The sequence below is a fragment of the Pseudomonas sp. AC016 genome, assembly GCF_979253365.1.
Genome location: NZ_CEEDCC010000001.1, coordinates 5,215,298 through 5,330,640, shown reverse-complemented (window position 1 = coordinate 5,330,640; position 115,343 = coordinate 5,215,298). Strand labels below are relative to the sequence as shown.

Annotated in this window: 85 protein-coding genes and 3 pseudogenes (1 of these 88 cut by a window edge); 37 read left to right on the top strand and 51 right to left on the bottom strand. The window is 59.9% G+C overall.

Features of this window, described 5'->3' with window-relative positions; all coding sequences use genetic code 11:
* The 6 genes from puuE to AC0IXS_RS23960 form a co-directional block, all read left to right on the top strand.
* Positions 1 to 597 carry the 3' portion of an allantoinase PuuE gene (gene puuE, locus AC0IXS_RS23985; protein WP_471825874.1) on the top strand. It extends 333 nt beyond the left edge of the window, so only the last 597 of its 930 coding nucleotides appear in the window; its start codon lies off the left edge, out of view; the stop codon is at positions 595 to 597.
* Positions 594 to 1,133: a 2-oxo-4-hydroxy-4-carboxy-5-ureidoimidazoline decarboxylase gene (gene uraD / locus AC0IXS_RS23980; protein WP_057410858.1), complete on the top strand. Its 540-nt coding sequence runs from the start codon at positions 594 to 596 to the stop codon at positions 1,131 to 1,133. The genes puuE and uraD overlap by 4 nt, the downstream gene beginning before the upstream one ends.
* A 16-nt stretch (positions 1,134 to 1,149) precedes the next feature.
* Positions 1,150 to 2,145, top strand: a complete 996-nt coding sequence (gene alc, locus AC0IXS_RS23975; RefSeq protein ID WP_471825872.1) for an allantoicase — start codon at positions 1,150 to 1,152, stop codon at positions 2,143 to 2,145.
* A 369-nt stretch (positions 2,146 to 2,514) separates the two neighbouring features.
* A complete protein-coding gene (locus tag AC0IXS_RS23970; protein WP_057410857.1) occupies positions 2,515 to 3,039 on the top strand; it encodes an ureidoglycolate lyase in 525 nt (174 codons plus the stop codon).
* 28 nt (positions 3,040 to 3,067) lie between these two features.
* Entirely contained in the window at positions 3,068 to 4,351 is a 1,284-nt protein-coding gene (locus tag AC0IXS_RS23965) for a urate hydroxylase PuuD (protein ID WP_471825870.1), read from the top strand.
* 378 nt (positions 4,352 to 4,729) lie between these two features.
* A complete protein-coding gene (locus AC0IXS_RS23960) occupies positions 4,730 to 5,515 on the top strand; it encodes an outer membrane protein OmpK (protein ID WP_004888121.1) in 786 nt (261 codons plus the stop codon).
* 279 nt (positions 5,516 to 5,794) lie between these two features.
* Here AC0IXS_RS23960 and AC0IXS_RS23955 read toward each other — a convergent pair whose 3' ends face one another.
* Positions 5,795 to 6,703 carry a DUF808 domain-containing protein gene (locus tag AC0IXS_RS23955; protein WP_004886651.1) on the bottom strand — a complete coding sequence of 303 codons (909 nt, stop codon included), beginning with the start codon at positions 6,701 to 6,703 and terminating at the stop codon, positions 5,795 to 5,797.
* Positions 6,704 to 6,900: 197 nt separating this feature from the next.
* On the opposite strand from AC0IXS_RS23955, the gene AC0IXS_RS23950 reads away from it, so the two are divergent.
* Positions 6,901 to 8,190: a hypothetical protein gene (locus AC0IXS_RS23950; protein ID WP_057410209.1), complete on the top strand. Its 1,290-nt coding sequence runs from the start codon at positions 6,901 to 6,903 to the stop codon at positions 8,188 to 8,190.
* On the top strand, positions 8,191 to 8,841 hold the full coding sequence (locus tag AC0IXS_RS23945; protein WP_025994294.1) for a LysE family translocator: 651 nt from the start codon (positions 8,191 to 8,193) through the stop codon (positions 8,839 to 8,841).
* Here the strand turns inward: AC0IXS_RS23945 and AC0IXS_RS23940 are convergent.
* Both AC0IXS_RS23940 and AC0IXS_RS23935 read right to left on the bottom strand, forming a co-directional pair.
* On the bottom strand, positions 8,779 to 9,594 hold the full coding sequence (locus AC0IXS_RS23940) for an AraC family transcriptional regulator (RefSeq protein ID WP_043304790.1): 816 nt from the start codon (positions 9,592 to 9,594) through the stop codon (positions 8,779 to 8,781). The two genes, AC0IXS_RS23945 and AC0IXS_RS23940, sit on opposite strands and share 63 nt — an antisense overlap.
* Before the next feature lie 99 nt (positions 9,595 to 9,693).
* Positions 9,694 to 10,200, bottom strand: a complete 507-nt coding sequence (locus AC0IXS_RS23935) for an Lrp/AsnC family transcriptional regulator (protein WP_025994293.1) — start codon at positions 10,198 to 10,200, stop codon at positions 9,694 to 9,696.
* Positions 10,201 to 10,371: 171 nt separating this feature from the next.
* Here AC0IXS_RS23935 and AC0IXS_RS23930 point away from each other — a divergent pair, with 171 nt between their 5' ends.
* Positions 10,372 to 11,388 (top strand): 1-aminocyclopropane-1-carboxylate deaminase, encoded by a 1,017-nt coding sequence (locus AC0IXS_RS23930; RefSeq protein WP_004886659.1) that lies wholly within the window; start codon positions 10,372 to 10,374, stop codon positions 11,386 to 11,388.
* Between the two features lie 240 nt (positions 11,389 to 11,628).
* Positions 11,629 to 13,803, top strand: coding sequence for an ATP-binding protein (locus tag AC0IXS_RS23925; RefSeq protein WP_191955023.1), 2,175 nt, complete (start codon positions 11,629 to 11,631; stop codon positions 13,801 to 13,803).
* 12 nt (positions 13,804 to 13,815) lie between these two features.
* Here AC0IXS_RS23925 and AC0IXS_RS23920 read toward each other — a convergent pair whose 3' ends face one another.
* A complete protein-coding gene (locus tag AC0IXS_RS23920) occupies positions 13,816 to 14,670 on the bottom strand; it encodes a LysR family transcriptional regulator (protein WP_057410207.1) in 855 nt (284 codons plus the stop codon).
* A 74-nt stretch (positions 14,671 to 14,744) separates the two neighbouring features.
* Here AC0IXS_RS23920 and AC0IXS_RS23915 point away from each other — a divergent pair, with 74 nt between their 5' ends.
* Complete coding sequence (locus AC0IXS_RS23915; protein ID WP_191955022.1) at positions 14,745 to 15,686, top strand: DMT family transporter; 942 nt, start codon at positions 14,745 to 14,747, stop codon at positions 15,684 to 15,686.
* A 141-nt stretch (positions 15,687 to 15,827) separates the two neighbouring features.
* Here AC0IXS_RS23915 and AC0IXS_RS23910 read toward each other — a convergent pair whose 3' ends face one another.
* The 3 genes and pseudogenes from AC0IXS_RS23910 to AC0IXS_RS23900 all read right to left on the bottom strand — a co-directional run.
* On the bottom strand, positions 15,828 to 16,775 hold the full coding sequence (locus tag AC0IXS_RS23910; protein ID WP_057409210.1) for an IS110 family transposase: 948 nt from the start codon (positions 16,773 to 16,775) through the stop codon (positions 15,828 to 15,830).
* 385 nt (positions 16,776 to 17,160) lie between these two features.
* The gene (locus tag AC0IXS_RS23905; protein WP_407072012.1) at positions 17,161 to 17,865 is read right to left on the bottom strand and encodes a methyl-accepting chemotaxis protein; all 705 of its coding nucleotides are present in this window, start codon (positions 17,863 to 17,865) and stop codon (positions 17,161 to 17,163) included.
* A 42-nt stretch (positions 17,866 to 17,907) separates the two neighbouring features.
* Positions 17,908 to 19,089, bottom strand: a pseudogene (locus AC0IXS_RS23900) (methyl-accepting chemotaxis protein); the annotation flags it as partial.
* A 308-nt stretch (positions 19,090 to 19,397) separates the two neighbouring features.
* Here AC0IXS_RS23900 and AC0IXS_RS23895 point away from each other — a divergent pair.
* On the top strand, positions 19,398 to 21,938 hold the full coding sequence (locus AC0IXS_RS23895; protein WP_471825864.1) for a PAS domain-containing protein: 2,541 nt from the start codon (positions 19,398 to 19,400) through the stop codon (positions 21,936 to 21,938).
* A gap of 152 nt (positions 21,939 to 22,090) precedes the next feature.
* Entirely contained in the window at positions 22,091 to 22,717 is a 627-nt protein-coding gene (locus AC0IXS_RS23890; RefSeq protein WP_025994286.1) for a glutathione S-transferase family protein, read from the top strand.
* A gap of 52 nt (positions 22,718 to 22,769) precedes the next feature.
* Here the strand turns inward: AC0IXS_RS23890 and tspO are convergent, their stop codons facing one another.
* From tspO to urtA, 8 genes are all read right to left on the bottom strand, one after another.
* Positions 22,770 to 23,210, bottom strand: a complete 441-nt coding sequence (gene tspO / locus AC0IXS_RS23885) for a tryptophan-rich sensory protein TspO (protein ID WP_057410202.1) — start codon at positions 23,208 to 23,210, stop codon at positions 22,770 to 22,772.
* Between the two features lie 369 nt (positions 23,211 to 23,579).
* Entirely contained in the window at positions 23,580 to 23,927 is a 348-nt protein-coding gene (locus AC0IXS_RS23880; protein ID WP_025993168.1) for an FmdB family zinc ribbon protein, read from the bottom strand.
* Between the two features lie 79 nt (positions 23,928 to 24,006).
* Complete coding sequence (gene fmdA, locus AC0IXS_RS23875; protein ID WP_029244027.1) at positions 24,007 to 25,236, bottom strand: formamidase; 1,230 nt, start codon at positions 25,234 to 25,236, stop codon at positions 24,007 to 24,009.
* Positions 25,237 to 25,317: 81 nt separating this feature from the next.
* Positions 25,318 to 26,007 (bottom strand): urea ABC transporter ATP-binding subunit UrtE, encoded by a 690-nt coding sequence (gene urtE, locus AC0IXS_RS23870; protein ID WP_043304776.1) that lies wholly within the window; start codon positions 26,005 to 26,007, stop codon positions 25,318 to 25,320.
* Positions 26,008 to 26,017: 10 nt separating this feature from the next.
* Complete coding sequence (gene urtD, locus AC0IXS_RS23865) at positions 26,018 to 26,779, bottom strand: urea ABC transporter ATP-binding protein UrtD (protein WP_043304774.1); 762 nt, start codon at positions 26,777 to 26,779, stop codon at positions 26,018 to 26,020.
* Complete coding sequence (gene urtC / locus AC0IXS_RS23860; protein ID WP_025993172.1) at positions 26,776 to 27,939, bottom strand: urea ABC transporter permease subunit UrtC; 1,164 nt, start codon at positions 27,937 to 27,939, stop codon at positions 26,776 to 26,778. The genes urtD and urtC overlap by 4 nt, the downstream gene beginning before the upstream one ends.
* A gap of 10 nt (positions 27,940 to 27,949) precedes the next feature.
* Positions 27,950 to 28,867, bottom strand: coding sequence for an urea ABC transporter permease subunit UrtB (urtB, locus tag AC0IXS_RS23855; RefSeq protein WP_004886699.1), 918 nt, complete (start codon positions 28,865 to 28,867; stop codon positions 27,950 to 27,952).
* Between the two features lie 98 nt (positions 28,868 to 28,965).
* A complete protein-coding gene (gene urtA / locus AC0IXS_RS23850; RefSeq protein ID WP_029244024.1) occupies positions 28,966 to 30,210 on the bottom strand; it encodes an urea ABC transporter substrate-binding protein in 1,245 nt (414 codons plus the stop codon).
* Between the two features lie 373 nt (positions 30,211 to 30,583).
* Here urtA and AC0IXS_RS23845 point away from each other — a divergent pair, with 373 nt between their 5' ends.
* The 3 genes from AC0IXS_RS23845 to AC0IXS_RS23835 all read left to right on the top strand — a co-directional run bounded on the left by AC0IXS_RS23845 (position 30,584) and on the right by AC0IXS_RS23835 (position 35,034).
* Entirely contained in the window at positions 30,584 to 33,985 is a 3,402-nt protein-coding gene (locus AC0IXS_RS23845) for an ATP-binding protein (RefSeq protein ID WP_471825860.1), read from the top strand.
* Positions 33,960 to 34,631 carry a response regulator gene (locus tag AC0IXS_RS23840; protein ID WP_099228257.1) on the top strand — a complete coding sequence of 224 codons (672 nt, stop codon included), beginning with the start codon at positions 33,960 to 33,962 and terminating at the stop codon, positions 34,629 to 34,631. Before AC0IXS_RS23845 ends, AC0IXS_RS23840 begins: the two co-directional genes overlap by 26 nt.
* A 163-nt stretch (positions 34,632 to 34,794) precedes the next feature.
* On the top strand, positions 34,795 to 35,034 hold the full coding sequence (locus AC0IXS_RS23835; RefSeq protein ID WP_025993374.1) for a hypothetical protein: 240 nt from the start codon (positions 34,795 to 34,797) through the stop codon (positions 35,032 to 35,034).
* Positions 35,035 to 35,249: 215 nt separating this feature from the next.
* Here the strand turns inward: AC0IXS_RS23835 and AC0IXS_RS23830 are convergent, their stop codons facing one another.
* The gene (locus AC0IXS_RS23830; protein WP_471825857.1) at positions 35,250 to 36,245 is read right to left on the bottom strand and encodes a hypothetical protein; all 996 of its coding nucleotides are present in this window, start codon (positions 36,243 to 36,245) and stop codon (positions 35,250 to 35,252) included.
* Between the two features lie 203 nt (positions 36,246 to 36,448).
* Positions 36,449 to 36,892, bottom strand: coding sequence for a GNAT family N-acetyltransferase (locus AC0IXS_RS23825; protein WP_191955007.1), 444 nt, complete (start codon positions 36,890 to 36,892; stop codon positions 36,449 to 36,451).
* Positions 36,893 to 36,980: 88 nt separating this feature from the next.
* Between AC0IXS_RS23825 and AC0IXS_RS23820 the strand changes: the two genes are divergently transcribed.
* Both AC0IXS_RS23820 and AC0IXS_RS23815 read left to right on the top strand, forming a co-directional pair.
* Complete coding sequence (locus AC0IXS_RS23820; RefSeq protein WP_471825855.1) at positions 36,981 to 37,418, top strand: DUF3592 domain-containing protein; 438 nt, start codon at positions 36,981 to 36,983, stop codon at positions 37,416 to 37,418.
* Between the two features lie 168 nt (positions 37,419 to 37,586).
* Positions 37,587 to 37,883, top strand: coding sequence for a DUF3144 domain-containing protein (locus AC0IXS_RS23815; RefSeq protein WP_004886719.1), 297 nt, complete (start codon positions 37,587 to 37,589; stop codon positions 37,881 to 37,883).
* 48 nt (positions 37,884 to 37,931) lie between these two features.
* Here AC0IXS_RS23815 and AC0IXS_RS23810 read toward each other — a convergent pair whose 3' ends face one another.
* Positions 37,932 to 38,411 carry a DUF6882 domain-containing protein gene (locus tag AC0IXS_RS23810; RefSeq protein WP_122689479.1) on the bottom strand — a complete coding sequence of 160 codons (480 nt, stop codon included), beginning with the start codon at positions 38,409 to 38,411 and terminating at the stop codon, positions 37,932 to 37,934.
* A 224-nt stretch (positions 38,412 to 38,635) separates the two neighbouring features.
* On the opposite strand from AC0IXS_RS23810, the gene AC0IXS_RS23805 reads away from it, so the two are divergent.
* A complete protein-coding gene (locus AC0IXS_RS23805; protein WP_471825853.1) occupies positions 38,636 to 39,577 on the top strand; it encodes an alpha/beta fold hydrolase in 942 nt (313 codons plus the stop codon).
* Positions 39,578 to 39,616: 39 nt separating this feature from the next.
* On the opposite strand, the gene AC0IXS_RS23800 is transcribed toward AC0IXS_RS23805, so the two are convergent.
* Entirely contained in the window at positions 39,617 to 40,822 is a 1,206-nt protein-coding gene (locus tag AC0IXS_RS23800; RefSeq protein WP_449117351.1) for an MFS transporter, read from the bottom strand.
* A gap of 109 nt (positions 40,823 to 40,931) precedes the next feature.
* Here AC0IXS_RS23800 and AC0IXS_RS23795 point away from each other — a divergent pair, with 109 nt between their 5' ends.
* From AC0IXS_RS23795 to AC0IXS_RS23780, 4 genes are all read left to right on the top strand, one after another.
* Positions 40,932 to 41,558, top strand: a complete 627-nt coding sequence (locus tag AC0IXS_RS23795) for a TetR/AcrR family transcriptional regulator (RefSeq protein WP_122667510.1) — start codon at positions 40,932 to 40,934, stop codon at positions 41,556 to 41,558.
* Positions 41,559 to 41,633: 75 nt separating this feature from the next.
* The gene (locus AC0IXS_RS23790) at positions 41,634 to 41,942 is read left to right on the top strand and encodes a hypothetical protein (protein ID WP_241151738.1); all 309 of its coding nucleotides are present in this window, start codon (positions 41,634 to 41,636) and stop codon (positions 41,940 to 41,942) included.
* A 152-nt stretch (positions 41,943 to 42,094) separates the two neighbouring features.
* Entirely contained in the window at positions 42,095 to 42,292 is a 198-nt protein-coding gene (locus AC0IXS_RS23785; RefSeq protein ID WP_122667511.1) for a hypothetical protein, read from the top strand.
* 130 nt (positions 42,293 to 42,422) lie between these two features.
* Positions 42,423 to 42,800 carry a hypothetical protein gene (locus tag AC0IXS_RS23780; protein WP_137202496.1) on the top strand — a complete coding sequence of 126 codons (378 nt, stop codon included), beginning with the start codon at positions 42,423 to 42,425 and terminating at the stop codon, positions 42,798 to 42,800.
* Here the strand turns inward: AC0IXS_RS23780 and AC0IXS_RS23775 are convergent.
* Positions 42,779 to 43,402, bottom strand: coding sequence for a nucleotidyltransferase family protein (locus AC0IXS_RS23775; RefSeq protein WP_241088837.1), 624 nt, complete (start codon positions 43,400 to 43,402; stop codon positions 42,779 to 42,781). The genes AC0IXS_RS23780 and AC0IXS_RS23775 overlap by 22 nt on opposite strands.
* A gap of 310 nt (positions 43,403 to 43,712) precedes the next feature.
* The gene (locus AC0IXS_RS23770) at positions 43,713 to 45,332 is read right to left on the bottom strand and encodes a methyl-accepting chemotaxis protein (protein WP_471826288.1); all 1,620 of its coding nucleotides are present in this window, start codon (positions 45,330 to 45,332) and stop codon (positions 43,713 to 43,715) included.
* Between the two features lie 279 nt (positions 45,333 to 45,611).
* On the opposite strand from AC0IXS_RS23770, the gene AC0IXS_RS23765 reads away from it, so the two are divergent.
* Entirely contained in the window at positions 45,612 to 46,985 is a 1,374-nt protein-coding gene (locus tag AC0IXS_RS23765; RefSeq protein ID WP_137202451.1) for a protein kinase domain-containing protein, read from the top strand.
* Between the two features lie 14 nt (positions 46,986 to 46,999).
* Here AC0IXS_RS23765 and AC0IXS_RS23760 read toward each other — a convergent pair whose 3' ends face one another.
* The 5 genes from AC0IXS_RS23760 to AC0IXS_RS23740 all read right to left on the bottom strand — a co-directional run bounded on the left by AC0IXS_RS23760 (position 47,000) and on the right by AC0IXS_RS23740 (position 54,836).
* Positions 47,000 to 48,256: a multidrug effflux MFS transporter gene (locus AC0IXS_RS23760; protein ID WP_471825849.1), complete on the bottom strand. Its 1,257-nt coding sequence runs from the start codon at positions 48,254 to 48,256 to the stop codon at positions 47,000 to 47,002.
* A 393-nt stretch (positions 48,257 to 48,649) separates the two neighbouring features.
* Positions 48,650 to 49,930, bottom strand: coding sequence for a beta-ketoacyl-ACP synthase II (gene fabF / locus AC0IXS_RS23755; RefSeq protein WP_471825847.1), 1,281 nt, complete (start codon positions 49,928 to 49,930; stop codon positions 48,650 to 48,652).
* 2 nt (positions 49,931 to 49,932) lie between these two features.
* Entirely contained in the window at positions 49,933 to 53,043 is a 3,111-nt protein-coding gene (locus AC0IXS_RS23750) for an efflux RND transporter permease subunit (RefSeq protein WP_471825846.1), read from the bottom strand.
* Positions 53,040 to 54,146 carry an efflux RND transporter periplasmic adaptor subunit gene (locus AC0IXS_RS23745; protein WP_057410766.1) on the bottom strand — a complete coding sequence of 369 codons (1,107 nt, stop codon included), beginning with the start codon at positions 54,144 to 54,146 and terminating at the stop codon, positions 53,040 to 53,042. The genes AC0IXS_RS23750 and AC0IXS_RS23745 overlap by 4 nt, the downstream gene beginning before the upstream one ends.
* 75 nt (positions 54,147 to 54,221) lie before the next feature.
* Entirely contained in the window at positions 54,222 to 54,836 is a 615-nt protein-coding gene (locus AC0IXS_RS23740) for a TetR/AcrR family transcriptional regulator (protein WP_471825844.1), read from the bottom strand.
* A gap of 87 nt (positions 54,837 to 54,923) precedes the next feature.
* Here AC0IXS_RS23740 and AC0IXS_RS23735 point away from each other — a divergent pair, with 87 nt between their 5' ends.
* The 4 genes and pseudogenes from AC0IXS_RS23735 to AC0IXS_RS23720 all read left to right on the top strand — a co-directional run bounded on the left by AC0IXS_RS23735 (position 54,924) and on the right by AC0IXS_RS23720 (position 59,372).
* The gene (locus tag AC0IXS_RS23735) at positions 54,924 to 56,381 is read left to right on the top strand and encodes an efflux transporter outer membrane subunit (RefSeq protein WP_122667517.1); all 1,458 of its coding nucleotides are present in this window, start codon (positions 54,924 to 54,926) and stop codon (positions 56,379 to 56,381) included.
* A 149-nt stretch (positions 56,382 to 56,530) separates the two neighbouring features.
* Entirely contained in the window at positions 56,531 to 57,274 is a 744-nt protein-coding gene (locus AC0IXS_RS23730) for a substrate-binding periplasmic protein (RefSeq protein ID WP_122846982.1), read from the top strand.
* Positions 57,275 to 57,732: 458 nt separating this feature from the next.
* Positions 57,733 to 58,665: an NAD(P)-dependent alcohol dehydrogenase gene (locus AC0IXS_RS23725; protein ID WP_471825842.1), complete on the top strand. Its 933-nt coding sequence runs from the start codon at positions 57,733 to 57,735 to the stop codon at positions 58,663 to 58,665.
* A 2-nt stretch (positions 58,666 to 58,667) separates the two neighbouring features.
* A pseudogene (locus AC0IXS_RS23720) lies at positions 58,668 to 59,372 on the top strand (helix-turn-helix transcriptional regulator).
* Positions 59,373 to 59,389: 17 nt separating this feature from the next.
* Here AC0IXS_RS23720 and gcvA read toward each other — a convergent pair.
* Positions 59,390 to 60,265, bottom strand: a complete 876-nt coding sequence (gene gcvA, locus AC0IXS_RS23715; protein ID WP_241151740.1) for a transcriptional regulator GcvA — start codon at positions 60,263 to 60,265, stop codon at positions 59,390 to 59,392.
* Between the two features lie 147 nt (positions 60,266 to 60,412).
* On the opposite strand from gcvA, the gene AC0IXS_RS23710 reads away from it, so the two are divergent.
* Positions 60,413 to 61,255, top strand: a complete 843-nt coding sequence (locus tag AC0IXS_RS23710; protein WP_057410736.1) for an EamA family transporter — start codon at positions 60,413 to 60,415, stop codon at positions 61,253 to 61,255.
* Here the strand turns inward: AC0IXS_RS23710 and AC0IXS_RS23705 are convergent.
* The 9 genes and pseudogenes from AC0IXS_RS23705 to AC0IXS_RS23665 all read right to left on the bottom strand — a co-directional run bounded on the left by AC0IXS_RS23705 (position 61,252) and on the right by AC0IXS_RS23665 (position 71,290).
* Positions 61,252 to 61,947, bottom strand: coding sequence for a tRNA (adenine(22)-N(1))-methyltransferase (locus tag AC0IXS_RS23705; protein WP_057410737.1), 696 nt, complete (start codon positions 61,945 to 61,947; stop codon positions 61,252 to 61,254). The two genes, AC0IXS_RS23710 and AC0IXS_RS23705, sit on opposite strands and share 4 nt — an antisense overlap.
* Positions 61,948 to 62,149: 202 nt before the next feature.
* Positions 62,150 to 63,055 (bottom strand): NADP-dependent oxidoreductase, encoded by a 906-nt coding sequence (locus AC0IXS_RS23700; RefSeq protein WP_471825840.1) that lies wholly within the window; start codon positions 63,053 to 63,055, stop codon positions 62,150 to 62,152.
* A gap of 81 nt (positions 63,056 to 63,136) precedes the next feature.
* Positions 63,137 to 63,505 (bottom strand): antibiotic biosynthesis monooxygenase family protein, encoded by a 369-nt coding sequence (locus tag AC0IXS_RS23695; RefSeq protein ID WP_025996751.1) that lies wholly within the window; start codon positions 63,503 to 63,505, stop codon positions 63,137 to 63,139.
* Positions 63,506 to 63,742: 237 nt separating this feature from the next.
* Positions 63,743 to 64,984: pseudogene (locus tag AC0IXS_RS23690) on the bottom strand (OprD family porin).
* Between the two features lie 150 nt (positions 64,985 to 65,134).
* Positions 65,135 to 66,871, bottom strand: coding sequence for an ATP-binding protein (locus tag AC0IXS_RS23685; RefSeq protein WP_122667526.1), 1,737 nt, complete (start codon positions 66,869 to 66,871; stop codon positions 65,135 to 65,137).
* Complete coding sequence (locus AC0IXS_RS23680) at positions 66,868 to 68,469, bottom strand: 5-oxoprolinase subunit B/C family protein (protein WP_137202441.1); 1,602 nt, start codon at positions 68,467 to 68,469, stop codon at positions 66,868 to 66,870. The genes AC0IXS_RS23685 and AC0IXS_RS23680 overlap by 4 nt, the downstream gene beginning before the upstream one ends.
* 9 nt (positions 68,470 to 68,478) lie before the next feature.
* Positions 68,479 to 69,273: a putative hydro-lyase gene (locus tag AC0IXS_RS23675; protein WP_471825839.1), complete on the bottom strand. Its 795-nt coding sequence runs from the start codon at positions 69,271 to 69,273 to the stop codon at positions 68,479 to 68,481.
* Positions 69,270 to 70,040, bottom strand: coding sequence for a LamB/YcsF family protein (locus tag AC0IXS_RS23670; RefSeq protein WP_122415141.1), 771 nt, complete (start codon positions 70,038 to 70,040; stop codon positions 69,270 to 69,272). The genes AC0IXS_RS23675 and AC0IXS_RS23670 overlap by 4 nt, the downstream gene beginning before the upstream one ends.
* Positions 70,041 to 70,057: 17 nt before the next feature.
* Positions 70,058 to 71,290, bottom strand: a complete 1,233-nt coding sequence (locus tag AC0IXS_RS23665; RefSeq protein ID WP_004882852.1) for an NRAMP family divalent metal transporter — start codon at positions 71,288 to 71,290, stop codon at positions 70,058 to 70,060.
* Between the two features lie 254 nt (positions 71,291 to 71,544).
* Between AC0IXS_RS23665 and AC0IXS_RS23660 the strand changes: the two genes are divergently transcribed.
* Both AC0IXS_RS23660 and chrA read left to right on the top strand, forming a co-directional pair.
* A complete protein-coding gene (locus AC0IXS_RS23660; RefSeq protein WP_074454585.1) occupies positions 71,545 to 72,213 on the top strand; it encodes a GntR family transcriptional regulator in 669 nt (222 codons plus the stop codon).
* Between the two features lie 46 nt (positions 72,214 to 72,259).
* Entirely contained in the window at positions 72,260 to 73,618 is a 1,359-nt protein-coding gene (gene chrA, locus AC0IXS_RS23655; protein WP_122667527.1) for a chromate efflux transporter, read from the top strand.
* On the opposite strand, the gene AC0IXS_RS23650 is transcribed toward chrA, so the two are convergent.
* Positions 73,615 to 74,190, bottom strand: a complete 576-nt coding sequence (locus AC0IXS_RS23650) for a TetR/AcrR family transcriptional regulator (protein WP_122689463.1) — start codon at positions 74,188 to 74,190, stop codon at positions 73,615 to 73,617. The genes chrA and AC0IXS_RS23650 overlap by 4 nt on opposite strands.
* Before the next feature lie 192 nt (positions 74,191 to 74,382).
* On the opposite strand from AC0IXS_RS23650, the gene AC0IXS_RS23645 reads away from it, so the two are divergent.
* Positions 74,383 to 75,039: a glutathione S-transferase gene (locus AC0IXS_RS23645; protein WP_471826286.1), complete on the top strand. Its 657-nt coding sequence runs from the start codon at positions 74,383 to 74,385 to the stop codon at positions 75,037 to 75,039.
* A 389-nt stretch (positions 75,040 to 75,428) separates the two neighbouring features.
* Here AC0IXS_RS23645 and AC0IXS_RS23640 read toward each other — a convergent pair whose 3' ends face one another.
* Positions 75,429 to 75,914, bottom strand: coding sequence for a hypothetical protein (locus tag AC0IXS_RS23640; RefSeq protein WP_122689462.1), 486 nt, complete (start codon positions 75,912 to 75,914; stop codon positions 75,429 to 75,431).
* Positions 75,915 to 76,217: 303 nt separating this feature from the next.
* Between AC0IXS_RS23640 and AC0IXS_RS23635 the strand changes: the two genes are divergently transcribed.
* Positions 76,218 to 76,640, top strand: coding sequence for a hypothetical protein (locus tag AC0IXS_RS23635; protein WP_122667529.1), 423 nt, complete (start codon positions 76,218 to 76,220; stop codon positions 76,638 to 76,640).
* 537 nt (positions 76,641 to 77,177) lie between these two features.
* Here AC0IXS_RS23635 and AC0IXS_RS23630 read toward each other — a convergent pair.
* The 5 genes from AC0IXS_RS23630 to AC0IXS_RS23610 form a co-directional block, all read right to left on the bottom strand.
* On the bottom strand, positions 77,178 to 77,540 hold the full coding sequence (locus AC0IXS_RS23630) for a hypothetical protein (RefSeq protein ID WP_122667530.1): 363 nt from the start codon (positions 77,538 to 77,540) through the stop codon (positions 77,178 to 77,180).
* 42 nt (positions 77,541 to 77,582) lie between these two features.
* Positions 77,583 to 78,800: a DUF1444 family protein gene (locus tag AC0IXS_RS23625; RefSeq protein WP_122667531.1), complete on the bottom strand. Its 1,218-nt coding sequence runs from the start codon at positions 78,798 to 78,800 to the stop codon at positions 77,583 to 77,585.
* Positions 78,801 to 79,351: 551 nt separating this feature from the next.
* Complete coding sequence (locus AC0IXS_RS23620) at positions 79,352 to 80,386, bottom strand: alpha/beta hydrolase (protein WP_471825836.1); 1,035 nt, start codon at positions 80,384 to 80,386, stop codon at positions 79,352 to 79,354.
* Between the two features lie 205 nt (positions 80,387 to 80,591).
* Positions 80,592 to 80,975 (bottom strand): nuclear transport factor 2 family protein, encoded by a 384-nt coding sequence (locus AC0IXS_RS23615; protein ID WP_025996762.1) that lies wholly within the window; start codon positions 80,973 to 80,975, stop codon positions 80,592 to 80,594.
* 144 nt (positions 80,976 to 81,119) lie between these two features.
* On the bottom strand, positions 81,120 to 82,223 hold the full coding sequence (locus tag AC0IXS_RS23610) for an alkene reductase (RefSeq protein ID WP_471825833.1): 1,104 nt from the start codon (positions 82,221 to 82,223) through the stop codon (positions 81,120 to 81,122).
* Positions 82,224 to 82,325: 102 nt separating this feature from the next.
* Here AC0IXS_RS23610 and AC0IXS_RS23605 point away from each other — a divergent pair, with 102 nt between their 5' ends.
* Positions 82,326 to 83,297, top strand: a complete 972-nt coding sequence (locus AC0IXS_RS23605) for a LysR family transcriptional regulator (protein WP_471825831.1) — start codon at positions 82,326 to 82,328, stop codon at positions 83,295 to 83,297.
* Positions 83,298 to 83,621: 324 nt separating this feature from the next.
* Here the strand turns inward: AC0IXS_RS23605 and AC0IXS_RS23600 are convergent, their stop codons facing one another.
* Together AC0IXS_RS23600 and AC0IXS_RS23595 are read right to left on the bottom strand one after the other, a co-directional pair.
* The gene (locus AC0IXS_RS23600; protein WP_057410752.1) at positions 83,622 to 84,185 is read right to left on the bottom strand and encodes a TetR/AcrR family transcriptional regulator; all 564 of its coding nucleotides are present in this window, start codon (positions 84,183 to 84,185) and stop codon (positions 83,622 to 83,624) included.
* A gap of 250 nt (positions 84,186 to 84,435) precedes the next feature.
* Positions 84,436 to 85,137, bottom strand: a complete 702-nt coding sequence (locus tag AC0IXS_RS23595; protein ID WP_122689455.1) for a glutathione S-transferase family protein — start codon at positions 85,135 to 85,137, stop codon at positions 84,436 to 84,438.
* Positions 85,138 to 85,359: 222 nt separating this feature from the next.
* Between AC0IXS_RS23595 and AC0IXS_RS23590 the strand changes: the two genes are divergently transcribed.
* Together AC0IXS_RS23590 and AC0IXS_RS23585 are read left to right on the top strand one after the other, a co-directional pair.
* Positions 85,360 to 85,782: a DUF7832 domain-containing protein gene (locus AC0IXS_RS23590; protein ID WP_057410754.1), complete on the top strand. Its 423-nt coding sequence runs from the start codon at positions 85,360 to 85,362 to the stop codon at positions 85,780 to 85,782.
* Between the two features lie 420 nt (positions 85,783 to 86,202).
* Complete coding sequence (locus AC0IXS_RS23585; RefSeq protein WP_471825828.1) at positions 86,203 to 89,202, top strand: type III effector HrpK domain-containing protein; 3,000 nt, start codon at positions 86,203 to 86,205, stop codon at positions 89,200 to 89,202.
* Positions 89,203 to 89,269: 67 nt separating this feature from the next.
* Here the strand turns inward: AC0IXS_RS23585 and AC0IXS_RS23580 are convergent, their stop codons facing one another.
* Positions 89,270 to 90,241, bottom strand: a complete 972-nt coding sequence (locus AC0IXS_RS23580; RefSeq protein ID WP_414628202.1) for an alpha/beta hydrolase — start codon at positions 90,239 to 90,241, stop codon at positions 89,270 to 89,272.
* Between the two features lie 216 nt (positions 90,242 to 90,457).
* On the opposite strand from AC0IXS_RS23580, the gene AC0IXS_RS23575 reads away from it, so the two are divergent.
* Complete coding sequence (locus tag AC0IXS_RS23575; RefSeq protein ID WP_449117369.1) at positions 90,458 to 91,000, top strand: GNAT family N-acetyltransferase; 543 nt, start codon at positions 90,458 to 90,460, stop codon at positions 90,998 to 91,000.
* Between the two features lie 143 nt (positions 91,001 to 91,143).
* Here the strand turns inward: AC0IXS_RS23575 and AC0IXS_RS23570 are convergent, their stop codons facing one another.
* Genes AC0IXS_RS23570 through AC0IXS_RS23550 form a run of 5 tightly spaced genes read right to left on the bottom strand, consistent with a single transcriptional unit; the run spans position 91,144 to position 115,281 of the window.
* Positions 91,144 to 92,013, bottom strand: a complete 870-nt coding sequence (locus AC0IXS_RS23570) for a TauD/TfdA dioxygenase family protein (protein WP_191957633.1) — start codon at positions 92,011 to 92,013, stop codon at positions 91,144 to 91,146.
* A 55-nt stretch (positions 92,014 to 92,068) separates the two neighbouring features.
* Positions 92,069 to 92,257, bottom strand: coding sequence for an MbtH family protein (locus AC0IXS_RS23565; protein ID WP_122422465.1), 189 nt, complete (start codon positions 92,255 to 92,257; stop codon positions 92,069 to 92,071).
* Positions 92,244 to 101,462, bottom strand: a complete 9,219-nt coding sequence (locus AC0IXS_RS23560; RefSeq protein WP_471825825.1) for an amino acid adenylation domain-containing protein — start codon at positions 101,460 to 101,462, stop codon at positions 92,244 to 92,246. Before AC0IXS_RS23560 ends, AC0IXS_RS23565 begins: the two co-directional genes overlap by 14 nt.
* Entirely contained in the window at positions 101,462 to 105,574 is a 4,113-nt protein-coding gene (locus AC0IXS_RS23555; RefSeq protein ID WP_471825823.1) for a non-ribosomal peptide synthetase, read from the bottom strand. Before AC0IXS_RS23555 ends, AC0IXS_RS23560 begins: the two co-directional genes overlap by 1 nt.
* A complete protein-coding gene (locus tag AC0IXS_RS23550; protein ID WP_471825821.1) occupies positions 105,571 to 115,281 on the bottom strand; it encodes a non-ribosomal peptide synthetase in 9,711 nt (3,236 codons plus the stop codon). The genes AC0IXS_RS23555 and AC0IXS_RS23550 overlap by 4 nt, the downstream gene beginning before the upstream one ends.
* Positions 115,282 to 115,343 lie beyond the last annotated feature (62 nt).

Genomic DNA, 115,343 nt, shown 5'->3' with positions numbered 1-115,343 from the left:
GTGATCCGCGCCATGGTCGCCGATGGCCACGAGATCTGCAGCCACGGCTATCGCTGGATCGATTACCAGAACATGGACGAGGCCCAGGAGCGCGAACACATGCGCCAGGCGATCCGTATCCTCACCGAACTCAGCGGCGAACGTCCGCTGGGCTGGTACACCGGGCGCACCGGCCCGAACACCCGGCGGCTGGTGATGGAGGAAGGTGGCTTTCTCTACGACTGCGACACCTACGACGACGATCTGCCGTACTGGGAACCGAACAACCCGACCGGCAAGCCGCATCTGGTGATTCCTTACACGCTGGACACCAACGACATGCGCTTCACGCAGGTGCAGGGTTTCAACAACGGTGAACAGTTCTTCCAGTACCTCAAGGATGCGTTCGACGTGCTGTATGCCGAAGGTGAAGAGGCACCGAAAATGCTCTCCATCGGTCTGCACTGCCGCCTGATCGGCCGCCCTGCCCGCCTTGCCGCACTCAAACGGTTCATCGAATACGTCAAAGGCCATGAGCAGGTGTGGTTCACGCGCCGCGTCGACATCGCCCGTCACTGGCACGCCGAGCATCCGTTCACGGCCGCGGCGACGCAATGACCGACTTTTCAGGTTTTGCCCCGTCGACAATGAGCCGCGACGCGTTCATCGCCGCCTTCGGCGATATTTACGAACATTCCCCCTGGGTCGCGCAGCAGGCTTACGACCAAGGGACGCTGGCGGCGCTGGATCAGATTGAAAGCCTGCATGCGCGCATGAGCGATATCCTGCTTGGCGCCACGCAGACGCAACAACTGGCACTGATCAACGCCCACCCGGACCTGGCGGGCAAGGCCGCCGTTCAGGGCGAATTGACCGAGGCCAGCAGCAATGAACAGGCAGGCGCAGGCATCCACCTCTGCACGCCGGAAGAGTTTCAGCGCTTCACCGAGTTGAATGAGGCTTACAAGGCCCGCTTCGGCTTTCCGTTCATCATGGCGGTCAAGGGCAGCGACAGGCACAAGATACTGACGGCGTTCGAACAACGTCTCCACCACTCGCCGGAGACCGAGTTCGCTTGCGCCCTGGCCGAGATCAATAAAATCGCACTGTTCCGTTTGCAGGCGCTTCAGGCGCCGCGCTCATCCAACGTTTAGAAGGCAGACAAGAAGCATGAAAGTTTACGCCGCACCGTTCGAGAAGTTCGTGAACCTGGCTGACGCGCGTCTGGGCACGAAGGTTCTGTCCGTGACCGACGACTGGTTCGCCGATGCCAACCGCCTGTTCCAGCCGACGCCTGCGGTCTGGAAGGAAGGCGTGTTCGACGACAACGGCAAGTGGATGGACGGCTGGGAATCGCGCCGCAAACGCTTTGAAGGTTACGACAGCGCGGTCATTCGCCTGGGCGTGGCGGGCACCATAAAGGGCGTGGACATCGACACCTCGTTCTTCACCGGCAACTTCCCGCCGTCCGCCTCGCTGGAAGCCTGCTTTCTGGCTTCGGGTGAGCCCGACGAAAACACCGCATGGACCGAAGTGTTGCCGTCGGTCGAGCTGAAAGGCAACAGCCACCACTACCACGAAATCAACCACGACCAACCTTTCAGCCACTTGCGCTTCAACATCTACCCGGACGGCGGCGTGGCACGCCTGCGCGTGCATGGCGTGCCGCATCGCGACTGGACCACAGTCGGTGACGGCGAGCAGATCGATCTGGTGGCAGCGCTCAATGGCGGTCGTTCGATTGCCTGCTCGGACGAGCACTACGGCAGCATGAGCAACATTCTCAATCCGGGCCGTGGCGTGAACATGGGTGACGGCTGGGAAACCGCCCGCCGCCGCACGCCGGGCAATGACTGGGTGATCGTCGCGCTGGGGCATCCGGGCGAAGTCGAGAAAGTCATCGTCGACACCCTGCACTTCAAAGGCAACTACCCGGACAGCTGCTCGATCCAGGGTGCGTTCGTGAAGGGCGGCACCGACAGCCAGATCGAAACCCAGAGTCTGTTCTGGCGCGAACTGCTGCCCAGCCAGAAACTGACCATGCACGCCGAGCACGAATTTGCCGAGCAGGTCAAAGCCATCGGACCGATCACCCACATCCGCCTGAACGTGTTCCCGGATGGCGGCGTCAGCCGGTTGCGTTTGCTGGGCAAAGTGTCGCGGTAAGCTTCAGCGTTGAGAGAGTGCCCGATTGAATGCATACCTTGTGGGAGGCCCCACTACGTCTTCGACGTAGCGCTGTCGCGCATCAAACACGGACCGTAGGAGCGCGCTTGGTCTGGGCGGCAATCCGACGATAGGTTCTTACAGACAGAAAATCAGTGGCTGACAAGACGCAATCGCGGGCAAGCGCGCTCCTACAAAAAAATCGCGTTTCTTCAGCAAGTTACAGGTAGTTTGATAAGAGGCGGCTGCAGCAAGACGTGTGCACCTGGCGTGTGCATTCAGGCGGTGACGCTCTGCGTCACATTATGAAGCGGTGTTATCACGCAGAGCGTGGGAACGGATCATCACATTGAGAACAGAAGAACCCGCATGCGCAAACTGATAATCGAGCCGTTGACCAAGGAAGCCTTCGCGCCGTTCGGTGACGTGATCGAAACCGATGGCAGCGATCACTTCATGATCAACAACGGTTCGACCATGCGCTTTCATCGTCTGGCGGAGGTTGAGACCGCGCAGCCGGACGACAAGGCGATCATCAGCATCTTCCGCGCCGAGGCGCTGCCGATGCCGTTGACCATCACCATGCTGGAGCGTCATCCGCAGGGCAGTCAGGCGTTCATACCGCTGCTCGGCAACCCGTTTCTGATCGTGGTCGCGCCACTTGGCGATGCACCTGATTCAGAGCTGACCCGTGCCTTCGTCTCCAACGGCAGGCAGGGTATCAATTACCATCGCGGCGTCTGGCACCATCCGGTGCTGACGATCGAAAAGCGGGATGATTTCCTGGTGGTTGATCGCAGTGGAACCGGCAATAACTGCGATGAGCATTACTTTGCAGAGCACCAGTTGCTGGTGCTCGATCCCGACTCCCAGGAAGGGCCTGAGCACCCGTGAAGTGGTGACAGGTATTTAGGTAAGCACCGTGGCTGCACATTTGATGGAATGGCTGAATCTGGGCATACGCTGGATTCACATGATTGTGGGCGTTGCCTGGATTGGCGCATCGTTCTACTTCGTCTGGCTGGAAAACAACCTCAACCGCAAGAACCCGCGTGGCGGGCTTTCGGGTGATCTGTGGGCCATCCATGGGGGTGGCATCTATCACCTGGAAAAGTACAAGCTCGCCCCGCCGACCATGCCGGAGAACCTGCACTGGTTCAAATGGGAAGCCTATTCGACCTGGCTGTCGGGCGTAGCTCTTTTGTGCGTGGTGTTTTACGCCAATCCGACGTTGTACCTGCTGGCACCGGGCAGCAGCCTGTCGGGCGCGGAAGGCGTGCACATCGGGCTGGGTTCGTTGTTCGTCGGCTGGTTCATCTACAGTTTTCTGTGCGACTCGGCACTGGGCAAGCGCCCTGCCCTGCTGGGCCTGATTCTGTTCATTCTGCTGGTCGCGGCAGCCTACGGGTTCAGCAAGGTGTTCAGCGGCCGCGGCGCGTACCTGCATGTCGGAGCGATCATGGGCACCATCATGGTCGGCAACGTGTTCAGCATCATCATGCCGGCGCAACGTGCGCTGGTCGCCGCCATCGCCGAAAACCGCACGCCGGACCCGAGCCTGCCGGCCAAAGGGCTGCTGCGTTCACGGCACAACAACTACTTCACCCTGCCCGTGCTGTTCATCATGATCAGCAACCACTTTCCGAGCACTTACGGCAGTGAATACAACTGGCTGATTCTGGCGGGCATCGCCCTGCTGGCGGTGCTGGTACGCCATTATTTCAATACCCGCCATGACAGCCATCGCTTCGCCTGGACACTGCCGGTGGCCGCGCTGGGCATGCTTTGCCTGGCGTACGTCACCGGCCCCGCGCAACCGCCGCAGGCGACGAAGATTGTCTACCAACCGTTGCCCGGAACGGCCGTGGGTGGGCATCGCGCCGATGAGAAGCCGCCTGAACCGGTCGCAGCACCCGCCCAGCCGGAACCAGCCAAGGTTGCGGGTGCAGGTTTCAGTCAGGTCCACGACGTGATCCGGCAACGCTGCACTGTCTGCCACTCGGCCAGCCCCACCAGCCAGTTGTTCAGCGTCGCACCTGCCGGGGTGATGTTCGATACGCCGCAGCAGATTCAGCAGCAGGCGCAACGAATCAAGGCCCAGGCCGTCAGCTCACCGATCATGCCGCTGGGCAACATCACGCAGATGACCCAACAGGAGCGCGACCTGGTCGGCGCCTGGATCGATCAGGGTGCGAAGCTGGATTGATTCACTCGGGCGGCCCTCTGCGCGACGGCCGCCCCGTTTTCGCTCCAGCCGCCCTGCGCTGGAGCACTTGAGCGGGATGGCGCGAGCCAGTATCCTCCGCCGCCGCTGCAAAACAGGCCGATAACGGCCTGCTTTATCCAATTCGATGCACATCCCTGCCAGCAGGCTGTGCATTCCAGCGTCTGGCATTCCAGAAAACAACCAAAACCGACGTCAAAGTGGCGGTTTTCGTATTACGTCGGCTTTTTTTCGGCGATTGGCGCAGCTCTTGCTAACTAGTGGAAGTTGACCAAACAGACAAATTATTACACCCCCGGACAAGGTGCCACTCAGAGCGCCGGTCTGCTCGATCATGATCTTACTCAAGGGATACACCGAATGAACCGCACACTTTCCAGCGTGTTACTGGCCAGCAGTCTGCTGGCCGCTGCACCCGCCATGGCCGGGGATATCTTCCAGTGGCAGAGCAACAGCCTGACCTATCTGAATGGACGGGACTTTACCGTCAACCCGGAGATACAACAGACCTTCACCTTTGAACATGCGGACAGCTGGAAATACGGCGACAACTTTCTATTCGTCGACAAGATCTTCTACAACGGCAAGAAAGATGCGAACGCGGGCGATAACACCTACTACGGCGAAATCTCACCGCGCCTGTCGATGGGCAAGATCTTCGGACAGAAGTTCGAGTTCGGACCTATCACCGATGTGCTGCTGGCCGCCACTTATGAATTTGGCGAAGGCGATAACGAGTCCTACCTGATCGGTCCTGCGTTCGACCTGAAGATCCCGGGCTTCGATTACTTCCAGCTCAACTTCTACCAGCGCCACACCGAAGGCAATCGTCCGGGCGATGGCGTATGGCAGATCACGCCGGTGTGGTCGTACACCATTCCAGTGGGCAAATCGGATGTGTTGATCGACGGCTTCATGGACTGGGTGGTCGATAACGACGAGACGTCGCGCGGCACTTACCACTCCAACCTGCACTTCAACCCACAGATCAAATACGACCTGGGCAAGGCACTCAACTACCCGGAGCGGCAGTTGTACGTCGGTATCGAGTATGACTACTGGACCAACAAATACGGCATCAAGGACACCGGCTCGTTCGACACCGACCAGAACACCGCGAGCCTGCTGGTGAAAGTGTTCTTCTGATAACCCGCCGGGACGCGGCGCGTCCGCTTTTGAATGTGGCTTCGATGCGTGGTCAAGCCCGAGCGTTATCCACGTCATGCGCTCGGCTTACTGAATCCCCAGTCTGTGCCATTTGTGACGCGGAGCGTCACGGGAGGCATGCCCACGCGGAGCGATGGGCACGATCAGTGTCGAGACGGACTTGTGTATAACGATGAGCGCGGAGCATGGGAACGATCAATACAAGTCCGCCTACACTGATCATGCCCACGCTCTGCGTGGGCATGGGATTGATCAGTGCTACGCCCGCGCAGCCTTCCACGCCTTGCCCGCGAACGTGACGATCACTACCAGTACAGCACCGGCAATGATGCCTGCAACGGCGTCGATCAGCGTTGGAATGATCACTGACAATCCACCCACCGCACCCGCGGCGCTTGCCGTCACGCCTTCCACCCAGTGGTGGGCGAATGGCAGGCCGTGGACCAGGATCCCGCCGCCGACCATGAACATGGCCGCCGTGCCGAGGATCGACAGCAGTTTCATCAACACCGGTGCCAGCCACAGCAGGCCAGCGCCGAGTTTCTGTGCGAACGAACTGGCGCTCTTCTTCAGATACAGACCCAGGTCATCCAGCTTCACGATGCCGGCCACCAGACCGTAGACGCCGACGGTGATCAGCACCGCCACGATAACCAGCACGCCGACCTGATCCATGAACGGCCGCGCCGCCACCACACCCAGTGCCAGCACGATGATTTCCGCCGAAAGGATGAAGTCAGTACGAATCGCGCCTTTGATCCGCTCTTTCTCGAACGCCACCATGTCCACCGACGCATCGGTCGTGGCCTGTTTGCGCTGTTCGTGTTCGTCGGCGCCCTCCTTGTGCAGCCATTTGTGCGCGATTTTCTCAAAGCCTTCGAAGCACAGAAACGCACCGCCGATCATCAACAGCGGCAGGATCGCCCAAGGGGCGAAGGCGCTGATCAGTAGCGCAGCAGGCACCAGAATCGCCTTGTTGAGCAATGAACCCTTGGCAACCGCCCAGACCACCGGCAATTCGCGGTCGGCCGACACGCCAGTCACCTGTTGCGCATTGAGCGCCAGATCATCACCCAGCACACCTGCGGTTTTTTTGGTAGCCAGCGCCACGTCATCCAGCAGGGTGGCAATATCGTCAAGCAGGGTAAGCAAGCTTCCAGCAGCCAAAATCAAAGTCCTTGAGCAAATAGAAAAACAAAACGGCGCGTATTGAATCACAGGCTACAGTCAGTCACATCACTCTGACTCGCAGCGTGCGGGAACGTTTGGTCGCGTGCCCTCAAGTCTGGTGCCTTACAGCAATTATTTCCAATACCCCGCCATGTCCCGACTGTTCTGATTGCCGTTCTTGACAGGGAGCGATCATGAACAGCATTTTCTGGCCCAAACGACAACAACACATCATCCGGGCCGTTCGGCTCGAGAAGCCTGAAAACTTTTCCCCCACGCTGACCAGCGCATTGAGCCAACTGGTGCGGCAGGCCAACCTGATTCGCGAACTGGAGCGCGCAGGCGAGAAGGATTCGATGCTGGTGCAGACTATTCTGGTGACGATTGCCAACCATCTGGCGACGGCGTCAGGGCAACTGGCAGACGAAGCGTCCCGTGAAGCGATGGGCCTGATCGCCGAGGGCTTGATGGGCTCGGTCTGGATAAAGGACACCGGAGCCCAACTGGCAGGGCTCGATGAGCAGGAACTGGTGAGCTACGTCGGCCCTTTGTCGACCTGGTTGGGAAAATCCCGGGAGACCGGTTTTTCGGCGTTCTTCGGTACGCCAAACCTGAGGCTTCAGGCGGTCTCGAACATCGTCGATCATTACCTCGACAGCAGCGTCGCAAGGCTTTCCCGGCAGCTCGGCGCCGAGCTCCAACAGCTACCTGCCTGCTCGTACAAAATCATCGATCTGATTGCCATCGGCGGCGAGGCCGACACGTTCCCCAAACATTTCGCCTATTTCATGCCCGAAGATCAGGGCATCAAATACTCGCCCGTCAAACGAACCGTTGTCTTCGCCAACACCTACCTGAGTCTCTACCAGCAGATTTCGCTGGAGCAAAAAGTCATCTTTGGCTGGACCGATGATGACCTCCCTGCAGCTCAGGACATCGAGCGCTACATGATGAGCTGGTTCCGGGGCCACGATCTGGGGCATTCCATCGTCTTGCCCTCCACCGATTACCGTCGCCTGAGTCGTCATGATCGCTGGGGCTCGATGGTCGCTCAGGAGGCAGTGGCTGACGTGTTCGGTTTCCTGCTCGCCCTCACGCCCGATGTCGCCGACTGTCTTGAACTGGAATCTGACAGAATGGTGCGGTTCTATGTTCTGGAGCTGTTCCGCTACCTGCGGCGCGGCCCGGAACAGTTTCCAGATGCAGGCGCCGCGTACGCGCAGCTGAAAATGCTTGAAGACGCAGGCGTGCTGTCGGTGATTGCGCCAGGCAGGATCCACATTGATTGCGCAGCCTTTCCGGCCGCCATGATGCGCATCGCCAAAACGTTGCTTGATGCGGTCATGTCCGACAATCTGGAAACCTTCGAGCGTTTCCTGCGAACCTATGGTGTGCATCACGCCAGAAACACAGATGTGTTGTTCGGACTGTCGCTGAGCGAAACATCCCTTTTTTATGAACAGTCCCTGCTGGAGAGCAAGTAAGTGGAGTTTTACAACGGTTTTTTACTGAGTCTGTCGCTGTGCCTGGAGATCGGCCTGGCCAACATGGCCATGATCACCCTGTCGATGCAGCGCGGCTTCAGACAAGGTGTGTGGCTCGGTTTCGGGACCTGCATCGGCGACATGGTCTATGCGATTCTTGCCTTGGCAGGCATGGCGGTGTTGCTGCAGTACGAGGCAGTGCGCTGGGCACTGTGGCTGGGCGGTTCGGCGGTACTGGCCTACCTGTGCTTCAAGATGGTCGCCAGCGCCATACGGGTGAAGGCCGGCGTCAGTGGTTCGCAAACGCAGTGGGGTCGCACCAACTTCGCGCTGTTCTCCAAGGGAATCGTGCTGGCCATGTCGTCACCCAGCGCAATCCTGTGGTTCGCCGCAGTCGGTGGCGCGATCATCGCCAAACAGGGCGTCGACATGAACAGTTCGATCCTCTTCCTCTCGGGCTTTTTCAGCGCCGGGGTCTTCTGGACGCTGGTGCTGTGCGGCCTGGCCTACCACGGCGGGCAACTGCTGGGCGAGAAGATGCTGAGATGGACCTACATCGCATCGGCGCTGATCTTCGCCTATTTCACGTTATACGTTGTGGTTTCCGGCTACATGGAGTTTGTCAGCCCGCAGCCCGTCTTTGAGCATTGAGGCGTAGCGCATCGGTGAAATGCCCATCACCTTGCGAAACGAATTGCACATGTGGCCCTGGTCGTAGAAGTACAACTCGGTTGCGACCCGGGCCGCTGCATCGCCCCGACGCAGCCGTTTGCGCACTTCGATCAGTCTGAGCTGTTTCAGGAACTGCATCGGCGCCAGGGACCTGGTCATCTTGAAGCTGCGCACCAGGTGGAACTTCGAGATGCCCGCCATGGCACTGATGTCCTGCAGATCAATGTCTTCGTACAGGTTGTCCTGCATGTATTCCACGACCCTGGCGGCCATATCGGGCTCCACGATCACCGGGGCCTCGCCGCGAAACCTGGAAAGCTCGGCCAGCAATTCGTAGGGCGCTTCTTCGCGCCGCGAAGGATCATTGGCTGCGTGCAGCGTGACAATGGCCTTGAACAGGGCATCGTCCTTCAGCGCGCCTTCATCGAACAGTGGCCCCTGCACCTCGCCGAACACCGACGCGACGTGTCCCGCGTCGAGATGGACGCTGATGAAGCGTGCGCCTGTCGAGTCGAACAGGGAAGACTGGACCGTCATGGGGTTGTAGAGCGTGACCTGCCCCGGCTGCACGTCCTGTGATCGACCGTCATACCAGATCCGTTCGCTGCCCGAGAGGTTGGCGCTGATCACATATTCTTCATGGGTGTGGCGAGGAAACTCGGCGTCGTGGGCCGACACCAGCGAGCATTCTGCAAAGGGTTGTTTCGATAAGGCTTCGATGATCGGCGTCATGTTTTCATTCCTTGAACGGCACGCGATGTCCAGTCCCTGCGCAAGTGGGCGAGATTATCAGCGCCCCCCTGAACAGGCAATGCGTGCCATGCCCGGGCCTCAGAGTGGAATGTGGGTCGTCGACAATACCTGACGCAATCCCATGAACGAACGGATCTGCCGCACGCCCGGCAAATACAGCAACTGCTCGGCATGCAGGCGGTTGAAGCTCTGGCTGTCCCTGGTGCGCAGCAGCATGAAGTAGTCGAACTCGCCGGTGACGACGTGAAATTCCATGCACCCGGACACCTTCTGCGCCGCCGCTTCGAACTGCGCAAACGAGTCCGGCGTCGAGCGATCCAGCACCACGCCGATCAGCACCACCATCCCTGCATCCAGCACCTCACCGTTCAGCAGCGCCACCACACCTTTGATAACACCACTTTCCTTGAGCCGCTCCACGCGCCGCAGACAAGCCGGCGGGCTGAGCCTGACCTTTTCCGCCAGCGCCACGTTGGAGATGGAGGCATCGACCTGCAGGGTCTTGAGAATGGTGCGGTCAATCCGGTCCAGCGGCGGCGTCTTCTCTGGCGTGAGCGTTTTGCCGGTTTCATTTATTGCTTTCATGTGTCTTTCCACGAAATAAATAAAAGTTTTGCTAGGCCGACACTAACGCTAATTCGGTGATTGAACAATTCTTTGCAACCACGATTATCCAGCTATTTCCTATGATAGGACCTGTTTCAGGCACAGCGTTTACCCCTCATGCCTGGCCTCACCTCTCAACGGAGACTCGATATGAACCTGAGCAAGTTCAAGCGCTACCCTCTGACATTCGGCCCCTCGCCCATCACACCACTCAAACGCCTGAGCGAACACCTGGGTGGCAAGGTCGAGCTGTATGCCAAGCGAGAGGACTGCAACAGCGGGCTGGCGTTTGGCGGTAACAAGACGCGCAAGCTGGAATATCTGGTGCCTGAAGCCATCGAGGGCGGCTACGACACGCTGGTGTCGATTGGCGGCATCCAGTCCAACCAGACCCGTCAGGTCGCGGCCGTGGCAGCGCATCTGGGCATGAAGTGCGTACTGGTTCAGGAAAACTGGGTCAATTATTCCGATGCGCTGTACGACCGGGTCGGCAACATCGAGATGTCCCGCATCATGGGCGCCGATGTACGTCTGGATTCGGCAGGTTTCGACATCGGTATCCGCCCAAGCTGGGAAAAGGCCATGGCCGATGTGGTCGAGAGCGGCGGCAAGCCCTTCCCGATTCCGGCGGGCTGCTCGGAGCACCCATTCGGCGGCCTGGGGTTCGTACGCTTTGCCGATGAAGTGCGTCAGCAGGAAGAAGAACTGGGCTTCAAGTTCGACTACATCGTGGTCTGCTCGGTGACTGGCAGCACCCACGCGGGCATGCTGGTGGGCTTTGCCGCCGACGGACGCTCGCAGCGGGTCATCGGTATCGACGCCTCGGCCAAGCCGGACAAGACCCGTGAACAGGTGCTGCGCATCGCCCAGAACACCGCGAAACTGGTCGAGCTGGGCCGTGAGATCACTGCCGACGACGTCGTGCTCGACACCCGGTACGCTTACCCCGAATACGGCCTGCCCAACGACGGCACGCTCGAAGCCATCCGCCTGTGCGCGCGCCTTGAAGGCGTGCTGACCGACCCGGTCTATGAAGGCAAATCCATGCACGGCATGATCGACATGGTCCGCAATGGCGAATTCCCCGAAGGCTCGAAGGTCCTTTACGCCCACTTGGGCGGCGTCCCGGCGCTGAACGCCTACAGCTTTCTGTTCAAGGATGGTTGAAGACCGCCTGCGAGCGTTTGTGACGCTATCGAAAGCCCGCGAATATCGCGGGTTTTTCATTCGATACACTCATATGGAAGTGTCCAGGGCTGAATACACCTGTTCTTTGCTTACAGTAACTATCAGTTCCGACCCGATCCGCAACATCGACCGCTAAAATTCAACTAACCAGTGAACGCTCGGCGCACTTGTACGCTCTAACCGCGCAAGCTCAGCCTATTTACCAGAGCGTCAAGGTCGATGGATAACCTCAACTCACCCCAGTCAAACAACGCTGAAGCACTGTGCTTTCCCGAAAAGGGCGCAGAGATCGGTGCGCTTCTGCAAACGGCGGTGATGAATCAGTCGCCTCTGGGGCATCCCTCGCAATGGTCCGACTGCCTCAAGAATCTGATCGCCACCGCCCTGCCGGTGCACGCACAGATCGTGGTGTTCTGGGGGCCGCAGTTCATCGCGCTGTACAACGACGCGTATGCGCCAAGCATTGGCGATAAACACCCCGGCGCGCTGGGCCGTCCTGCCATCGAGAACTGGGGCGAGCTCTGGGATGACCTTGAACCGCTGCTGCAGGGTGTTCGTGACACGGGAAAAACATTCTCGGCCAAGGACCGTCCGTTCTATATAAAGCGCTTCGGTGCCGGAGAAACCGTTTACTTCAATGTGTCCTACTCTGCGGTTCGCGAGGCTGACGGTTCGATTGGTGGCGTGCTGTGCATCGTTACGGAAACCACCGAGCGCGTGCAATTCGAACGGCGTCAGGCGTTCCTGATCGAGCTGGGCCGAACATTGCCCTCCACCTCCGATCCCTGCGCCATCGAGCGCCATGTGCTGAACCGCCTCAGGGGTGAACTGGCGGTTCAGCACATCGCACTTATCGGGATTGACGACGACGGCTCTCACCTGAAGACACTGCCGGCGGACCCGAATGATTCATCGTCCGAGATCCGGCACCTGCCCGAATGGACGGACAGCATGTCAGCGGACCTGCGCGCCGACCGCGCCGTGCTGCATGAAATCGCAGCCAGCCCGATCATTCCTGCCAATACGAGGATGGCGCGCTACACCGTCAGCGAACCGCCTTGCACGATCTACGTGCCAGTGGTGCTGCACGGAAAACTCGGGGCGGTGCTGACCATCCAGCCGTCGATCACGAGTACCTTCGGCGATCACGAACGGGATCTTGCCCAGGAAGCCGCGAAGCAAGCCTGGCTGTGGATCAATCAGGCGCGCGCCGAACGCACACTGCGTGACCTGAACGAAAGCCTGGAACAGCGCGTCGTGACCATGCTCGCCCAGCGCGAGAAAGCCCTCGCCCAATTGCATGAGTCTCGCAAGATGGAGATGGTCGGTCAGCTCAGTGGCGGGGTTGCGCACGACTTCAACAATTTGCTGACACCGATCATGGCGTCGCTGGAACTGGTTCGCCGCCGGGTGGAAGACCCACGCTCCACGAAGCTGCTCGACAGCGCCATGCTGGCGGCCGACCGCGCCCGCACGCTGGTCGGCAGGCTGCTGACGTTTGCGCGGCGCCAGACGCTCGTGCCGGAGGCGATCAGGCTTGAATGCCTGGTCGCAGAACTGAAAGACCTGATCGAGCGCTCGCTGGGGCCGATGATCGTCGTCGAAGTCAATATTCCCGATAGTCTGCCGGCAGTGTTTGTGGACCCGCACCAATTGGAACTGGCGATCCTCAACCTGACGGTCAACGCGCGTGACGCACTGGAAGAAGGTGGCCGGGTGAAGATCAGCGCGCGGGCCGATTCGCTGAAAACCAGGACCGGCAATCATGTGCGGCTGACTGTCAGCGACAACGGCTGCGGCATGAGCGAAGACACCCTCAAGCATTGCGTGGAGCCTTTCTATTCCACCAAGGGCGTGGGCAAAGGCACCGGGTTGGGCCTGTCGATGGTCCAGGGGCTGGCATTGCAATCGGGCGGCGAGTTCGACATTCGCTCCAAACCCGGTCAGGGCACCGAAGTGACGCTCTGGCTCCCAGTGGCCAGCAGTCCGGTCATGCAGGCAGAATCCAGGGCGCTGGAGGCTCCGCTGCTCAAGGGTTCCGTCCATGTGCTGCTGGTCGATGACGAAGACCTGGTCAGGGACAGCACCGCGCACCTTTTGCAGGATCTGGGTTATCAGGTTACCGAAGCACCCTCCGCCGCAGTGGCGCTGGACCTGTTTGACGCAGGCCTGAGGCCCGATGTGCTGGTCACCGATTACGTCATGGCCGACATCACCGGCGTTCAACTGGCGCGGCAGATACGCCAGCGCATCAATGACCTGCCGATTCTCATCATCACCGGCTACACCAACGCCAAACCTGTGCCGACGGATGATTTCGAGATTCTGGCCAAGCCCTTCCGCCGTCAGGACATTGCTTCGCGTCTGGCGAATCTTGTCCAGGGCAGTGCTTGAGAGCATGCCTCGCTAAAGCCGGAAAGACTGACGCATGGCATTGCCCAGGAGGTCCACAGCTTCATCCATCCGCGAGCCCGGCGACCTCAGAAACACCACGTCATGCTCGGCGATCTCGGGCAGCCCTTCCAGTATCTGCATGCCCTCCGTGACCCGGGAACGGTCGATCAGACTGATTCCCAGCCCTGCTTCCACGCAGGCCTTGACGGCCTGATTGGAAGGACTTTCCAGCACGATACGCACCTTGCGACCACATTGACCGAGTGACTCGAGCATCGCTTGCCGATACGGACATTGCGCCGCATGCACGGCCAGCGGAAGCACGTCTGACGTGTGCAGGGACTGACCTTGCGGCCCAACCCACACCGGGCGAGTCGATACCAGCATCTGCGCATCGTCGCTCGCCTCGCCCTTGGGCAACGCCAACACAGCCGCCTGAAGCTTGCCGCGCTGTACCTGCTCGCGCAGGGCGTAGCTGGGTGCGGTTTTCAGTTCCAGCACCACATTGGGCCAGGCTGCGATGAACGTCGGCAGGATGTCGCGGATGACATGAGTGGCGTATTCATCCGGTACGCCCAAGGTGATGCGTCCGGCCAGACGGGTGCCGTGAAGGTCGGCGAGCACCCGGTCGTGAGTCGCCAGAAGCTCGGTCGTGGACAACAACAGCCGTTTGCCCAGCGCAGTGAGAGAAACCGACTGGTTGTCGCGATTGAGCAAGCGACCGCCTGCGACGGCCTCAAGACGCTGGACATGCACGCTCACAGCAGCTGGGCTTTTATGCAGTTGATCAGCTGCAGCCGAGAATTTGCCGATCCGGGCAACGGCATGAAAGGTTCTGATCAGTTCGATATCGAGCGTCGGCGTCATGATTCAATCTTCGTGAACAAATGATGTAGTTTATTTTGATTTATTAGATTACGCCTGTTTCGTAGTCTGTGGGCATGAACCAGCACCTATCGATAAAACACAGTGAAACCCTGCGACCTGATGGTCGGCGATCCATTCCGTTGCCGCTGCTCGAAGCGGGACTGATCCTGACGTGGAGTTCCGGATTCATTGGTGCCCGCTTCTCGATCGATTACGCCCCGCCGTTGTTGGTGGTGTTCTGGCGCTGCGTGCTGGTCTGCCTGATTCTTCTGCCCTTCGTATTCCGGCAGTTGCAGAAGACCTCGCCTGCCGTGTTGCTGAAAAACGCAGGCATCGGCCTACTGGCCATGACGGGCTATCTGGCGGGCATCACACAGGGCATTGCGCTGGGCGTTCCGGCCGGGCTCGCGGCGCTGTTTGCAGATCTGCTGCCCATCGGAATGGCGCTGCTGGCAGCGCTGTTTCTGGGCCAGCGACTGGCCTGGGGAGTCTGGGTCGGACTGGCCATCGGTCTGCTGGGCGTAGTGATTGCAACACAAGGCGCATTGGCCTGGGGTAAAGCGCCGTTATGGGCTTATGGCCTGCCATTGCTGGGCATGCTGTCACTGGCGGTGGCGACGCTCTGGCGCAAACGGTTGACCGCTTCGCAGACCATGGAGCTACTGCCGAATCTGTGGCTGCAATGTTGCGTGTCCGGCATCGTCTTCGCCGTTATCGAAGGCGTACAAGGCGGACTGGCGCCGATACCCAGCACAGGGTTTGCACTGAGCGTGGCGTGGACTGCAGGTTTGTCCACTTTGGGTGGCTACGGGCTTTACTGGGTCTGCCTGCGCCGGGCTTCCGAAACCCGGGTCGCGAGCGTCCTGTACCTCAGCCCGCCAGTGACCATGCTGCTGGCCTGGATGATGTTCGACGAACCACTGTCCTGGCAGATGGCGTCAGGCATGCTGGTGTCGGGGCTGGGTATATGGGTAGTGGTCAGGGCTGAGAGGCGCAAGGCTGAAGCGGCCGGGTAGATGTCCCGCCCTTTATCCTTGGCACAGTGCTGTATCAAAGCGAACACAGGACTGTGGGAGGCGCCACCACTTCTTCGACGTAGCGCTGTCGCGCAGCAAACACCGGGCGTCGTGGGAGATTCTATGGTTTTGGGAAACCCCTCAAGCCGCCTTTGATTGATATTCGCTCTGGGTTTTTAACAGGGCGAATACGACTCGAGCCATCTTCCTTGCCAGCATGACCAAGGCTTGAGTGGTGCTGAAGCCACGCTTTCTCTGCTCTTCATAAAACGGCTTCCACGCGGCTGTACGGCTGCCAGACATGGCCGCGTTATGAAGCAGCCGACGGGCTTCCGGATCGCCACGCTTGGTCAGGCGGCGCGGCCCGTCACTTTGTCCGGATTTGGACACCCTGAGGTCCAGGCCTAAAAAGGCGATGAAGGCGTTGGCGTTGCTGAATTCGCCTCGCTGAAAAGTAGTGACCAGCCGGGCCGCCGTCAGAAAGCCGATACCTTCTACTTTCATGCAACGACTGACCTGTCCCATCAACTCGGCTCGCTGCAGGACATCCTTGATCTTCTTCTCGACCAGCGCTTCAAGGCGCTTCATCGAATTGATCTGCGCCGCGAACGCTGTTTTCAACAGGGGCTCATTGGACCAGCTCTGAACCAGTCCGGTACGCGCCTGGACCAACGCCGCACGACGACGAAACAGGCTCAGCAACTGACGATAAAGCGGGCACGGCGGTACCCAAGGGTGCAGCTCGTCAGCCTCTTTCTTCAAATATCGGGCAAGCAAACGAGCGTCCAGCGCATCCGTCTTGGCGCGTACATTGACGCCTTTTCGGTAATGGCTCAGTTGGTAACCATCGATCATATAGATGGTGCAGCCGGCCTCATAAGCCATGTCGGCGAACAGTACGTGGTAGGTATTGGTGGCTTCGACAGCGATTGACACCGTTCCAGCCAAGGTACGCAACCACTTGCTGATAGACGCCTTGGTGTTGGGAATCGCTTCAAGTCGGTCGGACTGGTCCTGATAGATCACCAGCTCATTTTTGGCGACGTCTACTCCGACGACAGGTTTAGTCTGGGCAACCAGCATTGCCATGGCGCAATCTCCGGGATAAGGTTTGAGAACTTGAAGGGACCACCCAGAGGCGCAGGCTTGTTTCTATCGTAGGTCGCGAGCCATAAGCATTCTTTATCGGCGCTTGGGTGAAAGGAGGAGGGGTGAAATCTCCCACAGGTCTGTACTGCGCAAACAGTCAGAAGCGAACTGAGTCCCTCCTCCTCCCTTCAAGTCCTACCATACAAGCGGACTTGTCCGCGAATGCTGCATTTCAGTCGCTGAACCTTCATCGGCCGCACCGCACCTTCGCGGACAAACGGAACGCCGCCCGGTCCGCTCCCACAAAATCCAGTTCCTTCAGTGGCTTACAGGTTGTTTGATAAGAGGGGGCTTGCGATCTCGCCGCAAGCCCGCTCTTCAGACCTCAGATACGAAACCGCGCAACCATGTTCTGCAGGTCACTGCCCAGACGGGCCAGTTCCACAGTCGAGGCTGCACTTTGCTCTGTGGCCGCTGCCGACTGATCGGCGATGTCGCGGACACTGAGCACGCTGCGGTTGATCTCTTCGGTCACAGCGCTCTGCTGTTCGGCAGATGCCGAAATCTGCTGGCTCATCTGCTCGATGGTGCTGATCGACTGGTTGATTTCCACCAGTGCCTGCTCGGCCTGACGCGCCAGCACCACGGTGCCTTCGGTGCGTTGCAGGCTGGCGTCCATCAGACCTGCGGCTGCGCCGGTGCCCTGCTGCAGCGCCTGAATCAGCGCTTCGATTTCGGTGGTGGAGTTCTGGGTGCGCTGCGCCAGCGAACGTACTTCATCGGCCACGACGGCAAAGCCGCGACCCTGTTCGCCTGCACGTGCCGCTTCGATGGCGGCGTTGAGCGCGAGCAGGTTGGTCTGTTCGGCGACCGCCTTGATCACGTCGATCACGCTGCCGATCTTGCCGCTGTCTTCGGTCAGGCGCTGCATGGCCTGGCCCAGTTCCTTGACCTCTCCCGCCAGTTGACCGATTTCCCGTGTGGCGTGCTGCACCACGCTGCTGCCATGAGCCGCACGTTCGCTCGCCTGTTTCGCAGCCTTCGAGGCGTCTTCGGTGTTGCGAGCGACTTCCTGAACAGTCGACGCCATCTCGTTCATCGCCGTGGCGACCTGATCGACTTCGTTCTTCTGCTGGGCCACGCCAGCGCTGGTCTGTTCGCTGCCCGCCGAAAGCTCTTCGGCAGCGGTCGCGATCTGAGTGATGCCGTTGCCGATTCCTCCGATCAGCCCACGCAGCGAGACGGTCATGTGCTGCATGGCGTTCTGCAGCAGACCCAGCTCGTCCTGACGCGTGGTGGCTATGTCTTGGGTCAGGTCGCCTTCAGCGATGCGTCGAGCGGCAATCACGGTGTCGTTCAACGGCACCGTGATCTGACGGGTGATGATAAAGGCCGCAAGGACGCCGATCAGCAACACCACCAGCGCTACGCTCAAGAGCTGCACCACCGCCGTATTCTGCTCACGCTTGGCACTGACCACCTGCGTGGCCGCCAGCTCATCGGCACTGGCCGCTGTAGCGATGGACTGTTGTTGCAGGGTGCTGCGGATCTGATCGGTCTGCTGCAGCATCTCGGAAATGGACGCCATCAGCACTTTGTATTGCTTCAGGGCGTTCAATGCGGTGTCTACTGCGCCATTGGCTTCCACCGGCAGCTGGCTGCGTGCAGCGGCCACTTGAGCGATCAATGCATCGGCGGCGTTGTAGGTTGCCTGACGGTTGTCGGCAGTTGGAATGCTCAGGTAACGGCGAAAGATCAGACGGAAATTGGTCATGCCGTTGCGCAGGTCACCGGCGATCTTGACCTGTTGGATACCGGTCTCGCTCGGCGCACGCAAAGTGTCGTCGATGGTTTTCTGCAACAGGTTTTCGAAAGTCGCACTGACCTCGTCCGACACCTTGATCAGCGGTTTGAGCGCGTCATCGACTTTCTGGTTGATGCTGACCAGTTGATCGAAAGTCTGCTTCAAACCGCCGACCTGCTCCTTGATGCTTTTCAGCTTCTGCAGGTTGCTCGACACGACGAAAACATTCAGCCCCTGTTCGACGCTGCGACTCAGGGTGTCCAGCGCAGTGCCATAGACCTGCACACCGGCAGCGGTGGGCCCGGTTGCATAGGCTTGCGCGGCAATACGTGCATTCAGGACGTCGTCCTTGATTTCGGCGATCTTGCTGCTCTTGCCCAGGCGCTCGATCAACAGATTGGTGCTTGAGTAACCAATGGCCGTAACGGTCAGCACCCCCAGCAGAATCGCCGCAAAGCCCAGAGCGAGCTTTTTACTGACGTTAAGATTGTCCAACCATTTAGCGCTCATAGCCTGTGTGCCTCGATTTTTCGTAATGCACAGGAATCGGCGCGCAACTCGCTAACTTGATGGCCAACTTGATCGATATAACTGATCAATTGATAGGTATGACGTGCAGCCCTTTGTTTACAGGCCCCGAGCTAATATTAAGTTTTATTTAACTTATCAGGACGAACCTTTTTCAGATGACCGGTAGCCCTGCAAATCTCTCCCACACGATTATATGATTAATGACATAAAGTACGGATAATGCCGACGCCCTTTCAAAGCGCCAGTTTTTGAGCAAAGGCCGTTATTACGAAACGAGAGTGTAAAGCTTGAAAGATCTGACTCATGAAGAGCTGGAGACTGAAGTCGCGCGCTTGCGCAGGGTCATTGAGGACGCAGGTCTTGAGTCGACGCCCGACGGCAGGCTCAGGAACTTTGCGGGCAAGACTGCCGAACATACTCAGGAACGTTATCGACTGGCCGCCAAAGCGACCAGCGATGCCATCTGGGACTGGGATCTGCAAGCCAATCAGGTGCTATGGAATGACGCGCTTGAAGACGCGTACGGGCACCCGCTCGCCTCGGTGGACGTGACGGGAGAATGGTGGCTTTCCCAGATCCATCCGGATGAACGTGCACACGTCTACGCGTCGATTCATCAGGTCATCGACGGCACCGATACCGCGTGGTCGCACGAGTACCGCTTCCGCCGCAACGACGGTACTTACGCCGATGTCCTTGATCGGGGCCATGTCCTGCGCAATACCGAAGGCCAGGCGGTTCGCATGATCGGCGCGATGCTGGATATGTCGGGAATGCGCAAGGCCGAGACCGCACTGCGTCAGAGCGAACAACGCTTCAGAACCATTCTTGAGACCATCGAATCCGCGTTCGCCATTGTGGAAGTGAAGTTCGATGACGATGACCGACCGATCGATTACCGTTTCGTGGAAGCCAACCCGGCATTCGAACGCCAGGCAGGCGTCAACCTGCGCGGAAAATGGGTCACCGAGTTTGCGCCGGACCTGGAGCGCTTCTGGTTCGAGACGTATGGACACGTTGCCAAGACCGGAGAACCTGCAACCTTCGAGAACTACGCCGAAGCGTTCAAGCGCTGGTTCGATGTCCGCGCGGTCAGCGTCGGAGACCCCGTCGACAGGCAAATCGCGATCATCTTCAGCGATGTGACCGAACGGCGAAATGCTCAGGACCGGCTGCGCATCAGCGAAGCCGTCGCGCGGCAGAACGTCGAGCGTGTGCAGCTTGCCCTGGCGGCAGGCGCGATCATAGGCACCTGGCACTGGGACGTGCCGGGAGACAGTTTCACCATCGATGAAGCCTTCTCGCGTGCGTTCGGCCTTGACCCCGCGCTTGGGTATGAAGGTCTAACAATGGAGCAGGTGATCGGCTCGGTGCACCCCGAAGACCGAGCCGGGCTGAAGGCCGCCATCGACGAAGCCATCGAGACAGGCGGCGCCTACGCTCACCAGTACCGTGTACGCCGCGCCGACGGAAAGTATTACTGGATCGAAGCGAACGGACGCGTGGATCTCGCCGAAGACGGCACTGCGCTAAGCCTGCCCGGGGTCGTCATTGACGTCGAGGGACGACGCTCCGTGGAAGCCGAACGCGATCGCGCGACCGCCGCCTTGCGCGCACTCAATGAAACCCTGGAGCAGCGTGTAGCAGAACGAACGGTCGAGCTGATGCAGGCCGAAGAGAAACTGCGCCAGTCACAGAAAATGGAAGCCGTCGGGCAATTGACCGGCGGCCTGGCCCACGACTTCAACAATTTGCTGGCGGGTATTTCGGGCGCTCTGGAACTGATCGCGCTGAGAACATCGCAGGGCCGATGGCAGGAAACCGAAAAGTACATCCTGACGGCGCAAGGCGCCGCCCGGCGAGCCGCCTCGCTGACTCACCGCCTGCTCGCATTTTCCCGCAGGCAGACCCTGGACCCGCGCCCCACCGATGTGAATATGCTGATGGAAGGCATGGGCGAGCTGATCCAGCGTACGGTGGGGCCCAGCATTACCGTCGAGACAGTGGGTGCAGTCGATGTCTGGCCGACGCTGGTCGATGCCAGCCAGCTTGAAAACGCTCTCTTGAACCTCTGTATCAATGCCCGCGATGCCATGCCAAACGGCGGACGCATCACCATCGAGACCGCCAATGTGTGGATGGATCCTGACACGGCCCGGGCTCATGAGATGTCGGAAGGTGACTACCTGTCGCTGACCGTGACAGACACCGGCACCGGCATGCCGCCGGACATCATCGCCAAGGCATTCGACCCCTTCTTCACCACCAAACCCATCGGTCAAGGCACCGGCCTGGGCCTGTCCATGATTTACGGGTTCGCCAGACAGTCCGGTGGTCAGGCGCGCATATGCTCGGCCGTCGGGCTGGGCACGTCGATATGCATCTACCTGCCCCGCTACCACGGTAGCGCGGACAAGCAGGCAGATGAGATCGACAACACGTCCGCAGCGCCGACACAGTCCGGCGAAACCATTCTGATCGTGGACGATGAACCGAGCGTGCGTATGTTGCTGATGGATGTGCTGGGCGGTCTGGACTACAGCCTGATCGAAGCAGGAGACAGTATCGCTGGCTTGAAAGTACTGCGGTCCGATGTGCACATCGACCTGCTCATTACCGATGTCGGTCTGCCCGGCGGCATGAACGGGCGGCAGATGGCCGACGCGGGACGTGAAGTAAGGCCGGACCTGAAAACCCTGTTCATCACGGGCTATGCCGAAAACGCAGTCATTGGCGGAGGCCGTCTGGGGCCAGGAATGGAAGTGCTCACCAAGCCTTTTTCCATCGATACACTGGCAGCCAGAGTGCGCGAACTGATCGACACGTAAAACGCTTTCAGGATGTTCGGCATCGTGGACTGGCTCGTTCCGCCCTGTGCCGGACGCCTGGGAGACCGTGTCGCCGAGCAAGCATCATTTCAGGGCACTCTGCGATAACCCAGCAGTCTGCTCCTTACACCCTATTGCACAGCGGAGCCCTCATGATCACTGTTCACCACCTCAACAACTCGCGCTCGCAACGCATTCTCTGGCTGCTGGAAGAGCTGGGCCTGCCCTACGAGATCAAGCGTTACGAGCGTGATGCCAAGACCAACCTGGCGCCACCTGAGCTCAAGGAGATTCATCCGCTGGGCAAGTCGCCGGTGATTCAGGACGGCCCTCATGTGGTGATCGAGTCCGCCGCCATCATCGACTACCTGATCCGTCGCCACGGCGAAGGCCGTCTGCAACCGGACCCTGCCGGTGCGACTTATGACGAGTACGTGCAATGGCTGCACTTCGCCGAAGGCTCGGCGATGCTGCCGCTCATGCTTGATCTGTATGTCGGACGCCTGGGCGATGCAGGCGCGCCGCTGCACCCGCGTATCGAATCGGAAGTCGCCAACTACCTCGGTTATCTGAACGACACGCTGGGCCTGACGCCTTATCTGGTGGGCGAAGAGCTGACCGGTGCCGACATTCAGATGAGCTTCATCGGCGAACTCGCCAAGGCCCGTGGCAAGCTGCAGCCTTACCCGAACCTTGCGGCCTGGGTCGAGAAATTCCAGGCCAGACCGGCCTATCGCGCGGCGCTGGAAAAAGGCGGCGAGTATTCGTTCGCAAAATAAGGGGGCGAGTCAGCCAGGCGTCCTGTGACGCCTGGTGACTGTTCAGCAGGTCTCAGCGATTGTTGCGCAGGATCGAGAAATTCAGCGCAGCCGCCACGCAGAGCCAGACCAGATAGGGAAACAGCATCAGTCCGGTGATCACATCCAGACTGAGCGCCATGACGACCATGGTTGCCACAACCAGCCACAGCAGCGTGATGATCACCATCCCGGCCAACAACTTGTGCGCACCGAAGAATACCGGCGTCCAGAGCGTGTTCAACGCAATCTGTGCAGCCCACAGCGCCAGCACTTCCTGACTTCCGGGCATCAGGCTCAGGCGATAACCGGCCCAGGCCAGCAGCAGGTAGATGGTTGTCCAGGCCACCGGGAACAGCCAGTTCGGCGGCGTGAAACTCGGCTTGGTCAGCGACTCGTACCATTGCCCAGGCTTGAAGATGATGCCGGTGCTCGCGGCGGCTGCGCAGGCGAGAAGAAAAATGAAGAAGGTCATCGTCGGTCCTTGAGAGGGATAAAGGTCTGGCGCTTACCCATCAATGACTCGCTTGCGGTGTCAGAAATTCAATATGTCGGTGAGGTTGTTTCACGCAGCAGAGATCTGACCGTGGGAGGCCCCACCACGTCTTCAACCTGGCGCTGTCGCACAGCAAACACGGAACTGTGGGAGACGGCTTGCCGGCGATGAACGATGACGCGGTTTTCCTGATACACCGCGTCGACTGCATCGCCGGCAAGCCGCCTCCCACGGCCCAGTGTTTGCTGCAAGACAGCGCTGTGTCAGAGACACAGGGGCATCTCCCACAATTGTTTTCCAATCAAAAATTCATGCACCAGGCGATAACCCGCAACTCGAAACCGGCACTCAATGACTGATCATCCACGGCCGCCCTGCTGGTTTGCCTTTCAGCGCATGCGGATTCGCCTTGGTCGGGACCGGTCGGGTCGTGGGGCCGCAGCAACTGCAACCGCTCGGGTGACCACGGCTTTCCTTGTATTGATCGAGCGTTTTCGGTTCATGGGCGCTGCGCTCGTTGCGGGCAATGGCGCTGCGGGTATTGCCTGCCATGGTGCTCAAGCCGGGGGCCGACAGGATCACGCGCATGCTGGAGGCGCCGCACGCCGGGCATTCACAGGGCAGCGCGCTTTCGGCCATGGGTCGCAGTGACGTGAAGTCGCCGCAGTGGGGGCAGTCGTATTCGTACATGGGCATGCTGCATTCCTCTGATTTGAGATCGACACAGTGCGGACGGGCACCGCTCGTCTTTCACGAGCGGTGCGCACCGTGGAACCTACTTGTCCTGAGCAATCGGCAAATCGACAGTGCCATCGATGAACTTCGTCGGGCCGTTGGCGTTTGGGTTGATGTCGAACTTGAAGATCTCGGTCGGCAGCCACAGCGTCGCGCAGGCGTTGGGCACGTCCACCACGCCACTGATATGGCCCTGAACCGGCGCCGAACCCAACAGTGAATAACCTTGCGCAGGTGAATAGCCGAACTTGGTCATGTAATTGATCGCGTTCAGGCACGCCTGCCGGTAGGCGACGTTCACGTCCAGGTAATGCTGCTGCCCCGCCTCGTCGACCGAGATACCTTCGAAGATCAGGTAATTGTTGTAATTGGGCACGATGGGGCTGGGCTTGAAGACCGGATTCTTGATCCCGTACTTGGCCATGCCGCCCTTGATCAGCTCGACCCGCATGTGCACCCAGCCGGCCATTTCGATGGCGCCGCAGAAGGTGATTTCGCCGTCGCCCTGGCTGAAGTGCAAGTCACCCACCGACAGACCCGCGCCGTCGACATAGACCGGGAAGAACACTTTCGAACCCCGGGACAGGTCCTTGATGTCGCAGTTGCCGCCATGCTCGCGAGGCGGCACGGTGCGTGCTCCGGTCGCGGCAGCCATGTCACGGGCCGGACCCTTGAGCTTGCCCAGATGGGCAGTCGCGGCAAACGGCGGGCAGGCCAGCACCGGAATGCGATCAGGGTCGGTGTCGATCAGTTCCTGCTCGCGGCGATTCCACTCGGCAAGCATTTTGTGATCAGGCAGACAGCCAATCAGACCGGGGTGGATCAACCCGGCAAACTCGACACCGGGGATGTGCCGCGAGCTGGTCATCATGCCCTTGAAATCCCAGATGGATTTCTGCGCCAACGGGAAGTGCTCGGTCAGAAAGCCGCCACCGTTCTGTTTGGAAAAGAAGCCGTTGAAGCCCCACTGCGAATCCGCGCGAGCCCCGATATCCAACAGGTCCACCACCAGCAGGTCGCCGGGTTCGGCGCCATGCACGCCTACCGGGCCGGACAGGTAGTGCACGGTGGTCAGGTCCACGTCGCGCACGTCGCTGGCATCGTCATCGTTCTTGATCGCACCAGCGGTCCAGTCGTAGGTTTCGAGAATGAAGTCGTCACCCGGCTTGACCCAGCAGGCCATCGGAATGTCCGGGTGCCAGCGGTTGTGAATCTGCTCGTTCTCGGTGACAGGCTGGTTCAGGTCGACTTTGATCAGGGTTTCGGTCATGGCGGTTCTCCTGCGGTCTCGGTTCAATTCGATCGTTAGGTAAAGTCACTGCAGTTAAAAAGAGGGAACACGGTTCAAGGGCTACACCGACAGGTAGCGACTGATCGTCGCTTCATCGACATTGGCGCGGGCTTCCTCGACCACGAAGCGGCCCTTCTCGATCACCAGGAATCGGTCGGCGATTTCCAGGGTGAACGACAGCACCTGCTCGGAGACCACGATGGTCAGGTTGCGCAGGCTGCGGATTTCCTTGAGGGTGCGGGCGATGTCCTTGATGATCGACGGCTGGATGCCTTCAGTCGGCTCGTCGAGCAACAGCACCTTGGGGTTGGTCGCCAGCGCACGGGCAATTGCCAGTTGCTGTTGCTGCCCGCCGGACAGGTTGCCGCCACGGCGGCCGCGCATGTCGAACAGCACCGGGAAGAGTGCGTAAAGGTCCTCCGGCACCTTGCCGTTGGCTGACGCGGGCAGTCCGGTCTGGATGTTTTCCAGCACGCTCATCGACGGAAAGATCATGCGACCCTGCGGCACATAGGCCATGCCGTGTCCGACCCGTGAATGGGTTTCCATCGCCGACACGTCCACGCCATCCACCTGCACCTGCCCGCCCCATTGCGGCAGGATGCCCATCAGGCTCTTGAACAGCGTGGTCTTGCCCATGCCGTTGCGGCCCATGACCGCGACGATTTCCTGTTTCTCGACGTTGAGGTTCAGGTCATGAAGAATCTGGCTCTGGCCATAGCCACAGCTCAGTTGTTGAATCGTGAACATGCGGTGCTCCTCAATGGCCCAGGTAGACTTCGATGACTTTCGGGTTCTTCTGCACCGACTCCATGCTGCCTTCGGCCAGCACCTTGCCCTGGTGCAGCACCGTGACCTTGTGGGCGATGCTCTTGACGAACTCCATGTCGTGCTCGATCACCAGCACCGAGCGGCCCTGGCTGATGCGATTCAACAGATCGGCGGTCTGCGCACGTTCACTGACGCTCATGCCGGCGACGGGCTCGTCGAGCATCAGCAGTTCCGGGTCCTGCATCAGCAACATGCCGATTTCCAGCCACTGCTTCTGCCCGTGGGACAGAAGCCCGGCCTGCTGTTCCAGCAGGTCGCCCAGAAAAATGTCGGCGGCCACCTGCCGGACCCGCTCCAGCACTTCGCTGGAGCGCCTGAAGAACAGCGCGCCGAACACACTGCGGCCAGCGGGAAAGGACATTTCCAGGTTCTCGAACACGCTGAGGTTGTCGTAGATCGACGGAGTCTGGAATTTGCGCCCCACGCCTGCACGGACGATGTCGTACTCGTTCATCCGGGTCAGTTCGCGGTCCTTGAACTGGATGCTGCCGCCCGTGGCGCGGGTCTTGCCGCAGATCAGGTCGAGGACGGTGGTCTTGCCTGCACCGTTGGGGCCGATCACCACGCGCACCTCGTTGCGGTCGATGTACAGGTTGAGATCATCGACCGCCTTGAAGCCGTCGAATGACACGGTCAGACCTTCGATGGCCAGCACCGGCTTGTTCATCTGGAAGCCTGTCGGGCTGCTCATGGCTGGGTCTCCAACGGGCGGGCGGGTTGTTTTTCAGTGGTCGAAGGTGTGGACGCCTTGCTGACTGGCGCAGGTCTGGACCCGAATCTGCCCAGCCATTTGCGACCGTGGCTTTCCCAAAGACCCGCCAGGCCATTGGGGAAGTACATGACCACCGCGATGAACAGGCCGCCCATGAGGTACAGCCACAGCTCAGGAAAGGATTCGGAGAAGTAGGTCTTGCCGTAATTCACCAGCAGCGAGCCGTACACCGCACCCAGCAGCGACATGCGCCCGCCGACGGCGGCAAAGATGACCATCTCGATGGACGGCACGATGCCGACGAACGAAGGCGACATGAAGCCCACCTGCAACGCGAACATCGCCCCGCCGATTGCGGAGAACCCGGCCGCCACGCAGTAGACGAATACCTTGAACGCCGCCACGTCATAGCCCGAGAAGCGCACCCGCTCTTCCTTGTCGCGCATGGCCATCAGCAGTCGGCCGAGCTTGGAATAAAGGATGAATTTGCCGATCAGAATGCAGCCGAGCAGCAGCGCGGCATTGATGAAGTACAGCGCCAGCTTCGCGCTGTCACCACGGATGTCCCAACCCAACAGCGTCTTGAGGTCGGTGATGCCGTTCACCCCGCCGGTCAGGCCCTGCTGACCGATGATCAGCACGGTCAGAATCAGCGCGATGGCCTGGGTCACGATGGAGAAGTACACATCGCCCACCCGCCGCCGAAACAACGCGGCACCGATGATCAGCGCGAGGATGACCGGCACCAGCACCACAGCGATTACCGTGAAGGTGAAGCTGTGAAACGGCACCCACAGCCACGGCAGTTCGGTGATCTGGTTCCAGTCCATGAAGTCCGGAATGCCGGGAGTGGATTGAATTTTGGTGCTCTCGGGGTCCGACGCTTCCAGCTTCAGAAACATGGCCATGCAGTAGCCACCCAGCCCGAAAAACACCCCCTGCCCCAGGCTGAGAATGCCGCCGTAGCCCCAACACAGGACCAGGCCGACCGCGACGAAGGCGTAGGTCAGGTACTTGCCGACCATGTTCAGGCGAAAGGCATCCAGGGTCAGCGGAAACACCACCAGAATCAGGGCAGCGAGGATCAGCAAACCGATCACACCCTGACGGCCACCGAGCATTTTGTTGAGCGCGTTCATCGTTCGGCCTCTATTTGCGGACTTTGCTGGAAAACAAGCCTTGCGGGCGCATCAGCAGGATCAGGATCACGGCCGACAAGGTCAGCACCTTGGCCATCGAGCCACTCATGAAGAACTCGGAAATCGACTGCGCCTGGGCAATCGCGAACGCCGAAGCGATGGTGCCGAACAGGCTCTGCGCGCCGCCGAACACCACCACCAGAAAGGTGTCGACGATGTACAGCGAACCGGCCGTGGGCCCTGTGGAACCGATGGTGGTGAACGCCGCACCCGCAACACCGGCCACCCCACAGCCCAGCGCGAAGGTCATGCGATCGACCTGACGGGTATTGATACCAACGGCGCGGCTCATGATGCGGTTCTGCACCGTGGCGCGAACGTGCAGGCCCCAGCGGGTGCGGTAGAGCATCAGGAAAATGCCACCGGTCATCAGGATACTGAGACCCATAACGAACAGGCCGTTGCGCGGAATCTCGATGGCATCGGTCAGGTTCACGGCGCCCATCAGCCATTCCGGCGGCGTGGCGCTGACTTCACGCGCGCCGAAGATCGAGCGAAACGCCTGTTGCATGACCAGCGACAGACCCCAGGTCGCCAGCAGGGTGTCGAGTGGCCGATGGTAGAGACGGCTGATCATCACCCGCTCCACCACCCAGCCAATCGATCCGGCCACCACGAACGACAGCGCGATGGCGAAAAAAAAGTAGTACGGCTGCATCCACGGCAGATAGGTCTGCACCAGCGTCGACAGCACGTACGTGGTGTAGGCGCCGATGGTGAGAAACTCACCGTGGGCCATGTTGATCACGCCCATCTGGCCAAAAATGATCGCCAGCCCCAAGGCCATCAACAGCAGTACGCAAAACACGGACAGACCGTTGAACCCCTGCATGGCCGCGATGGCACCAAATTCCGATAGCCATTCCATGATGATGGTCTCCAAGGGTGAATGACGGGGGTCACGAGGCTGTCGGCTTGACACTGCAGACAGCCCCGCTCCGGTAAGCAGCGCTCAGGCAGCCGCTGTTACTGGTAACCCTTGGGGAAAGGATTGGGCTCGATCAGGTCCGACTCGTAGATCACCTTGAACTGGCCGTCAGCCTGGACTTCGCCGATGCGGGTCTTGCTCCACAGGTGATGGTTCTCGTGAACCTTGACGTAACCTTCCGGTGCGGTTTTCAGCTCGATGCCTGGCGAAGCTGCAACCACCTTGTCGACGTCGAAACTGCCGGCTTTCTCGACGGCGGCCTTCCACAACCAGGGACCGAGATAGGCGGCCTGGGTCACATCACCCATCACCGAGTCCTTGCCGTACTTGGCCTTGAAGGCTTCCACGAAGGCTTTGTTGTTCGGGTTGTCGAGGCTCTGGAAGTACTTCATCGAGGCATAGAAGCCCTGCATGTTTTCACCGCCGATGCCCAGCAGTTCATCCTCGGTCACCGACAGGGTCAGCAGGTTCTGTTTGGCCGAGGTAACGCCTGCGGCCTTGAGCTGTTTGTAGAACGCCACGTTGGAACCACCCACGACAGCGGCGAACACCACGTCGGGCTTCTTCAACTTGACCTTGTTGATCAGCGAACCGAACTGGGTGTTGCCCAGCGGGTAATAGTCTTCGCCGACCACCGTGCCGTGCAGGACATTCTCGATGTGCTTGCGGGCGATCTTCATGGAGGTGCGCGGCCAGATGTAATCCGAGCCGATCAGATAGAAGGTCTTGGCGCCCTTCTCCTTGGCGATCCAGTCGAGACTGGCGAGAATCTGCTGGGTGGCTTCCTGGCCGGTGTAAATCACGTTTTTCGACTGTTCCAGCCCTTCGTAGAAGGTCGGGTAGTACAGCAGGCCGTTTTCCTTCTCGAACACCGGCAACACGGCCTTGCGTGAGGCCGAGGTCCAGCAGCCGAACACGGCCGCCACCTTGTCGCCGACCAGAAGCTTCTTGGCTTTTTCGGCGAAGGTCGGCCAGTCCGACGCACCGTCTTCCTGAACGATCTTTATCTGCCGCCCGAGGATGCCGCCCGACGCGTTGATCTGGTCGATGGCCAGCCGCTCGGCCTGGATCGAGCCGGTCTCGGAGATCGCCATGGTGCCGGTCGCCGAGTGCAACTGGCCGACGGTCACTTCGGTGGCCGTCACGGCAAGTCCGGTGGTATTGGCTTCATCGGCCAGGGTCGCCTGGCTGAACACACTGGCGGCAATCAGCGAGAGCGCTGCCGCACCCAACGCCAGGCGTCGGGGAAAAAAGCGTATGGGGCCTGTCTGTCGTGAATCCATGTTCCCGCTCCTGTGCTGGTGAGTCGCGGCGAGACCGGTCAGAGCCGTCGCGAGTAGGAGCAAGAATGAGCGTGACGCCGAAAACGGGGTATACGCAGCATGACGTATCGGCATACGTCATTTGACGTAGGGCGTGGCGGCAGGATCAAGGGCATGATTGCGCCTGTGCGGAGCGTCATCTGCTTCTGCCCGAAGGGCGTGGGGCCCCACCATGTCTTAGACGTAGCGCTGTTGCGCAGCAAACTCGGTGGAACGCCGCCCGGTCCGCTCCCACGAATTTTGCTGCCATACAGGCACAAAAGTTGCTGCCTCCCACCCACGTCGGCAACGTGCAGGGATTTGCGTGAGTCATTAACCCTCAGGAATCCACTCAGTGCGCCCCTCTGGCTCTCAACGCATCATCAAAGTGCGCCGCGATTACAACCGGCTGGTCGCCGACGAGACCATGGAAGACTACGCCCTGCGTTTTACGCCCAAATCCTTCCGCAAATGGTCGGAATTCCGTATCGCCAACACCGCCGTAGGGGCCGTGTCGTTTCTGGCGCTGGAAGCCATCGGCGGCGCGCTGGTGATGAGCTACGGCTTCACCAACACCTTGTGGGCGATCATTGCCATGGCGGTGGTGATTTTCCTGACCGGCCTGCCCATCAGCTATTACGCCGCCCGCTATGGCGTGGACATGGACCTGCTGACCCGCGGCGCAGGGTTCGGCTACATCGGCTCGACCATCACGTCACTGATCTACGCAAGCTTCACGTTCCTGTTCTTCGCCCTGGAAGCGGCGATCATGGCTTTGGCGCTGGAGTTGTATTTCCACATTCCGCTGGCGCTGGCGTACGTGATCTGCTCGATCATCGTCATTCCGCTGGTGGCCTACGGCATCACCCTGATCAGCCGCCTGCAGATGTGGTCACAACCCTTGTGGCTGACCCTGCTGATCGTGCCCTACGTGTTCGTGATCTGGAAAAACCCGGACGCGCTTGCGGACCTCACCTCGTTCGCAGGTCGCGAAGGTGAAGGCGGCACGTTCAATCTGCTGTTGTTCGGCGCCGCCTTCAGTGTGGCGCTGTCACTGGTGACGCAGATCGGGGAGCAGGTCGACTACCTGCGTTTCCTGCCGGAGAAAACCCGTCGCAACCGCAAGCGCTGGTGGGCCGCGCTGCTGATGGCTGGCCCCGGATGGGTAATCCCGGGAGGCCTTAAGATCATGGCCGGTGCCTTTCTGGCCTTTCTCGCCCTGCAACATCAGGTGCCAATCGAGCGCGCGGCAGAGCCGACGCAGATGTATCTGGTGGCCTTCAACTACGTGTTCCTGTCACCGGAATGGGCGCTCGCGGCCATGGTGCTGTTCGTGATCATTTCCCAGATCAAGATCAACATGACCAACGCCTACGCCGGATCGCTGGCCTGGTCGAACTTCTTCGCCCGCGTCACCCACAGCCACCCCGGTCGGGTGATCTGGCTGGTGTTCAACGTCGCCATCGCGCTGATACTCATGGAACTGGGCGTGTTCGACGCCATTGAAGAAGTGCTGGGCCTGTATGCCAACGTCGCCATCGCCTGGATCGGCGCGCTGGTGGCCGATCTGGTGATCAACAAACCACTGGGCCTGTCACCCAGGCACATCGAGTTCAAGCGTGCGCACCTGTACGACATCAATCCGGTGGGCGTCGGTGCGATGTTTATCGCGTCGCTGCTGTCCATCTGCGCTCACTTCGGCGCGCTCGGCGAACTGGCCAGAGCCGCGCCACCACTGATTTCACTGACCACCGCGATGATCGCCGCGCCGCTGATCGCCTGGCTGACCAAGGGCCGCTACTACCTGGCGCGTGACAGCGACCCGCTGCTGCTCTTCCCGACAGGTCGGCAGGCGAGCCTGCAGTGTGGCGTCTGCAACAACGCTTTCGAATCTCCGGACATGGCCTGGTGCCCGGCCTACGGCTCGCCGATCTGCTCGTTGTGCTGCTCGTTGGACGCCCGCTGCGGAGATCAGTGCAAGACCCGTTCGCGACTGTCCATGCAGTTCGAAGACCTGATCGGCCGCCTGCTGCCTCGCCTGCCCCGCCGCTACCTGCACACTCGCCTCATGCAATACCTGGGTTTGCTGAGCGTGCTGGTACTCGGCCTGTCAGGTGCGCTGGCGTTGATTTACAGCCAGGTGTCACACGGCCTCACCGACCAATCGCCACAGGCTCACCACACGCTGATGCTGGCGTTCCTCAAGGCCTTCCTGACCTGCTGCGTTTTCGCCGGTGTGCTGGCCTGGTGGGTGGTGCTGACCCGGGAGAGCCGCCGCGTGGCACTGGAAGAGTCCGAACGCCAGACTGCGTTGCTGATGCAGGAAATCGAAGCCCACCACAAGACCGATCAGGCCTTGCAGGAAGCCAAGGAGGCGTCGGAAGCGGCCAACGCGGCGAAGAGCCGCTACGTCACCGGCCTGTCCCACGAGCTGCGCACGCCGCTGAACAGCATTCTCGGCTTCACCCAGATTCTGCAACGCGATGCCGCCACCCCAAGCAAGCATCAGGACTCACTGGCGACCATCATGCGCAGCAGTTCGCACCTGCTGTCGTTGATCGACGGCCTGCTCGACGTTGCCAAGATCGAGGCTGGCAAACTGCGTCTGGAGCCTTCGGAAATCCTCTTTCGGGAATTCCTTGATGACCTTCAGAAGATGTTTACCGGCCCGGCGCGGGACAAAGGCCTGACCCTGCGCATGGAGCGGGTCGGACGCATGCCGGATGTGGTGCGCGGCGATGAAAAGCGCGTGCGCCAGATCCTGATCAACCTGCTGGGCAACGCAATCAACTTCACCGACAGCGGCGAGGTCTGCCTGCGGGTCAGCTATCGTCTGGAGACCGCGATTTTCGACATCATCGACACCGGCATCGGCATCGCCCCCGAACAGCTCGAGCGGATCTTTCAGCCGTTCGAGCGCGGCGGACTGGTGCGTCAGGACAACGGCGTCGGCCTGGGCCTCACCATCACTCGCATGCTCACCGCCTTGATGGGCGGCGCGCTGTCGGTCACCAGCCAGCCGGATGAGGGCACACGCTTTCAGGTGCGGCTGTTCCTCTCTGAAGTCCGCGTGCCCAAGGCAGTCGTCGCCGTGGACCATGACCTCATTGGCTACGAAGGGCCACGGCGGCTGATTCTGGTGGTGGACGATCACATCGAACACCGAAAGGTCATCAGCGGCATGCTTGCGCCTCTCGGTTTTGACGTCGCCCAGGCAGCCAACGGGCAGGAGGCAATCAGACAGGTTTCGCTGCTGCACCCGGACCTGATCCTGATGGACCTCTCCATGCCCGACATGGACGGCTGGGCCGCCAGCCGCCTGATCCGTCGCAACGCCCTGTCCCAGGCGCCGATCATTGTGTTGTCGGCCAACGCCAGCGGGTTCGCCGACGACAAGGAGCGCAACCTGCAGGTGTGCAACGACTACCTGCCCAAACCCGTGCACCTGCAACGACTGCTGGACCGCCTGCAACATCACCTGCAACTGACCTGGCTGCGTCGCGCGCAAGACGCTCCGACACCTGCGCCCTCTACCCGCGTACTGCCCTCGCGGATGGACCTCGAAGAACTCTATGAATTGTGTGGCCTGGGCTACGTCCGGGGCATTCAGCAAAAACTCGACGCAATAGAACGTGATGGCGCAGGCAGTAGCGGCTTCGTCGCCGAGTTGCGCACCCTGGCTTCAGGCTTTCGCCTGGATGAACTCAGCCACCAATTGAAAGAGGCGCTCCATGGACGCAATGACCCGAGCCGCTGAAAACGGCATCATCCTCATCGTCGACGACGTGCCCGACAACCTTGCGCTGCTTTCCGATGCGCTGGACGAAGCGGGCTACATGGTGCTGGTCGCGCTGGACGGCCAGAGCGCGCTGACCCGCATCCAGCGCCGCCGACCCGATCTGATCCTGCTCGACGCCATGATGCCTGGCATGAACGGGTTCGAGACCTGCCGCCAGATCAAGGCCCAACCCGACACGGCCAACATCCCGGTGCTGTTCATGACCGCCCTCACCGACAGCGAACACGTGGTGCAAGGCTTCGAAGCAGGCGCCATCGACTACGTGACCAAACCGATCCAGTGCACTGAAGTCCTGGCACGCGTCGCCTCTCACCTGCGTACCGCACGCATTCTGCAATCGGCCCGCAACGCCTCGCAACCCGCCAGCTTCGACGACAAACCCGCCTACGGAAAACTTTCAAGCCGCTTCCAACTGACCGACCGCGAAATCGAAGTCCTGCGCTGGGTGTCGTGCGGCAAGACCAACAAGGACATCGCCGACATCCTGCAACTGAGTCCACGGACCGTGAACAAGCACTTGGAGCATATTTACATCAAGCTGGGGGTCGAAACGCGGACGGCGGCGACGTCGGTGGCGTTAGGGGTGATGGCGGGTGGGGTTTAGAATGAAGCGTTCTATTCATGGGCGATTGTGGCTAAGGCGCCAAAGCTCAGGACGCTTTGAATAACGAAGATGGTTCACCGTTGCAGACACAATCCAACAAATAGCGCACCGTGTTGCACACAACTCAAACGCACATTGCCCAACCATCCTGTCTGGACCTCAAATGACACCCAACGCAGAACACTACAACCCCTCCACCGAATACGCCGACAAGCTTATTTCACGCATCGGGCAAACACCGTCGTGGATCGCCAAGCGTATCGGGGTCACTGACAAGCGCATCAAGTACATCCTGGAAGGCGAAAGAACCGTCAAGGGTGAAACTACTCCGATTCAGATGACCTACACAGAGCAGTTTGCCCTGGAGTGCCTTGCAGCAGAGGCCAGGGCGCTGAAGAAATAGGTTTGCATGCGCGGTTGCTCTCTTCTTGCCGCCCGCCTTTCAGGGACTGGACTTGATCCAGCCCCGGATCGCTATTCGATCCATCAGTCTGTTGCGTGTGTGGATGTGTAGATCACCCTGCGCGGTACGCTCGAACCGGTATCCAATCAACATGCTGCCCCCTGATACACCGCGCTTGAAATCACTGCCAAGGCCATGACAAGCGACGTTGTGCCTCAGGGAATCGCGATATTCTCAAAGGACTGTAAACCCTCCTGTGTGTTCGGGCGTATACCCAGCACTTCACCTGAAACGCGCTGCAAGACTGAATGGTCGTCCTCGATGGACGTTCCCGTACGACGGTCCAGGGCTGACGTTTCCAGTGGCGGGCTGAAGAGTAAAGCCTGGCGATAGCGACGAACCTCAGTGCCGACGGGATAGTGAACAGGGCCGAAATCAGCCTCGCGATTCAATACGCCGTTCCATCCGAGCACATCACCAGAAGGCCCGTTCAGCCGCATGCTCAGCCAGCGCAGTTCCATCCCCAGCATTGAGGTAGAGGTATCCTCGGCCCTTGCCTCCCATCCCTCGTTCTCCGTGGAAAACACCTTCACAGGGCTCGTCCAGACAATGCCACCCAGCGTGGTGCCTGGCGCCAGCGTGCAACCGTACAATCGCCACTCGGAAAAGTTGAAAGGGGCTCCGAACGGGAAGTGGAACTCGACCTCGCCCGGCGCGCATTTCCAGCCTTGCAGGTCGTTGGCCGCTATTGTCTCGACCGTCGCCGAACCTTGGCCTTGCCACAGCGCAAGACTACGTACACGTAGCCCCATGACGTTGCCTGGCGTACGGTCGAAGTTCGCCTGCTTGAGGCTCCGCAAACCATAGGGCACCGGATTGCCACTCAAATCGTTGAACGGTTCCAGGTACTCCAGCCTAACCTGCGTGCCCGCTGGCAGCACCAGATCGCCCAGCACCTCTTCACGCTCAAGCCGCGGATTATGCGCACGCCAGTCACGCCACTCAGTGACCTCGCTCCAGACGTAGGGCACGCTGGCGAGCGTCAGGCACATGATCATCAAACCGAAACGCCAACGCCGCGCCAGCATGTAGCGCCTGCAACGCGGAATCAAGAAGGCCAGCAGGCAGGCAATCAGTAACCCGAGCAAGACTTGAGAGAAGATGAAAATCAGGAAACCGACCATCATGGCCAGAGGGTTGATTGGGATCATGGGGGCTCTGGTAAACCTCGAGGCGGGGAGGCAGACTCAATAATGCAACGGTATTTCACATGTGGGTCAAGCGAAATCGAAGGTTTGACGGAGGGCCAGCTTGTTGAAATGAATGCTCATTTCAGCCCTCAAGAATGGGAGTCGAGCCAGAGGATACTCCGAAAGCTTGCCCCATCCGACCGCAACGAACTGTGTCGAAGAATTTACCGATCAAGCGCCATGATATGGGTTGCACCCTCCTCATTCGTTCTCCTGAAACCACATTGCAAATAAAAGGCATCCCCGTCAGTCGTGTCGGTGGAAAGCCGCACGATACGAAAGTGCCCAGCGGCATGCTCAACAAGCTTTTCAACCAACATCCGTCCGATCTTTTGCCTCCTTGCCACGGGTGAAACATATAGCCTTCGGAGCCTGCCCACGCCGTTCTGCATATAAGGATCAACTGAAACGCCTCCAATGCCGATGAGGCAACCGTCCAGCGAGGCGGCCAAAAGGCATTCGCCTGGCGCGTCAAAACGATTGGCGCCACTGCCCCACTCGACAATCAAACGTTTCAGAAATCTGAAGCCCTCATCGGCTGCCTGCATTTCCAACACGTGGATTTGCGACGGAAGTTGCGTGGCCTGTTGAATCTCAAGCGGCTTCATTGATGGGTCCTCCGTCCTGGATCTCGTTGACAGGTTTCGGAGACCTCATTGTAATACCCGCCGTTAAGGATGAAGCAAGGGACCTGCCATGACCTCCACACCCCCTTCCAACCAGGGCAATCTGCTCCGGGCGCTGATTTTCATACCGCTGGGTCTTTGCCTGCTTTTCATCGCCGTATGGCTGGGCCAGGACCGGCTTGGCTTTCTGGCCGATGCGCAACGCGCCGAAGGCCATGTCAGCGCTCTGAACTTGGGCGGCAGCCACCCGCAAATCGACTTCACCGACGCCACGGGAAAGGTGGTCAGCTACCCCGAAAGCGGGCTTATCTTCGGCTATGAGGCGGGAGATTCAGTGACCGTACGCTGCCGCCCCGAAAATCCGTCCGGTACCGCAATCATTGAAGACCCCGGTGCGCTATGGGGCGCGACCCTTTTAACAGGGTTGTTCGCTATTGCATTCACCGCAGGCGGCAGCTATCACTCGGCTGCATGGATTCGCCGACACCGCACGGCACGGCCCTCATAGGCATTCAGATGAAATCACATGGCCTATAAGTGTGGGCGGCTGGCGATACAGCAATGTCGGCTACCGCGCCTGGCAAACCAACTTTTGGCACTGTGTACCCGTTTTGGGCGCGCATCAAACGCTACACGAGACCACAGAACGATCAACGTCACAGACAGGCAGTTATCCATGACACAAAAAACCGACCAAGCATTTTATGACCGGGCTGATGCTCATATCAGTCTGGCAAACCAGCAGATCGATAAGCCTGAAGACCTCGGCAAGGTAAGCGCGTCAATGACCTTCGGCGCTACGCGGTTCAATGCGTGGGTGACTTCACGCAGCTTCAAGTCCGGAACTGAAATGGCCGAAGCGCGGGAGGAAATCGTCAAGTACTTCTGTGAGCAGTATCGAATGATGCTTGAAGACAATCTTGACGAGCATATCCAGAATTTTGACCGCTACAAGGTCGACAGTAAGGACTGATGGACAGGGGCCGTAGCGAAGCGGCGCTGCATGCCTTGCCGCAATCGGTCAGTGGCTGATATGCCTCAAGTGAGTGATGGCCAGAAAGATAACGGGGCCGTCAGATGACGTTGGCGCTCGATAGCAGCCCACTGCGTTCAGATGGTGAACCGCGACGGCAGCCAGCTCCCAGGCCATGGACTCATCTTCCAACTGGATGGCCTGTTCTGCACCAAAACACTCAGCGCCAGAGATGGCTTGCAGTTGCTTCAGCGGCATGGCTTTTTCACGAAGGGCGGTGAGCACCGTTGGATTACTCCAGGCCCACAGCCAACTGCCGTGCCTGGGTGAAAAAGAGCCTATGTTGATAATCTGCCCTTCAACCGCCAGCCGGTCGTTTTCATCGAAAAACTGCACAGTAGCGGTCTCCTGATCCAGCCACCAGCGAGCCATGTTACCCAGCCCATAATCACGGCTGAGCTGCTCCTGCTTGACCATCAGGTCTGTCATGGCTGTCTCCAGCAGATGTTCAAACGTCTGTTCCAGCATCAGTTCTTCCTTGCCTAATCAGTGGACTTTTTCAGTGTAAGGCCTTGCTGAGGCCTTCGAAAAGCCAGGACTCTTTGCGTAGAGCACACTCGGGGGCATCCCCGCCCTCTTGAGCTAGCCCTGATGGAATCCATGACGACAAGTAACCAATAAAATTTATTTGACAGGTTACAAACCCAATCGTAACCTAAAAATCAAATTTAATGGTTACACAGGAAGCCATCATGACCTCTCCCAAATCGATCGCAGCAGCCGGACTCGCCGCATCCCTGCTTGCTGGCGGTGCCCATTCCGCCGAATCGAGCCACCCGGTTCATTACCGCTACGAGCAGGTCGGTGATGTGAAGGTGTTCTACCGTGAAGCAGGCAACCCCAGCGCGCCCACGGTTCTGTTGCTCCACGGCTTCGCGGGCTCATCGTTCATGTTCCGCGACCTGATTCCAGAACTGGCCGATCGTTACCACGTGATTGCGCCGGATCTGCCAGCGTTTGGCTTCACCGAAGCGCCAGCGAAAAACGAGTACAGCTACACCTTCAGCCAACTGGCGAAGACCATCGGTCAGTTCACTGAACAGCTCAAGCTCGATAAATACGCATTGATGGTGCATGACTATGGCGCCCCGGTCGGCTGGCGTCTGGCTGTCGCTCACCCTGAGCGAGTGACCGCAATCATTTCCCAGAACGGCAACGCCTATGAGGAAGGATTGGGCGATAGTTGGGCGCCGATCCAGAAGTACTGGCACGAACCAACGCAAAAGAACCGGGAAGCCTTGCATGACTTCCCGACACCAGCATCGATCAAGTGGCAATACCTCGAAGGCGTCGCCGACAAGAGTTCGGTATCACCGGACGGCTACACGCTGGAAGGACTCCAGATATCGAAGCCGGGTAATGCCGACATTCAGCTCGACCTGGTACTGGATTACGCTTCGAACGTTGCGATGTACCCGACCTTTCAGGATTACTTCCGCAAGTATCAGCCACCTTTGCTGGCGGTCTGGGGAAAGCACGATCCGTTCTTCCTTCCCGCCGGAGCGGAGGCCTGGAAGCGTGATATTCCCAAGGCAGACATTCGCTTCTATGACACCGGACACTTCGCACTTGAAACCCACGGCAAGGAAATCATTCCTGTGATTCGGGAGTTTCTGGACAAGAACGTACGGTAATCGGGACGCTGTGGCAGGCAGCGCAATGCTGCCTGCCCATCAATGACCAGCAACCACTTGACCGGACTGCCTGACACCTTGGGTGAAGCCATGCACTCGCGCTCGCGATGTAATACCCAGACCACCCAGCAGCAACACCAACAGAACCCAGGGAAATGATCCTGCGCCCCATTGGCCGAGCAACACGCCGCCCACTATTCCGCCGCCTGCAATAGCGCTGTTCCAGACAACCACATTCATCGACAGCGCAACGTCAGCGCCCTCCGCCGCCGAGTCGGCCAGAGCTGTTTGCAGCAGCGTCGCCGCGCCGCCAAACGTCAGGCCCCAGATGAAAACCCCTACGTAAATGGCCAAGGCAGAGCCCGGAAACAAACCGAAGAAAATCGACACCGCAGCGAAGGTCGCGAGGCTGGCCAATACCGTCGTTCGCAGGTGACGATCAACCAGACGCCCCGTCACCCAGATGCCCAGCAGCGCAGCAACACCAAATACCAACAGCACCACATCGACGTCCTTTGCCAATCCGGCCTCGGAAACAAAAGGAGCGACGTAGGTGTAAAGAATGTTGTGCGCCAGCATCCAGGTGAAGACGACGCCCAGCACCGAGCGCACGCCCGGCGTGAAAAAGACCTGACGCAGTGCCATCCGCTCAGAGGAAGACTGACCCGGATAGTCCGGCACCTTGATCAGCACCCAAGCGATCAAGACCAGCGTCATGCCTGACATCAACCCGAACGCCATGCGCCAGCCCATGAAGCCACCCAGCCAAGTTCCCAATGGCACCCCAAGCGACAACGCGATGGGCGTTCCCACCATCGCTATCGCCATGGCCCGGCCCTGCAATTGAGGCACCACCATGCGCCGTGCATAGCCCGCAATAAGGCTCCAGGCCAGACCCGCGGAGGCGCCCGCGAAAAACCTTGCGACCAGCGTCAGCCAGTAGTTCGAGGACAGCGCCGTGACGGAATTGAAGATCAGAAAGCCGATAATCGGCATAAGCAACACCGTTCTGCGACGCCAGCTTTGCGTGGCGATGGTCAGCGGTATCGCCGCCAGCAACGATCCGAGTGCGTAAACCGTCACCATCTGCCCCGCAAACGACGGCGAGACGCCCAACCCACTGCCGATTTCCGGCAACAACCCGGCGGGCAAAGTCTCGGTCACGATGCAGATGAAACCTGTCATCGCCAAGGCCAGTAATGCTCCCAACGGAAGTTTTCCGCCCTGCAGCTCATCTGTCGCCATGTCATCCTCCGACTAATATACTGATCGGTATAAATATAGGGAGAAGCATCCAGGTGGTCAACGACTTATGTATCGATTAGTATCTAAATACCTCTGGTGGAGATCCGACATGGCACAAATGGGCCGCCCGCGTACGTTCGACCGAGACGCGGCAATCACTCAGGCAATGCATTTATTCTGGGAACACGGCTACGACGCCACCTCCCTAAGCCAGCTCAAGGCGAGCATCGGTGGCGGCATCACCGCGCCCAGCTTTTACGCCGCTTTCGGCTCGAAACAGGCCCTGTTCACCGAGGTGATGGAGCGATACCTCACTACCCACGGTCGGGTGACCGACAGCCTGTTTGACCAGACTTTGCCACCCAGAGAAGCAATCGAACTCGCCCTTCGCCGCTCGGCAAAAATGCAATGCGAGCCCGATCATCCCAAGGGATGTCTGGTGTCGCTCGGCTTGATGAGCGCTTGCTCAGAAGAGAGCAAGACCATCTCCGCCCCCCTCGCACGGGCGAGAGACATGAACCGTGCAGCCTTGGTTGCCTGTGTCGAACGCGCTATTGAAGCGGGGGAATTGCCGAGAACGGTGATGCCGGAGACACTTGCTGCCGTGTTCGACAGTTTCATGCTGGGCTTGTCGACACTGGCGCGTGACAGTGTTTTGCATGACACGCTGGATGCCGCAGTCACTCAAATAATGGGGCTGTGGGATAGCCTGAGCGCCAATGCCCATGACCAATGATCAGCAAGCTCTGGTCGTAAGTGTGCTAAATCCTGTTCCAGGTTTTTGTTTTCCCGTGTGTGGAAGTTGAGTGTCATGAATGTACGGGAAGAGGATGACGACGAATTGATTGGGATTCACATGAAAAAGGCAGCTTTGGCACTTTCGCTGGTCATGCTGGCAGCCTGCATGCCTTATAGCTCGATGAGCTCGCCAGATCCAGACATGCGTCTTGATGGAGATGAGCCTGAAGGTTATCCACGGACGTTCGTTGTGCACTACAAAGGCAGTTGCTACCGGGCCACCGAGTCATGGTCCAGGGAAACAGAAGCAATCAGAGGTCATACTCTATGGATCAAGCGGGAGACTCGAGAGGGTGTTGCCTGTCCACAAGCCCCGCAGTAAAGGCTGACCTCGCGTCCAGGTGCAGGCCACGCTTGTGAAGCGCACTGATCCCCTCGAACTCAACCTTTTGGTCTGTCCTCAACTTCATGTTCTGGTGTGTGATGTAATCGCGCCGAAACGGATGAAGCAACGCGCCGGAGTAAAGTCAATCAATGCCAAAGAAATCTCAAACCAAAGCAACGACTGCTGCTGATATCGAGCACTCCATCCAGGCGCTGAACACGATGGCTGAACGCCTGTGGGGTGATGGCCGGGAGGCTGAGGCAAAAGCCCTGCTCGACGCCCTGGATGCTTTGAACCGAGCGCTCGATAGAATCAGGATCGGGGAAAGCCGCAGGGTCCTTCATTGATCCGCCAGCCTGCGTATGTCTTGTATCAACGAGCGGCTGGCACTCAATCACAACGTCAAAACCATTCCATGATTCGATGGACACGAGCCTGATAATGCCCCGAACATCGATGCTCAAGGCAGCGTAAATGATGAATCGTCATGCGACACGCAGCGTGTTGTTTTTCTTGCCCCTCTTCTTGCTGTGCGAACCCGTACAGGCATCAACGTGGCAAATTTGCAGGATGGAACTGCGCATCACCGATGTGCTGAAAAAGCCTTATCCGACATTACAGGCACAGATTTTAAAAGCACGCCCGACATCGCCCACCGTAGAGTGCCCGAAGGAAGGAACCAGCCTCACGTTTACGCCAGAAACCAAGGACTACCAGAACGATCTGCCGCGTCGGCAGTGGCCCAAAAAAGGGCAGTCTGTGCACGTCGACTACCGGTATCTGGATGGTATGTGCAAAGGCGACGGCCATAGCCATGCATGCCGCATCAAGCACTACCCAATAGTTGGGCCTTGAATATCGGGGGAAGTATTGATCGTCTTTGATGAGAAATCGGTTCCCAAAATCCGGAGAAAAGGCCAGCGGGCTTGGTAACTTTTCGCCTTCTGATCGAACAGGTCGGGATGGGCATTGTCGGGATTGATCCTGAGAAGCCCCTGCCCCACATCGTCCAGACCAAAAGGTGCGTAAACGTCGCCCGCTTCAACATCCAGCCCGATACAGGTGCCGGCGATGAGATAGCGGTCAATACCGTCCCGGGTCGAATGGAGTTGAGGACAATCCCTGCCAAACCGCTGGTGATACCAAAGATGGACGCGTGCCTGGTTCTTGATGTCGACATTGACGCCCAGATCATGAAAGAGATGTTTAGCTGAGGTGATGACCTCGTTTTCCGCCTCCCAGGACAGTTCGGTATCGAAGTAGAAAACGTCGTAGTCCTTTACCCCCCAGTCTGGCGGCAACTGCGCCTGATGATTCCAGACAGCCTGGAACAGACAGCCCGCAGTGAGCATGCACTGACTCAAACCAAGTGAAGGCAAACGGGACATGATTTCCGAATTTGCGGAATTGGTCATTGCTATTCTGACCAGCTCTTCGGCACTCAATATCGTATCCATCCGTGGCTCCTCGATACCGTCTGGGGCACTTGCCAGGCAAATGACGCTTTGGCTACCGAGCTTTGAGCAACGCCACTACCATCGATACTAGCCCATGATTGTTTCTGGGTGATGCATGCGGCAGCGGCTCCGTATGTCCCCTATCCGAACCTGAGTAGTCGAAAAAGTCGCCGACTTCCGCAAGGCGCGTCGCACATTCGGCAGCCAGGAGGGCAAAAAACCCTCATGGCAAATTCCCGCTCCTGTTCCAGAAAATCTCTAAGACTCGATCAGAGCGGGCGTCCATCCAACCAACCCCGCAAAATACCGATCACACCACGAACCGGTTCACTAACTGGTTCAGATTAACCGCCAGTTTCGACATTTCACCGCATGCACTGGCTGTCTGGCTGGCGCCTGCGGCGCTCTGGGTGGCGAGTTCGCGGATGCTGACCAGGTTGCGGTCAACTTCGCGGGCGACATGGGACTGCTCTTCGGAGGCTGTTGCGATCATGAGGTTGCGCTCGTTGATCTGAACGATGGCCTTGGCAATCTGGTCCAGCGAAGTACTGGCTTCCTGAGCGACGCCCAGCGATTCGGTCGCCAGATCCTTGCTTGTGTTCATCGCTTTCACTGCCAGATCGGAATCGGTCTGAATCGCCGCGATCATCTGTTCGATTTCCTGTGTCGACACCTGGGTGCGATGGGCCAGCGCTCTTACTTCATCCGCTACCACCGCAAACCCACGCCCCTGCTCGCCTGCACGGGCGGCTTCGATGGCAGCGTTCAATGCCAACAGGTTGGTCTGCTCGGCAATCGCTCGAATCACCTCGACCACCTTGGAAATGCTCTGGGCACGATTCGACAGGCCTTGAATCTGTTCGCTGGTGTTTTCAACGTTACCGTTCAGTTTTTGAATCGACTTCAACGTCTGGGCCACTCGGGCCGAACCTTCTTCGGTATAACCCTGGGTGCGCTTCGACTCTTCGGAAGCGGATTCGGCGTTACGAGCGACCTCGTCAACCGCCGCGCTCATTTCGGTGACTGCCGTTGCCGCCTGATTGACCTCGTCGTTCTGGGCAACAAGACCACGACTGGATTCTTCGGTAACCGCTGTCATCTCTTCCGAGGCGGACGCCAGTTGGTTGGATGAATCGGATATCTGCATGATCGTGGTGCGAAGGTTCGCCTGCATCTGCGCCAGTGCTTTCAATAGTCGGCCGGCTTCATCAGTCCCGCTGACCAGCACTTCCTTGGAGAGGTCACTGGCTGCGATGCGCTCTGCAACGTTCAAGGCATCGTTGATGGGTGAAGTAATGCTCTTAGTCAGCAGCAGTGCAAAACCAATTGTCAGAATAACGACAGCCGTGATCAGCCCGACAACAAGCCAGAGCCCACTTTCGTAAAGATCAGTTGCGGTTTGCCCGGCCCGAGCGGCACCTTCATCGTTGAATTTTGTAAGGTCTTTGATCTGATCTTCCATCGCGTTCGTCAGCGGTCGAATGCTCGTACTGACCAGTTGGACCGAACCCGCTATATCACCCTGCCTCATCAGCGGTTCGAGAATATCCAGTTGTTTGGAATAGGCATCGGCGCTTTGTTTTACCGGTGCATAAGTCGACCTTTCTTTGTCACCCGAAATGAGGGGCTCGTAACCTGTCACCGCATCGTTGAATGCTTTGCGGTAGCCAGGAAAGCCGTCGATCGTCTTTTGAATGGATTGAGGATCAGCAAGGCCACGCTGTGTTTCAAGCCTGAGGCGAAGGACTGCAGAATTCATCAAAGCCGTTTGTCGGATGCTGGCCATCCAGTTGAGTTCGACGTCCTTTTCGGCGTCCCTCAGCTTGCCCATTTGCACCACGGCGAATGCGCCGAGCACAAACACCAGAGCGATGATCAGTGCGAAAAACAGGGCAGCTCGGGGAGCTACGTTGAGATTTCTTAGGCGCATGCTGGCTTCCTGTCTTCCGTCGAATGAATGACACATCATCATGCTATCGACTCAACGCTGGAAACTTTAAGCAGGTCTGACGTAGGGCGGCATGGTATCTCGGGGCGTCGATACCAAGGCGTTGTGCAGTGCCGAGAAAAATGGCGGGCCCCGAAGTGATCTCAGAGTCAATGCAGAACACCATGGACACTAATGTATATCCCACCAGCACCAAGCAGATCCTCGGCATGTTGCTAAAATATTTAGACGTTAAGCAAATTGCTGACTCACGGATGAGTGATGGAAATCAAGGACGTAGACGCCGGGGGACCGCCCTGGAATCCCAGGCACGAGGGAATACCTGTGGCCTGGCGTTATAAAGGTGAGGGTGGCAATGCGCACGTGTGGACGGACGGGACTTACGCTATCAAACGCTTGAAACCCGGTGCCTCCAAAGAGTCTGTCGCGCGTTTCGCAAGAGAGGCTCGCCTGATGGCTGGGATGGTCGGAAAGACCGAGCCTGCGATTGTTCCAGTTGTCGCTGTTCGCAAAAGGTTGGGGGAACTCGAAATCGTCATGGAGCTATTTGAGGGCAACCTTGAAGAGATTATTGGCGAATTCGCGGGCCAGCCCGGAAAAGCAGCTGATGCATTGCTTGTAATAGTGCAGACACTTATTCGGCTTGCAGCGAGGCCCCACCCTGTTCACCACCGTGACATCAAGCCGGAAAATCTGTTGTATCGACTGAGAGAAGGCAAGATCCAACTCGCGCTCAGTGACTTCGGCTGCGCCTACCTGGCTGCAGATGAGCAGTTGACCTCTACGAACTGCATTGTGGGGGCGTGGGCCTATCGTCCTCCCGAATACAGCCTTGGACGCGTGGCTGCGGTGAATGAAAAAGCTGACGTGTTCAGCCTTGGGAAAGTGCTATGGGCAATGGTGAACGGCAAGCAGCATATTGTGTTTCCAGGGCCGGTCTGGTTCCAGGATGACTTCGACCTTGCAAGGCAGTTTCCAGATGCTCCTGGAATTCATCACACGATGGTGCTGGTCGCTCAAGCCTGCAATATGCGTCCAGAGAAAAGACCGACACTTTCCCAACTGGCCGGAAATATGAATCACCTGATATCGACAACACCGCAAGCAAAACGCGCTGGAGGCGAAGAGCGGGCATATTTGAAATTGCATAACGAAGCGCTGAGAGAAATTCATTACCAGCAGCGTTACGCTTTCATGAAACAGTTTGTGCATGCCATTCGTGACGACTTCGTACTGGCGATCGGGACGCTGAGTAACCGTCTGCCAACGTCGGCGCTCCTCCGAAGATGGTTAAAGGGAGCGCGAAATTACAGGCCGTCTCCCCAGGCGTTAGTCGATCACATTGCAGAGCAAGATTCGCAAGTCTCGTCATTAAACGTATCTTTTCAGAACACACGCCTTATCGCGCGCTTCCTCCTCGACCGCCACTTGGAGTCCACTCTGTTTATCGTCTGTGTCGAAGATTTGACGTACCGCCGCTCGTCTTCAGAATTGATGATTTTCGGAAGCTGCGACGGCCTGAGAGCGGAAGCTCGTTACCCGGACGGCCATGCAGAAAAAGGCCCCTATCAGAGCCAATTCATGGTGAGGTTCCTGACGAAAGCCATGGTGCAGCGAGGAGGACAAGAATACTGATCGTCGCATGTGCATTACTGTCCATACCCCGTTTCCAAGACCCTGCCACTCATCACAAACACCCCCAGCGCCACACCACACACCACCACCTGAATCCCGCCCAGCGTGGTCACGGCTGGAAACGTCAGTGCCGATCCCAGCCATGTGGTAACCGCCGCACACCCCATGGTCAGAAAGCCCAGCAACGCTGAGGCGAGCCCTGCCTGTGCGCCGTAAGGTCCCATGGTGATGGCAGTGCCCAGCGGATTGGCAAGGCCCATGCCCCACAGAAAGATGACCATCGACAAGGTGTAGGCGCCCAGGCTCGGGTACACCGGCCCCAGCAACAGCAGCAGTCCGCCGATCAGTGCGATGGCAAAGCCTGTCGCGGTGACGGTTCGAATGCCGAATCGGTGGGCCAGCCTGGGGGCTGCGATGCCTGCGGTGAAGACCACAAATACCGTTGCGGCAAAATAGAACCCGGCTTCAAGAGACGTAAGCCCTATCCCGCTCATCAAAATCGCTGGTGCAGCGCCGAAAGAGGCAAACAGCCCGCTCATCAACAGACTCACCGAGAGCCCGGGCAGGATGAATCGACGGTCCCGCATCAGCTTGCCGTAGGCGACGAACACTTCAGGCACCGTGCGCGAAACCCGGCTGGAGGCTGGCAGCGTTTCGCCCAGCGTACGGCTGTAAATCAGCGCGACCAACAGCGCGGCAATTGCGACGATGACGAAGATCGCGCGCCATCCCAGCGCGGTCGTCAGCACACTGCCCAGCAATGGCGAGAACCCAGGCGCTGCGGCGGTCGCCACCATGATCAGCGACATCGCTCGCGCCAGTGCTTCGCCTTGAAACAGGTCCCGCGCGATCGCTCGCGCCAGTACTGCCGCCGCGCATATCCCCAGTGCCTGTATCACACGTCCGGCAATCAGCATCTCGAACGACTGGGCGAAGCCGCACACTGCCGTGCCGATCACGAAGACCGACAGACCGCCCGACACCAGCCTCTTTCTTCCGTAGCGATCTGCCAACGGGCCGACGACCAGTTGGGCCAGGGCGAAGGTGATGAAGAAGCTGGAAAACGTCAGTCCCAGTTCGCGTGACGACACGCCCAACTGGGATGCCATCTCGGGAAAGGCAGGCAGGATGATATTGGTGGACAGGATGCTGAGGGCCGAAAGACCCGCCAGCAATGCAATCACCTTACCCGTGGGTGCCACGTTCACATCGTTATCCGTCACGTTGTTCATTGATGGCTCTCTATAAAAAGACTGGTTTGCTGAGTACACGCCATTCCGTGTGGGACGCGCCACCACGTCTTCGACGTAGCGCTGTCGTGCAGCAAACACCGGGCGTCGTGGGAGCGGACTTGTCCGCGAATGCAGTGTTTCAGCCACCGCATGCGTCGGATGTACCGGCCTTTTCGCGGACAAGTCCGCTCCCACAAAATCCAGTTTCTTCAGTGACTTATGGGTTGTTTGATAAGAGGTGGCTTGCCGGCGATCTGCCGGGAACCGGCAGAAACCTGCACACGCGGTGTGTCAGATACAACCTGGGCCGCTGCGCAGCCCATCGCTGCCGTCGTAACCTCCGAGAGCTCCCACGCCCTTCGGGCAGAAGCAGATTTCAGAGCTTCTTCACGAGGCTTCGCTGTGGATCAGCGTGCTATCACCTGGCAACCTCTACCAACGCCGAAACAACGCACTGGCATTCACGCCACCAAAACCAAACCCGTTCGACAGCGCATGGGTGATCAACATCTTGCGGGCAGTCAGCGCCACTAGATCCAGGCCATCGGCCGCTTCATCCGGGTGGATGAGGTTCAGCGTCGGCGGCACGATCTGGTCGCGCAGCGCCAGAACAGTGAACACCGCCTCGATCCCGCCTGCGGCACCGAGCAGATGCCCGGTGGCGGACTTGGTCGAGGTGATCGCGACCTTGGCGCCTGCACCGAACACCGCCTGGATCGCAGCAAGCTCGCCTTTGTCACCGACCTGTGTCGAGGTGGCGTGGGCGTTGATGTGCTGCACCTCAGACGGATCCACGCCGCCCTGACGCAGCGCCTGTTCCATGGCCCGGCGTGCGCCGTTGCCGTCTTCGGGGCCTGCGGTCAGGTGGTGGGCGTCGGCGCTGGTGCCGTATCCCACCAGTTCTGCAATCGGCGTCGCGCCTCGTGCCAACGCGTGCTCCAGCGACTCGATGACCAGCAGCCCTGCGCCTTCAGCCATGACGAACCCGTCGCGGTCCCGGTCGAACGGGCGCGAGACCTCCTGAGGCCGGTCGGCAAACCCGGTGGACAGTGCCCGCGCAGCGGCAAAACAACCCAGCGTGACGCGATCGATTGCCGCTTCGGTCCCGCCGCAAATCGCAATATCCGCCTCGCCGCTGCTGATCAGCCGGGCCGCATCGCCAATCGCCTGCACACCGGCTGCGCAGGCCGTCACCGGCGCGCCCAGCGGCCCCTTGAAACCGTAGCGGATCGAGACATGCCCCGCTGCCATGTTGGCCAGAAACGACGGCGCAGTGAACGGCGACAAGCGACGTGGCCCGCGCGTATCAGTGGTACGCACGGCATCGGCAATGACCCCGAAGCCGCCGACGCCGGAGGCGATGATCGTGGCCGTGCGTTGCTGCTCTGCCTCGGTTTCGGGATGCCAGCCCGCCTGCTCAAGAGCTTCGTGGGCAGCCACCAGTGCGAACTCGATAAAACGGTCCATCTTCTTGCGTTCTTTAGGCGCGATCACGCGATCAGGGTCGTAGCCTGCCACCGGATCGTGCTCAAGCGTTGGCACCTGGCCTGCGACCGAAACACCTGTACCGTCACTGACCGTATCATCGAGCGCACGGATACCTGACTGTCCTTCCAGCAACCTGCGCCAGACTTCTTCTGCACCGCAGCCCAACGGCCCGACCACTCCGCAGCCGGTGACGACAATGCGCTTTTGTCCTTGGTGATCATTCATGCTCAGGTCCTCGTCATGGGTGAGTCAGTGGAGACGTGTTGCGCAGCCTGCGGCTTTTGATCGGGGCGGATTTTGTACCAGATGGAATACATGGCCGGCAGGAACACCAGGGTCATGACCGTACCGCCCAGCGTGCCGCCGATCAGCGTGTAAGCCAGCGTGCCCCAGAACACCGAATGCGTGAGCGGGATGAACGCCAGAATGGCAGCCAGTGCCGTGAGCAGCACCGGACGCGCTCGCTGCACGGTGGCTTCCACCACCGCATGGAAAGGATCAAGCCCATCCTTTTCGTTCTGATCGATCTGCCCGATCAGAATCAGCGTGTTGCGCATCAGAATGCCGGACAGCGCGATCAGCCCCACCAGCGCGTTGATACCGAACGGTTGATTGAACAGCAGCAAGGTCGGCACTACACCAATGAGCCCCAGTGGCGCGGTCATGAACACCATGACCATCGCCGACATCGAACGCACCTGCAGGATGATGATCAGCAAGGTGACCGCAATCATGATCGGGAACAGCGGCAGCAATGCCACGGTCGCCTTGGCCGACTCCTCGATCGAACCGGCCTGATCGATGCGGTAACCGGCCGGCAGGTTGTCGATGATCGGCTGGAGTTCCTTGATGATCTTCGACGACACATCCGGCGGTTGCAGATGCTCGGCAATGTCGCCGCGCACGGTGATGGTGGGCACACGGTCACGACGACGCAGAATCGGGTCTTCCATGCGCACGCCGACTTCGCCGATCTGCGAGAGCGGAATGCGCTGGCCACCGGAACCCACAAGGGTAAAGCCTGCGATTTTTGCCGGATCCAGACGGATGTCCCCGGCTGCCCTGCCCATGACCTCGACCGAGCGAATGTCTTCGCGCACCGAGGTAATCGGCACGCCGGACAGCAGGAACTGCAACTGTTGGGCGACCGCGCTGGAGGTCAGCCCGACTGCCTGCAGGCGATCCTGATTCAGCGAGAAATGCACCGTCGGTACGCGCGAGCCCCAGTCCGTGTTGACGGTGCGCATCATCGGGCTGTTCTGCATGACAGTCTGTACCTGCTGCGCAATCTCGCGCAGTTTGTCAGGATCGGGACCGGCAACCCGGTACGCGACCGGAAACGGCGAATACGGCCCGAACACCAGTTGTGTCACCCGCACCCGCGCTTCGGGTGCCAGCCCCTGCGCGACCGCTTCGCGGATGCTGTGCTTGAGTGCTTCACGCGATTCCTGGCTGTCCGTCAGCACGACAATCTTGGCAAACGATGGATCGGGCAACTCAGGCGCCATCGCCAGATAAAAACGCGGCGAGCCCTGCCCGATGTAGGCCGTCACGATCTTCGCCGCGTCCTGCTTCTGCAGCCACGCCTCGACCTTGGCCGAGGTGGCGCTGGTCTGCTCAATGGAGGTGCCGTACGGCATCTGCACTTCGATCAGCACTTCCGGGCGATCCGACGTCGGGAAGAACTGTTTCTTGACCAGCCCCATGCCCAGCACCGCGACGACAAAGGTCACGATCACCACGATTGCGACCAGCCATTTGCGAGCGATGACCCGGGCCAGAATCCGGCGAAAACGGTTGTAGTGTGGCGTGTCGTAAATCGCGGCATGACCGCCTTCGACCAGCTTGATGTCAGGCAGCAGCTTCACGCCCAGGTAAGGCGTAAACACGACCGCGACGACCCAAGACGCAATCAGCGCGATGCCGACGATCCAGAACATGTTGCTGGTGTATTCGCCAGCCGTGGACTGGGCAAAACCGTTGGGCATGAAGCCGACTGCGGTGACCAGCGTACCGGCGAGCATGGGCGCTGCGGTGTGGCTCCAGGCGTAGGCGGAGGCCTTGATGCGGTCGTAGCCCTCCTCCATTTTCACCACCATCATTTCGATGGCGATGATCGCGTCATCCACCAATAGGCCCAGCGCCAGAATCAGCGAGCCCAGAGTGATGCGGTCGAAATTCTTGCCCGTCGCTTCCATGACCACGAACACAATCGCCAGGGTCAGCGGCACGGCAGCCGCCACCACCACGCCCACTCGCCAGCCCATGCTGAGGAAACAGACCAGCATCACCACCAGCAGCGCGACGAAGAACTTGATCATGAACTCATCGACCGATGAAGCGATGTTCACGGACTGGTCGGTGACTTTGGAAAGCGTCATGCCCAATGGCATGGCCGCGTTGATACTCGCAGTTTCGGCATCCAGTGCCTTACCGAGGTCAAGCCCGTTCCAGCCATCGCGCATCACGACGCCCAGCAGCAAGGCGGGCTCGCCCTGGCTGCGGACCATAAACGTGGCAGGATCTTCATAACCGCGCTCGACGGTCGCGACGTCCGTCAGCTTGAGAGTTCTGCCCTGCACTACAATCGGTGTATTGCGGATTTTCTCGAGCTTGTCGAACGCGCCATCCAGACGCAAAAACACCTGAGGCCCATCGGTCTCGATGGAGCCCGCGGGCGTCAACACGTTCTGGGTATTGAGTGCAGCAAAGATGTCCTGCGGCGAAACACCCAGCGTCGCCAGCCGCTCGTGGGAGAACGACACGAAAATGCGCTCGGCCTGCTCTCCAACGATGTTGATCTTCTTCACGCCAGGCACGTGCAGCAGCCGCTGACGCAGGGCTTCGGCATCGCGCACCAGCAGGCGTTGCGGTTCGCCCTTGGCCTTCAAGGCAAAGAGCGCGAAGGTCACGTCCGAGAACTCGTCGTTGACCATCGGACCGATCACGCCTGCTGGCAGAGTCTTCGCTGCATCGCCAACTTTCTTTCGCGCCTGATAGAACTCTTCCTGCACCTCGGACGGCGGAGTCTTGTCCAGCAGCGAGACCATGGTGAACGCCAGACCGGCGCGAGTGTAGGTCTCGCTGCGGTCATACCATTTCAGCTCCTGCATGCGTTTCTCAAGCGGCTCGGCGACCTGATCCTGCATTTCCTGTGCGGTTGCGCCGGGCCATGCCGAAATGATCGTCAATTGCTTGACCGTGAACGGCGGGTCTTCGGCGCGCCCCAGCTTGAAAAACGAGAGCGTACCAGCGACGCCGATCAGGAAGATCAGAAACAGCGTGATGGACCGTTCGCGAACGGCCAGCGCCGAGAGGTTGAAACGGCCCGAGCTCATGGCTTCGCTCCGGCAACGACATTACTCGGTTGCAACACCAGCACCTCTTCGCCCTCGTGAAGCAGATGGGCACCCAGCGCCACGATCTGTTCGCCGGGCTTCAAGCCACCTGTCACTCGGGCTGAATCGTCGCTCAGGCCCAGCAACTGCACGCCGCGCCACGACACTTTTGTCGGTGTTCCGGCGATCACCCACACGCCTGCCCCCTGGCCTGCGTCATGAAGGGCGCCAATGGGCACCGCGAGCGTTTGCATGGAGGTCTTGCCATCATCGATGTCGAGCGTGACGGTCGAACCCAAGGGAGCGACGGCGTTGGCACCGTCGAGTACGTAACGGGCTTCAAAGGTTCGGGTCAGTGGATCGGCCGAGTCGGACAGCAGCCGCAGTTTCGCGGGGATCACCTCGGCGTTGTTTCCGTACATCCGCGCTTGCGCTGCAGAACCGACGGCAGGCCGCAACGTTTCCGGCAAATGAACAATGGCCTCACGCTGACCCGACTTGGCAAGCCTGACCACCGGTTGCCCTGCGCTGACGACCTGTCCAGGCTCGGCGAGGGTGTCGACCACGACGCCGTCTGCATCGGCCAGCAACACCGCATAGCCGGTGGCATTGCGTGCGACAGCAGCCTGCGCCTGCGCAGCACTGAGATCGGCTTTGGCCGTATCAGCCAGCGATTTGATCCGGTCGTAGGCGGATGCGGAAATGGCGCCGGCAGCGACCAGATCCCGGTTGCGGGCTTCGTCGTCTGCCGTTTGTTTTGCCCGCGCCACGGCAGCTGCCACAGCCTGCTGCTGGGCCTGCGCCTGAAGACCAAGATCGACCGGATCCAGACGCATGAGCGGCTGGCCGCGCTTGACGGTCTGCCCCGTGTCCACCAGGCGTTCCAGAATCTTCCCGGAGACGCGGAACCCGAGGTCACTCTGCACGCGAGCGACCACCACGCCTGTGAACGAACGAGCGCCGTCACTGGCGCTCGAAACTGCGGCGCTTCTCACCAACGGCGGTTGCGTACGAGGATCGCGCACGCTCGACGAGTCGCCACACGCGGTCAGAACGAAGGGCAGAGCACAAACGGCGAGCGTTGCAGGTATGAGCCGGAGCATGGGATCCCTAACTTTTAAAAGTGAGCAGGAATCCGATTCTCTAGATAGTGACCAATTTAGTCAATAGTCACAAACTTATGGGGCGAGGCTTCTCAGTATCAGCGCGGACAGGTGTACGGGGGCTGTGGGCACAATCTCCAGGTTGTACTGCAACTGGACCGGGCTGATGTAGGGACGCATGACCAGATGAATGGCCTGAACGGTTTCGTCGAGTGGCGTCTTGCGCTCGAACTCGCCGGACTCACGCCCTTCAAGAACGATCTGCTGGATCAGCTCGCGCAAGCGGGCATCGTGCGCCATTGCAGAGGGCCACTTGTCACGGGTGGCGACGGCGGCAATGTCGTGCAGCTTGCGGTCGTGAAAGAACAGATCGCTACCGGCCTCGACAATCGCGCGGAACAGGCGTCGCAGCTTCTCCGAGGCGGTTGGCGCATTTGCGATTGCCGCATCGACGATGTTCATGATCATGGCCAGGCGATTGGAACAGATCACCTCGCCGATGGCCTGCTTGGAGTCGAAGAACTTGTAGATGTAGGCCTTGGAAAAACCGATGGCCTTGGCAAGATCGGACACTGTGGTTTTCTCGAAACCGTAGTGGCCGAAGTGTTCGGTGGCCGCTTCCACGACCTGATCGCGAACGCTGTGGTCGGACGGTCCGCGTGATGGGGTCGTATCGATATGCTTAGTCATGTTTCCAGCTTAGCTCCGCAAGCCTTGATTGACAACAAGTGACCAAATTGTAATATGGTCACAATTGTTCACCCCAAGGAAATCTCAATGCGCCCGCTTTCCACGTACGCACTATTGATGAGTGCCAGCCTGATGGCGGGCTGCGCCGTAGGTCCGGATTACCAGCGTCCGGACGCTCCTGTGTCGGCTCATTATCTGGCTCGACCTGACGCAAGGCCGGATTCTACAGCGCTCAAGCTCGATAATGCGGCCTGGTGGCAGAGTTTTGCCGACCCACTGTTGAACGAGTTCGTTTCCAGTGCGCTGGCGCAGAACCTCACACTGGCTCAGGCCAGCGCGCAGCTGACTCAAGCGCGCGCCGGACTCAGCGCCGCCACTGCTGCGCTGCTGCCGTCGGGTAACGTCAGCGGGCAGGCCTCGCGCGCCTATCAGTCAGTGGAAACGCCGCTCGGACAGGTACTGGACTCAACCCCGGGTTTTGATCGCTACGGCAATGCATACGAAGCCAACCTCAACGCCGCTTGGGAATTGGACGTCTTTGGCGGACTGAGGCGCGGCCGCGAAGCCGCACTGGCTGACTATCAGGCATCCGAGGCGGGCGTTGCGGCGACACGCTTGGCGGTTGCGGCGCAGACGGCTGATACCTACATCATGATTCGCGGGCTGCAGACTCGATTGGACATCGCGCAACGGCAGGTCAAGACCCGGCAGGACCTGCTGGAGAAAGTACAGATGCTTTACGACAGAGGCCTGTCGCCCGAGTACGAGCTGCGCCAGACCGAAGGCGAACTCGCGCAGGTTCAGGCGACCGTGCCTGTTCTGCAGTCAGGACTGGATGCCGCCATGAATGCCCTCGACGTCATGCTGGGCGTACCTCCTGGCACCCACCGCACGAAACTGGCGGCAGCGAAAGCGATACCGAGCGCCCCACCACTCATCGCAACCGGCACGCCTGCCGATCTTTTGCGCCGCAGACCTGACCTTATGGTCGCTGAACGTCGCCTTGCCGCTTCCAGCGCCCGTATAGGTGTGGCAGTCAGCGAGTACTACCCCAAACTTTCGCTGAGCGCCCTGCTCGGCAGTGCGACAGCAGTGTCGAGCGGCAACCTGTTCAGCAGCGGTGCCAGCCAGTCGGCAGGCGTACTGGGACTGCGCTGGAGGCTGTTCGATTTCGGCCGCGTCAACGCGCAGATCAATCAGGCCAAGGGCGCGGAAGCAGAAGCCCTGGCCGCTTATCGACAGTCCGTTTTGCGGGCCACCGAAGATGTCGAGAATGCGTTTTCTTCGCTGATCAATCGCACCACTCAGACGACTATTCTCAGCCGTGGTGAAAAGGCACTGACTGCAGCAAGACAGTCGTCCTTTGCGGGCTATCAAAACGGGGCGGCCAGCCTGATCGACGTGCTGCGTGCCGATGAAACGATGCTTCAGACATCGGACGCCAGAGCTCAGGCCCAGACCGAAACCGCCCGTGCAGCCGTGGCTGCCTTCAAGGCACTCGGGGGTGGCTGGCAAGCGCCGGGGGCAGATGTTGCGGTTCGATAGCCACCGCAACAAACCGGAACTCGGGGGGCACTGAATCCAAATGCATACTTTTCCCTGCCACCCGGGCTGCCAAGCCATTCGCTTGAGTCTATGCTTGTCTTGACTGTCGATCCGACCTGAGTGATCGAACAGCCCACCAGGCAGGCCATGTGAATTATTCGACACTGATTTCAGTACTGTTGTGTCTGTTGCTCAGCGCGCCTGCCAGGGCCGATCACTATCAGGTCGTGACTGAAGAATGGGCGCCCTACAATTATTCAGAGAACGGTCAGCTTACCGGCATGACCACCGAGATAGTCCGCGCAATCATGAAGGTCACCGGGCACGAATTCACTATCGTGCTGGCGCCCAGCATGAGGGCGAGTCACATATTGAAGATGCGGCCCAGGACCATCATGTACTCCATGTTTCGCACCCCAGAGCGCGAGCACTTGTACAAGTGGGTCGGCCCCATCCTGGAAGAGTCGATACACCCTTATCAACTGGCAACGGCACCGCCAGTCACCTCGCTCGAACAACTGCTGCACGCGCCGCAGATCACCACCCGGCACGCAGGTCTGCTGCCCGACATGCTGCAGTCACTGGGCTTTAAAAACCTCGATAAAAGCGCCACCGAAAGCGTACAGCTTTACCGCATGCTGCTGAACGGTCGCACTGGCATCATCATCGGCGACACCGCTGCGGGCGTGGCCTACCAGAGCCGACACCTGAACATCGCCCCCGGCACACTGCGACAGGTCCCTATCGAGCTGTATCGCTCCTCGCTCTACATCGCCTTCAGTCAGGACAGTGAAGACGAACTGGTTGCCTCATGGGCCAGCGCTCTGGAAACCCTGCGTCAGTCCGGTGAACTGGAGCGTATTCAGCAGAGGTATGAGCAGCCTTTGCAGTGAGCAGTGATACACAAATCCTACTGGAGGAATACGATGATGATCGTTCCCATGCTCTGCGTGGGAATGCCTCCCAGGACGCTCCGCGTCCGCTCTCGAATGTGGCGCAGAGCGTCGCGGGCTGCATACCCAAGTCCAGCGTTCATCGTTATACAAGCCATGCGCTTGGCTCACTGAATCCGCAGTCTGTGCCATTTGTGACGCGGAGCGTCACGGGAGGCATGCCCACGCAGAGCGATGGGCACGATCAGTGTTGAGTCGGACTTGTGTAGAACGACGAGTGCTCCGCGTGGGCATGCAGCCCGTGACGCTGCGCCTTACATTCGAACGCGGAGTGTCCTTGGCGTTGGCACGAGCGAGGGGAACGATCATCAACGCATCAACAGCCCGCTCACCATGGTGACAAAAACTGTCCCTGTCGCTGTGTAGTGTCATCCCCACACTCACGGGGGAGACATCTCATGAAACGCATTCAGTACAGCAAGTACGGCGGTCCGGAGTTGATGCGGCTCGAGGATTTCGAGCTGTCCAGCCCCGGAAAGGACGAGGTGGCGGTGCAGGTCAGTTACGCCGCCATCAACCCGATTGACTGGAAATTGCGCAGCGGGGTGATGAAGATTGTCACCGGCAAGACCTTTCCTCGGGCGATGGGCATGGATTTCTCGGGCACGGTCATCAAGGTTGGCGCGGACGTCACTCGGCTCAAGGTGGGCGACGCAGTACTGGGACTGGCCCGTTTCAAGGAAAGCGGCGCGTTTGCTCAGGCCATCGTGACCAAGGAAGCCTTTCTAGCTATAAAACCCGAATCGCTCTCGTTCGAAGACGCCGCCTGCATTGGCACGCCGGGTATCACCGCCTGGAACAGCCTGGTCGACAAAGCAAAGCTGCAGGCCAGCCAGCACGTGTTCATCAACGGATGCTCGGGTGCGGTGGGCGAAGCGGCTGTGCAGATCGCCCGTTATTTCGGTGCAACGGTCTCGGGCAGTTGCAGCGCGAGGGATATCCAGAAGGCCAAGGCGCTGGGCGTGGATACGGTTTACGATTATCGGACGACGCCCGTTTCAGCCATCAGCACCCGTTTTGATGTGGTGCTGGATACTGCGGCCAACCTGAGCGTATCGCAGGGCCTTGCGATGTTGCGGCCCAGCGGCGTATTCCTTGATCTGAACCCCGGTCCCGGCAAATTCATACGCGCCCTCTTCGACCGCAGGCTCAAGCCCATCATAGGTTCGCCACGCGTCGAGATTCTGGATAAGCTGGCCGAAGCCGCCAGCCGGGGCAGATTCAAAATCCCGGTGGGTGAAGTCGTTCCCTTGAGCAGCGCGATCAACCTGATCACCGACATTGAGCAAGGACGCAAACTCGGCGGCAAAGGCGTTATCGCGATGGAGTAGGCATGGCCAGAAGTCATCGTTTGTTTGAATTGATGCAAGCGCTTCGCCGGCATCGCAGGACCGTTTCGGGCGCGTCCCTCGCGCAGGAGCTGGGCGTTTCGCTGCGCACTATCCGCCGTGATGTCGCAACCCTGCAAGGCATGGGAGCCGACATCAATGGCGAACCGGGTCTGGGGTATATCCTCAAGCCCGGTTTTCTCCTCCCTCCGCTGTCATTCACGGAAGAGGAAATTCAAGCCTTGATGATTGGTGCGCAGTGGGTCAGCCGCTAGACCGACGACAAATTCGCCTTCGCCGTGAAAAACGCCCTGGCCAAGATCAGTGCCGTTCTGCCTGTGGAGATGCGACCGACGCTGGAGGACGAGACGTTCTACATCAGCACACCGCTCAGCGTGTCATCCACCATAGACCTGAGCGAGATCCGCCGTGCGTTGCGTGATCAGTGCAAGCTGAGCATCACGCTTTCAATCGAACATGCGCCCAAGGATCCGCAGACCATCTGGCCGATCATGCTGGGCTTCATCGAGTCCAGGCGTCATCTGGCGGCGTGGTGCGAAGGTGACAGCAAATACCGGATTATCGACATGGACGATATCGTAGAAGCACACGTCCTGACCGAACGTTACACGCGCAATCGTCGCCAGATGATCAAGGAGTGGCGTGCGCTCGAAATACTGCCCTGTAACGTCCGGGGCGAGACCTGCTGACACGGGCAGCCCTCTCCTCAACCGTCACCCTGCCCCTCCAGCCACGCACAGAACAACTGCACCGTTTCATCGTCCAGCTTTTCATCAGGCACATAGGCGCAGTAACTGCGCGACTTAAGGCGCGGCCCGGCAAAGGGCATCATCAGCCTTCCAGCCTGCAGGTCGCTGGCAACCAGCGCTGCGGGCCCCATCGCGATGCCCAATCCGTCGATGGCAGCCTGCAAGGTCAGATAAAAGTGATCGAACACCACGCCCGCAGCTGGCTGCAACGCAGGGACGCTTGCACTCGCCAGCCAGTCCGGCCACAACCTCGGCAAGCTGGAGGTATGTAACAGCGTGTGGTGTCTCAGGTCCTCTGGGGTATTCAACGGCAGTCGCTTCAGAAGCGCCGGGCTACACACAGGGATTCTGTCTTCACTCAGGAAAACACGCGTCCGATAGCCATAAAGCGTGTCCGGCCCACCCCGGATGATGAGGTCGTAGGGCTCCTTCAGGCTTTCCACGGCCTTGTTCGAGGTATGCACCTGCACGTCGATGCCGGGATAAGTGGCGCGAAACGCATCAAGCCGCGGCACCAGCCAGCGCAACGTGAAGGTCGCAAGGGCATTCACCAGCAGCGAGCGCGGGGCCGGATCAGGCAAGCCGAACCGCGCCGTCGCCAGCGCGATCTGTTCAAGCAACGGCCCGATTTCAGCCAGATACGTTCTGGCGGCCGCAGTCAGAACGACCCGACGATTGTGTCGCTCGAACAATGTCGAGCCCAGCCAGTCCTCAAGCAGACGAACACTCTGACTGATCGCTCCAGACGTGACATGCAGTTCAACTGCGGCCTCTTTGAAACTGCACAAACGGCCGGCCGCCTCGAAGGCGCGCAAGGCATTAAGCGGGGGCAATTCTCGTTTCATTCGCAATAGCTACGCTAACGTGAGTAGCCAATTTATCTGGTTTGCCAGGCCGCACCAAGATAGATATTTTGCCGAACAGATAAACACTGCCTTTGTTTCTGGCGCCTCCTTCGCACTGCCCACTCGGAAAACACCATGCTCAGTTACGCAGGCGGTCTGGTTCTACTCGCTGCCGTGCTTCACGCCGGCTGGAACGCCATGTTGCACGGCAACCGCGACCGCCATCTGTCCATGGCCTGGATGGGCATCATGATCGCGTCGGTGGCGACCGTGGCCGTCATAATTCTGCCCTTGCCAGCCGCTGGAGCATGGCCCTATCTGCTGGCCTCCGGGCTGGTGCACATCGTCTACAACATCAGTCTGGTGCGCTCGTATCGCAACAGTGATCTGGCGGTGGCTTATCCGATAGCACGAGGTTCTTCGCCGCTGCTCGTAACGCTCGGTGCTGCGTTGTTTGCCAACGAAACACTCAGCGCTGTGCACGTTGTCGGGATCGTCATGATATCGGGCGGCATTCTCACGCTCGCCTTCCTGGACCGCCATGTCTCCCGCTCCGGCGTTCTCGCAGCACTTGCCACCGGCGTGCTGATCGCGCTCTACACCGTGATCGACGGCATCGGTGTGCGGCAATCGCAGGGGCAGGCGCTGGCCTATACCGCCTGGATGTTCATGTCGTTCTGGACCATGCCGTTGCTGTTTGTAGCGAGCCGTGGGCTCAACGAACTGGCCGCGTCCTTGAAAAAGCACCCCGCCGCCGTCAGCTCTTCGGCGCTCGGCGGACTGGTGTCCATCGCCGCCTACGGCATCGTGATCTGGGCCATGCAGTCAGGCGCCATGGGCGGCGTGTCGGCCTTGCGCGAGACCAGCGTGGTGTTCGCGGCGCTGATCGGGAAGATGTTTCTGGGCGAAGAGATGAGTACGAAGCGCTGGGCCGTTTGCGGGCTGGTGGCGGCTGGGGCCATTTGTCTTGGGCTCTAGGCCAGCAGTTGAGTGATCCAGCGAATCTGCCGTTCGATCTCCTGCAACTTCTCTTCAGGCACGCCCTGTTTCGCTTTGGCGAAGCTGGTCAGGGTTTTCTGCCGTTGCTGCAGCAAGCGCTGCCACTTGGCCAGAAACGCCGGGCTGCGTGTCTGCAGTTGTAGCGGGCCGAAGTACAACTCTTCTGCGGTATAGATCACCGGGCCGGTGCGCTCGGCGATGATTATTTCATAGTCGAAACGGTTCTCGCGCAGCACTTCTTCGCAGACGATACGGTACCCGTTTTCCATCAGCCATAGGCGCAGCGGTTGCTCGCCCCCGTTTGGCTGCATGATGAGGCGTTCGGTGCCGCTCAGGCGCGCTTTGCCCGCTTCGAGGATGTCGCGAATGGTCTCGCCGCCCATACCGCACAGGCTGATCGCGGTGATGCCGTCGTGCGGCTCGATGGCTGCCAGACCATTGGCCAGGCGCACGGTGATCCGTTGCTCAAAACCGTTTTCGTGCACCACACGCTGGGCCGCGCAAAACGGTGTGACCGCCACCTCGCCCGCCACCGCAGCAACGATGACGCCACGACGCATCAGGGCCACAGGCAGGTAGCCGTGATCGGAACCGATATCGGCCAGCCGCGCCCCGCCAGGCACGTGCGCCGCCACGCGCTCCAGGCGCATGGACAATGTCTGTTCATTCAACGGCAGCCCCTTTCATCAAAACGTCCGCACGCACTGGCCGGATCGGGGCGCGATTCTGTCGGGGTATGACGTGGATTTCAACTGTCTGCGTCCGGGCGAGCAGAGAATCACAATTGTCGTGAGCAGTGCTCCGTGCGACGCGACTCGGAAGATACGACACCTGTCGCGGCCTGCTTAGGCAGGCCGCGAGTCGGTGATTCGATCAAGGAGTCGTTATGACGAGCTTGCCGGTAACATGCCCGGCGGCGCTGATCTGTTGCGCGGTGGCGATTTTTTCCATCGGAAAGGTCTGCTCGATGCGCAGATCAAGCGATCCAACTTCGTACAGTTGCGCCGCCTCTGCAAACGCCCGCTCGGGATGATCGAGCGATTTCCCTGAGAACGCCGCGCCATGCTGCGGGGCCGTTACATCAGAAATGGAAACAACACGATCAGCATTGCCGACAATCGCCACCAGCTCGGCTATCGTGCCGGCCCCTGCCAGGTCGAGTGCGGCGTCTACGCCGTTGGGCGCCAACATGCGCAGCCTTTCGGTAAGGCCGGGTTCGTAGCTCGTCGGAACAGCGCCCAGACTGCGAATGTACGGATGCTTTGGGACGCTCGCCGTGCCAATCACAATTGCGCCGCGATGCAGTGCGATCTGAATGGCAGCCGATCCGACCCCGCCCGCAGCGCCCGTTATCATTAGTGTTTCACCGGCCTTGATTTTGACGTGGTCGAGAATGCGAGTCGCCGTCTCAACAATGACCGGTAAACCACCCGCCACCTCGATTGGCATGCTGCGCGGCACATGCGCCCAGCTTCTCAACACGGCCTGTTCCGCCAACGTATTTCGTCCGTAGCCAAAGACGGTATCGCCGACCGCGAATCCTGAAACACCCTCGCCGACCTCGTCAATCACGCCTGCTGCTTCCGAGCCGACACCGGCGGGAAAGGTCACGGGCATGAAGTCATGCATGTAGCCCGCCCGTATCTTCCAATCAATGGGATTGACCCCGACGGCTAGCACCTTGATACGCACTTCACCTACGCCTGGGCGAGGTGGCTCTATGTCGACGATCTTCAACACCTCGGTGCCACCGTATTCATTGAACTGAACAGCTTTCATATGCATTCCTCTTACAGCGTAAAAAACCGCCGGGACAGTGATCTGTCCGGGCTGTCATTCAACGGCAACAGATTGCAATCGCTAGGCTGTGCACAAATTGGCTACAGCGATTTTTTGAAACAGATGCGGACGAAACACGGCCGACGGCGGATGAGCCTTGGCGATCTCGCGGAACTCCGGGTGCTTGAAAGCAGTGCGCCAGGCTTTTGCGGACTCGAAAACCGCGTAGTTCAGGTAGGTCGGACTATCGCCCAATGCACGATGAAGTTGCGTCGAGATAAAACCGGGCTGGCGTTTCATGAAAGCGGCGTCTGCTGCCCATGCGACCAGAAAGGCTGCTTCATCTTCAGGTGACAGGGTGCAGACATTGACCAATACGATGGGTGCGGCATCGATCCCCATCTGTTGGCTCAACGGAAACGACGGATCAAGCGGCTCGACACTGGACATGATGGGTTTCCTCGATCAGCTACTGGTTCATTTGCCAAGGCAAGAAACAGTCTCCGCTGCGCCAATCGTTCGTCCAGGATTTTGCCTTGTCCACGCCATGGTAAATGGGCAGACGGACAGTTTCTGTCACCAGGGTGCAGGGTTGTTTACCGCATGGGAGGCGCCGCCACGCCTTCGACGTAGTGGCGCCTCCACAGCCTGATGTTTATTACAGAAGGTGAGCGTCTCGAAAATCTGTCACCACAACGGCAGTGTGTAACTCACGATAAAGCGTGTTTCATCCAGATCGTTGCCGAAGTTGGACCGGACTGTGGCGTTCCTGAGCCTGAGGCTCACGTTCTTCAGCGAGCCGCTCTGGATGACGTACGCCAGATCGGTGTTGCGCTCCCACTCCTTGCCCGTGTTACTGCCTGCAACCAGCGCGTTATCGCCGCTGACATAACGGGACATGAAGGTCAGTCCGGGAATGCCCAGTGCGACAAAGTTGTAGTCGTAGCGCAACTGCCAGGATTTTTCCTGGGTGTTGGCGAAGTCGTTGATCTGGACGAAGTTCACCAGATACGGATCGGAGTTGGCAATGTACGGGAAGGGATCATCACCGCTCATGCGTTGTTAAGCGGCCATGAATACGCTGCTGCCCAGTGTGTAGGACACTTGCCCGTTGGCGGCACGATTGTCGAGGTTGCGGAAATTGCCGTCCTCGGTGCTTTTCGAATACCGCAGGTCGAACTTCAGCGACTGGCGATCTGCAAGCGGGACGTCGTAAACAACGCCACCGTAGTACTGCCGGTAAACGTTTTCCAGATTGCCGTAATACAGACTGGTGCTCAGCGTCTTGCTGAAACTGTAAGTGCCGCCGCCAAAGGTGAAGTCATCACTGGTACCGCCAATGCGGTTGCCGGTGAAGTCCTGGTAGTTGGAAGAGCTGTTGAGCTTGATCTGCTCCAGCTTGCCGCCCTGCAGACTGAGGTTGCTGATATCTTTGGACGTCAGCATTGCGCCTTCGAACGTGGCGGGTAACAGGCGGGTATCGTTGCTCGACACCACCGGGCTGCGAAACGCCAGAGAGCCGACCTTCAGCACCGTCTCGGAGACTTTCGCCTTGGCCGTCAGCTCAAGTTTCGAATATTCATCCTGCGAGCCACGGCCGTTTCTGGAGCTGAGGTCAGCAGGAAGCAGCCCCGTGCCGCCCGAGCCGTCCCCACCGTCCAGCTTCAGCCCCAGCATGCCAAGGGCATCAAGACCGAACCCCACCGTGCCAGCTGTATAACCGGACTCGACCCGAAACAACGCCCCTTGCGCCCACTCTTTCGCCGCGTCCCGCTGAGCGGTCGGCGGTCCGTTACGAAAGTCTCGGTTGAAATAGAAGTTGCGCAATTCCACGCTGGCCTTGCTATCGGCAATGAAATCCGCCGAGGCCAACAATGGATACGTAAGTGCACAAGTACTGATTAAGCAAAAAGCCTTATTGATCGACATTCCCGTCATGCTCCGGATAAGGGCAGATTGAATCGATTGGTTTTATTTTTATAAGCAGTGCGGTGGTGCGTGGAACGATTTTCTGGCGGCAGGACGCAACAGCCGGGTCATTGACCCGACTGTGTTATTGCCGAAAGAAGGTGTTGCTGATCAGCTATCGGTGTTGATGCGCCCGATCTGGAACTTTGCGTTCAGATAACTTCCGGGCTGTTCGGTAATCTGCAGTTGACCGGCACAAGGTGCCAGAACCGAGGTTTCCATTTTCATCGCCTCCACCACGGCAATGACCTGACCGGCCTCGACCGACTCACCGTCCTTGGCCACCCAGCTGTGCAGATTGCCTGCGACCGGTGTCAAGACAGCGTGCGGATCAACCGCTTCGGCCGATGCCGGTGCGATTACCGCATCACTTGCGCCCACGCTGACGCCACGCAGCAGCGCGGCAGGAAGGCCCAGTTCATGGCGTTTGCCATCGATCTCGACGAAGGTGCGCAACACGCCTGGGTCAGCCGACTCAACACTGCGCGGAGCCAGGGTGATCTGCTCGGCAAAGTCTGTCTCGATCCAGCGGGTGTGCACGTCGAACGTGTCGGCTGCAGTGAAATCATCATGGTCCATGACCGCGCGATGGAACGGCAGCACGGTCGCCACGCCCTCGACACGAAACTCGGCCAGCGCACGGCGGGCACGACGGATTGCCTGTTCGCGGGTAGCGCCAGTGACGATCAGTTTCGCGATCATCGAATCGAAGTTCGGCGACACGCGAGAGCCCTGCTCGACGCCGCTTTCCAGACGCACGCCCGGACCGGACGGCGGCTGAAACAGGTCGATGGAACCTGGCGTCGGCAAAAAGCCGTTACCTGCGTCTTCGGCGTTGATACGAAATTCGAAGCTGTGCCCACGCGGGACCGGTGTGCCTTCAAACGACAACGGTAATCCGTCCGCCACGCGCAGTTGCTCGATCACCAGGTCAATGCCGCTGGTTTCTTCGGTGACCGGGTGCTCGACCTGCAAGCGGGTGTTGACCTCAAGGAACGACAGCGTGCCATCGGCGCTGAGCAGAAACTCCACGGTGCCCGCACCGACATAGCCCGCCTCGGCGCAGATGTCGCGGGCCGAGTCATGGATACGCTGACGCAGTGCGTCATCCAGGTACGGCGCAGGTGCTTCTTCGATCAGCTTCTGATTGCGGCGCTGCAACGAGCAGTCGCGAGTGCCAGCGACCACGACGCGGCCATGGCGGTCGGCAATGATCTGCGCCTCGATGTGACGAGGCTTGTCCAGAAAGCGCTCGACGAAGCATTCACCGCGCCCGAACGCCACCACCGCTTCACGCACGGCCGACTCATACAGTTCACTGACTTCATCCAGTTTCCACGCCACCTTCAGACCGCGACCACCGCCGCCAAAGGCTGCCTTGATCGCAATCGGCAGACCGAACTGTTCGGCAAAGGCGACCACTTCGCTGGCGTCGTTGACCGGGCCTTCAGTACCGGCCACCAAGGGCGCGCCGACTTTCTGGGCGATGCGTCTGGCCTGGACCTTGTCGCCCAGCGCATCGATGGTGCTCGGGTCCGGGCCGATCCAGGTCAGGCCTGCATCGATCACGGCGCGTGCGAAATCGGCTCGCTCGGACAAAAAGCCGTAGCCTGGGTGAACAGCGTCGGCACCGGCACGAGCCGCCACCGCGAGCAGTTTTTCAATGTTCAGGTAGGTGTCGGCAGGCCGCTCGCCATTCAGCCCATAAGCCTCGTCGGCCTGGCGTACGTGCAGCGCATCGATGTCGGCGTCGGCATACACCGCCACCGAGGCTACGCCGTAGTCACGGCAGGCGCGGGCGATACGGATGGCAATTTCGCCACGGTTGGCAATCAGAACCTTTTTCATTGGTTATTGGTCTCGTCTGAAAGAGCTGGGCACACGGGCTCGAACGCGCCCAGCGGATTGAAGCGAATGCGGGAATTGATCGGAATCTGACCGGCCAGGTCCAGGTGATGCGGCGCCACGACGGCAATGACCGGATAGCCACCGGTCAACGGATGATCTGCTAAAAACAGCACCGGCTGGCCACTGGGCGGCACTTGAATCGCGCCGACGGCCGTGCCCTCGCTGGGCAGTTCGCCGTGAACCGAACGCTCCAGTGCCTGATCGCCTGCCAGCCGCACGCCGATGCGGTTCGATTGCGGCGTGACCTGCCAGGTCTGCCCGGCCAGAACAGCCTGAGCGTCGGCGGTGAACCAGTCACTGCGCGGCCCCATGACCACGTCCAGCACGATGACTTGATCGGAACGGGGCATGTCGAACGGTTGTTGCTCGCTGAGCGACACCGACGCGCCGCCCGGTGTGTGGTGAAAGCCCAGACGATCGCCCGTTGCCAGCGGCGCAGGTCCGACCTGAGCCAGCGTGTCAGTGGACAGGCTGCCCAGCACCGGTTCCTGCGTGAAGCCGCCGCGAATCGCCACGTAGTTGCGCAGACCGGCAGACGGCGAGTCGATGCTCACCTGATCGCCCTCCTGCAAGGCGAACGGCGTGTAAAGCGCCGGACGCAGCCGCTGGCCGTCAGCAGTAAGGACTTCCACAGCAGCCGTTGCGCCAGTGACGGCTGCTACCGTCTGGCCGTGACAGGTGAAGGTCAGACCGCCCATGAGCACTTCAAGACAGGCGCTCGCCGGGTCGTTGCCCACCGCACGGTTAGCGGCGCGCAACGCGCCCCGATCCATGGCACCGGAAGCCGAAACCCCCTGCCCTGCACGACCGGGACGTCCAAGGTCCTGAAACAGGGTCTGCAAACCCGGCGACAGCACTTCCAGATAATGTTCAGTAGCGTGAGACGCCTGGCGACGCGCAGGTGTGGCCACAGAAACGGATTCGGTGACAGGACCAACGTCCACAAAGCGCACCCGATAACCCGGTTGCAGCAACGCAGGTTCGTCGCGCTCCAGATCCCACATGCGGGCGTCGGTGAGGCCGATGATCTGCCAGCCGCCGGGACTCGCCTGCGGATAGACGCCGCTGAAACCGCCCGCCAGCGCCACGGCACCGGCAGGAATACGGGTGCGCGGCGTGCTGCGGCGCGGCACCACGAATTCAGGACCGCCGCTCAGGTACGCAAAGCCCGGCGCAAAGCCACAGAACGCCACGTTGTAATCGCTGCCGGTGTGCCTGCGGATCACTTCTTCAGGGCTGATACCCAGTTCGCGGGCGACGTCTTCCAGATCTTCGCCGTTGTAATGCACGGGAATTTCGATCAGCTTGCCCGCTGCGCGAGCCTTGCCGTGCACGTCACGAGTGGCGATCTGCGCAGCAAGTGCTTCGCGGCTGACCGCGCCGGGACGAAAATGCACCAGCACCGTACGGGCCGCTGGAACGAGTTCCTCCACGCCATGGATGGGCTGTTGCTGCAAAGAGTCGAACAGGGCAAGAGTCTCGTCCAGGTTCGCCAATTCAACCAGGAGCGCGTCCTGGCTGACCGGGTAGAAACGCATGATCCTCTCCTATACGTGGTAGCGGCTGTCGGGCACATCGGTGATGAACATGTAGCCCGGCGCGTGGGAAATCGCAAAAGGTACCCCGGACGCCATGACCACAGCCTGCGGTGTCACACCACAGGCCCAGAACACCGGCACTTCGCCAGGCTTGATGGTAACGGCATCGCCGAAGTCAGGACGCGAAATATCCGCGATACCGAGCAAGCCAGGCTCGCCTATATGAACCGGAGCGCCATGCACATTGGGATAGCGTGCGGTGATCTTCACGGCATCGGCCACCCGATCGGCCGGGATCGGCCGCATCGACACCACCGTCTCGCCTTTCAGGCGACCGGCCGGACGGCAGATGCGGTTGCTGCGGTACATCGGCACGTTGCAGCCCTCGCTGATGTGCCGCACATCGATACCGGCTTCCAGCAATGGGGTCTCGAAGGTGAAGCTGCACCCGATCAGAAAAGTCACCAGATCCGTATGCTCGGCCCAGAGTTCACGTACATCGGTCACTTCATCTGCCAGCTTGCCGTCGCGCCAGACGCGATACAGCGGGATGTCGGTGCGAAGGTCAGCGCCCTCGGCCAGCACGGTGCTGTAGCTGCCCGCCTCGGTGACGTCCAGAATCGGACAGGCTTGAGGGTTGCGCTGGGCGAACAGCAGAAAATCGTAGGCCCACTCACGCGGCAGACAGATCATGTTGGCCTGGGTTAGACCCGGTGCATGGCCCGCCGTAGGAGACACCATGCCTTCGCGATACTGGGCACGTGCGGCAATGGCTGACTGACGGGCGTCGTTCAAGGAACTCATGGCTGACCTCGGGTAAATGCACGAATGTTGACCCCTGCTTCAAGCAGACGTTGTTTGAGGGCATGGGCGATGTTGACCGCGCCAGGGCTGTCGCCATGCACGCAGATCGAATCGGCTTCAAGCTCGATCAGGCTGCCGTCCTCGGCCTCGATGACGCCATCGCGCACCAGACGCAACATGCGCGCGGTGATCAGCTCGACATCGTGCAGCACAGCACCAGGACGCGAGCGGGATACCAGCGTGCCTTGAGCGGTGTAGGCCCGGTCCGCAAAGGCTTCGGACACACAGGACAGACCCGCATCACGCGCCCAGCCGAGCAGCTTCGAATTGGCGAGGCAGACCAGCTTGAGCTGCGGGTCGATACGCAAAATCGCCTGAATCACCGCAGCCGCCTGAACCGGATCGCCTGCAATGGTGTTGTAGAGCGCCCCGTGAGGCTTGACGTAAGTCACTGTCGTCCCGGCGCTGCGGGCCAGGCCCTGAAGCGCGCCGATCTGATAGATGACATCGGCGGTCAGTTGCTCGGCCGGCACGTCCATGTTGCGCCGACCGAAGCCGACGAGGTCCGGGTAGGCCACGTGGGCACCGACGGCCACATCACGCGCCGCGGCGGCTTCCAGCGTGCGCAGTATTCCGGCCGGATCGCCGGCATGAAATCCGCACGCCACGTTGGCGCTGCTGACCACTTCGAGAATCGCCGCATCGTCGCCCATGCTCCAGGCGCCGAAGCTTTCTCCCAGGTCGCTGTTAAGGTCAATTGCACGCATCAGAAAATCTCCTTGGATCAGGCCGCGCCGATAAAGGCAAAGATGGCGCCTGCCGATTTGTAAGCCATGAACCACGACAGCAGACAGGTCAGGATGCCCAGCACCAGCAACCAGCGTGGATAGTGGTAGCCATCCATCAGGTCAGACCGGGCCCAGCCCACGTACATGAAAATACTCAGCCCCAGTGGCAGGATCAGGCCGTTGAAACCGCCTGCGAACACCAGCAGTGCCGCTGGCGGTTTGCCGATCATCAAATACACCGCCATGCAGATGACGATGAAAGCCACGGTGGCAAGGTGACGAGCGCGCTCAGTGATCTTCTTGGAGAACACCGTTATGAAGGACATCGACGTATAAGACGCGCCGATCACACTGCTGATACCCGCAGCCCATAGCACCAGACCGAACATCATCATGCCGACGTCACCTGCTGCCGCCTGGAAGGCTTGACCGGCAGGGTTTGCGCCCTTGCCAGACACATCGATAACCACGCCGCTTGCCACCACACCCAGAATAGCGAGAAACAATATGTAGCGAGCGATGCCAGTGACCAGAATACCGGTCAGTGCTGCGCGGGATACGGCCTGAATGTTTTCTACGCCAACAGTGCCGCGGTCAAGCAGACGGTGAGCGCCTGCATAGGTGATGTAACCGCCTACCGTGCCGCCCACAATGGTGGTAATCGAGGCGAAGTCGATGAAGTCAGGCCACACCGACTGACGCAGGGCTTCGCCCAGCGGAGGATGGGTCGCGAAGCAGGCGAACACGATCAGGCATATTTTCAGGATGCCCAGCCCCATCATGATTCGGTCCATCGCCACGCCTGCGCGGTGAGACGAGAAGATCGCAATGGCGAGCAGCGCACTCAAGGCGCCCCCCCACTTGGGATCAAGGCCGGTCAGCGCATTCAAGCCCAGACCAGCACCGGCAATGTTACCCAGCATGAACACCAGGCCACCACACAGCACCAACACCGTCAGCAAGTAACCACTGCCCGGAATAGCAGCATTGGCCAGATCGGCCGCGCGCATTTTGGTCAGCGACACGATACGCCACACGTTCAACTGCACGACGAAGTCGATCAGGATCGACGCCAGAATGCCGAACGCAAACGCGGCACCCAGCGTGGCGGTGAAGGTCGCCGTCTGAGTGAGGAAGCCTGGACCGATGGCGGACGTCGCCATCATGAATATCGCGGCGATCAACGAAGCGCGCCGGGCTTTCGTAAACTCTTGAGTGGTCTGTGTCACGGCAACATTCCTACGGTGAGTGATACCTGAGCAGAGCAATGTGCATGCCAAGACTCAACCAATCAGTCTGAGATGTAGGTGCCAATCGGATTTATTGTTGAACAATCCTATCTCTATTGATCACTCACTTGCACCAAGTTGTTACTCCAGCACCCAGCAGCGCTACTTAATGAAGCACACAACGCGCTTCTTTCTTGCCACGCACTAAGCTCTCAGGGAATATCGTCGCGGCTTTTCCCACCCCTGGACCCCTTATGAACGACGCAGTACCCCCTTCTCCCGCCCGTACGCTGGGAGAATCCATCACTCAAGAAATTCGCAGGATGCTGGTCGAAGGCGAACTGGTTCCAGGTCAGCGCCTGTCAGAAGCGGCGCTGGCCGAGAATCTGGACATCTCGCGCAACACGCTGAGAGAGGCGTTCAGGGTGCTGACGCGTGAGGGCCTGCTCAAGCATGAACCCAATCGCGGCGTGACGGTTGCCGAGCCGGACATGGCCTCGATCATCGACATCTACCGCGTACGCCGCTTCATCGAATGCAATGCCATCGCCCAGGGCTATCCGCAGCACCCCGGAGCGCTGCGGATGCGTGAAGCGGTCGATGCCAGTGTGCGGGCGCGTGAAGCCAAGGACTGGGTGGCCGTGGGTACCGCCAACATGATGTTCCACCAGGGCATTGTCGAACTGGCCGACAGCCCGCGACTGGTGGTGTTTTACGGACAGATTTCGGCGGAGCTGCGGCTGGCCTTCGGGTTGCTCAACGCACCAGAGTTCCTGCACGTGCCCTACATCGACATGAACGCCGGGATTCTTGAATGCGTTGAAGCGGGAGAGCCTGAAAAGGCCACCAAGATGCTTGAGTCGTATCTGGTGCAATCGGAGCGGACGGTACTGGCGGCGTATGAGCGCAGCCTGAAACGGTAAGCCCGTTACCATTGGCGCGACCTGGAACGTCCTGAGGAATTTGCCGGTGAACACAGTCGGCCCGTCACGTGTTGAACAAGACCTTTCCCCCGCGGAACCTGTCAGCTTTCGCGAAGCGTTCCGGTTCTGGCTCAAACTGGGCTTCATCAGCTTCGGCGGCCCCGCCGGGCAGATTTCAATCATGCATCAGGAGTTGGTGGAACGCAGACGCTGGATCTCGGAGCGCCGGTTTCTGCATGCCCTCAACTACTGCATGTTGCTCCCCGGCCCCGAGGCGCAGCAGCTGGCGACCTACATTGGCTGGTTGATGCACCGGACCTGGGGCGGTGTCATCGCCGGTGCGCTGTTCGTGCTGCCCTCGCTATTCATCCTGATCGCGCTGTCGTGGGTGTACATCGCGCTGGGTGATGTGCCTGTGGTTGCAGGACTTTTCTACGGCATCAAACCCGCCGTGACCGCCATCGTGGTGCAGGCGGCTCATCGGATCGGTTCAAGAGCGCTGAAGAACAACGCGCTATGGGCGATAGCAGCAGCTTCGTTCACTGCCATCTTCGCCTTTAATGTGCCCTTCCCCTTGATCGTGCTCGCCGCTGCCGTCATCGGCTACGCAGGAGGTCGCCTTGCGCCAGAGTATTTCCGCGCTGGAGGGCACAAGGCAGCAGACAGGTCCTTTGGTCCGGCGTTGATCGATGACGACACACCAACGCCTGAACACGCCCGATTCAGTACCTCGAAGCTGATAAAACTGATCGTGATCGGTCTGGTGCTGTGGACGTTGCCCATGGCAATACTGACCGGCCTTTTCGGCTGGACCGGCACCCTGACGCAAATGAGCTGGTTCTTCACCAAGGCGGCCTTGCTGACCTTCGGCGGTGCCTACGCGGTGCTTCCCTATGTCTATCAGGGCGCAGTCGGCCATTACGGATGGCTGACCCCGACCCAGATGATCGACGGGTTGGCACTGGGTGAAACCACGCCGGGACCGTTGATTATGGTGGTGGCCTTCGTCGGGTTTGTCGGTGCCTACGTGATGCAGGTCTTCGGGCCGGATCAGGTATTTCTGGCAGGTGCGGTCGCCGCCGCGCTGGTGACCTGGTTTACCTTCCTGCCTTCGTTCCTGTTCATTCTGGCGGGTGGTCCGCTGGTGGAATCGACCCACAATGAGCTCAGGCTGACCGCCCCGCTCACTGCCATCACCGCCGCAGTGGTCGGGGTCATCCTCAACCTCGCCTGTTTCTTCAGCTACCACGTGCTGTGGCCCCAAGGCTTCGAAGGCCGAATCGACTGGCCCTCAGCGCTGATTGCCACTGCCGCTGCCATCGCCCTGTTTCGCTTCAAACGAGGCGTCATACAAGTGCTGATCACGTGTGCGCTTACAGGGGTGGCGGTACACCTGTTGCGCTAGATAACGGGTGGTATTGAGATCAGCCCGGCTTCCTGATAATCGAGAATCAGGTCGTCGAACTGGCTGATGTCCTGGCGAGTTCGGGCGATCAACTGCGCCCCGGCCACAGCAGTGAAAATGGCACGCGCACGGCGTTCGCACTTTTCTGCGCTTCCCAGTCCCGCATCAGCCAGAACCTGAGCAAGCCATGCCACGTTGGCATCTGCAAAGGCCTTGACCTCGCTCTTCACTTCCTCAGGCAGGTCTTCGTATTCGGCCGCCATGAAACTGGACAGACACAGCCGGTTGCCGTTCTCCAGCGACATGCGAAAGATCGACGGGTACAGCTGCAGGCAACGCGCCGGATCGGTGCTTTCGTCACGAATTGCCTCAAGCACGGCAGCCGTATCCTGCCAGTAGCGTCTGGCAACGGCCGCCCCTAGATCCGCCTTGCTGGGGAAATGGTAGTAAATGCTGGCGTTCTTGATCCCCACGGTATCGGCGATGCTGCGGAAATTGATCCCGCTGTAGCCGTGTACCTGAGCCGCGCCTTTCGCGGCGGCCAATATGGCTTCCCGAGCATTCTCGCTCACGTATGGCTCCTCGCTTGTGCAGTCATCTGATCATTGCCAGCGATTCTACTCGCAAAAATATCTACCTGCCAACTGGTAGGCAGGGGTTGACAGACTCAAATCGAGCGCGCAATCTTTGCCTACCAACTGACAGGCAGGTAACTGACCATGACACATGCAACTACACCCACCACCCATGCAAACATCCCGATGATGAAAATCCACGACTGGTACGACGGTCCTTACCCGGCACGTGTACGCATCGCACTGGCCGAAAAAGGCCTGCTCTCGAACATCGAGTTCGTGTCCGTCAACCTGTGGACCGGCGAACACAAGAAACCGGAATTTCTCGCCGTCAATTACTCAGGCACCCTCCCCGTACTGGAACTGAACGACGGCACCCTCATCGCCGAATGCACCGCCATCACTCAGTACCTTGATGCACTGGTGGGCAGCCCCGACCTGACCGGCGAAACGCCTGTCGAAAAAGGCCTCATCCACATGATGACCAAGCGCGCGGAAATCGAATTTCTCGACGCCGTCAGCACCTACTTCCACCACGCCACCCCGGGACTGGGTCCAGACGTCGAGCTGTACCAGAACGCCGAATGGGGCAACCGCATGCGCGACAAGGCCGTCAGAGGCATGCGCTATTTCGATGAACTGCTCAAGCATCAGCCCTTTGTTGCAGGCGAAAAGTTTTCGATGGCGGATATCGCCGTGCTGGGTGGGATGATCTTTTCATCGCTGGTGAAACTCGCGGTACCTGAAGAATGCACTGCAGTGCGCGAATGGCATGTGCGCATGCAGGAACGGCCGAGTGTGAAGACGTGGAAAGAGATGGTTGAGAGCGGCAGGCCGAAGGGCTGAGCAGGTCAGTCCTGATCCGGCGGGTGGACGCAATGCAGTGGTCAACTGTGTGCGGACACCTCGTCGGCTATTGTCGGGCTGCTTGCTGCTCACGAGGATTGGGCGGCCCGGACTTGAAAAACCATCCAGACTGATCACTAAGCGCGATTCATCTCCTATAAAGAAGCTCTCCCTGAAAAAACCATTCAATCGTATGCTTTAACCAGATCCTGAACGGAGATGCCAACTTTACTTCTTCGAGGAAAGCATCTTCTATCTGCAAATAGATTCTGATCTTTTTCGTCAGCCTGGAACCCGTCGATGAGACAGCTGATCGCCCTATTTCAGATCCGGCTGGCTAGCGACGATGGCGATTCAGGGATTCGATATATACATGCTTGATTGCCAAGCTACCCCTCAAGCTCGAACTGCTGAAACCCAACACGTCGGACGTCAATCCAAAAATCATCCCTTGGCTCATATTGCCCCATGCAAACACTGTGCGCCTGACACCATTCATCTTCGTCGGTCAGGATGCGATCCCAATCGAAGTCAGGGTTCTTCGAAATGGCGTAGCCAGGATAAGGTTTGTCGAGGTCAACGTGAATCGAGTACACGAACAGAGGAGATTCCCGCGGCATGTGAGTTTCATACAACCGCATCAGTTCGGGCATCTGCGCTTTACAGTGCTGTTCGGCAAACTTCAGTGCCTGGGGCAAATCATCCCACGCAGCCTTGACCGCGAGTTGTGCGGCGACGAGCCTGGCGCTAGGTGGCTCGTCATTGTGGTGTTGGACGTAAATCAATCGGCTGCCGAACTGGAATTCGCACTGCCAGATACCTGAGGGCGTACGCCAGTGGCCGAGCATGGGTTCGGTCAGTAGATTGATGTCCATGTGGGGACCCTTAGATCGAAGGTGTTCAGGTTACTCTATCCATCATCGGCCTGGGAATGCCATACGTGTTTGGGCTACTTGTCAGACTTCCACGGATCAGCATCCTCCACTCCTTTGGAGTCAACAGCTGAGCTCAGTTGTTCACAAGATGCCACGTTGGACGCATCATGCTGCGAATATCCAGCTTACCGATAAGCTGGATTTTCTGCAGGCCCGACAGGATATATACTTTCCTCCACAGCATCGGCCAAGAGCAGTCAGTAAACATCCCCTAAGCCAGCACCAGGCAAGGTAGATTACATAGTGAAAAACTGGGTAGCCAATACAAAAATCAATGCACTGTTAGGGGCTAGCTCTCAAGGCTTTGACGGCGTAAAGGCTAGGCGAGCGCTTATAGATTACTGCGATAGTTATCAAACCATTTACCCGTTTGAAATTCTTGAAGAGCCACTTGATTTTTTGAAAAGCAGCATAAATTCAGATGCTAAACATCGGGAAATGCGAGAAATGCTTAAGATAGCAGCTGGAGAATACTGCATCAGTTTGAATGAGATCGCCGAGGCGCTTCTTGACCTGATAGACACCCCGGTCATTAGTACGGAACAGGCAAAAAAAATCATCAACCACGTTTTTGAAGCATTTTCCTGCAATGAAAGCCCCTCAGATTTCATTCCAAGAGAAGATACCTACTTGTGCGAAAACCTATTTGCGATGACCTCTAGCTAGCAAGTGACTGACACCGCTCGCTTTGCTCAAATAGAGCACAAGGTGTGCTCTCTCCATGAACGCGAAAAGGTCGAGACCCTGCGGCAAACAACAAGAAATGCCGTAGATGACGTCGGTTCAAATGGAAACAATCCCTTTCAAGCGCTACCGTTCTCAGTGTTCTGAAGGGTAAAACTCGCCTTCATCACCTTGCACTTGCGCCTTGAGACATCCGGCGACTTCTTGAAGTTTGAGAATCGCGGGCTCGGACGGGTCTTTGGTGTACAGCTCCCCGAGGTCGGCCTGGTACCATAATGGAAACTCGTCCCCCGGAAGCGTAACCATAAAATCGTCAGGCCCGTTAACGGGATCTTTCACTATCTGAGGATCAGACTTCACGCACGTGAGCCATTCTTCGAATGGTTATCCTGGGTCCTTCCTCATCAGCCCAAAAGGGTTTTCGGCTGATGTGAATGTCAGAACCCGCAGTCGCAAAGGGGCTCAGGCAGAAAAGACACAACAAACTGATCGCGTACATTCGCTGGATAATTGGAAGCCTTATCGCCAAAACTTCCACCAGGGGCGAGCTCTCTCCTCATCCATCGTTGTGCTTGTCTGCCTGTAAACAGCAGTTGCGATCGCATGAGTCTGCGCCGCCATTTCATCTAACCAATCTTGAGGCCCGATCCAATGATCGTGAACTGCCTCCAGAAACTCTCGATCCAGAGGCAGCTCGGAGGCATCGCCAACGACCGTACTGAAAGCCTCGCATTTTGGACACCAAGCGGTGGTGTCAGTAAACCGTGTCACATCAGAGGCAGGAAATACCGCATAGCAACCAAAGCAAGCGCAATCGTTGCTGATGAGGATTTCTGCCTGATTGCGGTTCGCATGATCATGCGCGCTGTCAGTGTCGAGCATTCCTACCTCCATCGCAGTGCGCCAGATTAAGTGGTCACAGGATCACAAGGCAGTCAGGCGATCAAGCTGCTCTGCCGAAGGAAATCCCAGTGTCCGATAGCGAGGTGGATAGCCCGCTTCTGCAGTCAACAGATCGCCAAGCTCGGATTCAACTTCGCCCCAGAGAACGGTTTTTACTGTCGGTTCCCCACCCGGAACGGGATCAACAAACGCGACGCGATCAGTCTTGGGCAATAAAGTCGGCACATCTTTTGTCCAAACGCCCATCGATACGGTGTTGCCATTCTGATCAGCAAGCTCATAGAGATGGTACGAAGCAACAAACACATCGACACCCGTTTCCAGATTGAGCTTATCGAGCAACTCTTTCTGATTACTGTAGCTACCCTGAAGCAGCATATGTTCCAGTGTGGCCAGACGGTTATTGACGCCTTCATCATCAGGGTGAAATGGAACGATATCGCGCCCGTCATAAGTATAAATGTCAGTGGAGATTGCCCTGCCATTCTCCAGGGCTTTGAAGCTAAGCTCGACCATCTGACGGATCCCTTGTTCGTCCTTGTCGCCCGTGACTATCAAGACGTCACGATTGGGGATCATGAACACCGGGCGACCTTTAACTGGTGCGCGCTGCAGGACATCTGGCAACAAGACTCTGCTGCTGTCGTATCCGTCCGCCCATTCCGCGACGTGGAGCCCAGGGATAATCTCACCAAAGGCCTCGTGCGTAGCATCGCGCAAGTTCTCAATGGCGATCACCACTGCCTCATCCATTGTGATGCCCCACTGCGCTTCGGGGCCCTTCGTAAGGGTGGCGGTGGCCTCGGGAGAATCGACGGCAAGCATAATCACACAGTCGCGGCCCAAGGGCTGATAAACGACATCGTGCGGCTTGCAGCCGCCATTTCTGGCTTGCTCCAGCCGAACCTCTTCAAGCATGGCAAGATTCCGAATTACCGGACGTAAATGTACTTTCACGCTTTCAAAGACCGTCGCGGCCCCCTGGACAGACACCAATAGAGTCGATACGTACCCATTCAGGATTGCGGCCTTCTGGGTCTTGTCTCCATTTTGATAGTCGCGAAAGGCATTATGAAGATTGAAGTACGAGCCATTGCTATGAAGGATGCGAAACTCGCTAGCCTGAAAATCCATGGCCTCGCTGTAGCCAGCCTTGCGGGCTGACTCGATAAATTTTTGGGCAAATTTTTCCTGGGTCATAGGACGACCGAGAATTTTGTCGAGCAGGGATTGGAGCATGCACAGGATCCTTCGTGTCAGCAGGCATTTATAAACAGGGTGGGTTGGGCGCAGCTAAGCCTGTTCACAGCATGAACGGCCGCTCTCTATATCGACAAGTACCAGATGAAAAATAGGGTCGTACTCAATCAACTTGCCGCATGATCTCGACGAGGCTATGTTTTCACAACGCGCATCGCTATTTGCCAAACGATCCAATACATCATGTATTGAAAGCCTTACGCCCAAGCATAGGTTCAGCTTTCTGATTGTTTTTGCCTGACGAGGCTACGTGCTCTATGGCGGCGAGACTGGGATAACGTTTTGTCCTCGGCGCATTGAGACAAGAGCGCGATCAGCTCGACGTCTATCGGAAAGCCATCCTCTAGCCACTTAAGCGCCAGCCCCGACCAATATTCGGAATGCGAACGCTAGGCTTTGATCACTACCGACTACAACGTTATACCGGCAAGCAACGTATATCTTTCGCCAAGGACTTTCCGCTGTGGCCTCTAGAAAATGAATGTTGAGTTTTTTGTCATGAATGCCGCAGCGTTTCCACCACCCGCGCTTCATGGGTTTTGCAATGACTGGCTTAGGTTCGTCTTGAGTTCTTGCGAGGCTTGCGCGATCGCGCTTTGCACTGCTGGTAGATGGTTGAACGCGTTCGATAGCCCAAAGTCGTGAATCATGCCGTTGTAGCGTACCGACGTCACTTGCACACCCGCAGCGTCGAGCTTGCAGCCGTAAGCTTCGGCTTCATCGCGCAGGACATCGAATTCAGCCGTCTGGATCAGCGTCGGCGGCAGGCCTTTCAATTGCTCTAGCGTAGCCTGCAGCGGCGATGCGTAAATCTGCTTGCGTGCCTCGGCATCGGTTGTGTAGTGGTCCCAGAACCACGCCATGAGGTCTTTGGTCAGGAAGTAGCCGTTGGCAAATTCCTTGTACGACGGCGTGTCGAAGTTTGCATCCGTTACCGGGCACAGCAATAGCTGCGAACGCAGTGCAGGTGAACCTTTATCGTTCGCCATCAGAGCTACAGCTGCGGCCAGATTACCACCTGCGCTGTTACCCGCTACGGCCAGGCGGTTGCCGTCGACATTGATCTCCTGGCCATGCTCGGCCACCCATTTGGTTGCGGCATAGGCTTGTTCGATGGCAACGCCGTATCCCGCCTCAGGCGAAAGACTGTAGTTAACGAACACCGCCACCGCGCCAGAGCCCGCCACCAAGTCACGCACCAGCCGTTCGTGCGTTGGGAAGTCGCCAAGCACCCAGCCGCCGCCGTGGAAGTACATGAACGCGGGCAGGGTCTTCTGTTGGCTGCCGGCCGGGCGCACGATGGTCAGTTGCAGGTCGCTGTCATTGACACGAATCGTTTTCTCGCTGACCTCAGCTTCCGGCAAGACCACGTCGTAGGCGGCCTGGGCACCCGCCAGCGCCGCGCGGGCATCGGTCGGCGACATGCTGTCGAGCGTCTGGCCGCCCTCAAGGGACTGCAGGAATTTTGCCACGTTGTGTTCCACGCCAGGCCGTTCGGCTGCGGAGGCGCTACCAGGCGACAGAGCAACGACGGAAAGGGCGAAAGCGGAGCTTAGAGGCTTCATGATGTTTCCTTTTTACCGCCTGAGTGTGTGCGTCATTAAGTAGCGGCCTGTTTAATGACTTTGTTGCGCCTGCGGTCAGGCGAACGAAGTCAGCGGATTTCGGGCGCTGTGCCGGACGCATAGTTGCAGCCCCGCTCGGCTGCAAAGAAAACACGACAGATAGGGTTGAAGCCTCATCTGCCGCGTGGCCAAGGAAGTCAGGTATTCAAGGCGCGACATGGGTGTGGAAGATCTTGCTGACGACCGTCCACTTGCCATCGACCTTCAGCAGGTTAAAGAAATCCGTAAAGCAAAAGCCCGATACGTCATTGGTGTCGATACGTGCACTGGCAGCGGTGCCTACGATGTCGATATTGACGATTACACCTTGAGCTTCAGGAGACGGGCGGAACGCGCTGTCAATGCCATCGAACAATGTCTGAATCGGGCCGCCGGTCAGCTTGCCGTCACCATCGACGCTGAACATCGTTGCCTGCTCGCTGAAAGCGGGCTTCATGATGCTGCTTTTGGCCTGTTTGCAGCCTTCGCTGTATTTGTTCAGTACCTCGGTGATGGCCTGATATTCCTGCACATAAGTAGGCTTGTTCATGTTTGTACTCCTGGTAGTTAATTCGAGTCGTGTTAAAAAGACCGGTTACTTTTGGCGGGTATTGAGATCGTCCCCTGCGACCACCCATAGCGACGCCAAGCGCTGGGGCCCAAGGTCTCGCTTTTGAAGTGTTGCCCAGTTGGTTTATTCAGCGAGCGTCGGCCAGTCGGTGTAACCTTTTGAGCCGTTACCGTAATAGGTTTCGCGTGGCGCAACAGTGAGTTCTGCACCTTCTTTCAATCGACGCACCAAATCCGGATTGGCAATAAACGGGCGACCGAAAGCCACTGCATCGACCTTGCCTTCAGCACGGCGAGTAACGGCGAGTTCGATGTCGTAATTGTTGTTGCCGATGTAGGGGCCTTTGAACCGCGCACGTAACGCATCGAGATCCACGTTTTCGGGAACAGTGCGTGACGTAGCGGTAGCGCCCTCGACAAAATGCATATAGGCGAGCTGGAAGCGATTCAGTTGCTCGATCAGATAGCCATAGGTTTGCATTACCTGGCTGTCCAAGGGCGTGTTGCCTGCATCTGGCGTCACGGGAGAGAGGCGAATGCCAACCCGTTCATGCCCCCAGATCTCGACGACTGCGGCGGTGACTTCCAGCGTGAGTCGTGTGCGATTCTCAATCGAACCACCATATTGGTCGGTTCGCTGATTGGTAGAGTCGCGCAGGAACTGATCAAGCAGATAGCTATTGGCAGAGTGCACTTCCACACCATCAAAGCCTGCACGTTTTGCGCATGCGGCGGCGTGTCGGTATTGCTCGATAATGCCTGGGATCTCGAATGTTTCCAGCGCTCGCGGCATGGAGACGTCCATCATCCCCTCTTCAGTAAAGGTCTGGCCTTCGGCTTTAATCGCCGATGGCGCTACCGGTGCCGTGCCGTCGGGTTGCAGGTCCACATGCGAGAAGCGCCCCACATGCCACAGTTGGCAAACGATAAGTCCACCAGCGGCATGCACCGCATCTGTTACCCGCTTCCAGCCTGCTACGTGCTCTTCAGTCCAGATGCCTGGCGTCAATGCATACCCCCGCGCCTGCGCGGAAATATTGGTCGCTTCACTGATGATCAAACCAGCGCTGGCACGTTGCGCGTAGTAGCGAGCGTGCATTTCGTTGGGTACGCCTTCTGGCCCCATGCGGCTGCGCGTTAACGGGGCCATGACAATGCGGTTGGCCAGTGATAAGGCGCCTAAAGCCATTGGCGTGAAAAGATCCGTTGATGGGCTGTTGGGTGTCATTGTGATTCCTAGTGATAACTGTTTTGCCGGATAAAAATCCTTGCTGCATCAACTATGGTGGTTAATGATAATGACGTAAATAGCCATAAGTATGGATACAGTATGAGCAAAAAAGTCATAATGCAGAGCCCGACGCGTGCTGAGGGCGTTGACGATTCACTGCCTCTACCGCCGGTGCATTTACCCGGTCTTTTGACGTTCGAGGCGGCCGCCAGACATTTGAACTTTGCACGCGCCGCCGCAGAAATCGGTGTTACGCCCACTGCGGTATCACGCACGATCAAAAGCGTGGAGGCGCAACTCAATGTACGGCTGTTCAATCGAACGACACGCAGTGTCAGCCTGACCGAGGCCGGCGCGTCATTGAACGCGGCATTGGCACCTGCGCTTGCCTTGATCAGAGACTCCTTGTCACAAGTCTCGCTCGTGACAGATCAACCCTCTGGCACAGTGCGCCTCAACTCGTCGTACGTTGCATACCGCATCCTGATCGAACCGCATCTGACCGCCTTCATGGAGAAGTACCCGTTGATCAACGTCGAGGTATCGCTGGATAACCAACTTGGCGATATCGTAAATGCCGGTTTCGATATCGGCATGCGCATGGGAAAAAGAGTGCAGAACGACATGGTCGCGGTACAGTTGGGATCGACACAAAAAAGAATTGTGGTGGCAGCGCCGGATTACTTCAGCACCTTGGCTGAGCCCCAGGCACTGGAGCAACTGCTGAAGCACAACTGCATTCGCCAGCGGTATTCAGTGGGTGGACGATTCTTTGAATGGAAGTTCGAAGATGGCGGGCAAATGGTTCAAGTCGATGTTCAAGGGCGTTTTATCTTTGACGAAATGAGATCCGTCCTTGATGCGGCAGTACAAGGCCAGGGTATTGGTTTTGTTTTCGAGGACTTCGCAAGGCCAGAGTTGGAAAACGGTACGCTTCGTCAGGTATTGAAGCAGCACAGCGGCATGGACGATGCGTTCCATCTTTATTACCCGCATCGTAAACACATGCCAGGCAAGCTGCGTGCGTTTGTTGATTTTATGCGTAGCGCTAACGAGGTTGGGAAATTTTGATTTAACTTTTTCAGGTGCGGCTTGTTGAGAAATATCGAGTTTTCAACGCTATGAATGGTTACTACGTTCACTTTTGGCCGATGGCTAGCACTCAGAACCACTCATATTCGGTCAGCCGTCTGAATGCTGACAATGCTTTTCAAACTGTCCCCGATGGAATGACACTCGCGGATTCATGTCATTCCAGGCAACCGCAGTGAGTAGGCTGCAGGGACGAGACCTCAGTGAGGTCGACGCCCGCGCCGTCATAAACGGCGCCTCTGATCCAGCTTCCACCGTATGTGCCAAAGGGGATTGAAGGCATGAGCGAGTTGCTGTCAGTTGCTACGCTGGCAGAGGCCCGAATGCACGGTATGAATCGACCAAGGCATCGAAAAGCGAGATATCCGAGCGACTTCTGGCAAAGAGCTGGGCACCGACAATAGCTGTGAAAATTGCACGTGCTCTGCATTCACTCTCACCTGATTCGCACACCTTCGCAGCCAATAGAAGCTTGCGTAGCCATGCAATATTGACCTCAGCAAAAGTCTGAATTTCTTTTGTCATCTCAATGGGCAAAGTATCGGTTTCAGCGCCCATGAAACTGCCCAGGCAGAGACGATTGTCGGCCTCAAGCGATCTTCTGAAGATTTCCGGAAAGCGACGCAAAGCGTCAATCGGAGACGGGCTTTCAGATTCGATCGTCTCGAGCGCAAGCGCACCGTCCTCCCAATATCGTTTGGCAACGGCAATACCCAGATCGGCTTTGCTTGGAAAATGGTAGTAAATACTCGCCGCTTTGATACCGACATCTTGCGCAAGGTCGCGGAAGTTCAAACCATTGTAGCCCTGCGATTGGGCAATTCTCTTGGCCGCCAACAAAATGGCTTCTTTGGAGTTGACGCTCATTCTGGTGCCTTTCGTCTTGGGACGATCTCTCAAATAGGGAAAGTTAATTTACAGCAAAGGCCTACCGTGAGACAGGTAGATTGTCAGTGGAGAACAGTGAGGCCGACTTGACTTGAGTCGCTCAAGCACAAGGCGTTCCATCATGTTTCCGTAAGCTTCACCGACAGCCGACACTACCGAGATCGCCACGGGCACCGAGAAAGCCAAGGGTATGGCGATCTCGGCGTACGGAGTTTCCATTGACAGGTTATTACGGGGCTGGCGAATCCAGCTCAGGAATGCCGCTGTTGCGATCAGCGTAGGCAGCCTGGAAGCTTGGACGTTTTGCCCAGCGCTGCCAGTACGCATCCAGGAACTCAAAACGCTCGTCCAGTGGAGTGGCATTGACCGGGAATTTCGAGAAGGCGATCGCGGTCGCCAGTGTAATATCCGAGAAGGTCGGGGCGTCGCCGCCTAGCAGCCATTCGCGGCCGTCTGACAGATGACGGTTGACCAGTGCAGCGTGAGCCAAAGCTTCCTTACGGCAGTGTTCGCCCCAAGCCTCGTTTTTGGTCAGTTCCAGCTTGAAGCCGAGCCCGGTGTGCAACACGTGGAACGCTGTAACGATGCGGTACAGGATGTGCACCCACACCCGGTTATCCCACATGTTATCCAGACCCTGTTCCAGTGCGGTCGCTCCCATGATCTTGCGACCGGGATACTCCTGGTCAAGATAACGAACGATGGCACCCGTTTCGGAAATGTAGCTACCGTCGGCCAGTTGAAGGGTGGGTGTTTCGCCCCACGGGTTCATATTCAAATGACGCCAGCCACGCTGTTCCCCTACAGGGGACATGTCATAGATGGTCTCGGCAAACTGGTCAGCGATGCCCTTTTCGTGCATGAACAGACGCAGACGCTGTGGATTCGGAAAGGCCGAAGGCGAAGTGAAGAGCTGAAGCTTAGTAGTCATGGTCGTTCCTGCAGATGGGGTGGCTGGCTTACCTAACTACCGTTAGGTAAGCCAGACTTTAGCGAGCGGCTGAGCACCCGTCAACCCCTACCTAACACTTGTTAGGTAAATTTTTGGGATGCTTTCGCTGCGTTGGTTCGATTGAGGTGGATCGCTCGCTTCACCGGCGAAACCCAGCAAGTTAAACTTCCCGGACCAAACCTAAGCCCCCAACGGAGCCCCATGAAATACGACGATGCCAGTTGGCACTACACAGGAGACTTCCCAGCAGACCAACCCAAAGAGCAAGGCGGCACGCACATAGCGCTTTTCCTGAAATGGTGCTTTTTGAAAGGCTGGGCTGGCGAGGATCATGTTGAGGATGAGCCTGAAGCTGTAGCCGATGTCATCAGCGGCAAGCTCTCTGCCACCGAATTTCTTTTCCGATACTGCGACGGAAAATTCACGGAGGAGGATCTGACTGAAGCAGGAAATCTTTTCACCCAACAGTATTACGGGGACGATGGCTTTTACCTTCATGACTACACCGAGCACTTCGGTGACTTGATGTTTGTTGCCCCAGAGTCAGCGCACGACTTCGATAAGTTTTCCTCGATATTGGAAGCCAGGTTTACCAGTGGAGTGCTGGTGAAGGCTACATCCTGAAGCCTTAGACCCAGCGTTGAACCAACCCGTTAGAGGGTTCGCCCGACAATTTTCATGCACTTGATGTCGGGCGTCGGGGTTTCACAGAGTGCATTTCCCAAGCCCTCTGACACGCCCCCCAAAGCAAGTTACCTTTCAAACAGCACCCTTCACATCCGGAACCGGTGGTCGTCTTCACAAACCCATCATCGGGCAACAGAAGCACTCGTCAAACCACCTTGACCAGTCGACAGTCTCCTTCCCGGCCTATGTAAATTCACAACATTTCACAGCCCGTGTCACATCCACCTCATGTGCGCTCCCTACCCTCGGATCTGTTCGAGCCTTACCCCTTTCTACCCTGCCAGTCAGCCGGTCAGTGCTCGGCGTCGCTTTCACGGGGCGCTGTGCTGGCGGGGTTTATTACCAAGGAGCCTGCACATGTCCGTTTCCGTAGAAAACATATCCAAGAACCGCACGGCGGAATCCAATTCGCAAAGTCAGTGGAGCAACTCGGTTGACCGCGCCAAGGCCAAAGACGCGGGCATCGAGTGGGAGCTGCCCGGCGATGACAAGCGATCGGCCCAGGAGATTATCGACGCCAGCCCCTTGCTGAAGAATCTGGGCAATCAGAGTGGCGTGAAGGACAAGCTCAAGGAGCGTGTCGGTGACTTCGAGCATGATCGCGACGCTGCGTATCGCGCCGTTCAGGTGCTGGACCATGTGGAGTTGCTGAACGAGGACGGCGTCCGCATCGTAAATGGCAATGACGGCAACGGCCGGGTCGATGGGTTTACCAAGGGCGGTGACGCCAAACACGGCACCGAAGCCGGTCGTTTGCAGGATTTCGGCAAGTACGGCTGGGAGAATCTCAAGGGTGAGCTCAAGCACGTGGACAGCGCCGGTGACAGCAGTGCGGCGCGGGAGCAGGCCGAAGCGGCGGGCATTCAGTGGGTGCGGCCGGAGGGCGATACCCGTTCGGCTCAGGACATCATTGACGACAATCCGCTGCTCAAGAACCTGGGTAACCAGAGCGGCGTGAAGGACATGCTCAAGGAACAAGTGGGCGATTTCGAAAGCGATCCCGATGCAGCTTTCCGTGCGGGTCAGGTGATGGATCGTGTCGTTGGCTACGACGAGGGTGGCAAACCGCTGACCGGCAAGGATGTGGCCGACACACGGATCAATGGCTTCACCAAGGGTGGCGAAGCCAAACACGGTACCGAAGCCGGGCGTCTGCAGGACTTCGGCAAATACGGTTTCTCGTCTCTGCCCAAGGCGCAGGCCAGTCAGGATATCGCCGGGTATAAAACCTACGTTGAAACCAACAAGAACGCCGACGAGGGCTCCAAACAGATTGCGCAGTACACGGCGATTCTGGAGCAGATGTACGACTCGATCCGTGGCAAGACCGGCGCCGACAGTACCCTCACCGCTCAGAACATCAATGATTACAAAGACAGCAACCCGCAGCTGGGCGGCCTGGAGAAGGACGCCTTGAGCTTCTGGTCGCAGCCCGGTGCCTTCAAGCTGCTCGACACGGCCAGCGGCAATCTGGCGAAGTCGGCCGACGGCAAAGTCAGCAGCGGCGACCTGCAAGCCTTCCTGAAAAGCGGTGCTCCGGTGGACGCCATGACCCTGAGCAGCCTGCTGTCCAGCGTGGTTTCCGGGAACCTGACCAGCAACGTGGACACCAGCAAGCTGGGCAAAGACGTGTTCGAACACCCTGAACACTACACGGCCGAGGAGAAAGTCGCGGTGCTGCTGGATTTGCAAAAGTCCCAGAAGCTGGTGGTGGACGGCGCCAATGCCGGCATGTGGGGCGACGATTATGGCAAGGTGGCCATCGCCAATGGGTCGGGCGCTATCTGGGAACCGGAAAAGCTGCTCAAGGATATCGGCGACCACATCGCCATTCTGCAGAATGATCCCGACACCGCAGCGTTTCTTAAAGACAGCAGCGCTGCGGGCATGAAGGACCTGTTCGAGGCCAGTCCGGGCCTCAAGGATGCAGTCAGCAAAACCTACGAAGACGAGATCAAGTCCGGCAAGGCGCTGGACAAAGCGTGGGAGGCGAACACCAAGGATGGCAAGACCGATCAGACCGCCGCGCTGACTCAGTTCTATGCCACCGCTCAAAGCTTCCAAGGGATGCTGGGTATCAACAACGCTACCGAGATCCAGGCTGGCGTGGGCAAGTCCTCTCACAGCGAAGCCCTGCAGACCTATTACAAGGATTCTCTGGCGTCCGGCGAGCGTCTGCGCGAATTGCTCAAGACCAACGCACCGGAAGCGGCTGCCAGTGCGTTCAGCATGGAAGTCGCGCTCTACAACGCCACGCTGGACCCGACCTTTACCGGTGAGTTCGACAAGCAGCTCAACGACAATTTCTCGACGATATCCCAGGAACACCTCTTCAAGGACGCCACCTTCGAAGACATGCAAAAAGCCTTCGGCAAGGACGGCGGCAAGGACCTTGACGAGGACAAGGTCCGCAAGCTGATCGACCAGATGCGCCAGGAATCCCCGGAACTGCTGCTGAACAAGGATGGCACTGTCGCGACGACCGATCAGGTGCTTTCGGGCTTCAGGGGTAACTGGGACATGTTTCGCCAGGGCACCAAGGCACTGGACAAGATGGACATGCTGACCAAGTTCGACACCGGCGGCGACGCCAAAGGTGCCTATGGCAGCGGCGTGCTTCACGGGGTCAGCGGTCTGTTCATGGCGGGCATGACCATCGCACGGGGCGCACAGGGCTCGGGTAAGCTCACGGATCGCAACATCGTCGACATCACCACCGGTTCGGTGCAGGCGGCCACGCTGTTCACCGAAGGCGGCACCAAGGCTTATCAGGTCTCGATGAACGAGGCGATCGAGAAAAGGGAAAAGACCCTGACGGGTAACCCTGACAACCTTTCTCAGGAACAGCTCGATAAGCTCAAGGACAACATCAAGGACAGCAAAAACGCGATCGCTGTCTCCAAGCAGTATGAAGAAGCAGCCAAAGGCCTGGGCGGTCTGGCCAATATCGCGGCGGGTGCCTATGGGATTTTCGATGGCGTGAACGCGATCCGTCGAGGCGACAACCTGACTGGCGGCTTTGGCGTGACTGCCGGGTCTCTGGGCGTGCTTTCCGGTTCAGCCTCGGCCCTTGAGGGCACACTGGGCCTGCTGGGCGCCAACCTGCCCCGCTTCATCCCGGCGCTGGCTGCCGCAGCCGGTACTCTGGGCTTCCTGGCTGGCGGCGTGGCGGTTCTGGGGGCGATCATTCCCGGTCTGGTCAGGGAAGGACAGCAACAGGCCAAGGCCGATGACTTCGCGCAGGTGCTGGGCGACAGCATCAGACGCTATGCCATCGACGGTGTGAAGGATGGCACCATCGACGACATTCCAATCAAGGACTGGCCGGGCGGCGAAGACTCCACCGTCGCGTCCTGAGGCAACACGGGGTGCAAGCCCCGTGACTTGCACTGATCCTTGTGCCCGGTATCGCCAGGTGCATGGATCAGGTCTCGCGCTTGATCATCCCGCTCAACCACTCCCGACTGCGTGCCAGCACCCTCCCCGACATCGCCGTCGGGAAGTGAACGAACCCGTGCGGCAAGTCCGGCAGCCGGTGCATCTCAACCTCCGCCACAGTTTTCCAGCGCTCGGCCATTTGCAGGGTGTCGTCCAGCAACGGATCGATGTCGCCGACGAACATCAGCGCAGGCGGCATGCCGGAAAGATCGCCATACAACGGCGACAGCGTGGGTTGCTGGCGCTGCTCGTCAGTAAGCCCTGGCGTGAGCAGGCGCAAGGCCTCGACCATGCCGGGACCATCGAGAACGAGGGTTTCAGGCCCGGCGTTGCGCACGCTGGGGGTTCCGGTGAGGTCGTAGACGCCGTAGTAGAGCAGCGCGCCTTTGATGCGTTGCAGCAGGTCGGGCTTTTCTTTCAGTTTCAGCAGGGTCGTGGCCGCGAGGTGGCCACCGGCGGATTCACCAACGACGATCACGGGTAGGCCCGCGAACTCAGGGCAGTTGTCTCCCAGCAGCCAGCACGCGGCCGAGAAACAGTCTTCCATCACCCCTTCAACGGGCGTGGACACGGCGAGCCGGTAATCGACCGACACCACGGCCACCTCGCATTCGTTGACCATCGCGACGTTGAGGTCATCGTTCATCTGCGCATTGCCGATCACCCAGCCGCCGCCGTGAAAGTCGAGCACGACGCCTTTTGGCTGGCCCTTGGGCCTGATGATGCGCACAGACACGGGGACACCGTTGCTGCTGACAATTTTCTTTTCGGCCTGCAGTCCGTGTCGAGTGAGCTTGCCCCCGCCGCCAATCTGGCTGACGCGCAACAGTGACTGGATCAGCACGGGCATGACGCGGTTGCGTATCTTGAAACGCGGAAAGCGGGCGAGCTTCCTGTTTAGCTGGCGAGCCTCGGCACGCTCCTGCTCGCTGAAAGACATGGACTGTCTGTTATCCAAATGCTTGCGCTCCTGTCAGGCCGATCGTCGCCGTGATGAATGATGTGGTGCAGTCATGAATAGAGTCGCGCGTCGCGGCAGCGTTCATTGCATGAAATGACGATGCGATGTTGCCTCGCGCAGTGTTAAGGGCTGATGTACGTATTCATTGATTGATCAATGCGGCAGCGCCGGGTAAAAAACCCTGTGCCTTTCTGAACGTGCAAGGAGCACCGGATGCTGGAGTTGAACACTGAACGGCTGTACCTGCGAACACTGGTCGAGGCTGACTGGCCACTGTTTTTCAGGCTGCACCGTGAACCGCAGACCATGCAGTATGTGTTCGGAGACATCGGCGAAGAGATGATTCGCAGAGGCTTCGATCATCGGCTGCCTGCATGGACGCCGCAGTCGGACCACTGGCTGTGTCTGGTGGTGATCGACAGGCAGAGCGGGCAGGAGCTGGGCGTGAGCGGCTTTCGTATCCTGTCGCCGGGGCATGCCGAAATCGGTGGTCTGTTGTTGCCTGAGCATCAGGGCCTGGGTTACGGCACCGAGTCCTGGCACGCCGTCATCGACTATGCCGCCGCCATCGGGCTGGACTCGCTGGAGGCAACCGTGACCGATGGCAACATCGCGTCCTGCAAGCTGCAGGAGAAATGCGGCTTCACCTTCGAGCGTCGCGTGCCACAGGCGTATCAGATTGGTGAGCAGTGGTTTGATGATCTTGTGTACGGGTTGCAGTTGGGGCCGCTGCGCAGCCCATCGCTGCCGTCGTAACCTCCGAGAGCTCCCACGCCCTCCGGGCAGAAACAGAGTTCAGCGTTTCTTGAGAAGTCCGGTGTTTGATAGAAAAACACCGGACTGTGGGAGGCGGCTTGCCGGCGATCTGCCGGGAACCGGCAGCAAGACTGGTTGAACGCTCACGCCCTCGGCCGCGTCCCCAGGATCGTCACGCGCTCGCCGTAACGTGAATGGGGGAAGTAGTCCCAGACTGCGTGGTGCTGCGTGGAGCGGTTATCCCAGAACACGAGGGTGTTGGGTGCCCAGCGGACTCGGCAGCTGAGGATCGGTTCGCGGGCCACCAGATCGAAGAGCATGTTCAGCAACGTCTGACTTTCACTGCCTGACAATTGCACGATGTGCGAGGTGAAACCCGAGTTGACGAACAGCGTCGGTCTGCCGGTTTCCGGGTGGCGAACCACGACCGGGTGTTCGCTTTTGGGCAGGCCTTCGGGCGGTGTGAAGCCCTTCCAGGGAATCTCGCCATCGTGAATGGCGGTCAAGCCACCGAGGAACTGCTGCATGGCCGGGGACAGCATGTCGATCGCCAGGTGCATGTTGGCAAACAGCGTATCGCCGCCGGTGCCGATGGCCGGGGTTTCCTTGACGTAGAGCATCGAGCCCATCGAAGGCTCGAGGTCGGCGGTGCCGTCGGTGTGCCAGGTTTCACCCGCGACGAAACGTGACTGGGCGTTGGCGCGGACCACCACCAGTTCCGGGTCATCACCATCAATGCTGTCCACCGGTAACGCTCGCAGTTCACCGAACAGTCGACCGAACGCCTTGTGTTGCTCCACGCTCAGGTGCTGGTCACGAAACACCAGCACATGGTTCTCCAGAAGCGCCCGGCGAATTTCGTCGAGTTGCCCGTCGTTCAACGGCTGTGACAGGTCCACGCCGCTGATCTCGGCACCAATGACAGGCGTCAGCCTGTCGATACCGATGCTGTGGTACGGCGCACGTGGCGCGCCCGCGATGCGCTCGATGGCCTTGAGTGCCGGTTGATCCATGTTCCTTCATCCTCTTCTTGTCATATCCGATTGCCGGGCCGATCAATGCGACCGGTCACCCTTCGCGCAGCGAGCGCGGACGCATGTCGGTCCAGTGCTCGGCGATGTAGTCCAGACAGGTTTGCCGCTCGCCACACACGCCCGCCTTGCTCCAGCCAACAGCCATCGGCTTGCCCGCTGGCCAGATGGAATACTGGCCTTCGGCATTGGTGACCACTTCGAACTGCGGGTCAGGTTCGTTCATGTCGCTCTCCGTGCGTGTGCTCGATCAAGTCGGTATTGATGATGTTGGCGATGGTCTGCACCGACGGGCTGGCGACGATGCCGTAGTGGTCGGTGTCCAGCGGCTGCCAGCTCAGCATGTTCGGCACCAGGGCCTGCCACGCGGTCTTGAGCGCTGACGGTTGCCACTTGCTGCCCATGCCGTAGGGATTGGGCTGCGTGGCGATGAACAGGCGCGTCGCCGTCGCAGACAGTTGCACGGGACGATGATCCGCCATGCTTGCCATGTTGTTCTGACAGCAGACGATCAGGCGTTGCAGGTAGCGCGGCGTGTCCTCAGAGGCCATGTCGCCGGGCCGACGCGCGGAAAACTCGCGCTGGAAGACCTCTCGAATGTGCTGCTCGTCGATCTGCGCCAGCTCGGCTCCGGCGTCCGGTGCGGGTGGGTCGATCAGGTACAGCGTCGGCTGCGACAACGCCGAGGTCTGCGCAAGGCTGCACATTGCCTGCGCAACCCAGGCGCCGAACGACCAGCCAGCCAGACGCCAGTGTTTGCCGTCGGGGTGACCATTCTGCACAGCTCGCACATACCGCTGTGCACGCTCAACCAGACTGATGGCTGGCAGCTCGGGCAAACGCAACGCCGGGTCGGCGATGACCCGCACGCCCAGATCAGGATGCAGCGCCGAGACCAGTTCCCGATACGCCTGAACATCCCCGCCCACCGGGTGAATCAGGTACAGCCAGTCGCGGCCTGCACCCGGGTTCCACTCATCGATGCGGACGGCGTCAGCCCAGGCATCCTCGGCGGCTTCGATGGCGTCGGGGCTGTCGGTCTGCACCAGTGCAAGCACCTCGCGCAGGCTGACCTTGTGACTGAACCGGGACAGCTCGACCACCTCACCCGTCGCCGCCTGCAGTTCGTCGATCAGGTCCAGCAAGGTCAGTGAATCGGCGCCCAGCTCATAGAGCGAGTCATCCTCGTCCAGTTCTGTCACGCCGAGCCATTTGCACAGGCAGTCATGCAGACGAGTCCGAAGGTCTGCGCCCTGCTCTTCTTTACCCGGCGCCGTGGAAGCAGATGCCTGAGCAACAGGTTGCGCCGCTACCGATCCCGCGCCATGTCGAACCGGATAGAACTGTCGCGCCGTCTCGATGGACGTCGTCGAGATCAGCAGTTGCGGCAGCTGAGTGCTGAGCGCCACATCGAATACCTGACAGCCCTCCTGCGCCGACATGCCCACCGCCAGGTGCCGTTGATGCACGGCATCTCCTGCTCCAGCTCCAGCGTCCGTGGCCATGCCGATGTCACGCCAGATGTCCCAGTTGATGCCGAGCCTTACACAATCGCTGGCGGCGTTCGGGTGGTAATGGGTGAAGCCGTCCAGAGTGCCGCTGGCGGCAGCGTAGTCCAGATGACCGGCACCGCCGAACAGCGCAGCCATCGAGGAGCAATACAGTACGAATTTCGGCGTCATCTGCTGGATCAGTTCTTCGACCGCCAGCATGCCGAGGGTTTTGGCGGCCATGGCTTCAGACAGCGTTCTGGCGTCGCGATGACGAATCAGGCTGCCAGCACCGACGCCTGCAGCGTGAATCACCCCGTCAACGTAGCCGTAACGCCGTTCGAGTTGCTCCAGCACCTGAGGCCAGACCGTCCGGTCGGCGATATCGGCCTGAACCGGATCGATACGCGAGCGGTAAGCCTGCAATGCGTCAGGACATTCTCCGTGACGCGTCAGCAACACCACGCGCCGCTGGTCATTGTTTCGTAACAGGTGCTCGCACAAGGTACGGCCGATGCCACCGCTGCCACCGATCACCAGAAACACGCCATCCTGCGGCAGCAGGCAGGGATCGACGGTTGACGCCATAACCGGACTTGCCTGCAGATGCGGTTGCCACAGGTAATGGTCGCGGATGGCCATGCGTCTCGGTGCCGCAGCAGGGTCCGCCAGCAGCGCGGCCAGTGCTTCAGGTCGAGCCGCCAGTTGCGCGCTGTTCAGGTCCAACCAATGGCAACGCACCGGGTATTCCTGCGGCACCACTTCGGTGATCCCGGCCAAGGCTGCCAGCTCGGGACGCTTTACCTCGCCGTACACCGGGCAGGCTTGCCATGACACCAGCCACAACCTCAGCGCGGGAGTCCGAGGCGTCTTGCCCCAGCCCTGCAACAGCGCACTGACGGTGTCCAGACACGCCCACTGCGCGGCAGCGAGGCTTTGCTCATTGACCCTGCCGGTGACCGACAACGGCAAGGCGTGCAGCCAGTCCAACTCAAGCGGTGCCGGCTGATCCCCGTCCGCTGCGGCCAGAATGTCGAGCAGGCGCGTGAGCGCCAGGGTGTCCAGCGGATCCAGCACAAAGCGGTCGGTGGCGAGTCGCTGAAAGCCATTCCCCGCCGTGACTTCGACCACTCGCCGATAGACGTTTTTCAAGCAACTGCGCAGTGTGTCGTCAAGGGCCTCGTGGCTGCACACCACCAGCAATTCCCGAGGTTGAGCCAGCGGGCGTGAACTCAAGCGCCGCACCCGCTGCCATTGCCGTTGGTAAAACCAGTCGGCCACGGGCTGTCGCTCAGTAACTTTTTCAAGAGCAGACGATGCCTGAAACCGATAGGTCTGCAGATCGAAGGCCGACGGCGGCAGATCCCACGGCGGTGGCGCTGAACGTGTCGGCCAGTCCATCGTCGCCCCGCCATACCAGGCGTCGAGCAAGGCGTGCGGCGACAGCTCGCTGGCCGTCACGCGGGCCTCCGATGGCACGACTTCCCTGATCAACGACGGCTGCAGGCACACCGTTTCATTCGACGGGCAGATCATCGCGAAGCGCCAGCGCAAGGCGCGGCGCCCGGTTTGCACATGCCGCAGCACGGCGGTCCGCTGTTCGGGAAAGGTGTTGAGCCAGGTTTCGATGACCGCCATGTCCCGTTCCAGCGCCGAACGACTGTGCGCCGACAGCAGCAGACACGGCGCGTCGTCCTGCGGGACGATTTCGGCCTGTGGCGCGGCGCCGATAATGACGTGGGCGTTGGTGCCGCCAATGCCGAAACTGCTGACCCCGGCCAGCCGTCGACGCCCTTCCGGCCATGGCCGGGACGTGGTCGGGATATAGAACGGCGAGTGTTCCAGGTCGATCTGCGGGTTGATCCGGGAGAAGCCGAGGTTGGGCGGGATCACGCCGTGAAAGACCGCAAGCGCTGCACGGATCAGCCCGACCACGCCTGCCGCTGCGCCCAGGTGACCGATCTGGCTTTTCACCGAGGCCAGCGCACAACTGGCAGCCGGTGCAGGGCCAAACGCCTTGCCCAACGCCGCGACCTCCACTGGATCACCCAGCAAGGTGCCGGTGCCGTGGGCTTCGATGTAGCCCATGTCGGTTCCGCCCACGCCTGCCTTGCGCATGGCATCACGGATGACCGCCGTCTGCCCCGCCACAGAAGGCGCGGTGTAGCTCATCTTGCTGCGACCGTCGTTGTTCAGCGCCGTGGCCTCGACCACTGCGTAGATCCGGTCGCCATCAGCCCTGGCGCGTGCCAGCGGTTTGAGCACCACGACGCCATAACCACTGGCGCCGATGGTGCCGCTGGCGTCCTCGCTGAACGGCCGACACAGGCCATCGCGGGAAAAGATGTGCTGGGAACGGTGGCGATAGCCTTCGGTCAGTGTCGGATCGACCAGCACGCCAGCGGCCAGCATCACGTCGCTGTCGCCCTGACGCAGCAGGGCACCGGCCAGATGGACCGCGATCAGTGAACTGCCGCACGCGGCCTGAACACTCATGGCCGGGCCGGTAAGGTCCAGGTGATAAGCGACCTTGGTGGCCAGAAAATCCTTGTCGTGATGCAACGCCATCTGAAAGCCGTCCGGCAGATCGCCGTCAGCGCTCTCGCGCAGCATCTGCTGGAAGTAAGTGGTCTCGCCGCAACTGGCGATCAGCCCGATGCGCGGACCGTCGGCTTTCGGGACCATCCCCGCGTGCTGCAACGCTTGCACACATGCCATCAGCAAGTGCCGCTGCTGCGGGTCCATCAGACGGGCTTCCTGACGGCTGATGCCGAAATACTCAGGGTCGAAATCCAGCAGACCCGTCAGCTGACTGCGAGCGCCCACCTGCCCCTCGACGGCGGCAAACTGCTCGATGCCCACCTGATTGCCTTGAATCATCGTCCAGAATTCGGCCAGGTTCTGCGCACCGGCCACGTTGACGGTCATGCCGATGATTGCCATGGGTTGTTCACGGGTCTCGACAGCATCGACGCCCTGCTCGCGCCTGACCGGCGCTGATGATGAACCGCCCAGATGGTGCGCCAGACGCCGCACGGTGACGTGTTCGAACAGGTCGGACATCGAAACGGCCTGCGGCAATGCCTGGGCATAGCGCGCATGCAGCCGCATCAGGCCGAGACTGGTCGCACCGGCCTCGAAAAACGTCTGATCCGGCTCGATGGGACGCCCGATCACCGCCACGAACAGCTCGGTCAACTGCTGTTCCAGCGGGCTGAGTTCCGACGCAGGTGCCGCAGTAAACGAGCGTTCCAGCACCACGCCCAGCCCGGTCAATGCCTTGCGATCGATCTTGCCACTGGGCGTGCGCGGCCAGACGTCGAGCTGGCGGTATTCATTGATGCGTACATGGGCGGGCAGGTGCAGCGCCACCTGACGATCCAGCGCCTGAAGATCGGACGGCGTGCCGTCCAGGTGCAGACAGGCCGTGAGGCGCTGCGGCTCGTCCTGAAGGATCACGACCGCATTGATCACCGAAGGGTGCTGCATCAGCGCCGCTTCAATCTGCCCCAGTTCCAGGCGCTGACCGCTGATTTTGACCTGTTGATCGTCACGTCCCAGATAGTGCAAACGCCCCTCGACATCGGCGCAGGCCAGATCGCCAGTGCGATAGAACAACGCCGTGCTGCCATCGGGCCGTGGCAGCTCGACGAAGCGCGTGGCATTCAGCACAGGATCTGCGAGGTAACAGCGGGAAATCATCGGCCCGGCCACCAGCAGATAACCTCGATTGCCGGCAGGAACGGGACGGTCGAAGTCATCCACCAGCAGCAACAGCGCGTTGCTCACCGCTCGCCCGATGGGTGCTCGCAACGGCCAGTCCCGAACGGACTCGGGCAGGCGCCACGCGCTGACCACATGGGTTTCGGTCGGGCCGTAATGATTGAACAGGCGCGCCTGCGGCATGCCGTCAAACCAGTCGCGCAGTGCATCGGTGCAGAGCAGTTGCTCGCCCGCCGTGATCACCTCGCGCAAGGCCTGCGGGTACATCTTCTGGCCGACGGCGGTCTGTGCCAGATGCTGCAAGGCCACACACGGCAGGAACAATCGCTCGATGCGTGCTTCGAGCAGATATTCCAGCAACGCCTGCGCATCCTGACGCCAGCGCGGTTTGATCAGGTGATAGGTTCCGCCACCGCACAGGGTGCTGAAAATCTCCTGAAACGAGACGTCGAAGGACAGCATGGAAAATTGCAGGGTAACGGATCGTGCTGGGAGCTGACCCTGGGTGCGCTGCCATTGCAGCAGGTTGCAGAGTGTCAGGTCCGGCACCTGCACACCTTTTGGCGTACCGGTGGAGCCCGAGGTAAACAGGGTGTAGAGCGGACGTTCGCCGTTGTGTCGCGAGCGCTGCAAGGATCGCGGCGCAGCATCAAGGTCAACGCGATGGCAGACGAAACGGTCGTTCGCCAGTTCATTCAGTGCCGCTTCGGTCGCGGTGCTGAACAGCAGGCAGTGCGGCTGCGCCTGTTGCAACACCTGACGCTGAACGGCCAACGGATAACCGGGGTCGAGTGGTACTGCGGTCAGGTTGAGTTTGGCCAGAGCCAGCAAGGCGACGATGTGCTCGACCGAGGCGTCCAGATACAGCACCACTTGCAGTGGCTCTTTTGTTTGATCATTCGCCGGGTACTGCTCGACCAGAAGCGCAGCCAGGGTATCGGCCAATGTATTCAGCTCGGCGTAACTCACATGGCGCTGCTCAGCGACCAGCGCGATGGAATGCGGTGTGCACAGCGCCTGATGTTCGAACCAGTCGGCCAGGGTCGTAAATGGCGGATCGGTGCGGTCGCCGACACTGGCCGGAGGCAGGCCGAAACGATACGGTACAAGTACGTCACGCAACGTCGCGGCCGGGCGCTCCAGCAGAGCGTCCAGACCACGCTGGAACAGCATGTTGATGGCGTCGATCTGTGCCACATCGAAGTGACTGCTCTGGTATTCCCACCAGCATTCAAGCTGCGATCCGCCCTGCACCACCAATAACGTAAGCGGACACTTGGCCTGCAACGTTTCGTTGAATTCCAGCGTGGCCTGCAGCGGCCCGTCGTTGAGGCTGGCGTAATCGGTGTTTTCCAGCACGAACATGAAATCAAAGAGGGCCGAACCGGATGACAGCCGCAGGTCTTCAACCAGATCCGCCAGAGCCACATCCTGCAACGCCAGCACCTCGCGCACGAGTTCGGTCTGAATGCGCAGTTGCTCGCTCAACGTCACCTCATGATTGAACGCAGCGGGAATCAGCACGGTGTTGGCGAACATGCCCGGCGCGTGCTCGAACTCTGCCAGCGGCCGATTCGATACCGGACTGGCGATCCTTGGCCGCTCGCAACCGGTCAGGGCATACAGGCTCCAGGCGTAGACACTGAACAGCACGTCGAAACGGGTAAAGCGCTGGCGGCTGCAGAAACGATCCAGTGCGGCGCTGCGCAACTCGCCCAGCGGCTGCCGATACAGACGGGCCTGCGGGCTGACAGCACGCACCGGCGAAAGCGCTGATGAAGGCGTGTCCTGACGACGGTGCAGTTCAGCCAGCGCCCGACGCTGATCACGGTATTGCGGGGCCACGCGCCACTGACGCTGCCATTGGGCGAATTCCAGCGTGGTCAGGCTCGGCAATGCATCGCCTGTGGTTCGGCCCTGCGCCGCATCTTCGTACAGTTGCGTCAGATCATCGAACAGCAGGTTCATTGACCAGCCATCGGTGATGATGTGATGCAGGTTCATCAACAGCCGACAGCTGCCATCGGCAAACGGCAGCAGCCAGGCCCGAAACAGGGTCGGCGTCGACAGATCGAACGGTGTGTCGAAGACCAGCGTCGCAAAGCTGCGCCAGGTGTCCTGCGTGAAATGCCCGGGCGCAAAGACTTTGCATGGCGTGCCGTGCTCGGCCACCACCTGATACAACCCGTCAGGACCGGACTCGAACGCCATGCGCAACGCCGAATGCCGGGCCACGAGGCGATCCACTGCATCGGCCAGCGCCTGAGTCCGAACCCCATTCGCCAGGTTCAGGATGATCGGCACGTTGTACGCGGTCGAGTCCGGCGTGCGCTGTTGCAGCAGCCACAGTCGGCTCTGTTCGGCAGTTGCAGGCTGACGCCGGTCGTTGCTGATGGCGGGTGGTACGGGATAACCGGAGGCGATGTTCTGCTCGGCATTCAAGCGCTCGGCGAGCGCTGAGAACAGCTCGCTGAGCAGCGCGCTCATGGTGATGTCGCGCTGCCAACGGGTGCGAATCATAGAGCGCAGGCGCATGGCTTTCAGCGAATCGCCACCACTGCCCAACCAGTCATCCTGAGCGCACAGCGCAGGTTGGGACAACAGCATGCGGGCCTGACTCAGCAGCCAATCCAGCGCCACCGACTGCGCTTGCGCAACAGGCGCTTCGTGACCCGGCTGTTCGACAGCCGCGCGCCAGGGTGCCAGCGGTTGGGCCAGCAGTGCATCGCGGTCGATCTTGCCGTTGGCGGTCAGCGGCAAACGCTGCACCACGAACAGCTGATGCGGACGCATCCACGGTGCGAGTTGCGTACGCAGATGCGTGTCGAACTCGCGATAGTCCAACGGGTGTCGCGGCACAATGAACGCCAGCAACTGATGGTCTTCAGCAGCGTGTCGGCGCGTGCAGACGTAGGCCTGGGCAACACCTGGATGCTCCAGCAGACGCTGCTCGATCTCGCCCGGCTCGATACGAAAGCCGCGAACCTTGACCTGACGATCCATGCGGCCCAGGTATTCGATCAAGCCGTCGCTGTTGAGCCGCACCTGATCGCCGGTTCGGTAATAGCGCCGCTCTGCACCTTCGGGGTCACGCAACTGCACGAAACTGTGCACCGTATCATGCGGGCGATTGCGGTAGCCGCGCGCGACGCCGCTGCCGCTCAGGTACAGCTCGCCTGCTTCGCCCTGCTCGACCGCGCATTGTTGGGCGTCCAGAACGCACAGTCCGGTGTCTGGCAACGGTCGGCCGATCGGCACTGAATCGCCCTGAAAATTCCGGGCAATCGGGTACGTCAGGGCGAACGTGGTGCATTCGGTAGGGCCATACGCGTTGAAGATCCGGCACTGGCTGTCGGGATTGACGTGGTACCAGGCGCGCACAGCAGCAGCGCTGACCTGCTCGCCACCGATCAGCACCTGACGCAAACTGGCGAAGCAGGCCGGAAAATCGGCGCTCAAGGTATTGAACAGCGAAACCGTCATGAACAGGTTGTCGACCCGCTGCGTTTCGAGCACCTCGGCGAGGCGTCGCGCATCGTGCAGGTCGTCGTCAGCGATGATCACGCAGCAGCCGCCATTGAACAGCGGTGCCCAGACCTCGAAACTGCACGCATCGAATGCCGGATTGGACAGGCAGGCGAACCGGTCAGTCGCACGAATCTCGATGTAACCCTCAGGTTCGGCAAGCCGCAGCAGACCGCGCTCGCCGACCTCGACCGCTTTTGGCACGCCTGTGGTGCCGGAGGTGTAGAACAGGAACATCACCTCGGCAAAGTGTTCAGCGAGCGGCTGAACGGGATGATCGGGATGATCCAGCAAGTCCTCGACACCGACCTGCCAGACCGACGGCGTCCAGTCCGGATCATTCGTCAGGGTCACCAGACCGACGCACCCGGCATCTGCCAGCATCAGCTCCCGACGCTGCAGCGGGCTGGCCGCGTCCAGTGGCACCACCACGGCGCCGACCTTCAAGGCACCCAGCATGGCCGCCAGCCACTGCCAGCTGCGCGGCATACACAGCGCGAGGGATTCGCCGGGTTTTATGCCGCGAGCCTTGAGCCCGCAGGCGATACGCTCACTGGCGCTGGCCAGTTGTGCGTAGCTCAGATGGGTCTGCCGGTCGATCACCGCCAGTGCCTGCGGCTGGCGGCGGACCTGCCAGGCAAAACGACCCAGCAAGGTCATCGAGGTTTGCGCACCGCTCTCGTGACTGTCCATCAATTCGCCTCCTGCGTATCGAAACGTTGCAGCTCGCGCCCCAGAACCTCAGAGACGCGATGCACTTCAGCGCTTTCCAGCATGTCCCAGTGCCCGCCATGCACCAGCCTGGCCAGATAGCCGTCGCCTGCACGGCGGCGCCAGAAGCCGCGCAGTTCATGCAGTTGCCGACGACTGAAGCCTTCGCGGGCCTGAATCAGCACGATCCGGCCGGCGTGCGGCGCACAATCGTAAGCCGCCATGGCGAGCCGGTTATGGTTGTAGAGATGGAAATAGCGCTCGACCTGTGCGTCTTCGATGCCCGGATACATGCCGTTGAAGCGCACCAGCTTGTCGCGAAACTCGGCCATGTCCACGGTGCCGATCTGCTGCCGGAAACCCGGATCGTCCGAACCCTGGGTGTCGAGCAGCACCACGGTCACCTGACGGTGCCCCGCTGCGGTCAGGCGTCGGGCCATTTCATAGGCCACCAGCCCACCGAACGACAGGCCGGTGAGAATCAGCGGCCGGTCGGTCATCGGTTCGATCAGGCGCAGGTAGGCCTCGGCCATGGCTTCGACAGTCGGCTCGGTGCTTTCCCCGGGATTCAGGCCCGGCGACTGCACGCCGTAGACACCGACGTGCTCCGGCAGAACCTTGGCCAGCGACAGGTAACAGAACGCCGTCCCGCCCGCCGGGTGGATGCACACGACATTGCGTCGCCCCTCGCCCCGGCGAAACTCGATCAGGTTGCCTTGCGCAGCGGCAAGGTAGGCGCCAGTGCGTAACCAGCCGCCCAGGGCCTCGATGGTCGGGTGAGCCATGATCACCCGCACCGGCACGTCGACGGCAAAGGTCTGACCGATCTGATACGCCATTTTGATGGCCGCAATCGAGGTGCCGCCGACGTTGAAAAAGTTGTCGCGAATGCCGATCTGCGGCGCCAGCAACAGGCTCTTCCAGATCTGATAGAGCGCCAGTTCGATGTGGTCCCGAGGGCTGCCGAGGTTGACCTGACGCGCGGCCAGATCCTGATCGGCCAGGGCTGCCAGCGCGTCGCGGTCCACCTTGCCGTTGGCAGTCAACGGCAGTTTTTCCAGCCACAGGTAGGCGCTGGGCAGCACCGCACTGGACAGGGTCACGGCCAGATGCGCGTGCAGTGTGGCTTCGTCCAGCGGTTCGTCAGCCACATAGCACGCGACCAGCCGTTGATTCTGTGCTGTATCGCCGACCATCAGCACCACGCAGGCACGCAGGATCGGGAACATGTCCAGTCGTGCTTCGATCTCGCTCAGCTCAAGGCGCACGCCGCGCAACTTGACCTGAAAATCGTTGCGACCGAGAAACTCCACCTGACCGTCCGCCCGATAGCGCGCCAGATCGCCGCTGCGGTACAAGCGGTCCCCGGCCACGAACGGGCTGTCGATGAAGCGCTCGGCCGTCAGCGCATCCAGCCCGAGATAACCTCGCGCGACGCCCACGCCGCCAATGTGCAGCTGGCCGGTGACACCGACCGCCACCGGCGCATCGCGCTCATCCAGCACGTGCAGGCGGTTATTGGCGATGGGCCGCCCAATCGGTAACTGACGGGCTGGCACTTCGGCGCCGGGCTCCAGGGTCCAGATGCTGTTGATGACTGTGGTTTCGGTGGGGCCATACACGTTGTGCAGACGGGTATTGGGCAAGCGCTCCTGAAAACGTCGGGCCAGCGCCGGTGACAGTTCGCCGCCACCGCTGAACACGTCCGTCAGCGAGTCGCACGCGGTCACTTCATCGACGTCCAGAAACAGCTGCAGCATGGCGGGCACGAACACCATGGCCGTGACCCGCTGTTCACGGACAACCTGCGCCAGATAGCCCGGTTCGAAATGCCCGCCGGGACGTGCAATGACCAGTCGCCCGCCCGTGGCCAGCGGCCAGAAGGTTTCCCAGGCCGAGGCGTCGAAGCCGAACGGAATCTTGTGCAGCATCGCGCCGGATTCGCCGCAGACCTGCAGGCACCACAGCAGCAGATTGCTCAGGCCGCGATGCGCCACCATGACGCCCTTGGGCAGCCCGGTGGTGCCCGAGGTGTAGATGACGTAGGCGAGATGATCAGCGGTCAGCCCGATACTGCGCGGCTCGATGTTCTGTGTGGCGCACCCGGCCCAGAGCCCGGCATCGGCCTGAACGTCGAGCACCGGCGCCTCCCAACCGGCATCCTGCTGCGCCTGCCGCAGAATCGCACGGGCGTTGCCAAGGGTCAGCAGCACGGCGGGACGGCTGTCTTTGAGCATGTGGCCGAGGCGACCGACCGGGTAATCGGGGTCCAGCGGCACGTAGGCGCCGCCCGCCTTGAGCACGGCCAGCAGGGCTACCGGCAGTTCCAGCGAACGCTCGATGCACACCGCCACCCGAACGTCCGGACCGACGCCCTGCTCACGCAGGTAGTGCGCCAGCCGATTGGCCTGGGTATTGAGTTCGGCGTAACTCAGCGACTGATCTTCGAAAACCACGGCACAGGCGTCAGGATGCGCGGCGGCCTGAGCCTCGACCAGGCTGTGTACGCACTCGGCAACCTGCCACAGCGGAGCCGAGCGGTTCCATTCGATCAGCATCTGCTCGCGCTCTGCCTCGGTGAGCAATTGCAGGGCTGCAATCGGCTGCTTGGCATCCTGCGCGATCTGCTCCAGCAGATGCCGGTAATGAGCACTGAGGCGCTCGATGGTGCTGACGTCGAACAGGTCGGTGTTGTATTCGACCAGCAGGTTCAGCCTGCCGTCGCGCTCGACCCACTCGAAAGCCAGATCGAATTTGGCCGTCGCGCTGCCGGTGATGTACGGCGCCATCTCGACGCCCGGCAACTGCACGGCAGCGCCGGGAGTGTTCTGCAGCACCAGCATGACCTGGAACAGCGGCGAGTAAGCCGTATCGCGCTGCGGGTTGACCGCTTCGACGACCCGGTCGAACGGCACGTCCTGATGGGTGTGCACGTCCAGCAGCGTCGTGCGCACCTCACGCAGCAATTCGGCAAAGGTCTGCTGCGGGTCCAGACGTTGACGGATCACCAGCGTGTTGACGAAATGCCCGATCAGCGGCTCGACCTCGGGACGGGTCCGATTGGCGAACGGCGTGCCGATGCACAGATCCTGCTGACCGCTGTAGCGCCACAGCAGCACCGACAGCGCCGCCGTGAGCACATTGAACAACGTGCCACGGGTTTCCCGGCCCAGCGAAGTGAGTGCGCGCAAGGTCGCAGGGTCCAGCGACGAACTGAAGGTTGCCCCGGCATAGCGCTGCACTCTGGGCCGTGGCCGGTCGGTAGGCAGGGTCAGTAATGGCGGAGCGTCGTGCAACGTGCGCCGCCAGAAATCGAGCTGTTGTTCCAGCGCCCCGCCGCCAAGACGGTGCTGTTGCCAGCAGGCGTAATCGGCGTATTGCACCGCAAGCGGCGGCAGGCTTGAGGGCTGTCCTCGCAGAAAGCTGCCGTACAGCGCGGCGACTTCATGCAACACGACACCCATGGACCAGCCATCGGCAATGATGTGATGCACGCAGTACAACCACAGGTATTCGTCGTCCGCCAGGCGCAGCAGCGAAGCGCGAAACAACGGGCCGTGAGCAAGATCGAACGGCGCTTTGGCGTCGTACTCGACGGCCGCCCTGATGATCGTCTCCCGCTCGGCCTCTGCGACATCCCGCAGATCGGTCACGGACAGCGCCAGCGGCATGGCCGCGTGCACCACCTGACGCGGCTCGCCGTCAATGCTGCGAAACGTGGTGCGCAGTATTTCATGGCGTGCGACCAGCCCGTTCAGCGCCCTTTCCAGCACCGCCACATCAAGCGGCCCTTTCAGGGTCACGGCCGTCGGCACGTTATAGAACGCACTGCCCGGTTCAAGCTGGTCGAGGAACCACAGCTGGCGTTGGGAGAAGGACAGGGGCACGTCGGCCTGCCCATCGCTGCGTCGGGGAATCGCGGCCGGATCGGCCCCGTTCAGCCGGGCGATCAGCTCCAGCTTGTGAAGCTTGAGTGCCTGAAGCATTTCGTCCGTGAGAAAACCACGCGGCGCCTTGCAGCGCAGTTTGTCGCCATCCACTTCGAGCGCAACGGCATGGCGGTCGAACAGTTCCAGCAATTCACGGGCGTTCATATTTCAACCTCTTCCATGTCGTAGTCGTCGGGCAGTTCAGCGTGTGGATCGGACACAAACGCCTCGATGTGATCCCTGCGCTGCTCACCCGCAGCCCGCACGCCGCCCACCATCGAATAGATCAGCCGATGGCTCGCGCCCAGATCGAACAACGCAGGCAATTGGTGTTCCTCAAGCGACCCCATGCCACACAGCCCGAGGCCGTAGTCGGCTGCCGTCATGGTCAGCAACTGCGCCATCGCACCGGTTTCGATGTGGCAGAAGTCACGGCTGCGCTCGCCGTACAAGGGCTCGATGGCGGCCATGTCGGCGATGAAGAACAGCGAGAACGCGGCGTTTTCATACACCGGCCGGTTCACGAAGTAGTCGTAGGTGTCCGGGTCCAGCACACCGCTGCCCAGCGCCAGCAAGCGATGCTGAACAGGGTCGTAGTAATACGCGCCACCGGGCACGCCGTTGATCCGCTGCGGTTTGATGTAGAGGTAGGCCTGAATCGGGTACAGACCGCCTGCGGAGGGGAACTGGTATTTGACCTGAGCGTCCAGTTGCCCCTGCGCCAGACTGGCCAGCAACTCGGCAAAGGCTGCTGCCTCGACCGGCTGCGTCGCGTACTGACGCACCGAGCGGTAATCACTGAAACGCTTTGTGTAGAAGCTGTCGTCGGGCCGTTGCAGCCGCACTTCCGGCAGATCCCGGTCGAAGGCGCGACGGCCGCGCTGGTCGGCCTTGAAACGCGCTCGTTGATCGGGGTCTTCGATGACCTTCTCGACTGTTTGCTCAGGCTGGGCCACTCGCTCCCCAGCGTGGCTCGCCGCAGTGCTCTGCGCCCCGCTCTGCCGATACAGGGCGAGCAGATTCAGCAGCGTGGGCTGCGCGAGCAATTGCGCGACATTGGGACGGAAGTGCAGTTCGCCGGACAGCGCGTTGCTGATTCGGACGATGTCGATGGAGGTCGCGCCCAGGCTCAGCAGGTTGGCATCGGCGCTGATCGCCGAGCGTTTAAGCACGTCCTGCACGATGGCGACCAGACGTTCTTCCTGCGCACCCTCAACCTCTAGAACCGGACCTGACAGTGGTGCTTCCTCGGGTTCAGGCAGGCGCTTTTTATCGACCTTGCCATTGGACGACAGCGGCCATTCCTGCACGAAGGTGAACGACGACGGCACCATGTAGGCTGGCAACTTGTCGGCCAGGTACTGGGTGAAGTCGCCGGCCTGCAATGCTGGATCGTCCTTGAGCACATAACCGGCAAGGCGTTTTTCGCCCAGCGTGTCCCCGAGAATCCGCACCACGGCGCTCTGTACGCCGGGGTGTCGATTGAGCACCGCTTCGATTTCGCCCAGCTCGATGCGATAGCCCTGAACCTTGACCTGCATGTCTTCACGGCCCAGAAACTCGATGTTGCCGTCGGGCAGCAGACGTCCAAGATCACCGGTCCGGTACAGGCGCTCTCCGGTCAATGGATGGGCGAAGAAGCTGCCTGCGCTCAACACCTCATCACGCCAGTACCCTTTGGCCAGGCCGATGCCGCCGATATACAGCTGTCCGGTGACCCAGCTCGGCCGAAGCTGCAACGCCTCGTCGAGCACGTAAAAGCGTTGATGATCCAGCGCCTTGCCATAGGGGATGCTGCGCCACTGCGGATCGACCTGTTGCACCGGATAGTGAATCGACCAGATGGAGGCCTCGGTTGCACCGCCCAGGCTATTCAGACTCAAACCTGGCTGCAGCGCCCAGGCGCGTTCGGGCAGCGTCAGGGGAATCCAGTCGCCGGACAGCATTGCCACACGCAGGCTCGCCGGCAATGCACCGCGCTCGCTCTCCACGTATTCCAGCAGCATGCCGAACAACGCGGGCACCGAGTTCCATAGACTGACCCGATGCTCGCGAATCAGCGTCATCCAGTGCGCCGGATCGAGCGCCTGTTGCGGATCGAGCAGCACCACCGCTGCACCAGCGGCCAGCGTGCCGAAGAAGTCATAAACCGACAGATCGAAGCTCAGCGACGAGATCGCCAGCACCCGATCCGCCGGGCCGACGGCATAGCGACGGTTGATGTCGAGCAATGTATTGACCGCGCCGCGGTGGTCGATGACGACACCCTTGGGCATGCCGGTGGAGCCCGAGGTGTAGATCACGTAAGCCAGATCGGTGGCTGCGCGACTGACTGGCTGCAACGGGGTCTGTTCTGCCGGAACCGCATCGGTCACGGCCAGCACCTTGATCTGCGACGGCCATTCGATGCGTGTCACCAAGGCAGGCTGGGTCAAGGCCAGACTCGCCTCGGCACGCTCCAGAATGTGTCGAAGACGTTCGGCGGGCAGCGTCGGGTCGATGGGCAGGTAGGCACCGCCTGCATAGTGAATCGCCAGCGTCGCCACCACTTGTTCCCAGCCGCGCTCCATGACCACGGCGACCAGTTGATTGGGCACCACGCCCAGACCTTGCAACCGCGCGCCCAGCGCCTGGGCTTCTGCACGCAATTGCCGGTAGCTCAACTGCCGCTGCACCCCGATCACCGCCAGCGCATCGGGTGTCGCCAGCGCCTGCCGTTCGAACAGTTCGTGCATCAGAGGCGATTCGACCGGGAGGTCGACTGGCGCGGGCAGGCGGGCCACCGGCAGCAGTTGCGGCGTGCTGGCGTTCCATGCAGAAGGTTCGAGCAGCGCATCGAGCAGTGCGTTGTAGGCCACGAACATCTGCTCGATCAAGCCGTCGGGAAACAGCTCGTCGATGCTGTCCCAGTTGAACAACAAACGCCCTTCCAGCTCCAGCAACGTATGGTCGAGCCACACCTGTGGGGTCTGGGTAATGCTGTGCATGTGCCGGGCGTTCAACGCATCGGCCAGGTTGAACTCGGCCAGTTCCGGCGCAGCTTCCGAGAGCGTGCTGTTGAACACAATGGGCATCGCGGTCTGCTGCACGCCACGGGCCTGGGACAGCTCACGCAACACGCGCACGCCACTGACCGTCGAATGATCGATGTCCTGCCACAATCGCGCCTGCACCGAGCGGGCCTTGTCGGTAAAACTCGCCTTGCCGTCGATGCTGACTTCCAGCAACACCAGCGAGGTGAAGTCACCGATGATCGCATCCACGTCGGGGTGCAGCGGCATGCGGTTGAACAACGGCAGGCTCAGGGTGAAGCGTGGTTGCCGGCTCCACAACGCAAGCACTTCGCTGAATGCGGTCAGGAGCATCACCGACGGGGTCACGGCAAACTGTTTGGCAACGGCCTTGAGTTGCGACCACTGCACCGCCGACAGCTCGCGGTCACGACGGGTGAAGTGCGGCCGGGCAATGCTGTCCGGCTGACACACCAGCGGCAGGTCCGGCGCAGGTGCCAGCGTAGACACCCGTTCACGCCAGTAATCGAGCGCCTGCGCGTAGCGGCTTTTGTTGCGCAGTGCGTGCTCAGCCAGGACGTAATCGCGGAACGTCAGGCCCGGCTCCGGCAGAACCTGATTCGGATCGGCATAGAACGCCATCAACTCACGCGCCAGAATCTGCGTGCTCGCGGCATCGACGATCAGGGCGTCGAGGCTGATGTGCAGATGGCTGATACCGTCATCGAGCAGCGACAGACTGAATTCGAACAACGGCCAGCGACTGGCGTCCAGCACCTGATGCGACTGGCGCTCGCGGGTCGCTTGCAAGGTCTGTAGCGCAGCGTCTGCGGGCAGTCCGCGCAGGTCACTGCGCGGCATGTGATAGGTCGGTACGGTTTCCAGCACCTGCTGCGTGCCATCGCTGAGAAATACCACGCGCAGCATGCCGTGACGCTGGATCATGCGATTGAGCGCCTGCTCGAAGCGCGCTGCGTCGAGGTCTGGAATGCGCAGCTCTTCATAACCGTGGGCGCTGACGCCGCCGAGGCTGACCGAGGCTTCGCGGCCAAACCAGTACGCCTGCTGAATATCGGTAAGTGGAAAAGGCTCATAACGCGCAGCACGATCCGGTTCGATGCGCAGCGGGGCCGCTGGCGGCTGGCAGTCATCTTCGCGGGTGATCTGTACCTGCGCGGCCAGATCCATCAGAACCGGGGTCTTGAACAGACTGCTCAGGGACAACTGCGCGCCCATCCGCTGATTGATCGCGTAGATCATCCGGGTGGCCAGCAGCGAATGCCCGCCCAGCTCAAAGAAGTTGTCGTGAATGCCTACACGCTCGCACTTGAGCACTTCGGCCCAGATCAGCGCCATCTGTTGCTCGATCTCGTTGCGCGGCGCCTCGTAACAGGCTGCGGATTGACGCTCGGGCGCAGGCAAGGCCTGGCGGTCCAGCTTGCCATTGCGGGTCAGCGGCAGTTGCGCCAGCGAGACCCAGGCCGTCGGAATCATGTGTTCCGGCAAGTGACGCTGCAGCGCGCTGCGCAGGGCTTCAGGGGCTGCGCTGCCGACCACATAAGCCACCAGACGCTTGTCGTCCGGGACATCTTCGCGCAACAGCACGGCCGTTTCCTGCACACCGGGTTGCTGGCGCAGCAGGCTGTCGATCTCGCCCAATTCGATGCGGAACCCGCGCAGCTTCACCTGCTGATCGATGCGCCCCAGATACTGCACGTTGCCGTCAGTCTGGAAGCGCGCCAGATCACCACTGCGGTACATGCGCGCACCGGGTTGCGGGCTGAAAGGGTCGGGCAGAAAACGTTCGGCGGTCAGGTCCGGGCGGTTCAGGTAACCACGCGCCAGACAGGCACCGGCGATGTACAACTCTCCCGCCACGCCGACCGGCTGCGGATTCAGGTCGCGGTCCAGCACGTAGAGCCACGTGTTGGCGATGGGACGCCCGATGGGCGGCGCGTCCGGCCAGTGTGCGGCGTCGCTGCACAAAAGGCTGAACTGGCTGACCACATGGGTCTCGGTCGGGCCGTACTGGTTGTGCAGCCTCGTGCCGCCCAGCCCACGAACAAAGGCGCGCAGTTCATCGTTGACCTGCAACGCCTCGCCTGCGGTGATGATTTCGCAACCGCCCTCCGGCATCGGCGCATCGGCCTCGGTCAGGCCCGCCAGTTGCTGCAACACGGCGAACGGCAGGAACGCCCGTTGCACGCCCTCTGCAACCAGTGTCGAGCGCAGCGACGCCAGGTCCTTGCGGCTGGTTTCGCTCATCAACAACAGGCTGCCGCCCTGGCACAACGTGCTGCAGATTTCCTGAAACGAGACGTCGAAATTCAGCGACGCAAATTGCAGTACCCGGCGCGGCGTGTGTGCGTCGTCGAGCTGCCAGGCAATCAGGTTGTCCAGCGCGCGCCGGTTGTGCGCCACGCCCTTGGGCCGCCCGGTGGAACCTGAGGTGTAGAGCACGTACGCCAGATTGTCCGGGCTGACGCTGACCTGCGGATCCGTGTCCGAACGCTGCGCCCAGTCTTGCGTGTCGACGTCGAGGCAGCAGACCGGCAGATGGCTGTCGGGCAGTGGCAGCGCGTCGACAAGCGAAGACTGCGTGAGCAGCAGGCTCGGGCTGGCGTCGCTGAACATGAAAGCCAGTCGCTCAGGCGGATAGGCCGGGTCGAACGGTACGTAAGCGGCGCCTGTCTTGAGAATCGCCAGCAGGCCGATGACCATCTGTGGCGAACGCTCCAGACACAAACCGACGCGCTGTTCAGGACCCACGCCCTTGTCGATCAGGTAATGGGCCAGGCGGTTGGCGGCGCGATTCAATTCGGCGTAGGTCAGCGTCTGCCCCTCGGTACGCAGCGCCTCGGCGTCGGGTGTACGCCGAGCCATCGCTTCGAAGCGCTGCACACAGTCGGCGGCCGGGAAGTCACGCTCGGTGCGGTTCCAGTCACCGATCATCTGCCGCCGCTGTTGTGGGCCGAGCAGATCGAGGGTCGACAACGACTGCTCGCTGTCATCGGCCATCTGCGTCAGTACGCGGCGCAGGTATTCCCCGAACTGCGCCACCGTCTCGGGCTCGAACAACCCCGACGCATACTCGAGGCCGCCGACGATCTGTCCATCCTGTTCGCTGAGCGCCAGTTGCAGGTCGAACTTGGCCACCTGTTGATGAGCGTGGATCGGGCTGATGTCCAGACCTGGCAGGATCAGGTCCGAATCCTGATCCTGCTCCCAGGCGAACAGCACCTGAAACAGCGGACTGTGCGCCAGGCTGCGCGGCGGGTTGAGCAGTTCCACCACGTGATCGAACGGCAGCTCCTGATGTTCCTGCGCGCCAAGCGCAACGCGACGCGCCTGTTGCAGCCAGCCCGCCACCGATTGCGCCGCTGGAGCGTTCTCCGGCTGGGTCATGCGCAGCGCGAGCGTGTTGACGAAGAAGCCGATCAGGCCATCCAGTTCCTGCTGACTGCGGTTCGCCGAAGGCACACCGATCACCACATCGCGCTGCCCGGACAGGCGCATCAGCACCAGCGACCAGGCCGCCAACAATGTCATGAACAACGTGGTGCCCTGCTGCCTGCCCAACGCCTTGAGCCGGTCCGTCAGCGCTCGGTCGAAGGTCAGCGGTACGAACCCGCCACGATAATCCTGGACCGCAGGGCGTTTGTGATCGGTCGGCAGTTCCAGCAGTACGGGCGCGCCGGCGAGCGTTTCGCGCCAGTAGCGCCGCTGCGCTTCCATGGTGTCACTGGCCAGCCACTGCCTTTGCCACGCGGCGTAATCGACGTATTGCACAGGCAGCAGCGGTAAGTCTGCGTCGCGATCCTGCAAAGCCGCTTCGTAAAGCAGCGCGAGGTCGCGGGTGAGCACGCCCACCGACCAGCCATCCGAGACGATGTGGTGCTGGGTCAGCAGCAGAGCGTGATCGTCGTCTGCCAGCCTGATCAGACTGACGCGCATCAACGGCCCACCCGTCAGGTCGAACGGCTTGGCGCCCTCCTCGTCCATCAATTGGACAAGCCGCGCCTCGGCATCAGCGTGACTGCGCAGATCGACCACCGGCAGCGGCATGCCCGAGTCCGGCGCCGCGACACGCTGCCGCCCTTCGCCTTCAACCGCCACGAACGTGGTGCGCAACGCTTCATGGCGCGCCACCAGTTGATTGAAGCTGCGTTCCAGCGCCGCGACGTGCAAGGTGCCGCGCAGACGCAGGTTCAACGGCATGTGATAGGCCGCGTTGCCGCCGTCCATCTGCGCCAGAAACCACAGACGCTGCTGGGCGGACGACAACGTTTGCGTGTCGCTTCGATCGACGACCGTTATCGCCGGACGCGCCGCGCTCTGCAGGTCGCCCAGGCGTTCGGCAAACTGATGCAGCACCGGTGCCGCAAACAGCGCAGCGGGTGACGCCTCCAGACCCAGTTGCTGCCGGACCTGAGCCAGCACGCGCATGACCAGCAGCGAGTGACCGCCGAGGGCGAAGAAGTGATCGTCACGGCCGACGCGCTCAACCGCCAGAACGTCGCCCCAGATGACTGCGAGCGCGGTTTCCAGCGGCCCTTGGGCAGGCTGAAAGTCACGCTGATCAAAGGCGTCTGCGTCCGGCGCTGGCAACGCCGTGCGGTCGATTTTCCCGTTCGGGGTCAGCGGCAAGGCAGCCAGGCGTACGAACGCGGCGGGCACCATGTAATCGGGCAGATGGGTCTGCAACTGTTCACGGAGCGTGCGCGGCGTCAGGACCGTGCCGTCGTCGGCGCAAAACCAGGCCACCAGCGCCTTGATATCCCGTTCGTCCTCGCGCACAAGCACCAGGCTGTCTCGTATCCCCGGCACCTGCGCCAGCCGCGCTTCGATTTCACCCAACTCCAGGCGCAAGCCACGCAGTTTGGTCTGAGTGTCGTTGCGGCCAATGAACTCGATGTTTCCATCGGCGCGATAACGGGCCAGGTCGCCGCTGCGATACAGACGCTCGCCCGCCACGAACGGGCTTTCGATGAAGCGCTCGGCAGTCATTTGGGGCAGGTTCAGATAACCTCTCGCAACACCTGCGCCACCAATATGCAATTCGCCGGTGACACCGGTTGGCACCGGCGCCCCGAGCGTGTCCAGCAGATAAATCCGGGTGTTGGCCAGTGCTCGTCCGATGGGTAGCACGCCTTCGAGCGAGCTGTGGGCGTCGAACTCGAAACAACTGCTGTCGATGCTGGCTTCGGTGACGCCATAGGCCTGAACGATCTGCACCTGATCGCCACACAGCCTGCGCAATTGCCGGGCGCTGTGAGCCGTCCAGATATCCGAACCGCAGACCACCGTGCGCATGAACGACAGGTCATGACCATTGTTTTCGATCCAGGCCAGCAGCGGGTTGAGCACGGCCGGTACGAAATCGGCGAAACCGATACGGGCCTCACTGAGCAGGCGATAGAGCGCGGGCGGGTCCATCAGGGTTTCGCGCGGGCACAGCACCAAGGTGCCGCCGAAGCCCAGCGACCGGATCAGGTCGGCGCTGAAAACGTCGAAGGAAAAACCCGCCATTTGCAGATGATTGAGCGGCGCGCGCAGGTCATACAGATGGTCCCACGCAGCACTCACTGCACACAGCCCACGGTGCTCGACCATGACGCCCTTGGGCGTGCCGGTGGACCCGGAGGTGTAAATCACATACGCCAGATGGCGAGCGGTGAGGCCGACCGCACGAGGATCAGGGTTGTCTGCAGGCTGCGCGGCCCATAGCGCGGTTTCAGCCATATCCAGCAACGCTGGCTGCACCGCGCAACCTTCCAGCGCCCGCTGCAAGGCCGCCTCTGCCGACCTCTGTGTGAGCACCACACACGGCGCGCTGTCAGCCAGCATGTGGGCCAGCCGGGCCTGCGGATAACCGGGATCGAGCGGCACGTAGGCGCCGCCTGCCTTGAGCACCGCCAGCACACCGACCAACATGTCCGGCGAACGCTCCACACAGATACCGACCCGAGCGTCCGGGCCGACACCGAGGCTGCGTAAGTAATGCGCCAGACGGTTGGCCTGAAGGTTCAGCTGTTCGTAACTCAGCGCCAGCTGTCCGAACCGCACCGCAACGGCGTCAGGTTGAAGACGCACCTGTGTTTCGAACAATTCATGCACATAACCATTCTCGTCGAACGGCTGCTGCGCCGAGTTCCAGTCATGGACCAGTTGCTGACGTTCAACGTCGCCCATCATGTCGATCGACAGGACGGGTTGGTCAGGCTGCTCGACAACCTGCTGCAATGTGCGGCGCAGGTAGCCGGCAAAACGCTGGACCGTCGACGCGTCAAAAAGCGCCGTTGCGTAGTGCAGCTGCCCGTCGATGCGACTGCCCGCTCCGACAAGGCTCAAGGCCAGGTCGAAACCGGCAGGCAAATCCTTGTGATGATCACCGACACACAGCACCTGAACGGCTGGATTCCCGAAACGCACCGGTTTAGGTTCGAACGCTCCATTGACCTCGCCATGCACGTGATCGAGCAGTTGGTTGAAAGTCGTGGCGCTGGTGAACGACACCCGCAGTAGCCGCATCGCCTCACAACCCGGCGTGCGGGTACCGAGCGTGATTTCATGCTGACCAGACAACCGCGCCAGCACTGCTGCCCACGCAGCCAGTACGACCGTGAACAGGCTGCAGCCATGAGCGGAACCGAGCCCTGCAGCTAGCTGAACCCGCGACTCGTCCAGCTCCAGCACATGCACGTCGTAGCGCAAATCGTGCACACGCGGGCGAGGACGGTCCAGCGGCAATTCCAGCCACTGCAGTGCATCCGCCAACTGTTCCTCGCCGGAACTGTTTGGTACGGACAACGCAGCGAACTGCGCAGGGTTTTTCCCACGCGAGGAAGATCTGTCGAGCATCGGAAATCACCGTCCATGACTACATTTTTTATGTGAAGGCAGCCGTGCACCGATCACTCAGG

Bases quoted from the DNA above. Each gene is read 5' to 3' on its own strand.
- AC0IXS_RS23645 (WP_471826286.1), top strand. From the start codon at position 74,383: ATGAAAATCCACGACTGGTACGACGGTCCTTACCCGGCACGTGTACGC.
- uraD (WP_057410858.1), top strand. From the start codon at position 594: ATGACCGACTTTTCAGGTTTTGCCCCGTCGACAATGAGCCGCGACGCG.
- AC0IXS_RS23670 (WP_122415141.1), bottom strand. From the start codon at position 70,040: ATGCGTGCAATTGACCTTAACAGCGACCTGGGAGAAAGCTTCGGCGCC.
- urtE (WP_043304776.1), bottom strand. From the start codon at position 26,007: ATGTTCACGATTCAACAACTGAGCTGTGGCTATGGCCAGAGCCAGATT.
- AC0IXS_RS23890 (WP_025994286.1), top strand. From the start codon at position 22,091: ATGATCACTGTTCACCACCTCAACAACTCGCGCTCGCAACGCATTCTC.
- AC0IXS_RS23735 (WP_122667517.1), top strand. From the start codon at position 54,924: ATGCGCCCGCTTTCCACGTACGCACTATTGATGAGTGCCAGCCTGATG.
- alc (WP_471825872.1), top strand. From the start codon at position 1,150: ATGAAAGTTTACGCCGCACCGTTCGAGAAGTTCGTGAACCTGGCTGAC.
- AC0IXS_RS23750 (WP_471825846.1), bottom strand. From the start codon at position 53,043: ATGAGCTCGGGCCGTTTCAACCTCTCGGCGCTGGCCGTTCGCGAACGG.
- AC0IXS_RS23820 (WP_471825855.1), top strand. From the start codon at position 36,981: ATGACCTCCACACCCCCTTCCAACCAGGGCAATCTGCTCCGGGCGCTG.
- fmdA (WP_029244027.1), bottom strand. From the start codon at position 25,236: ATGACCGAAACCCTGATCAAAGTCGACCTGAACCAGCCTGTCACCGAG.
- AC0IXS_RS23575 (WP_449117369.1), top strand. From the start codon at position 90,458: ATGCTGGAGTTGAACACTGAACGGCTGTACCTGCGAACACTGGTCGAG.
- fabF (WP_471825847.1), bottom strand. From the start codon at position 49,930: ATGAATGATCACCAAGGACAAAAGCGCATTGTCGTCACCGGCTGCGGA.
- AC0IXS_RS23960 (WP_004888121.1), top strand. From the start codon at position 4,730: ATGAACCGCACACTTTCCAGCGTGTTACTGGCCAGCAGTCTGCTGGCC.
- AC0IXS_RS23780 (WP_137202496.1), top strand. From the start codon at position 42,423: ATGAATCGTCATGCGACACGCAGCGTGTTGTTTTTCTTGCCCCTCTTC.
- AC0IXS_RS23930 (WP_004886659.1), top strand. From the start codon at position 10,372: ATGAACCTGAGCAAGTTCAAGCGCTACCCTCTGACATTCGGCCCCTCG.
- AC0IXS_RS23915 (WP_191955022.1), top strand. From the start codon at position 14,745: ATGAACCAGCACCTATCGATAAAACACAGTGAAACCCTGCGACCTGAT.
- AC0IXS_RS23680 (WP_137202441.1), bottom strand. From the start codon at position 68,469: ATGCGTTTCTACCCGGTCAGCCAGGACGCGCTCCTGGTTGAATTGGCG.
- AC0IXS_RS23970 (WP_057410857.1), top strand. From the start codon at position 2,515: ATGCGCAAACTGATAATCGAGCCGTTGACCAAGGAAGCCTTCGCGCCG.
- AC0IXS_RS23600 (WP_057410752.1), bottom strand. From the start codon at position 84,185: ATGAGCGTCAACTCCAAAGAAGCCATTTTGTTGGCGGCCAAGAGAATT.
- urtD (WP_043304774.1), bottom strand. From the start codon at position 26,779: ATGAGCAGCCCGACAGGCTTCCAGATGAACAAGCCGGTGCTGGCCATC.
- AC0IXS_RS23925 (WP_191955023.1), top strand. From the start codon at position 11,629: ATGGATAACCTCAACTCACCCCAGTCAAACAACGCTGAAGCACTGTGC.
- AC0IXS_RS23825 (WP_191955007.1), bottom strand. From the start codon at position 36,892: ATGAAGCCGCTTGAGATTCAACAGGCCACGCAACTTCCGTCGCAAATC.
- AC0IXS_RS23700 (WP_471825840.1), bottom strand. From the start codon at position 63,055: ATGAAAGCTGTTCAGTTCAATGAATACGGTGGCACCGAGGTGTTGAAG.
- AC0IXS_RS23695 (WP_025996751.1), bottom strand. From the start codon at position 63,505: ATGTCCAGTGTCGAGCCGCTTGATCCGTCGTTTCCGTTGAGCCAACAG.
- AC0IXS_RS23555 (WP_471825823.1), bottom strand. From the start codon at position 105,574: ATGAACGCCCGTGAATTGCTGGAACTGTTCGACCGCCATGCCGTTGCG.
- AC0IXS_RS23745 (WP_057410766.1), bottom strand. From the start codon at position 54,146: ATGCTCCGGCTCATACCTGCAACGCTCGCCGTTTGTGCTCTGCCCTTC.
- AC0IXS_RS23830 (WP_471825857.1), bottom strand. From the start codon at position 36,245: ATGATCCCAATCAACCCTCTGGCCATGATGGTCGGTTTCCTGATTTTC.
- AC0IXS_RS23570 (WP_191957633.1), bottom strand. From the start codon at position 92,013: ATGGATCAACCGGCACTCAAGGCCATCGAGCGCATCGCGGGCGCGCCA.
- AC0IXS_RS23940 (WP_043304790.1), bottom strand. From the start codon at position 9,594: ATGACGCCGATCATCGAAGCCTTATCGAAACAACCCTTTGCAGAATGC.
- AC0IXS_RS23905 (WP_407072012.1), bottom strand. From the start codon at position 17,865: ATGGCGTCGACTGTTCAGGAAGTCGCTCGCAACACCGAAGACGCCTCG.
- AC0IXS_RS23795 (WP_122667510.1), top strand. From the start codon at position 40,932: ATGGCACAAATGGGCCGCCCGCGTACGTTCGACCGAGACGCGGCAATC.
- AC0IXS_RS23835 (WP_025993374.1), top strand. From the start codon at position 34,795: ATGACACCCAACGCAGAACACTACAACCCCTCCACCGAATACGCCGAC.
- AC0IXS_RS23625 (WP_122667531.1), bottom strand. From the start codon at position 78,800: ATGCTCCAATCCCTGCTCGACAAAATTCTCGGTCGTCCTATGACCCAG.
- AC0IXS_RS23770 (WP_471826288.1), bottom strand. From the start codon at position 45,332: ATGCGCCTAAGAAATCTCAACGTAGCTCCCCGAGCTGCCCTGTTTTTC.
- AC0IXS_RS23880 (WP_025993168.1), bottom strand. From the start codon at position 23,927: ATGCCCATGTACGAATACGACTGCCCCCACTGCGGCGACTTCACGTCA.
- AC0IXS_RS23765 (WP_137202451.1), top strand. From the start codon at position 45,612: ATGGAAATCAAGGACGTAGACGCCGGGGGACCGCCCTGGAATCCCAGG.
- AC0IXS_RS23725 (WP_471825842.1), top strand. From the start codon at position 57,733: ATGAAACGCATTCAGTACAGCAAGTACGGCGGTCCGGAGTTGATGCGG.
- AC0IXS_RS23910 (WP_057409210.1), bottom strand. From the start codon at position 16,775: ATGGCAATGCTGGTTGCCCAGACTAAACCTGTCGTCGGAGTAGACGTC.
- AC0IXS_RS23550 (WP_471825821.1), bottom strand. From the start codon at position 115,281: ATGCTCGACAGATCTTCCTCGCGTGGGAAAAACCCTGCGCAGTTCGCT.
- AC0IXS_RS23920 (WP_057410207.1), bottom strand. From the start codon at position 14,670: ATGACGCCGACGCTCGATATCGAACTGATCAGAACCTTTCATGCCGTT.
- AC0IXS_RS23775 (WP_241088837.1), bottom strand. From the start codon at position 43,402: ATGGATACGATATTGAGTGCCGAAGAGCTGGTCAGAATAGCAATGACC.
- tspO (WP_057410202.1), bottom strand. From the start codon at position 23,210: ATGACCTTCTTCATTTTTCTTCTCGCCTGCGCAGCCGCCGCGAGCACC.
- AC0IXS_RS23790 (WP_241151738.1), top strand. From the start codon at position 41,634: ATGAATGTACGGGAAGAGGATGACGACGAATTGATTGGGATTCACATG.
- AC0IXS_RS23710 (WP_057410736.1), top strand. From the start codon at position 60,413: ATGCTCAGTTACGCAGGCGGTCTGGTTCTACTCGCTGCCGTGCTTCAC.
- AC0IXS_RS23660 (WP_074454585.1), top strand. From the start codon at position 71,545: ATGAACGACGCAGTACCCCCTTCTCCCGCCCGTACGCTGGGAGAATCC.
- AC0IXS_RS23560 (WP_471825825.1), bottom strand. From the start codon at position 101,462: ATGGACAGTCACGAGAGCGGTGCGCAAACCTCGATGACCTTGCTGGGT.
- AC0IXS_RS23785 (WP_122667511.1), top strand. From the start codon at position 42,095: ATGCCAAAGAAATCTCAAACCAAAGCAACGACTGCTGCTGATATCGAG.
- AC0IXS_RS23595 (WP_122689455.1), bottom strand. From the start codon at position 85,137: ATGACTACTAAGCTTCAGCTCTTCACTTCGCCTTCGGCCTTTCCGAAT.
- AC0IXS_RS23605 (WP_471825831.1), top strand. From the start codon at position 82,326: ATGAGCAAAAAAGTCATAATGCAGAGCCCGACGCGTGCTGAGGGCGTT.
- urtA (WP_029244024.1), bottom strand. From the start codon at position 30,210: ATGGATTCACGACAGACAGGCCCCATACGCTTTTTTCCCCGACGCCTG.
- AC0IXS_RS23685 (WP_122667526.1), bottom strand. From the start codon at position 66,871: ATGAAAAAGGTTCTGATTGCCAACCGTGGCGAAATTGCCATCCGTATC.
- AC0IXS_RS23590 (WP_057410754.1), top strand. From the start codon at position 85,360: ATGAAATACGACGATGCCAGTTGGCACTACACAGGAGACTTCCCAGCA.
- AC0IXS_RS23800 (WP_449117351.1), bottom strand. From the start codon at position 40,822: ATGGCGACAGATGAGCTGCAGGGCGGAAAACTTCCGTTGGGAGCATTA.
- AC0IXS_RS23740 (WP_471825844.1), bottom strand. From the start codon at position 54,836: ATGACTAAGCATATCGATACGACCCCATCACGCGGACCGTCCGACCAC.
- AC0IXS_RS23805 (WP_471825853.1), top strand. From the start codon at position 38,636: ATGACCTCTCCCAAATCGATCGCAGCAGCCGGACTCGCCGCATCCCTG.
- AC0IXS_RS23565 (WP_122422465.1), bottom strand. From the start codon at position 92,257: ATGAACGAACCTGACCCGCAGTTCGAAGTGGTCACCAATGCCGAAGGC.
- AC0IXS_RS23815 (WP_004886719.1), top strand. From the start codon at position 37,587: ATGACACAAAAAACCGACCAAGCATTTTATGACCGGGCTGATGCTCAT.
- AC0IXS_RS23610 (WP_471825833.1), bottom strand. From the start codon at position 82,223: ATGACACCCAACAGCCCATCAACGGATCTTTTCACGCCAATGGCTTTA.
- AC0IXS_RS23615 (WP_025996762.1), bottom strand. From the start codon at position 80,975: ATGAACAAGCCTACTTATGTGCAGGAATATCAGGCCATCACCGAGGTA.
- urtC (WP_025993172.1), bottom strand. From the start codon at position 27,939: ATGAACGCGCTCAACAAAATGCTCGGTGGCCGTCAGGGTGTGATCGGT.
- AC0IXS_RS23935 (WP_025994293.1), bottom strand. From the start codon at position 10,200: ATGAAAGCAATAAATGAAACCGGCAAAACGCTCACGCCAGAGAAGACG.
- AC0IXS_RS23675 (WP_471825839.1), bottom strand. From the start codon at position 69,273: ATGAGTTCCTTGAACGACGCCCGTCAGTCAGCCATTGCCGCACGTGCC.
- AC0IXS_RS23620 (WP_471825836.1), bottom strand. From the start codon at position 80,386: ATGAAGCCTCTAAGCTCCGCTTTCGCCCTTTCCGTCGTTGCTCTGTCG.
- AC0IXS_RS23585 (WP_471825828.1), top strand. From the start codon at position 86,203: ATGTCCGTTTCCGTAGAAAACATATCCAAGAACCGCACGGCGGAATCC.
- urtB (WP_004886699.1), bottom strand. From the start codon at position 28,867: ATGGAATGGCTATCGGAATTTGGTGCCATCGCGGCCATGCAGGGGTTC.
- AC0IXS_RS23630 (WP_122667530.1), bottom strand. From the start codon at position 77,540: ATGCTCGACACTGACAGCGCGCATGATCATGCGAACCGCAATCAGGCA.
- AC0IXS_RS23840 (WP_099228257.1), top strand. From the start codon at position 33,960: ATGGACGCAATGACCCGAGCCGCTGAAAACGGCATCATCCTCATCGTC.
- AC0IXS_RS23950 (WP_057410209.1), top strand. From the start codon at position 6,901: ATGAACAGCATTTTCTGGCCCAAACGACAACAACACATCATCCGGGCC.
- AC0IXS_RS23810 (WP_122689479.1), bottom strand. From the start codon at position 38,411: ATGCTGGAACAGACGTTTGAACATCTGCTGGAGACAGCCATGACAGAC.
- AC0IXS_RS23640 (WP_122689462.1), bottom strand. From the start codon at position 75,914: ATGGACATCAATCTACTGACCGAACCCATGCTCGGCCACTGGCGTACG.